Consider the following 115,343-nt stretch of genomic DNA (forward strand, 5'->3'; position numbering starts at 1 on the left):
GAACGGCGCAGGGCATGGAATTCCTCGGCACTGAAGTCGGTATTTTCCTGCCCCGCAGACCCGGAGCTCTCGCCAGCCTGTTCGACGTAGTGGGCATTCCACAGCGTCCAGCCCTGTTCGTGACGCTCCATGCCGCTGAAGAACACCTGGCCCAGTGTCTTGATCTCATCTGCGGAAAAGCCCGCCTCCTCCAGGACCTCGGGTTTGTGCACGGCGAAGCCCGAGGCGTGGCTGGCATTGCGGTAAGGCAGCAACCACTGGAAGCGCCGCCCACGGTCGGAGGCGAAGCGCACATCGGCGATCAGGCAATCGGTCTTGCCCGTGGGCAGGGTCACCATGCCGTCGCGGATGAACACCGCGCCCAGGGTGTCGCCGTCCAGTTCGCTGATACGGGCCTCGCCGGCCTGCATGGCTTCTGCCGAACTGCCCATGGCCAGGCGCACCATCCGCGAGCTCTGGTCCACCCCGAGGTAACCGACGATGGGAATGAGCATCTCCCCGTCCGAAACGCTCTGCACTGCATGACCGGCGAAGAATCCAGCCATCTCCATCACTTTTCTTGCGTGTTCCATCCGTTGGCGTCCTTGTTCGAGTCGGCGGCCCCGTGGCCACCTGAGGGGGTCATTGCAGAGGAAAGACACAGAGGCCCAGGGCCTCGGGCAGGATGTCCCGCACATCCTGCAGCACCTTGTCGTCCAGTGCGTGAAGCAATAGCGAGGTGCCAGCATCAATCTGCAGTACCAGCGCCCGCTTTGTGAAGAGCAGGAAAAGGCTTTCGTGATCCATGTCGATAATCGAGGACGCCAGGCGCTCCTCGTCCGTCAGCGGCGGATTGATGTAGCCCATGCCCAGGCTGGTGTAGGTCCCCACCAGGTTGTTCCAGACCAGCTTGGCCAGCGCCGGGTGGCCGGCCAGGCCGAAGTACTCGGTGCCCTCGAAGGTCGGGTTGGCAAGGACGACTTCGCCACCATCGGCCAGTGCGGCGATCAGTTCCAGATCCTGGGTCGCCCGCTCCTCGATCATTCGCACGATGGGCGTGCCCTGGTAACTGGCAGCCTCCGCAGCGGTGGGACTGCTGAGGTAGGCCCGTTGGTAGAAGTCCACCAGCATCGACACCTGGGCGTCATCGGCACGAGCCAGGCGGCAGGAACTGAGTGTGGCATCCCGTCCCTTGCAGGCCAGGCCGGCAAAATCCACACCACACCAGGATCGGAGCGAATGGGGCAGGTCCCTGGACTCCAGGCCGACCAGTTCGGCTTCGTGCAGGCGGCGGGCCGGCATGCGGTCCGAGTCGTAGTCGAAGTCAGCGTTGACGATAACCAGCAGTTGGCGGATCAGTTCGTTGCGCAGGCTCATGGAGGCTCCCGTTTCCCTGGATTGATGGAAAGACGGACCCAGTATTCCGCGCCAAGCGGAGCGAGGCAGTCCCGGAGTTGTCAGGCCCGCATGGCGCCGGTTGACACGCCGTCAAGCGGCACCCTGCAGGCCGCCGCATCCGTGAACCGCGTCATTTTCCGTACACGGCGTCAGGCGTATCCTTCGCGCCACGCCGGACCATCAGGGACAGTCGGCGCAGCCACAGGGACGTCGACGGGCACCACGCCCGTTCGCCACCCGGCCGCCCCCCGAGGGTCGCCACCCCATCGCATGCTCCACAGGAGATCGTCATGAAAGCCCTCGCCGGTGGCCTTGCCGCCCTGTTCCTCTGTGCCTGCACCCAGGCCGCCGATTGTGGTTTCGCACCGCTCCCCCTCAGTGCCAGCGCCGCAGCGCCGAACGTCTTCGTCGGCAAGGGCCAGCACCTGGAGGTCAGCTTCACCAACGAGAACCCCGAGATCAAAGAGCCGGATGCCTTCCCCGAGCCCCCCGTGGTGCTGCGCGACACCGCCAGCGGCAAGGGCTGCAACATCGAGGACGGTGGCATCTGGGCCCGTGAACCCCTGTACCTGAGCCGTGACGAGAAGCGCCTGGTGACTTTCGAGTACAGCGGCTCCAACAGCGAACTGGTGGCCTACGACACCGCCACCTGCAAGGCCATCCACCGCCTGGACGTCTCCGGCAAGCGCGCCGCCGTGGTGGGCGAGCAGCTGGTGCTGGGCAGCCAGTGCGACGGCGACTCGCTCGGCAGCTGCAAGAAACAGGCGCGCCAACCCGTCCAACCGTTCTGCAAACCCTGATAGGGAACGTCAATGAGCCTCGATACCTGCATCGTCAACGCCTGCACGGCCGCCTGGGATGAAAGCTTCATCGCCGGCACCAAGAACAAGAACAACTGCTCCGGCTTCCTCCAATCGGTTGCCGCCGCCCTCAACGTGCCGATCCCCGCCGGCAATGCCGACGCCATCATGTCCGGCCTGCCCCAGGCCGGCGGCTGGAAGGAACTGAAGAGCGGCGCGGAAGCGGCGCAGAAGGCCTCCCAGGGCTGGTTCGTGATCGCCGGCCTGAAAGGCAGCGACCACAACCCCGCGCGCAACAACGGCCACGTCGCCGTGGTCATCGGCGGCACCCTGTACCGCGGCACCTACCCGCGCTGCTGGTGCGGCAGCATCGCCGGCCCGGTGGGCCAGAGCCAGGGCGTGCGTTCGGTCGGCGAGGTGTGGAACCGAACCGACCGCGACCTGGTGAAGTACTTCGTGTACGAAACCGTCAGCTGCGCCAAGTAAGCCCGCCACGCCGTGGATGATCCCCCCTCATCCACGGCGCCTGCCTTCCGGGCCGTTTCCGGCCGTCCCCCGCTGAATCCCGCGCGCCCGGCCTACCAGAGGCCTACACCCCACCGCCAACATGAACCACATTCATGTTCCAGGCAGCGCAGGCCGTAAACCCCTCATCTTTGCTATGATCGGCGCCCTTTTTCCGCCCAGCCAGACAGGTCCCTCATGTCCAGCACGCTCACCGATCGTGGCGCACGCCTCAACGCCCTCCAGCAAGCCCTCAAGGAACGCATCCTGATCCTCGATGGCGGCATGGGCACCATGATCCAGAGCTACAAGCTGCAGGAGGAGGACTACCGCGGCGCGCGCTTCGCCGACTGGCCCAGCGACGTGAAGGGCAACAACGACCTGCTGCTGCTGAGCCAGCCGCAGGTGATCGCCGAGATCGAGCGCGCCTACCTGGATGCCGGCGCCGACATCCTCGAGACCAACACCTTCAACGCCACCCGCGTGTCCCAGGCCGACTACGGCATGGAAGCGCTGGTGTACGAACTGAACGTCGCCGGCGCCCGCGTGGCCCGCCAGGTGGCCGATGCCAAGACCCTGGAAACCCCGGACCGCCCGCGCTTCGTCGCCGGCGTCCTCGGCCCCACCAGCCGCACCTGCTCCATCTCCCCGGACGTGAACAACCCCGGCTACCGCAACGTCACCTTCGACGAACTGGTGGAGAACTACACCGAGGCGACCCGTGGCCTGATCGAAGGCGGCGCCGACCTGATCCTGATCGAGACCATCTTCGACACCCTCAACGCCAAGGCGGCGATCTTCGCCGTGCAGCAGGTGTTCGAGGAAGACGGCGTCGAACTGCCGATCATGATCTCCGGCACCATCACCGACGCCTCCGGCCGCACCCTCTCCGGGCAGACCACCGAAGCGTTCTGGAACTCGGTGCGCCACGCCAGGCCGATCTCCGTGGGCCTGAACTGCGCCCTCGGCGCCAAGGAGCTGCGCCCCTACCTGGCGGAGCTGGCGGCCAAGGCCGAGACCCACGTCTCCGCCCACCCCAACGCCGGCCTGCCCAACGCCTTCGGCGAATACGACGAGACCCCGGCGGAAATGGCCGCCGTGGTGGAAGAGTTCGCCGCCAGTGGCCTGCTGAACATCGTCGGCGGCTGCTGCGGCACCACCCCGCCGCACATCCAGGCCATCGCCGAGGCCGTGGCCAAGCACAAGCCCCGCGCCCTGCCGGACATTACCAAGGCCTGCCGCCTGTCGGGCCTGGAGCCCTTCACCATCGATCGCAACTCGCTGTTCGTGAACGTCGGCGAGCGCACCAACATCACTGGCAGCGCCAAGTTCGCCCGCCTGATCCGCGAGGAGAACTACACCGAAGCCCTCGAAGTCGCCCTGCAGCAGGTGGAAGCCGGCGCCCAGGTGATCGACATCAACATGGACGAGGGCATGCTCGACTCGAAGGCGGCCATGGTCACCTTCCTCAACCTGATCGCCGGCGAACCCGACATCTCCCGCGTGCCGATCATGATCGACTCCTCCAAGTGGGAGGTGATCGAAGCCGGCCTCAAGTGCATCCAGGGCAAGGGCATCGTCAACTCCATCTCCATGAAGGAAGGCGTCGAGCAGTTCAAGCACCACGCCCGCCTGTGCAAGCGCTACGGTGCCGCCGTGGTGGTGATGGCCTTCGACGAGGTCGGCCAGGCCGACACCGCCGCGCGCAAGAAGGAAATCTGCAAGCGCAGCTACGACATCCTGGTCAATGAGGTGGGCTTCCCGCCGGAAGACATCATCTTCGACCCGAACATCTTCGCCGTCGCCACCGGCATCGAAGAGCACAACAACTACGCCGTCGACTTCATCGAGGCCTGCGCCTACATCCGCGACGAGCTGCCCCATGCGCTCTCCTCCGGCGGCGTCTCCAACGTCTCGTTCTCGTTCCGCGGCAACAACCCGGTGCGCGAGGCAATCCACTCGGTCTTCCTCTACCACGCCATCCGCAACGGCCTGACCATGGGCATCGTCAACGCCGGCCAGCTGGAGATCTACGACGAGATCCCCGCCGAGCTGCGCGAGAAGGTCGAGGACGTGGTGCTCAACCGCCACGAAGGCAGCACCGAGGCGCTGCTGGCCATCGCCGAAAACTACCGGGGCGGCGGCGCCGTCAAGGAAGCTGAAGATGAGGAATGGCGCAGCTACCCGGTGACCAAGCGCCTGGAGCACGCCCTGGTCAAGGGCATCACCGCCTTCATCGTCGAAGACACCGAGGAGTGCCGCCAGCAGTGCGCGCGCCCCATCGAAGTCATCGAAGGCCCGCTGATGGCCGGCATGAACGTGGTCGGCGACCTGTTCGGCGCCGGCAAGATGTTCCTGCCCCAGGTGGTCAAGTCCGCCCGCGTGATGAAGCAGGCCGTGGCCCACCTGATCCCCTTCATCGAAGAAGAGAAGGGCGACAAGCCCGAGGCCAAGGGCAAGATCCTCATGGCCACGGTCAAGGGCGACGTCCACGACATCGGCAAGAACATCGTCGGCGTGGTGCTTGGCTGCAACGGCTACGACATCGTCGACCTCGGCGTGATGGTGCCGGCGGAGAAGATCCTCCAGGTCGCCCGCGAGGAGAAGTGCGACATCATCGGCCTCTCCGGGCTGATCACCCCCTCCCTGGACGAGATGGTCCACGTCGCCCGCGAGATGCAGCGCCAGGGCTTCCAGCTGCCGCTGATGATCGGCGGCGCCACCACCTCCAAGGCCCACACGGCGGTGAAGATCGAGCCGCAGTACAGCAACGACGCCGTGGTCTACGTCACCGACGCCTCCCGCGCCGTGGGCGTGGCCACCAGCCTGCTGTCCAAGGAGCTCAAGCCCGAGTTCGTCGAGAAGACCCGCGTCGACTACGCCGAAGTCCGCGAACGCACCGCCAACCGCGCCGCCCGCACCGAGCGCCTGGCCTATGCCGACGCCATCGCCAACAAACCGGCCTTCGACTGGACCGGCTACCGCGCGCCCAAGCCCAGCTTCACCGGCGTGCGCGTGCTGGAAGACATCGACCTGGCGGTGCTCGCCGAGTACATCGACTGGACGCCCTTCTTCATCTCCTGGGACCTGGCCGGCAAGTACCCGCGCATCCTCACCGACGAAGTGGTGGGCGAAGCCGCGACCGCACTGTTCGCCGACGCCCAGGCCATGCTGAAGTCGCTCATCGAGCAGAAACTGATCAAGGCCCGCGCGGTGTTCGGCTTCTGGCCCGCCAGCCAGGTCAACCACGACGACATCGAAGTGCGCGACGAGCAGGGCAAACCGCTGGCCGTCCTGCACCACCTGCGCCAGCAGACCATCAAGCCCGATGGCAAGCCGAACCTCAGCCTGGCCGACTTCGTCGCACCGAAGGAAAGCGGCGTCACCGACTACGTCGGCGGCTTCATCACCACCGCCGGCATCGGCGCCGAGGAGCTGGCCAAGCAGTACGAAGCCAAGGGCGACGACTACAGCGCCATCATGGTCAAGGCCCTGGCCGACCGCCTGGCCGAAGCCTGCGCCGAATGGCTGCACGAGCGCGTGCGCAAGGAGTACTGGGGCTACGCAGCCGATGAGCAGCTGGACAACGAAGCCCTGATCAAGGAGCAGTACAAGGGTATCCGCCCCGCCCCCGGCTACCCGGCCTGCCCGGATCACACCGAGAAAGCCACCCTGTTCCGCCTGCTGGACCCGACCGCCGACTTCGGCAAGCCCGGCCAGAGCGGCGTGTTCCTCACCGAGCACTTCGCCATGTTCCCGGCTGCCGCCGTGTCCGGCTGGTACTTCGCCCACCCCGAGGCGCAGTACTTCGCCGTTGGCAAGGTCGAGCGCGACCAGATCGAGCAATACAGCAAGCGCAAGGGCCAGGAGCAGACGGTCAGCGAGCGCTGGCTGGCGCCCAACCTGGGCTACGACAACTGAGCCATCGACAGGGCGCCCATGGGCGCCCTGTCTTCATTCCCCCTCCTCTCTCCTTCCCTCCTGCCTCGCCCCCTCGCGACCGTCCGTCCCTTCGGGCTGGAGCAGTTTCCGAAAACGCCGATAGCCAAAACAGGCGGGCCCGCTGGCCAGGCATTGCGCTTGCATGCTGATCTGTGCGGCCCGGGAGCCCCATGGCTCCCCTTCGAGACCGGGAAACGAGGAGTACCTGCATGTCGCTGCTGCCTGATCGTATTTCCACCCGCCTGACCCTGGGCGCCATCCTCCTGCTGCTGCTGACCGCCCTCGCGGTATTCGCCGTGATGGTGTTGCGTGGCCAGCCCCGCGTCGTCGCCGAGAGCAACGCCCTGATCGAACAGACCGGGAGCGCCATCGTGCGCCAGCTCGGCCTGCAGCTCACCGGCATCCAGGGGCTGGCGGTGAGCATGGCCCACCTGGCCCAGACCCTGCCCCATGACGAGGCGCTCTACCGCACCACCTACCCACCGCTGATCGACAACAGCGGCGACGCCGCCATCGCCGGCGGCGGCATCTGGCCGGAACCCAATGCCTTCACCAGCGGCACCGAGCGCCGCAGCTTCTTCTGGGCGCGCAACGCCAGCGGCGCCCTGGATTACTCCGACGACTACAACAAGCCCGACGGCCCCGGCTACCACAACGACGCCTGGTACACCGGCGCCCGCAGCGCCGCCGGCAATGCCTGCGTCTGGTCAGAGGCCTACCAGGACCCGGTCAGCAAGGTGCCCATGGTCACCTGCAGCGTGCCCTACCAATTGCAGGGCCGCTTCGCCGGCGTCAGCACCATCGACCTGCGCCTGGACGACCTGGCCCGTTTCCTCAAGGAACAGGGCACGGTTACCGGCGGCTACGCCTTCGCCCTGGACCAGGCCGGCAACGTCCTGTTCTTCCCCCTCGGCCAGGACGTGACCATGCAGAAGTTCGACGACCTGGCCAGCCGCGAGGCCTGGCTCGCGCCCTTGCAGGAGGCCCGCCGCAAGGCCGCCACCGACGGCCACTCCAGCGTGCAGCTGGACGCCGACGCCGTACTCGACACCCCCGTCCAGGCCAACCTGTTCCGCATGCCGCAAACCGGCTGGGTGGTCGGGCTGGTCACCCCCCAGGCCCGCGTCACAGGCCTGGCCCGCGCACTGACCTATGAGCTGCTGGCCTTCCTGCTGCCGGTGCTGGGCCTGCTGCTGCTGTTCGTCTGGCTGGCCGGGCGCAAGCTGCTGGAGCAGATCGGCGAGACCACCGCGCAGATCCAAGCCCTCGGCAATGGCCAGTCCGGCCAGGGCGGCGCCCTCAGCGTGCTGCGCGACGACGAGATCGGCCAGCTGCGCCAGGCGGTCAACCAGTACGCCGGGCGCCTGCAGGGCATGCTGCAGAGCATCGCCAGCGAGTCCCAGCGCCTGCGTGACGAAGCCGGCAGCCTCGGCCGCCTGAGCAGCGCCCTGCTGCAACGGGCCGAGCAGCAGCGCCAGGAGAACACCCAACTGGCCACCGCCATCACCCAGATGTCCTCCAGCGCCCAGGAAGTGGCACAGAACACCAACGACTGCGCCGACACCGCCCAGCGCTCCCAGAGCGTGGTGCGCCAGGGCCAGGACAAGGTGGCCGCCAACAGCCGCGCTATCCAGGCCCTGGCCGGCGAGATGGCCAGCGCCGCCGCCGTGATCACCCAGCTGGAGCAGGACAGCCAGCAGGTCGGCGCCGTGCTGGATGTGATCAAGGCCATCTCCGAGCAGACCAACCTGCTGGCCCTCAACGCCGCCATCGAGGCAGCCCGGGCCGGCGAACAGGGCCGGGGCTTCGCCGTGGTGGCCGACGAGGTGCGCTCCCTGGCCGGCAAGACCCAGAGCTCGGCCAACGAGATCAGCGGCATGATCGCCAACCTCCAGCAGGCCTCGCGCCAGGCGGTGCAGGCCATGCAGGCCGGCGAGGCGCGCACCCGCCACGCCGTGGAGGAAGCCGAAGGCGCCGCCAGCAGCCTGTCGGCCACGGTGCAGAGCTTCGACGACATCTCCCAGCGCGCCCAGCAGATCGCCGTCGCCGCCCAGCAGCAGAGCCACGTCACCCAGGAGATCAACGAACTGGCCGTGCGCATCCACTCCGCCAGCGAAGAGAACGCCCGCGACGCCGTGGACCTCGACGCCCTCGGCCACTCCGTGCAGGACGCCGCCAGCCGCCTGGCCGAGCTGAGCCGCGGTCGCTGAGACTGCGAACGGTGCCCACCGAAGCGAAGCGGGAGCTGCTAGGCTCCCGCTTTCTTCGCAGCCGAGACCCAACCATGCCCTTCCCCACAGGCCGCCTTGCAGGCCTCGCCCTGATCGCCGCCCTGCTCGGCGGATGTGGCTCCATCCTCGCCCGCAGCCAGGACGTCCACCTGGTGGATGCCGACTACTTCCGCAGCACCCAGGGCGACGTGCAGTTGCTCACCGGCAACCTGGACGAAGGCTCCTTCCCCATGAGCACCGTCTGCTGGATGTCGCTGATCTGCCCGGTCGCCACCGTGGTCTCGGTGCCGGTGGACCTGGTGGTGGATGTCGCCCTGCTGCCCCACGACATCGCCGCCGAGCGCTGAAGCCCCCGGCGCCCCTACTTAAGCGCCCAAGCCGGTGGTAGGATGCGCGCCCCATGCGTATCCACGACCTCGACCAACAGCTCGCCGCCCTTGGCGCCAAGCCCATCCACCGGGATCGGATGCTGCGTGCCTGGCTGCAGGGCAAACCCCTGGACAGCGGCCGCCCACGCCAGCAGGCCGACGACTTCCTGCCGCTGCGGGTGCGCGAAGCCCTGCCTGCCCTCACCGAAACCCTCGACGGCCTGGTGCGCCTGCGCTCCGAACACCCCGGTGGCGACGGCTCGGCCCGCCTGCTGGTAGGCCTGGGCGACGGGCAGATGGTGGAAAGCGTGCTGCTCCCGCGCGACGGCCTGTGCGTCTCCAGCCAGGTGGGGTGCGCTGTCGGCTGCGTGTTCTGCATGACCGGCAAGAGCGGCTTGCTGCGCCAGGTCTCCAGCCTGGAGATCGTCGCCCAGGTGGTGCTCGCGCGGCGCTACCGCAAGGTCAGGAAGGTGGTGTTCATGGGCATGGGCGAGCCCGCCCACAACCTGGACAACGTACTGGAAGCCATCGACCTGCTCGGCACCCTCGGCGACATCGGCCACAAGAACCTGGTGTTCTCCACCGTCGGTGATCCCCGCGTGTTCGAGCGCCTGCCGCACCTCCGGGTCAAGCCTGCCCTCGCCTTGTCACTGCACAGCAGCAAGGCCGAGGTCCGCGAGCAACTGCTGCCGAAGGCCCCGCGCATCACCCCGGACGAGCTGGTGGAACTGGGTGAGACCTACGCCCGCCAGGTCGGCTACCCCATCCAGTACCAGTGGACCCTGCTCCAAGGCATCAACGACAGCCTCGAAGAGGCCGAAGGCATCCTGCGCCTGCTCAAGGGCAAGTACGCGGTGATGAACCTGATCCCCTACAACAGCCTGGAAGTCGACGACTACAGCCGCCCCAGCGGCGAGCGCATCGTCGAGCTGGTGCACTACCTGCACCGCAACGGCGTGCTGACCAAGGTGCGCAACTCCGCCGGCCAGGACGTGGAAGGTGGCTGCGGCCAACTGCGCGCCCGCGCCGTAGAGCGGGTCAACACCCGCCGGCTGCATTCCCCCGCCTCCTGACCCGGCAATTCCATGGAAAGCACCTACGCTTGCAGCAGGAGGTGCCCCATGGACGACCCACAGCAAGACCGCCCACTGACCTTTCGCGAAATGCTCCACAGCGTCGCCGCTGCGGCGTTCGGGGTGCAGAGCGGCAAGAACCGCGCCCGTGATTTCAGCCGGGGCAAGCCCAGCCACTTCATCCTGCTGGGCGTGCTGTTCACCCTGGTGTTCGCGCTGATGCTGTTCGGCGTGGTGAAGCTGGTGCTGCACCTGGCCGGCCTGTAGCCGCCTCAGTCCAGCAGCGGTGCCAGGGAGAAGCGGTAGCCGGAGAACCCGGAATTGCCCCGAGCGCCGAAATCGCGGAAGCGAACCCCGTAGCCCGGCTGGCGGATGTGCGCCAGCAGCCGGCGCGCCTGCTGCACATCCAGCCGGGTGAACAGCCGGGCATGCTGGTCGAGGCCACCGTAGCGGGCGAAATCCAGCCCGGCGTCGTAATCCGCCAGCATCACCAGCGCCCAGCCCCCCAGGGTGAAGTGCCCACCCACCAGCACGTCCACGCGCCCGTCGATGCGCGCCTGCAGCACCTCCGGCGAATTGTTCAACGCGGAAACATGCAGGCGCCCACGCACCAGCGGGCCCAGCGCATCGGCGGCACGCATGGCGCCAAAGGCCATCTCATCGTTGGCGGCCCAGATCAGGCTGACCCGCGGATAACGCGGCAGCAGCTGGCTGGCCTGCTCGAAGGCGCGGCCCCGGTCCCACTCCGCGTACACCAGCTGGCGCAGTCGCACATCCGGGTTGGCGGCCAGTACCCGGCGCAGCCCGGCCTCGCGAAAGCGCGCAGCAGGCGTCTGCTTCACCCCGGAGAACGCCAGCATCTCGATGGTTCCCTGGGGCTGCAGGCGGCGCTGCTGGCGGATCAGCTCCTCGGCCATCAGCGCGCCAGCCTCCTCGTCATTGGGCACCAGGCTGCCGATCCAGTTGCTGTAGCGCTCGCGCGGGCCACCGGTCAGCTCACGCTGCTCATCGGTGAGGGTGCTGTTGACGGTGAACAGGCGAACGCCGCTGCCCTGCCCCAGGCGGAGGATCTCCGGCGCGGCGTATTGCTCGTTGACGAACACCAGGTAGTCGGGGCGCTGGGCTTCCGGCCCCTGCAGGATCGCCCGGGCCTGGCGCAGCATGCGTGCGTTGTCGCGCTCGGCGAACTCGATGCGCAGGTCCATCCCCAGGTCATCGGCGGCGGCCTGCATGAAATCGGCGTAGCTTCGCCAGAACGGCTCGTCGCTACGACCGGGGTTGAGGAACACGACGGAGGCGGCCTGCGCCAGGCCACAACAGAGCAGGCCCACGCACAGGACCAGGGAACGCAGGAAGGGCATCAAGGAGAACCTGTTCGTCGAATGCGCCGCAGTATACCCGCGCCACGTCTGCCCTGCCCCGCCGCCTCGCTGGGCCCGTCTACTGGTGGCTCACCCAGAACACCGCCGTGGAGACGACGATCAGGATCAGGCAGAAGATGGCGATGGCGTCCGCGCGGCTGTCCCCGCCCGGGTGCTGGATAGGCTCGTTCATGGCAACCCCTTCTTGTGGTTATGGATGGGCACGCTCCAGCAGTTAAGACCAGCCCCGACAGGCCCTCAAGGCAGGCCGTCGGGAGGAAAACTTGCGCCAGCCAGCAAACCCTGCGCGCGAGCAGGCGAGCGACCGGCCCGATGTTTTAACATCGGCGCCTCGCATTCCAAGGACAGGCCCTCCCCATGCTGCAGACACTGCTGGAAAAGCTCGGCATCACCGCCCCCACCACCCCCTTCGCCAAGCACGTCGCCGAAAGCCTCGAGGTGCTGGACATCCTGGCGCCGGGCCTAGCCGCCCGTGCCGCCGCCTTCGTCCTCAGCGGGCGGGAGGAACAGGTCCTCGCCGAGCTGTCCCGGCTCAATGGCGAAGAAGCCGCCGTGCTCCTCGACCAGCCCGCCACCCTCGGCTGGTGGTACCCCTCGGGCAACCTGCGCAACGACGCCCAGAAGCACAAGAAGCGCATCAACGCCGCGACCAATGCACGCACCCGCCTCTACGTGATCGGCGCCGAACCCGATGTCGTCGCCCTGGCCCGTTTCGGCAAGGTGCTGGCCGCCGCCTGCCAGGGCGTCAACCTCACCCGTATCGCCCAGGTGCCCGACTGGTTCATCTACCTGGTGGTCGACGCCCTGCACACCACCCGCAAGGACTTCGGCAGCAAGATCAGCAGCGACCTGCGCCAGCACTGGACCCTCGACCTGCTCACGCGCCTGCTGGCAGTGGACGACCTGCCCGGCGACGACGCCCTCCTGCTGGTGCTGGACCGCCGCGACCTCGGCGACTACCACTGGCGCGACCTCAACGCCCTGCTGCGCCTGCCCGACCTGGCCGACCACCTGCTGCAGCACCCCGAGGCCACCCGCGCCCTGCCGGCCCGCCTCTCGGCCAGCGGCAACCTGTCCCTGGTGGGCCTGATCGGCCCCCACCCACGCCTGGCCGCGGCCTACGCCGACATCCTCGTGCGCCTCGCGGTGAACAGCGCCAAGACCGTGCGCGCCGCCGCCGGCCCGCACGTGGAGACCCTGCCTCAGGACGTCAAGCTGGAACAGCTCGGCCTCCTGCTGGCGACCGGCAGCAGCAGCGAGCGCACCCTGGCCGCCGACCTCCTCGCCCGCAGCGGCGAGGGCGCGCGGGCGATTCTCCAGGCGCGCCTGGCCGAGGAAACCTCCAAGCCCGTGCAGCAGGCCCTGGCCAGCGCCATGGCCCGCCTGGACAGCCAGTCCAGCGCCGAGGAACAGGTGCTGCCGGAGGCCGGCGACTACGAGCGCTGCCCCGACGTGGAACTGGGGGCCACCACCCTCGACCTGTTGCGCCGCAACCTCACCGAACTGCTGGAGGAGAGCCGCCTCTCCGCCGAGGAAGAGATCCGCAGCAACCTGGAACACAAGCGCAAGTGGGACTGGCAGCAGAAGGCCTACAAGAAGCTCAAGGCCCTGACCGACAAGGACCTGCAGGCCGCCCTCGACTTCCTCAACGGCAAGAGCCGCAAGCTCTCCGACGGCCTCGACGACGTGCTCGCCTACCGTGGCCGCCTGGCCGCCAGCGCCGACGTCAACCTGCTGCACGCCCTGCGGGTGACCCGCCGCCGCTACTTCAACGCCTACCAGCTCATGCAGTGGCTCAAGGGCGACGCCCTGCGCCGTCTCGACCTGCGCACCCTGGCCGACGCCCTGCGCCGCTGCGGCAGCGAAGAGCCGGAGCGCGAGACCGCCGGCCTGTGCTTCGGCTGGAATTCGCCGCTGGCCCAGCTCGACCCCGACCGCGTCTGGCCGTTCTTCGCCGAGCACCCGCAGTTCCTCGAAGAGGCCTTCGGCCTGCGCCCCAACCATGGCCGCACCGAGTTCGACGTGCCCACCGCCCTCAGCCTGCTGGAGCGCTTCCCGGTGCTGCCGAAACGGCTGATCCCGGTGCTGCTGGAACTGGCCCTGGGCGCCAGCAAGACCAACCGCAGCGAAGCCCAGCGCCTGCTGGAAACCCTGCCCGACATCGCCGAGCGCGCCATCGAGGCCCTGGGCTCCAGCAAGCAGGAGATCCGCACCCTCGCCGCCGAATGGCTGCAACGCCTGGGCCGCCCCGAAGCCGTCCCCGCGCTCAAGGCCGCCCTGGCCAAGGAGAAGCGCGAGACCGTGCGCGCCGCCCTGCTCACCGCCCTGGAAGCCCTGGGCGACGACATCAGCGGCCACCTCGCCCCCGCCGTACTGCTCGCCGAAGCGCGCAAGGGCCTGCAGGGCAAGGCCCCGGCCAGCCTGGCCTGGCTCGACCTGGACCGGCTGCCCGCCTGCCAGTGGCTGGACGGCAGCGCAGTGGAGCCGGAGATCGTGCGCTGGTGGGTGGTGCTCGCCTGCAAGCTCAAGGAGCCGGCCGGCAACGCCCTGCTCAACCGCTACCTGGAACTGCTGGCCCCGGCCAGCCGTGCAGCGTTGGGCAAGGCCCTGCTGCTGGGCTTCATCGCCCAGGACACCCGCCACCCGAGCCAGGAGGAGGCCATCGCCCACGCCCAGGCCAACCTCGCCCAGCGCATGCAGAGCTACCAGGCCTGGGCCAAGTGGTCCCCCGAGTACGCCGACATCACCCAGGAGCAGGCCTTCGAGATCCTCAAGCGCGAGCACCTGTCCATCTACCTGGGCAGCGCCATCGCCGACAAGGGCATCCTCGCCCTTACCTGGGCCATGGCCGGCCACGAGCTGGTCAGCCTGCTGCAGGCCTACATGCGCGACCACTACCAGCGCCGCGCCCAGGTCGAGGCCCTGCTCAGCGCCGCCGCCAACAGCAACGACCCGCTGGTGATCCAGCTGCTGCTGGCCGTCGCCCGCCGCCACCGCACCGCTTCGGTCCAGGCCCTGGCCCGCGTGCTGGTGGAGCAGATCGCCCAGCGCAACGGCTGGAGCGCCGACGAACTGGCCGACCGCACCATCCCCAGCGCCGGCTTCGACGAACAGGGCGTGCTCAACCTGCAATATGGCGAGCGGCTGTTCACCGCGCGCCTGGACGGTGCCCTCAAGCTGGAACTGCGCAACCCCGACGACAAGGTGGTCAAGGCCCTGCCCGAGCCACGCAAGAGCGACGACCCGGCGCTGATCAAGGAAGCCAAGACCCAGCTCTCCACCAGCAAGAAGGAGCTCAAGCAGGTCATCGAACTGCAGACCCAGCGCCTCTACGAAGCCATGTGCGCCGAGCGCCTGTGGCCTGCCGGCGAGTGGCGCGAGTACCTGCAGCGCCACCCGGTGGTCACCCACCTGGTGCAGCGCCTGGTCTGGGCCGAAGTGGCCGAGGACGGCGCCCTGCGCCTGTTCCGCCCCACCGAGGACGGCAGCCTGATCGACCTCGACGACGACGAGGTCGAGCTGGACGAAACCCGCCGCGTGCGCCTGGCCCACGCCGCCCTGGTGGATGCCGACACCGCCAAGGCCTGGACCGCCCACTTCAAGGACTACAAGGTCAAGCCGCTGTTCGCCCAGATGAGCCGCATGCTGCCCGAGCCCACCGCCAGCGAAGCGTCGGAGCAGGACGAAGGCAGCGGCGAACGCATCGCCGACCGCCTCGGCTGGCTCAGCGACACCTTCACCCTGCGCGGCACCCTCACCAAGCTCGGCTACCAGCGCGCCGCCGCCGAGGACGGGGGCTTCTTCGACCACTACTTCAAGGAGTTCTCCAGCCTGGGCCTGCGGGTGTGCATCGGCTTCACCGGTAACTGCCTGCCCGAAGAGAACGTCCCCGCCGCGCTCACCCACCTCAGCTACGAACGCATGGCCCAGCGCTGGTCCACCGGCGAGAGCCTGCCCCTGGCGGAGATCCCGCCCGTGCTGCTGGCCGAGACCTACGCCGACTACCGCGCCGCCGCCGACGCCTGCGTCGGCTTCGATCCCCAGTGGAAGAAGAAGACACCATGGTAAGCACCGCCCTGCGCCACAGCGCCGAACACCTGCATGCCGACGAACTGGCGCGCCTGAGCGAAGCCGACCAGCAGGCCGGCGCCGACCTGCCCCCGGGCTGGCTGCGCTCGCCGCGTTCGGTGCGCCGCTTCATCCTCGGTGACGACGCCCTGGGCATCAGCCGCAAGTTCTACGGCGACGACGCCCTGGTGGACCGCGCCATCGTCACCCTGCTCGGCCGCCAGGGGCTGATGCTGGTGGGCGAGCCGGGCACCGCCAAGTCGATGCTCTCCGAGTTGCTGGCCGCCGCCATCAGCGGTGACTCCACCCTCACCATCCAGGGCACCGCCGGCACCACCGAGGACCACATCAAGTACTCCTGGAACTACGCCCTGCTGCTGGCCGAGGGACCGACCCCGCGCGCCCTGGTGCCCTCCCCGCTGCACCAGGGCATGCAGGCCGGCAAGCTGGTGCGCTTCGAGGAGATCACCCGTTGCCCGCCGGAGATCCAGGACGTGCTCGTCTCCCTGCTCTCCGAGAAGCAGATGATGATCCCCGAGCTGGGCGAAGGCGGCCGCCTGCTGGCCCGCCCCGGCTTCAACCTGATCGCCACCGCCAACCTGCGCGACCGCGGCGTGCACGAGATGTCCGCCGCCCTCAAGCGCCGCTTCAACTTCGAGACGGTGCGCCCCATCGCCGACAGCGAATTCGAAGTGGAGCTGGTGATGCGCCAGCTGCAGCGCGAACTGGGCGAGCAGGCCGGCAAGGTCGCCGTCGAGCGGGACGTCATCACCCTGCTGGTCACCGTGTTCCAGGAGCTGCGCCAGGGCAGCACCCGCGAAGGCACGGCGATCAAGGCCCCTGAAGCGGTGATGTCCACCGCCGAAGCGGTCAGCGTCGCCTACGCCGCCGCCCTGGAGGCCCGCTACCTGGGCGACGGCCGCCTGACCGCCGCCGAGCTGGCGCGCCAGCTGCTCGGCGTGGTGTTCAAGGACAGCCAGGACGACGCCCGCCGCCTGCGCCACTACCTGGACAGCGTGGTGCGCGAGCGCGCCCGCCGCGACGACCACTGGAAGCGCTTCTTCGACGCCAGCAAGGGCCTCTGGGACTGAGCCATGGCAGAGGCCTTCGCCAGCGACCCGCGCCTGCCCGAACGGCTGCAGGCCGCCGCCCGTGAGCGCGCGGCCCTGGCCCGGGCGGGCATTCACCTGGTGCCGGTGCGCCACCACAGCCCGGCCTGCGCCTTCGCCCTGCGCCAGCAACTCCAAGCCCTGCAGCCGGCGGCCATCCTGATCGAGGGGCCGGCGGACTTCGACCGGCTCATCACCGACCTGCTGGACTCCCGCAGCCGGCCGCCCCTGGCGATCCTCTCCCAGCACCGCCGGCCCGATGCCGAGGGCGAGCCGGCGCTGCGCTCGGCCTTCTTCCCCTTCTGCGACTACTCGCCGGAATGGCAGGCCCTGCAGGACGGCCAGCGCCTGGGGGCGCAGCTGGCCTTCATCGACCTGCCCTGGGCCCGCCAGCACGACGAGGAGCAGGCCGCCGACCAGCAGCGCAGCCTCATGGCCGAGCGCTACCTGGCCCACAGCCGCTACCTCGCCGCCCTGGCCCGTGAGGCCCACTGCCGGGACCACGACGAACTCTGGGAGCACCTGTTCGAACTGCGCCCCCGCGCGGCGCTGGCCGACTGGCAGCGGCTGTTCGACGACGCCTTCGCCTGGTGCGCCATGGCCCGCCTGGACTACGAGAACGACGTGCTCGCCGCCGAGGGTTCCCTGGCCCGCGAAGCCCACATGCTCGGCTGCATCCGCGACTGGCGTGGCCGGGTGGACGGGCCACTGGTAGTGGTCACCGGCGGCTTCCACACCCTGGCGCTGGTGGAGGCCCTGGCCGCCGGCACCCCGGTACCGGCCAGACCCGCCGCCCCGGAGGACAGCCAGGCCTGGCTGATCCGCTACAGCTTCGACCGCCTCGACGCCCTCAACGGCTATGCCTCCGGCATGCCCTCGCCGGCCTATTACCAGCAGGTCTGGGACGCGCTGCTGGGCGAGGAGGACGACACCCTCGCCCGCCAGCGCATCGCCACCCGCCTGCTCAGCGGCATCGCCGCCGAAACCCGCGAGCAGCGCCTGGCCGATGCCCTGACCTTCGCCAGCGTGAGCAACGCCGCCGAACAGGCCGCCGGCCTCGCCCGGCTGCGCCAGCACCCCGGCCCGGGGCGCTACGACCTGCTCGACGCGGTGCACGCCTGCTTCGTCAAGGGCAGCCTGGACGAAGGCCAGGACGGCCTGCTGCGGGCCGTGCAGCGCCACCTGGGCGGCAACCGCCTGGGCGACGTGCCGCCCTCGACCCAGGCCCCGCCCCTGGTGGAAGAAGCCCGGCGGCTGGCCCTCGCCCACCGCCTGGACCTCAGCGACAGCCTGGCCCGGCGTACCCGCCTGGACCTCTACCGCAAGCCCCGCCACCGCGCCCGCAGCCGCTTCCTGCACCTCATGGCCTACCTGGACAGCGGCCTGGCCCGGCACCAGGGCGGGCCGGACTTCGTCAACGGCAGCGGGCTCGACCTGCTCTTCGAGGAGTGGGAATACGCCTGGTCGCCGTTGGTGGAAGCCAACCTCATCGAACGGGCCGAACAAGGCAGCAACCTGCGCGACATCGCCCTGCGCCGCCTGCTGGACGAGGAGCGTGCGCTGCTCGGCCAGGGCCAGGGCCGCAGCGCCGGCCGCGTGGCGCAGCTGGTGGCCCGCGCCGGGCTGATCGGCTTGGGCGAGCATTTGCCGAGGCTGTTCCAGCGCCTGGCCGAGCACCTGGACGAAGACCCCGAACTGGCCTCGGTGGTCGCCTGCGGCCAGCGCCTGCTGCACCTCTGGCGCGGCCGCGAACTGCTCGGGCTGGAGGAGCAACCGCAACTGCCGGCGCTGCTGCAGCGCATCGTGCCGGCGGCGCTGTTCCTGGTGCCGGGCCTGGCCCTCTGCGCCCCCGAGCAGGAAGGCGTCGCCGTGGATGCCCTGCTGGCCCTGCGTGAGTTCATCCGCCTGGGCAGCGGCCTGGTGGGCCTGGATGGCCAGGACGAAGCCCTGCAGGGCGCCCTGGCCCGTCTCCGCGACGAGGCGCCGCCCACCCTGGCCGGCGCCCTGGACGCACTGCGCTACCTGGACGATCTCGATGACGAGGCCCGCCTGGCCGAAGCCCTGGGCCGCCGCTTCGGCCCGGGCGCCGACAGCGAGGACGCCGTGCGCTACCTTGGCGGGCTGCTGCAGGCCGCACCGGAGCTGATCCTGCGGGTCGAACACCTGGGCCAGGCACTCAACGCCCTGGTGGCCGGCTGGGACGAGGCCACCTTCGTCCGCCACCTGCCCGATCTGCGCCTGACCTTCACTCGCCTCAAGCCCCAGGAGACCGGGCGCCTGGCCAGCCAATTGGCCGCGCTGAACGGCCTGGGCGACAGCGCCCTGGACAGCGCCCACCACGAACTGGACAGCCACGATCTGCTCGCCGGCGCCGCCCTGCACCTGGCGCTAGGGCGCTCGCTGGCGCGCGACGGCCTGCTCGACTGGGCCACGGAAGCCGACCATGACTGACCTGGAAACCGCCCGCCGCTGGCGCCTGATCCTCGGCCGCTACGCCGACCGCGCCCTCGACCAGGCCGCCCTGAACCCCACCGACGCGCGGCTGGAGAAGACCCTCGACTACCTCTACAACCGCGAGTACCAGCGCCGTGGCCATGTCCAGGGCGGGCGCGGCGGCTCCCTCGACGACAGCCAGCTGACCGCCCTCAACTGGCTGGAGCAGGCCCGCAACCTGTTCCCCCGCTCCACCTTCGAGCGCCTGCAGACCCAGGCCATTGAGCGCTACGCCATCAGCGCACTGCTCACCGACCCGGCCAGCCTCGCCAGCCTGGAACCCAGCCCGGCCCTGGCCAAGGCGCTGCTCAGCGTGCGCGGTCGCCTCAGTGCCGACACCCGCGACGCGGTGCGCCAGCTGATCGCCAAAGTGGTGGAAGAAATCCTCCAGCGCCTGCGCAGCCGCTTCACCAACGCCCTCAACGGCCGGCGCAACCGCTTCCGCCGCTCGCCGATCCGCCACGCGCAGAACTTCGACTGGCGCGCCACCATCGCCGCCAACCTCAAGCACTACGACCCGGAGCGCAAACAGCTGCTGATCGAATCGCCGCGCTTCAACGCCCGGGTCCGCCGGCAGCTGCCCTGGGACGTGATCCTCTGCGTCGACCAGAGCGGCTCGATGCTCGACTCGGTGATGTACAGCGCCATCTGCGCCAGCATCCTCGCCACCCTGCCCAGCGTGCGCGTGCGCCTGGTGCTGTTCGACACCCAGGTGGTGGACCTCAGCCACCTCGCCCACGACCCGGTGGAGGTGCTGCTGACCGTGCAGCTGGGCGGCGGCACCGACATCGGCAAGGCCCTGCGCTACTGCGAGCAACTGGTGGACACGCCCCAGCGCACCGTGCTGGCGCTGATCAGCGACTTCGAGGAAGGCGCCGCCATCGGTCCGCTGCTGGCCTGCGTCTCGCGGCTGAACGAGGCCCGCGTGCGCCTGCTCGGCCTGGCGGCCCTGGATGATGCCGCCCGGCCGGTCTACGACCCGTCCATGGGCCAGCGCCTGGCGGATCGGGGCATGCGGATCGCCGCGCTGACCCCGGAGCACTTCGCCGAATGGCTGGCGGAGGTGATGCAATGAGCGCCTGGCTGGCCCGCTACCGGGCCTACGACGACGCGGCCCTGGAAACCCTGGCCAACGCCGGCCTGCTGCGCCGCGCCGGCAAGGACGTGGAGGCCGGCAAGTTGGCCTGGGGCGAGCGCACCGACGCACACGGGCTGATCAAGACCGACGGCCAGACCGTGCGCCTGGACGCCGGCGGCGTGGAGGCGGCGCGCTGCACCTGCCCGGCCAGCGGCTGCTGCAAGCACATCCTCGCCGCCGTGCTGTGGCTGCGCAGCGAAGCGCCCGACGCGGCCACTGGCACGGAACAGCCCGATCCCGATGCCGCCCAGGTGGAAGCCCTGGCGCTGGACCCGGCGCAGTTGCAGAAGCTCGCCGGCAAGGTGGCCACCCGCCGCGCCCGGCAATGGATCGAGGCCCTCGGCACACCCCGGGTGAGCAACCACGGCCTGCGCCTGGCCATTGCCTTCGACGGCCTGGAGGGCGAAGTCAGCTACCTGGCGGGGGCGGGCTTCGACGGGATGCTCTCCGAAGCGCGGGACAGCGAACGCAAGGCCCTGCACCTGGCGGCCCTCGCCGGGCTCTTCCAGGCCCACGGCCACCCCTGGGCCTGGACCGCCGAAAGCGCCCCTGCCGACACCACGCGGGACGGCCTGGGCGAGGCCGAGCGCGAACTGCTGGCCTCGGTGCAGCAGCTGCTGCACGAGCTGCTGGGCCAGGGGCTGTCCCACGTCAGCCGGGCCAGCGCCCTGCAGCTGCGCCTGCTCAACCTCGGCGCCCGCACCGAAGGCCTGCCGCGCCTGGCCGGCCACCTGCGCACCCTGGGCGGGCAGATCACCCGCCTGGCCGAGCGCGACGACCACAGCAGCGAGCGGGAGGCACTGGTGCAGATGGCCCGCGTCCACGCCCTCTGCCAGGCGCTTCTGCGCGCCGACAGCGAGCGCCTGCCCCCGCTGCGCGGCCGCCTGCGGCGCGACTACCAGGCCAGTGAAACCCTCGACCTGCTGCCCTTGGGCGGCTACTGGTGGACCAGTGCCGGCGGCGCCCGCGGCCTGAGCCTGGCGTTCTGGGACCTCAACGACGGCCAGGTGCTGGAAACCACCCTGGCCCGCCCCGACGGCAGCGACCCCGGCTTCCGCCGCGACGCGGTCTGGGCCCAGCAGGCGCTGTGGCGCAGCACGCCCGAGCTGCTGTGCCGCGCGCCCTTGCAGCTGGAAGGGCCGCGCCTGGCCGAGGATGGCCGGCTGGCCCCCGGCGGCGGCATTGCGCGCCCCCAGGACGACTGGCCAGCGGATGACCCGCGCCTGCTCGACCTCGGCCTGGCGGACTGGGAACAGCTGGGCCTGGCCCTGGAAGACAGCGCCGCCCTCGCCAGCGAGCCGCCGACCCGGCTGCTGCTGCGCCCCGCCCGCTGCCACGAAGCGAGCCTGGACGAAGCCCGGCAGGTGCTGACCTGGCCGCTGGAGGACAGCAACGGCCGCACCCTGCTGCTGGAGCTGCCCTGCACCGCCGAGCGCCGCGAACGCCTGGACAACCTGGAGCGGGCGCAGAAGGCCCTGGACGACATCCGTGCCGTGCTGGTGCGGCCCTGGCTGGACGGTCGCCGCCGTTGCCTGGAGCCCCTCGCGCTGCTGGTGGCCGATCACGGCCGGCTGCGCTGCCTGTCGCTGGACTTCGAATCCCTGGTGCGTGGCGGGTTGAGCCGCAACCGCCGGCTGTTCGACCGCATCCAGCGCCTGCTCAGCCGCACCGACCGCCCCGTGCCGGCGGTGGAGCCGCCGAGCCTCGCCGGACGGCTGGTGGAGCCGGCCCTGGACGTGCTGGAAAGCCTGGCCAGCAGCGGCCGCCAGCAGCCCTCTGCCCATCACCGGGAAGTGCTGCGGGCCCAGCAGGCGCTGGCCGACGCAGCGGGGGTGGCGGTGCTGGCGCAAGCGCTGGGGCAATTGGCGGAGTCGCCCAGGGTCTCCTCCGGGACACTGCTGCGGGGGACGCACCTGATGAGCCGCCTGCTGGCCCTGGGCTGACGCCGGGCCAGTCGAGAAGCATTCTCGACGCCCGCCGGCCGGGCCCTCCAGCCCCGCGGGGAAGGTTATGCTCGCACCCCTGCTTATGCGATCAGGTTCTTTACATATACTCAAACATCACTTTTGCGCATAAACCTGAGCTGGTATCTTCCACCGGCTCCGCAGGGGGTGCGCGGCCGTGCGCGCAGAAAAGCTGTAAGCAGCCTGACAACAGGACCATTCATGTACGTATACGACGAGTACGATCAACGCATCGTAGAGGACCGCGTCAAGCAGTTCCGCGATCAGACCCGCCGCTACCTGGCCGGGGAACTCTCGGGCGAGGAATTCCGTCCCCTGCGTCTGCAGAACGGCCTCTATATCCAGCGCTACGCCCCCATGCTGCGGGTCGCCGTGCCCTATGGCCTGCTGTCGTCCGCCCAGGTGCGCAAGCTGGCGCAGATCGCTCGCGACTACGACAAGGGCTACGCCCACATCAGCACCCGCCAGAACGTCCAGTTCAACTGGCCGGAGCTGGAGGACGTGCCGGAGATCCTCGCCGAGCTGGCCACCGTGCAGATGCACGCGATCCAGACCAGCGGCAACTGCATCCGCAACACCACCACCGACCAGTTCGCCGGCGTCGCCCGTGACGAGCTGGTGGACCCGCGCCCCTGGTGCGAGATCATCCGCCAGTGGTCCACCTTCCACCCCGAGTTCTCGCACCTGCCGCGCAAGTTCAAGATCGCCGTGAACGGCGCCGTGGGCGACCGCGCCGCCATCGAGGTGCACGACATCGGCCTGGAAGCGGTGAAGAACGAAGCCGGTGAACTGGGCTTCCGCGTCTCCGTCGGCGGCGGCCTGGGCCGTACCCCGATCGTCGGCAGCTTCATCAACGAATTCCTGCCCTGGCAGCACCTGCTGAGCTACCTGGACGCCATCCTGCGCGTCTACAACCGCTACGGCCGCCGGGACAACAAGTACAAGGCGCGCATCAAGATCCTGGTCAAGGCACTGACCCCCGAGGTGTTCGCCGAGCGCGTCAACGCCGAATGGGTCCACCTGAAGGATGGCCCCACCACCCTGACCCAGGCGGAAGTCGATCGCGTCGCCAGGCATTTCGTCGACCCGGCCTACAAGGCCCTGGAGGACCAGGACGCCGCCCTCGCCGCCTTGGACGCCGAGCACCCGGGCTTCGCTCGCTGGCGCCAGCGCAACACCTTCGCCCACAAGAAGCCGGGCTACGTGGCCGTGACCCTGTCGCTGAAGCCCACCGGGGTGGCCCCGGGCGACGTGACCGACAAGCAGCTGGACGCCATCGCCGACCTGGCCGACCGCTACGCCTTCGGTGAAGTGCGCAACAGCCACAACCAGAACGTGATCCTGGCGGACGTGGAGCAGGCGCAGCTGTTCACCCTGTGGAACGAACTGCGCGAGCAGGGCTTCGCCACGCCGAACGTGGGCCTGCTCACCGACATCATCTGCTGCCCGGGCGGTGACTACTGCTCCCTGGCCAACGCCAAGTCGATCCCGGTGGCCGAAGCCATCCAGCGCCGCTTCGATGACTTGGACTACCTGTTCGACATCGGCAACCTGGACCTGAACATCTCCGGCTGCATGAACGCCTGCGGCCACCACCACGTCGGCCACATCGGCATCCTCGGCGTGGACAAGAAGGGCCAGGAGTTCTACCAGGTGTCCCTGGGTGGCAGCGCCGGCCGCGACGCCAGCCTGGCGCAGATCCTCGGCCCGTCCTTCGCCCAGGAGGAAATGGCCGACGTGATCGAGAAGATCATCAAGGTCTACGTCGAGCGCCGCACCGACGAGGAGCCTTTCCTCGACACCTTCCGCCGCATCGGCATCGACCCGTTCAAGGAGCGCGTATATGCAGCGAATCATTAAGAACGGCCAGGTCATCGACGAGACCTGGCACCTGCTGCCGAAGGACGCGACCCTCGATGGCCTGTCCAACTGCGACGACCTGATCGTGCCCCTGGCCCTCTGGGTCGAGCACAGCCACGCCCTCAAGGCCCGCGATGGCGGCCTGGGCGTGTGGCTGGACGCCGGCGAGGAGATCGAGGAGATCGCCGACGACCTCTCGCACTTCCAGGTCATTGCGCTGAACTTCCCGGCCTTCACCGATGGCCGCCACTCCTCCACCGCCTACCTGCTGCGCCAGCGCTACGGCTACCAGGGTGAGGTCCGCGCCATCGGCGACGTGCTGCGCGACCAGCTGTTCGCCCTCAAGCGCTGCGGTTTCGATGCCTTCGCCCTGCGCGAGGACAAGGACCCGTACGACGCGCTGAAGGCCTTCGAGGACTTCAGCGAGGTCTACCAGGCCTCCGCCGACCAGCCGCTGCCGCTGTTCCGCCGCCGCGCCTGATTCCCCAGGCAACGGGCAAAAGAAAACCGGGACCTTCGCAGGTCCCGGTTTTTTTATGGCGCTTGGATGGGGCGTTATCCGCAACGCCCCATCGGTCAGCTGTTATTCAGCCAGGCGCCAGGTGGTGCCACCCTTGCCATCCTCCAGCACCACGCCCATGGCGGTGAGCTGGTCGCGGATGCGGTCGGACTCGGCCCAGTTCTTCTCCGCACGCGCGGTGAGGCGCGCCTGGATCAGCCCTTCGACCTCGGCGGCGTCCACCTTGCCGGTGGCACCGGCCTGGAGGAATGCATCCGGCTCCAGCTGCAGCAGGCCGAGCAGGCCACCCAGGGCCTTCATGCGTGCCGCCAGGGCGGCTGCGGTGCTCGGGTCGCTGTCACGCAGGCGGTTCACCTCGCGGGCCATCTCGAACAGGGTGGCGACGGCTTCGGGGCTGTTGAAGTCATCGTCCATGGCTGCGCCGAAGCGCTCGACGAAGGCTTCGCCACCTGCCGCCTCGACGACCGGCAGGCCGCGCAGGGCGGTGTAGAAGCGTTCCAGGGCGCCCTTGGCTTCCTTGAGGTTGTCCTCGGAGTAGTTGATCGGGCTGCGGTAGTGGCTGGACACCAGCAGGTAGCGCACCACCTCGGGGTGGTACTTCTCCAGCACCTCGCGAATGGTGAAGAAGTTGCCCAGGGACTTGGACATCTTCTCGCCATCCACACGGACCGCGCCGGCGTGCATCCAGGCCTTGGCGTAGAGCTTGCCGGTGGCGGCCTCGCTCTGGGCGATCTCGTTCTCGTGGTGAGGGAACACCAGGTCCGGGCCGCCGCCGTGGATGTCGAAGGTCTCGCCCAGGCAGCAGGTGGACATGACCGAGCACTCGATGTGCCAGCCGGGACGGCCAGGGCCCCAGGGGGATTCCCAGCTCGGCTCGCCGGGCTTGGCGCCCTTCCAGAGGACGAAGTCCAGCGGGTCTTCCTTGGATTCGTCGACCTCGATGCGCGCGCCGATCTTCAGCTCGTCGATGCGGCGGCGGGAGAGCTTGCCGTAGCCCTCGAACTTGCCGACGCGGTAGTAGACGTCGCCATTGCCGGGGGCGTAGGCGAAGCCCTTGTCGATGAGGGTCTGGATCATCTGGTGCATGCCGGCGATGTGGCCGGTGGCACGGGGCTCGATGTCCGGGCGCAGCACGGAGAGGCGCGCCTCGTCCTCGTGCATGGCGGCGATCATGCGGTCCACCAGTGCTTCGAACGGCTCGCCGTTCTCCTGGGCGCGCTTGATGATCTTGTCGTCGATGTCGGTGATGTTGCGCACGTAGGTCACGTCATAGCCGCGCTCGCGCAGCCAGCGGGTGACCACGTCGAAGGCGACCATCACCCGGGCATGGCCGATGTGGCAGTAGTCGTACACGGTCATGCCGCACACGTACATGCGCACGCTGTTGCCTTCCAGGGGCTGGAAGGCTTCCTTGGCCTTGGTGAGGGTGTTGTAGATCGTCAGCGCCATCACTGCCCCCAGGAGTCACGCAGGGTGACGGTGCGGTTGAACACCGGCTGGCCGGGCCTGGAGTCCTTGAGGTCGGCAACGAAGTAGCCTTCGCGCTCGAACTGGAAGCGCTCCTCGGGCTGGGCCTGGGCCAGGGACGGCTCGGCACGGCAACCGGTGAGCACCACCAGCGAGCCGGGGTTGATGTTGTCGAGGAAGCTGCCGCCCTCTTCCGACTTCTCGGGGTTGGCCGAGCGGAACAGGCGGTCGTACAGGCGCACTTCGCACTCCAGGCTGCCTTCCACCGGCACCCAGTGGATCACGCCCTTGACCTTGCGCCCTTCGGGGTTCTTGCCGAGGGTGTTCTCGTCGTAGGAGCAGCGCAGCTCGACGATCTTGCCGTCGGCGTCCTTGATGGCTTCGTCGGCACGGATCACGTAGCTGCCGCGCAGGCGCACTTCGCCACCGGGCACCAGGCGCTTGAAGCCCGCAGGCGGGACTTCCTCGAAGTCGCTGGCGTCGATGTAGATCTCGCGGGCGAAGGGCAGCGTGCGCACGCCCATGTCTTCCTTCGGGTGGCGCGGCAGTTCGAGCTGCTCGACCTGGCCTTCCGGGTAGTTGGTGATGACCACCTTGAGCGGCTTGAGCACGCACATGGCGCGGGCGGCGGTGGCGTCCAGGTGGTCACGGATGCTGAATTCCAGCATGCCGATGTCCACTACGCCGCTGGCACGGTTGACGCCGATCATCTCGCAGAAATTGCGCAGCGATTCGGGGGTGTAGCCCCGGCGGCGGTAGCCGGACAGCGTGGACATGCGCGGGTCGTCCCAGCCGCTGACATGCCCTTCGTCCACCAGTTGCTTGAGCTTGCGCTTGCTGGTGATGGTGTAGTTCAGGTTCAGGCGCGAGAACTCGTACTGGCGCGGCTGCGCCGGTACCGGCAGGTTGGCCAGGAACCATTCGTAGAGCGGGCGATGGTCCTCGAACTCCAGGGTGCAGATGGAGTGGGTGATGCCCTCGATGGCGTCCGACTGGCCGTGGGTGAAATCGTAGCTGGGGTAGATGCACCACTTGTCGCCGGTCTGGTGGTGATGGGCGTGGCGGATGCGGTAGAGGATCGGGTCGCGCAGGTTGATGTTCGGCGAGGCCATGTCGATCTTGGCGCGCAGGGAACGGGCGCCGTCCGGGAACTCGCCGGCCTTCATGCGGGCGAACAGGTCCAGGTTCTCCTCGACGGAGCGGTCGCGGAACGGGCTGTTCTTGCCCGGCTCATGCAGGCTGCCACGGTACTCGCGCATCTCCTCGGGGGTGAGGTCGCAGACGAAGGCCTTGCCGGCCTTGATCAGCTCGACGGCCCAGGCGTGCAGCTGGTCGAAGTAGTCCGAGGCGTAGCGAACCTTGCCCGCCCACTGGAAGCCCAGCCACTTCACATCGCGCTCGATGGCGTCGATGTATTCCTGGTCTTCCTTGGCCGGGTTGGTGTCGTCGAAGCGCAGATGACAGTCGCCGCCGAATTCCTGGGCCAGGCCGAAGTTCAGGCAGATCGACTTGGCATGGCCGATGTGCAGGTAGCCGTTGGGTTCCGGGGGGAAGCGGGTGACGATCTTCGCGTGCTTGCCGGCGTCCAGGTCGGCCTGGACGATGGGGCGAAGGAAGTTCGTGGCGACGACGGGGGTCTCTGGCTTGCTCATGGTGTCCTTAAGATCATGCTTTGCGGCTCAGGGTAGGCCGGCCAAATCAAAGCGCTTATCATACCGAAGCTGTCAACCCCCTGACAGGCCTTCGGATTTCACGTTCAGAGCGAATTGCCCATGATCAAGCTGCACACCAACCACGGCGTCATCACCCTGGAACTCTTCGAGGACAAAGCGCCTGAAACCACCGCCAACTTCAAGGAATACGTAAAGGCCGGCCACTACGACGGCACCGTGTTCCACCGCGTCATCTCCAACTTCATGATCCAGGGCGGCGGCTTCGAGCCCGGCATGAAGCAGAAATCCACCCGCGCACCGATCAAGAACGAGGCCAACAACGGCCTGTCGAACAAGGTCGGCACCATCGCCATGGCCCGCACCATGGACCCGCACTCCGCCTCCGCGCAGTTCTTCATCAACGTTTCCGACAACGACTTCCTCGACCACAGCGCCCCCACCACCCAAGGCTGGGGCTACGCGGTGTTCGGCCAGGTGACCGAAGGCATGGACGTGGTCAACGCGATCAAGGGCGTGGCCACCACCATGAAGGCCGGCCACCAGGACGTCCCGGTCGAAGACGTGATCATCGAGAAGGCCGAGATCGTCGAGTGATCCTGCTGATCTCCGACCTGCATCTCGAAGAGGAACGCCCGGACATCACCCGGGCGTTTCTTCGTTTCCTCGACACCCGCGCCCGCCAGGCCGAAGCGCTGTACATCCTCGGCGACTTCTTCGAAGCCTGGATCGGCGACGACGCCATGACTCCCTACCAGCACGCCATCGCCCGTGCCCTGCGGCAGGTGGCTGACGGCGGTACGCGGCTGTTCCTGATGCACGGCAACCGCGACTTCCTCGTCGGCGAGCGGTTCTGCCGCGAGGCCGGCTGCACCCTGCTGGACGACCCGGCCCGGGCCGAACTGGCCGGCCACCCGGTGCTGCTGATGCACGGCGACAGCCTGTGCACCCGCGACGAGGCGTACATGCGCCTGCGCCGCATCCTGCGCCACCCGCTGACCCTCTTCATCCTGCGCCACCTGCCCCTGCGCGTGCGTCACCGCCTGGCCCGCAAGCTGCGCAGCGAGAGCCGCGCTCAGACCCGGCAGAAGGCCTATGACATCGTCGATGTCACCCCCGAGGAAGTCACCCGGGTGATGATCGACGCCAAGGTGCCCACGCTCATCCACGGCCACACCCATCGACCGGCGGTGCACACCCTGGAAATCGGCGGGCAGCCGGCACAGCGCATCGTGCTGGGTGACTGGGACCGCCAGGGCTGGGCGCTGGAAGTGGACGCCGACGGCTTCCGCCAGACGCCATTCGTCCTCGACTGACCGCCGCAGCGAGAACCTGCCCGCAGCCCGAGTGAGTGCTGCTTGACGAGGCGGCATGCGGCCTCCAGCATGCCGCACCCCCACACCGTCAAGGAGCGACCATGCAGTTTGCGAACGCCCCCTACATCAAGTACCTGGTCGGCGGCGCTGCCGCTGCCGGCCTCGGTTTCGCCCTGTTCAACGGCGTCTTCTTCTATAACGAAGCCGGCTTCGCCACCCACGTGCGAACCATCTTCGGCGAGGAGAAGGTGGTGGACGACGTCGGCTACGCCACCAAGTGGTTCGGCCGCGCCACCCCCTGGAAGAAGGCCCTGAGCGTGCAGTCGGTGCTCACCGAAGCGCTCAACCAGATCGACGAGAACAGCGACAACGACTCCCTCGGTGCCACCATCGAAGCCTTCCCCATCGTGTTCCTCGGCAACGTCGACGCCAAGGTGGAGTCCTCCGCGCGCTTCCGCCTGCCGGGCGGTGACCAGTTCCTGAAGATCGCCCAGGAATACCGCAACCCCGAGAACTTCATCCGCACTGCCCTGGTTCCGGCCATCAAGGAAACCCTGCAGGCCACTGCCTCCCTGATGACCGCCGACGACTTCTATGCCGGCGCCCGCAGCGAGTTCGCCGCCGAGTTCGAAAACCAGCTCAACGACGGCCTCTACCTGATCAAGCGCAAGGAAGTGCGCGGCCCGCGCGGCGCCATGCCCCACCAGACCGCCATCCTCCAGGCCGGCACCGAGCAGGGCACCTTCGGCGACAACAATGCCAGCCAGTTCGTCACCGAGAAGGTGATCGACTCCAAGGGCATTCCGGTGCGCAAGCAGCAGCAGTTCCGCAAGTACGGCGTGGAAGTGGTGGAGGCGCGCATCACCAACGTCGACCCCAACCCGCAGTACAAGCAGCGCATGGTCAAGGTCCAGCAGGCCCTGGCCGAACTGGCCGTGGCGCGGCAGAACCGCCTGAAGGAAGAGGAAGAGAAGCTGCTGGTCACCGCCCGCGGTGAAAAGGAAGTGGAGGCCCGCCGCCAGGAGACCCTGCGCGACCAGATCGAGCGCACCACCCAGGCCGAGACCGAGAAGCAGCTCGCGCGCATCAACGCCGAGCGCGAGAAAGGCCGCGCCGAGATCGAGAAGCAGACCGCCGAACTGCTGCGTGACAAGGCCAGCATCACCGCCCAGGCCACCAAGATCACCGCCGACGCCGAGGCCTATGCCCGCGAAGCGGTGATCAAGGCGGACGGCGCATTGCAGCCCAAGCTCGACGCACTGATCGCCATCAACAAGGTGTGGGCCGAGGCCGCGGCCCAGGCACCGGTGCCCAGCGTGATGATGGGCGCCGGCCAGAACGGCGCCACCAGCCGCCAGGACGAGATCGGCCAGTTGATGGGGGTGCTCGCCACCAAGGCCGCCCGCGACCTGGCCCTGGACCTGAAAGTGAAGGACTGACCAGGCACCGCCCACAAAAAAAGCGCCCCTCGGGGCGCTTTTTCATTCCGGGCCGGATTCAGGCCGGAACGCCGCTGTGGAAGCGGAACTCCTCGTCAGGGCTCTCGATCAGTTCCCGCTCCACGCCACGCACCCGCTCGATCGTCGCATCCACGTCCGCCGCCTCACCGTACTGGTAGGCCAGCTTCAGGTAGCCCTGGTAATGCCGCGACTCGCTCTTCAGCAGGCCGAAATAGAACGCGCCCAGGTCCTCGTCCAGATGAGGCACCAGTGACTCGAAGCGCTCGCACGAACGGGCCTCGATGAAGGCGCCCACCACCAGCGTGTCCACCAGCTTGGCCGGCTCGTGGTTGCGCACCGCCTTGCGCAGGCCCGAGGCGTAGCGCGCTGCCGATACCGGTCGCAGGGGAATGTGGCGCTTCTTCATGATCCGCAGCACCTGCTCGTGGTGGACCAGTTCCTCCCGGGCCAGGCGCGACATGAAATTGATCAGGTCGAGGTGCGTGTTGTACTTGGCGATCAGTGCCATGGCGGTGGACGCCGCCTTGAACTCATTGTTCTTGTGGTCGATCAGCAGGGTTTCCTGATCGGCCAGCGCCGCCTCCACCCAGGCCTGCGGGGTGCGGCAGGGGAGGAAATCGTGGATCTCCGGCAGGTTCATCGGGCGGGTACTCCAGTTCGGGCAGCAGACAGCCAGGGCGCTCACGGCGAGACCTCGGCAAAAAGGTGCGCATTATACGAATGGACCGGTCGCCGGCCAGCCATCCGCGATTGATATGCATCAAGCACGTTCGTGCAATCGCCGCTAGAGTGACTCCCAGCCATCTGTCTCACAGGGAGAGCATGACCATGCAAGCCATTCGCAGCATTCTGGTGGTAGTCGATCCGAGCCACCCCGAGAGCCTGGCGCTCAAGCGCGCCACGCTGATCGCCGGCGTGACCCAATCCCACCTGCACCTGCTGGTCTGCGATCGCAAGCAGGACCACAGCGCCTGGCTCGCCGACCTGGCCGGCACCCTGACCGGCGACGGCTACAGCGTCAGCACCCAGCAGGCCTGGCACGAGAACCTGCACCAGACGGTGATCACCGTGCAACAGGCCGAGGGCTGTGGCCTGGTGATCAAGCAGCACGTGCCGGAGAACCCGCTCAAGCGCGCCCTGCTCACGCCGGACGACTGGAAACTCCTGCGCTACTGCCCCGGTCCGGTGCTGATGGTGAAGACCGATACGCCCTGGACCGGTGGCGTGATCCTCGCGGCCGTGGACGTGGGCAACAACGACGGCCCGCACCGCACCCTGCATGCCAGCATCATCAGCCACGGCTACGACATCGCCGGCCTGGCGCGGGGCAGCTTGCACGTGGTCAGCGCCCACCCCTCCCCCATGCTCTCGGCAGCGGACCCGACCTTCCAGCTCAAGGAGAGCATCGAGGCGCGCTACCGCAATGCCTGCAAGGAATTCCAGGAGGAGTTCGACGTCAGTGACGACAACCTGCACATCGCCGAAGGCCCGGCGGACGTGATCATCCCCTACGCGGCGAAGACCCTGAAGGCAGCCGTCACCGTAATCGGCACCGTCGCCCGTACCGGCCTCTCCGGCGCGCTGATCGGCAACACCGCCGAGGTAGTCCTGGACGCGCTGGAAAGCGACGTGCTGGTGCTGAAGCCGGACGAGATCATCGCCCACCTGGAGGAGCTGGTAGCCCAGCACTGAATCGAGCGATGAACGGAAAGCCGCCCGACGGGCGGCTTTCTCATGGGCGGGTCAAACGCGGAGTTCCATCCCCTCGCGCAGGAAGCGCGGGGCGATGTAGCGCTCGTAGTGCGCCTCGGAGAGCAGGAAGAACTCGCGGTCGATGGCCTCGCGCAGGTCCGGCAGCGGCCAGTCGCGGAACTCCGGCATCAACACCAACCCATAGGCCTCCAGGCGGTTGATCACCCGCGAGCCCCGCGCGATCAGCTGGTACGCCCAGCAATACACCGACTGCTCCGGTACGAAGCGGATCTGCCGCTGCTCCAACTGGCCCCGCAGCAGCGCCGGATCGAAGACCTCCAGCTTGGCCTCCACCACCTGCACCAGCAATTGCTCCAGGCGGCGCCAGACCGCGCGCTTCTCCTCGTCGCTATAGAGATTCCAGTTGATGATCTCGTGGTGGAAACGCTTGCAACCCCGGCACACGGTATCGCCGTAGACGGTGGAGCAGAGGCCGACGCAAGGCGTCTTGATGCGCTGGTTGGGCATGGCGGGGGCATTGGGTAACGCAGGTACGGACGCGGCATCTTAGCCCTTTGTCTAAGCAGGGTCACCCCAAGATAGGCGGGGCTTTTGTCTTAACTTCGGTTCCGCTTTCCTTTAGAATCGTTCCGCCGTTTTAGGCGCCAAATCCGTTGGAAGCTGTTTTCAAAGCGTCACGAGCACAGTCGATCCGGCAGGAAATCTTGGCGCTGGGTTCTCCTCTCCCGATGAGACCCAACGCCAGCCCTCATCAGGCTCTTCCTTCCGGCGTAAAACTTTGAAAGCAGCTTCTGGATGGAACCATCGAAACACTGGCCAGGCGGCCCAAAAAGCCGCGCGGCGCATGTGTTCGGTGGAATCCTGGATGAGCGTCCCGAACCAAGACTAGGGACCACTGATGAGGGTAAAACTGTGCTTGAAGCCTATCGCAAACACGTAGAAGAGCGTGCCGCCCAGGGGGTCGTACCCCAGCCGCTGAACGCCGAACAGACCGCAGGCCTGGTCGAGCTGCTGAAGAACCCGCCCGCTGGCGAAGAAGAATTCCTCGTCGACCTGATCACCAACCGCGTTCCCCCGGGCGTTGACGAAGCCGCCTACGTCAAGGCCGGCTTCCTGTCCGCCGTCGCCAAGGGCGAAGCCACCTCCCCGCTGATCTCCAAGGCTCGCGCCGTCGAGCTGCTGGGCACCATGCAGGGCGGCTACAACATCGCCACCCTGGTGGAGCTGCTGGACAGCGCCGAGCTGGCCGAAGTCGCCGCCGCACAGCTGAAGCACACCCTGCTGATGTTCGACGCCTTCCACGACGTCGCCGAACGCGCCAAGAAAGGCAACGCCGCCGCCAAGGCCGTGCTGCAGTCCTGGGCCGATGGCGAGTGGTTCAAGGCCCGCCCGGCCGTTGCCGAGAAGCTGACCCTGACCGTGTTCAAGGTCCCCGGCGAAACCAACACCGACGACCTGTCCCCCGCTCCGGACGCCTGGTCGCGCCCCGACATCCCGCTGCACGCCCTGGCCATGCTGAAAATGGCCCGCGACGGCATCGAGCCGGTACAACCCGGTTCCGTCGGCCCGCTGAAGCAGATCGAAGCCGTCAAGGCCAAGGGCTTCCCGGTTGCCTACGTCGGTGACGTGGTCGGTACCGGTTCCTCCCGCAAGTCCGCCACCAACTCGGTGCTGTGGTTCTTCGGCGACGACATCCCCTACGTACCGAACAAGCGCGCAGGCGGCTTCTGCTTCGGCACCAAGATCGCCCCGATCTTCTACAACACCATGGAAGACGCCGGCGCCCTGCCGATCGAATTCGACTGCACCAACCTGGCCATGGGCGACGTCATCGACGTGTACCCGTACGAAGGCAAGGTCGTGCGTCATGACAGCGGCGAAGTGGTCACCACCTTCGAACTGAAGACCCCGGTCCTGCTGGACGAAGTCCGCGCCGGCGGCCGCATCCCGCTGATCGTGGGCCGTGGCCTCACCGAGAAGGCACGCGCCGAACTGGGCCTGCCCGCGTCCGACCTGTTCAAGAAGCCGGAAGCCCCCGCCGACAGCGGCAAGGGCTTCACCCTGGCGCAGAAGATGGTCGGCCGCGCCTGTGGCCTGCCGGAAGGCAAGGGCGTCCGTCCGGGCACCTACTGCGAACCGAAGATGACCACCGTCGGCTCCCAGGACACCACTGGCCCGATGACCCGCGACGAGCTGAAGGACCTGGCCTGCCTGGGCTTCTCCGCTGACCTGGTGATGCAGTCCTTCTGCCACACCGCGGCCTATCCGAAGCCCATCGACGTCAAGACCCACCACACCCTGCCGGACTTCATCATGACCCGCGGCGGTGTTTCCCTGCGTCCGGGCGACGGCATCATCCACAGCTGGCTGAACCGCATGCTGCTGCCTGACACCGTCGGCACCGGTGGCGACTCCCACACCCGCTTCCCGATCGGCATCTCCTTCCCGGCCGGTTCCGGCCTAGTGGCCTTCGCCGCCGCCACCGGCGTCATGCCGCTGGACATGCCCGAATCCGTGCTGGTGCGCTTCAAGGGCAAGATGCAGCCCGGTATCACCCTGCGTGACCTGGTGCATGCCATCCCCTACTACGCCATCCAGGCTGGCCTGCTGACCGTCGAGAAGAAAGGCAAGAAGAACATCTTCTCCGGCCGCATCCTCGAGATCGAAGGCCTGAACGACCTGACCGTCGAGCAAGCCTTCGAGCTGTCCGACGCCTCCGCCGAGCGTTCCGCTGCGGGCTGCACCATCAAGCTGCCGGAGAAGGCCATCGCCGAATACCTGCAGTCCAACATCACCCTGCTGCGCTGGATGATCGGCGAAGGCTACGGCGATGCCCGCACCCTGGAGCGTCGCGCCCAGGCGATGGAAGCCTGGCTGGCCAAGCCGGAGCTGCTGGAAGCCGACAAGGATGCCGAGTACGCCGCCGTCATCGAGATCGACCTGGCCGACGTCAAGGAGCCCGTGCTCTGCGCCCCGAACGACCCGGACGACGCTCGCCTGCTGTCCAGCGTCCAGGGCCGCAAGATCGATGAAGTGTTCATCGGTTCCTGCATGACCAACATCGGTCACTTCCGCGCTGCCGGCAAACTGCTGGACAAGGTCAAGGGTGGCATTCCGACCCGTCTGTGGCTGGCCCCGCCGACCAAGATGGACGCCCACCAGCTGACCGAAGAAGGCTACTACGGCATCTACGGCAAGGCTGGCGCGCGCATGGAAATGCCGGGCTGCTCGCTGTGCATGGGTAACCAGGCTCGCGTCCAGACCGGTTCGACCGTGGTCTCCACCTCGACCCGTAACTTCCCGAACCGTCTGGGCGATGCCACCGACGTGTTCCTGGCATCTGCCGAGCTGGCCGCTGTCGCTTCGATCATCGGCAAGCTGCCGACCGTCGAGGAGTACATGGCCTATGCGAAGGACATCGACAGCATGTCTGCCGATATCTACCGCTACCTGAGCTTCGACCAGATCGCCGAGTTCCGCGAAGCTGCAGCCAACGCCAAGATCCCGGTCATCCAGGCCTGATCCACGCGTTGTTGAAAGAGCCCCGCCCCGTGTGGGGCTTTTTCTTGGGCGCAGATTTTTCCTGAACTCCCCGGCGCAGGCGACGGCCCAAATGCCTGAACGCCCGCACTGGCCACCGGCCATGGCGAAGCGACAACCACCGGAACAGGAGAATCCCCATGAAACGCTGGCCCCTCATCCTCGTCTGCCTGCTGGGCCTGGCAGGCTGCTCCAGCGAGTACCTCGTCCAGACCACCGACGGGCAGATGCTCACCAGTGACGGCAAACCCGAGCTGGACGCCGATACCGGCATGCTCGAATTCGAAGACAGCGAAGGCCGTGAGCAGCGCATTCCCGAAAGCCAGGTGAAGCAGGTGATGCCCCGCTGATCAGGACGGCGAGGCAACTGTACGGGTCAGAACCCCCGCTGTTGCAGCGGCCTCGCCCTCCCCGCCCCCAGCTGTACAGCCATCTCGGGCTCGAGCTGTACCTGCTGCGAACCCGCACCTCGCGTTAAGGTGGCCCTCTTCACACGCCGAGGCCGCCATGGACACCGAACGCCAACTCCTCGAAGACGCCGACCGCCGCGCCCTCGCCTACCTCGACGGCATCCCCGGGCGGCGCGTCTTCCCCACGCCCGACGCCATCGCCGCACTGGCCGGCTTCGAAGGCCCACTGCCGCAGCAGGGGCGTTCACCCGAAGGGGTGCTACGGCAGCTGGACGAGCTGGGCTCCTCCGCTACCACGGCCTCCAATGGTGGTCGCTACTTCGGCTTCGTCATCGGCGCCACCCTGCCGGCCGCCGCCGCTGCCGAGCGCCTGGTGCTGGCCTGGGACCAGTGCGCATCCTCCTTCGACAACTCCCCCGCCGCCGACCGCATCGAGAAGGCCGCCGCGCGCTGGGTGCTGGAGAGCCTCGGTCTGCCGACCGAGAGCGCCGTGGGCTTCGGCACCAGCGCCACCGCCTGCACCCTCGCCTGCCTCAGTGCCGCCCGCCGCACCCTGCTCGCACGCAAGGGCTGGGACTTCGACGGCGACGGCCTGATGGGCGCGCCCGAGGTGCGCGTGGTGGTCTCCGCCAGCGTGCACATCACCGTTAAGAAAGCCCTGCGCATCCTCGGCTTCGGCATCAACCGCCTGCTAGTGGCGCCCGTCGACGAGCTGGGCCGGATCGACCCGGCGCAACTGCCGCCGCTGGACGACATGACCGTCCTCTGCCTGCAGGCCGGCGAAGTCAACACCGGCGAATTCGACCCCTTCGCCGCGCTCATCCCCCGCGCCCGCGCCGCCGGCGCCTGGGTGCATGTCGATGGTGCCTTCGGCCTCTGGGCCCAGGCCAGCTCCGCCGCCGCGCTGGCCGAAGGCGTCGAGCAGGCCGACAGCTGGACCACCGACGGCCACAAGTGGCTGAACACCCCCTACGACGGCGCCATGGCCATCTGCCGGGATGCCGAGGCCCTGGCCACGGCGATGAACAGCGACGCCGCCTACGCCAGCGCCTCCCGCGATGCGCAGAAGAACCTCAACCTGGAATTCTCCCGCCGCGCCCGTGGCGTGCCCATCTGGGCAGCCCTGGCCAGCCTCGGCCGCGACGGCCTGCGCGCGTTGATCGACCGCCACCTGCGCCAGGCCACACACCTCGCCGAACGCCTGCGCGAAGCCGGCTACCAGGTACTCAACCGCGTGGTGCTGAACCAGGTGCTGGTGCGCGCCGGCAGCGACGAGCAGACCCTGGCCATCCGCCTCGCCGCCCAGGCTACGGGCGAGGCGTGGTTCGGCCCCACGCTGTGGCAGGGGCGCCCGGCGTTCCGCCTCAGCGTCTCGTCCTGGCGCACCACAGACGCCGACATCGAACGGCTCGCCGACCTGCTGATCACCCTCAAGGCCCAGCACCCGGGTTGAGCGCGGCGTCACAGCCTGGGGCAGCGGCATCGCGCTGCAAACGAACCTTCTCCGCCCTCGCCGGGTCTGTGAAAGGCCTGCCCATCGGCAGGCCCACGAAGCCCAGGGAAGGCACGCGCGTCGAAGCAGGCGGTCTCGAGCGGTGTGCAGCCCAACGACGAGGATGCAAGGCATGCCCAGGTTCCAACCGCCCCACACCCATCTCCTGCACAACCACCCTGCCCGCTGGCTCGGCCTGCTCGGCTGCCTGCTGCTCGGCGACGCCCAGGCCGAGCTCTACAAGGGCGTCGCCCCGGGCGGCAACTTCGCCCTGGAGAACTGGAACATCACCGTGCCCCAGGACGCCGACGGCAACACCACCGGCAAAGCGATCACCATACGCCCGGATCAGTTGTCCGGCCCCTATGGCTACCAGTCCCGCTGGTTCCGCACCGACCCGCAGGACGGCTCGATGACCTTCTGGACACCCATCAACGGCGCTACGGCCGGCGGCTCCAGCAGCCCACGCGCCGAACTGCGCGAAATGCTCGACCCGACCAACTTGGGCGTGACCTGGAGCGGGGCTGGCGAATCGGTGCAGGACGCCCTGCTCAAGGTCATGCAGGTGCCCCGCGATGGTATCGTCATCGTCGGCCAGGTGCACGGCTACGGCAGCGCGCCGCTGATTCTCCTCTACTACCGCTATGACTTCGCCAAGCAGACCGGCCGCGTCATCGCCAAGCTGCAGGGCCTGCCGGAACAGGGCCTGCCCTATACCAACCACGTGCTGGCCACGGACATCGCCCTGGGCGAGACCTTCAGCTACCAGATGAAGGTCAGCCACAACGTCGCCATGGCCTCGGCCAACGGCGGCCCGGTGGCGACCATGGCGATGGACCCGGCCTGGAACAGCGAGACCTTCTACTTCAAGGCCGGCGCCTACCTGCACATGCACGGCGACAGCGCCACCGAAGGCGCGCGGGTGAAGTTCTACCGCCTGGCCGCCAGCCACCCCAACGACGGTCTCCTGATCAACAGCCCCGCCGCCCTGCCCGAGGCCCGCGTCGACCAGCCCTACCAGGCCCAGCTGTCCGCCACCGGCGGTCTCGGTGGCGCCACCTGGAAGCTGGTCAGCGGCCATCCGCCGGCCGGCCTGACGCTGGCAGCCGACGGCCTGGTCAGCGGCACCCCGGAAGCCGGGACCGCTTCTGCTACCGCACACTGGTTCGTGACCCAGGCGCGTGACGCCAACGGCAGCACCCACCACAAGAAGTTCTCCATCCTCATCCCGCAGTAACCCTGCACGCCAGGCCCTCGTGGGGTGGACCGCGCTTCACCGGTCCACCCCACCGGCACGCTGGCCGGCACCTGACGCCCTGTGGGAGCGGATTCATCCGCGATGCGCAACACCCTGTGGTACATGCATTCGCCCCCGAAGGACAGCGCCCCGCAGCGCCTCGGATTTTTCTCGACAACGCCCCTCCGCTGCGCTTATCTTCGCCGCCAGGCCACCCATGTGGCCGACGTCGCTCGGACGGTTCCGGGCGCTTACGTATCCGAGGAAAGCATGGCTGACTCCCGTTCTCCGCGCCGTTTCGCGCGTATCGATCGTCTCCCCCCCTACGTCTTCAACATCACCGCCGAACTCAAGATGGCCGCGCGCCGTCGTGGCGAGGACATCATCGACCTGTCCATGGGCAACCCCGATGGGGCCACCCCGCCGCACATCGTCGAGAAGCTGGTGCAGGTCGCCCAGCGCGAAGACACCCACGGATACTCCACCTCCCGCGGTATTCCCCGCCTGCGCCGCGCCATCTCGCGCTGGTACAAGGACCGCTACGACGTGGAGATCGACCCCGAAAGCGAAGCCATCGTCACCATCGGCTCCAAGGAAGGCCTCGCGCACCTGATGCTGGCCACCCTGGACCACGGCGACACGGTGCTGGTGCCAAACCCCAGCTACCCGATCCACATCTACGGCGCGGTGATCGCCGGCGCCCAGGTGCGCTCGGTGCCGCTGGTGCCCGGCGTGGACTTCTTCGCCGAGATGGAGCGCGCCATCCGCGAATCCATCCCCAAGCCGAAGATGATGATCATCGGCTTCCCCTCCAACCCCACTGCGCAGTGCGTGGAGCTGGACTTCTTCGAACGCGTGGTGGCCCTGGCCAAGCAGTACGACGTGCTGGTGATCCACGACCTGGCCTACGCCGACATCGTCTACGACGGCTGGAAGGCCCCCTCGATCATGCAGGTGCACGGCGCCAAGGACATCGCGGTGGAGTTCTTCACCCTGTCCAAGAGCTACAACATGGCCGGCTGGCGCATCGGCTTCATGGTCGGCAACCCGGAGCTGGTCAGCGCCCTGGCGCGGATCAAGAGCTACCACGACTACGGCACCTTCACCCCGCTGCAGGTGGCTGCCATTGCCGCGCTGGAAGGCGACCAGCAGTGCGTGCGCGACATCGCCGAGCAGTACCGCCAGCGCCGCAACATGCTGGTCAAGGGCCTGCACGAGGCCGGCTGGATGGTCGAGAACCCCAAGGCCTCGATGTACATCTGGGCGAAGATCCCCGAGCCCTACGCCCACCTCGGCTCCCTGGAATTCGCCAAGAAGCTGCTGGCCGAGGCCAAGGTGTGCGTCTCCCCCGGCATCGGCTTCGGCGAATACGGTGACGACCACGTACGCTTCGCCCTGATCGAGAACCAGGACCGCATCCGCCAGGCCATCCGTGGCATCAAGGCGATGTTCAGGGCCGATGGGGTGATCGAGGCGAAGCCTCGCAAAGCCTCCTCCTGATCACCACACAGCGCCCCTTCGGGGCGCTGTTTCGTTGGGGCGCGGAAAAACGCAGGGATGTTCGGCGAACGGCGTATCAGGTGCACGACACTCCACTTCGGAAGCCCACCATGTCCATGACCCGCTTGCTTTGCTGCCTTGCCCTGCTGCTCGCCCTCCCCCTGCAACCCGCCTGTGCCGGCCTGCTGCAGGACCGCCGGGAAGCCCGCCAGCTGGAGCAGGCGGGAATCCGCGTCCTGCGGGATATCGCCTACGGCAACGATGAGCGGCAGCGCCTCGATGTCTACCTGCCCGCCAATCCGGGACGCGGGCCGGCGCCGGTGATCTTCATGGTCCACGGCGGAGCATGGGTCACCGGCGACAAGGACAACGGCAGCGTCGCCCTGAACAAGGCACTGCGCTGGGTGCCCCAGGGTGTGGTGCTGGTCTCGGCCAACTACCGCATGCTGCCCGACACTCCGCCCCTGGCCCAGGCCGACGACGTGGCTCGCGCCCTGGCGCATGCCCAGCAACTGGCGAGCGGATGGCAGGCAGACCCGGCGCGCTTCGTCCTGATGGGGCATTCGGCAGGGGCGCATCTGGTCGCCCTGCTGGATGCCGCGCCGGAAATCGCCGCCCAGCAAGGTGCGCGTCCCTGGATCGGGACCGTTGCCCTGGACAGCGCGGCCTTCGATGTCGAAAGCATCATGCAGGCGCCCCACATGAAGCTGTACGACAAGGCGTTCGGGACCGATCCCACCACCTGGCAGGCGGCCTCCCCGACCTTGCGACTGGAGCAACCTGGCACGCCGCTGCTGGCGGTCTGCTCCACCCGTCGCGACGATGCCTGCCCGCAAGCACGCGGTTTCGCCAGCAAGGGCCGCAGCCTGGGCAAGCGTGTCGAGGTGATGGGGGTAGACATGTCGCACCGGCAGATCAACCACAAGCTCGGCCAGGACAACGGCTACACCCGGGATGTCGAGCGCTTCCTGAGCAGTCTCGGCGTGCTGCGCCTCTGAGCAGCCGCAGTTCGTCGCAAAACCTGAACCTTGCTGAACTTCAGGCGTCACGCCGGTCCGATCTGGGGTTCCCATCCCGCATTAAGGACCGCGCGTGATCGATCTCAGCACCTGGCAACTGGACATTCCCACCCACACCTCCGCCACCGAAATCAGCACACAGCGCCTGAACAACGGCTATGAGAGCCAGTACTTCCGACGCAACAGGGACGGCAGCGTCACCTTCTGGGTGCCCGTGACCGGGAGCCGTAGCGAAGACGCCCGGTATCCGCGCAGCGAACTGAGGGAAACCCAGGCAGATGGCACGCTGAGCTACTGGTATTACGCAAGCGCGGACAACTACCTCAGCGCCGTCCTGACCGTGCAACAGGTCCCCAGCCGCAACAAGGTGATCATCGGGCAGATCCACAGCAAGGACGAAGCCGGCAGCGAGAACGATCCGCTGCTGAAGCTGCAGTACCACTTCAAGGACGGGAATGGCCGTATCGAGGCCCTGCTGCGCAAGCGACCCGGTGATGCGGAGGTGGAGAACATCGTCCTGGCCGAGCATGTCGATCTGGGCGAGCGCTTCGGCTACGACCTGCGGCTGACACCGACGGGCCGCCTGGGCATCACGGTCAGCAGCAAGGGCGATGACGGCGGGCTGTACCGACAACTGAGCGGCTACTGGAGCAAGCAACAGCTGTACTTCAAGGCCGGTGCCTACATCCAGGACAACTACGGCCCGAACAACGAAGGCGGCCGGGTCACGTTCCACTGGCTGAACAGCCTGCATCGCTGAGTCATTCACCTGGCGAATGACCAGGCGGGCCCAAGCCAGGGGCAGGTAGAATCCGCGCCTGCCCTATCCCTGAGATTTCAACGATGGCCCGCCTGACGCTGAGCTTTCCAGACGACCAGTTCTGCTACTCCACCCACCTCACCGTACGCGTCACCGACATCAACGGCGCGAACCACCTGGGCAACGACTCGATGATCTCGATGATTTCCGAGGCCCGCGCCCGCTTCCTGTACGACTACGGGATCACCGAGACGGGCGCCGACCGCGTCGGCATCATCGTCACCGACCTCGCCACCACCTACCGAGCCGAAGCCCACGCGCGGGACCAGCTGTGCTTCGAGGTGGGGGTGATGGACTTCAACCGCTACGGCGGCGACATCATCTTCCGTATCACCCGCCCCGCCGATGGAAAGCTGGTGGCCATGGCCAAGTCCGGCTTCGTCTTCTTCGACTACGCGCACTCACGGGTGGTGGAAATGCCGGAGTCCTTCCGCGCGACCTTTCCGCAGGCCAACTGGCTGGACTGACGGCGCACCCTTTCGGATCACTGCGCACCTTTCAAGTGCAACAACATGCCCGCCTGGGAAGCACCGGCCTCTCAAAAGCCCGCAGGGCGTGCTGATAAGCGAGCTGGCACGGAGCGTGCTTAAAGCTCCATACAATCTACAAGAAGCGCCCATCCTCCGAGGTGGCACTTGCCTCAAGAGGGGCAGCTTGCGTGAAGGCGTTCCGCCCAGGCGGAACGCCTTTTTTATTTGGCGCAGTTTTCCCCAGGCAAAGAAAAACCCGGCCTAGGCCGGGTTTTCCTGAAGCTCAGACCAAATTACTTGGCTTGGGCTTCTACTTCAGCTTCTACGCGACGGTTAACAGCGCGGCCAGCTTCGGTGGCGTTGTCGGCAACCGGGCGGGACTCACCGTAACCAACGGCGTTGACGCGGTCAGCACCTACACCGTATTGGTTGACCAGCACTTCACGAACGGCGTTGGCACGGCGCTCGGACAGCTTCTGGTTGTAGGCGTCGGTACCAACGGAGTCGGTGTGGCCTTCAACGGTGGTGGTGGTGGCCGGGTACTGCTTCATGAAGTCAGCCAGGTTCTTGATGTCGCCGTAGCTTTCTTCCTTGACCTTGGACTTGTCGAAGTCGAACTTCACGTCCAGCTCAACACGGACCACTTCGGCAACGGCCGGGCAGCCATCGGCGTCAACGGTGACGTTGGCCGGGGTGTTCGGGCACTTGTCGACGTTGTCGCAGACGCCATCGTTGTCGCTGTCGGAGCAGACTTCGGCAACCGGAGCCGGAGCCGGCTGTGCAGCAGGCTTGGAGCCACCACCGAAGTTCACGCCAACACCTACGCCGGCAGCCCATTCGGCTTCGTTGGCGTCGATGTTGTACATGCCGTCCAGACCAGCCTTGGCGTAGAAGTTCTCGGTGAAGTAGTACTTCACGCCGGTGCCGATGTTGGCGAAGGTGCTGTGGTCACGACCGGTACGAGCCGGAACGTTGCTGATGTTCTGGTGGGCGAGACCAGCGGACACGTACGGGCGCAGACCTACACCGGGGGTACCGAAGTGGTAGATCGCATCCAGGCCAGCCTGGTTGCCTTTGATGTTCTTGTTACCAGTGTCGTTTTCCGAACGAATGTCGTGAAACTCGCCGTAGGACAGAGCCAGTTCGACGTCGTCGGTCAGGTAGTAACCAACCGAGCCGCCCAGCAGGTTGCCGTTGGACAGATCACGCGAGCTATCGGTGAAGTAGCGCTTGCCGAAAGCCTCCACCTCGACAGCGCCTTGGCCTTGCGCCAGCGCGTTCAGAGAAAATGCGGCAACGAGAGAGCCAACGGCTACGCCTAAGGTGTTTTTCAGTTTCATCCGTAAATCCCCATCTTGGTTGTCAGTAAGTTGTCGAACAATCTCAATGGACAACTTGGTCCGCAAGTTTACCAGAACTCGCTGCTCTTAGAGATTGATTTTGCCCAACTAAGTTTCGGCCGATCCTGAAAATTTTTCGCGCAAGCGATCCAGAGCGCGCTTGTACCTCATCTTGGTCGCGCTCAGGCCCATATGCATGATGTCGGCGATTTCCTGGAACTCCAGTTCCGCAACAAAACGCAATACGAGGATTTCACGATCGATCGGGTTCACATGCACCAGCCAGCGCTCGAGCCCGCCACGCTCCTCGATCTTCGGAGCCTTCTCATCGGAAGCCTCCTCGAGCGGATCGAGACTCAAGGCATCGAGCAAGCGACGCTTGCGTCGCTCTTTGCGGTACTGGGTAATGCATTCGTTGTACGTGATGCTGTAGAGCCAGGTCTTGAACTTGGATTTACCCTCGAAGTTCTTGAGGCCATATAGCACTTTGAGCATCACCTCCTGACAGACATCGTCAGCGTCTCGTTCGTTCCCCAAATATCTCGCGCACACATTGAAGAGGGTCCGCTGGTAGCGGCGCATCAGCTCCTCGTAGGCGCGAGTGACATGGAACAGCTCGACATGCGCACGCTCCACCAGCTCTTCGTCGGAGAGTTCGTGAGGGTCATAGCGCAGGGACAGCGATTGGGGTTTGTTCAAAACAGGTCGGGCCGGCAATGATCGGGAGCCGCCGGAGTGCGTGGGCGCTGATCCGGCGGCCAATATTAGCAGGGATGGCGCTTCGTGTTAGCGGCTCGTTACCCGCTGGTCGAGAAGCGTCCGGTTGGCCACCGATACCAGATCCCCCTCATCGGTGAGCAGGATGGTCTTCACGGTGCCGATCTCCTCGATCTGCCCTTCGATGTCCCCGACCTTGACCTCCTGGCCGACCTGGTAAAGCTCGCGCACATAGATCCCGGCGATGATCTGCGCGGCGATGTCACGGCTGCCAAGGCCCAGGGCCAGAGCGGCCGCCAGGCCAATGGAGATCAGCGCAATGGCGATGACGTTGTTCAGCAGGTCGGTCTTGACCTCCAACTGGCCGATGGCCACGGAGATGCTGATGAGGATGACCAAGCCCTGGGCGATGCGCCCCAGGCCATGGGCGTAGTCCAGGCCCACACCCTCCGCCGCGCCACGGACGATACCGCTGAGCAGTTGTGCCAGCAGCACGCCGGCCAGCAGCACCAGGGCGGCGCCCAGCACCTTGGGCAGGTAGAGCGCGAGCATGTCTAGGGTCGCCGAGACGCGATCAAGGCCCAAGGACTCGGCAGCGGACACCAGGAAGATGAGCAGGACGAACCAGTAGACGATCTTGCCGATCAGCGACGAAACCGGCACCTGAATGCCGACGCGGCCGAGCATCTTGGTCAGGCCGGTGCCGGCCATCAGGCGATCCAATCCCAGCTTGGCCAGCAGCTTGGAGAGCAGGGTATCCAGCAGCTTGGCGACGACGAAGCCAACCAGAACCACCACCAGCGCGCCGAAGAAGCGCGGAATGAAGCCGGCGACCGGTGTCCACACCGTGGTCATGGCGTTAACGATACCTTGGGTCCAGGGGTCGAATTCCATCTTCATTCAGCCTTGTCAGCAGAGCGTTTCGAGGAGGGGCGGCGAGATACGGGCGCCACATGCGCCGAGCCGTTGTTCAGGGCGATCATCAGGGCTTCGGCCCAGTGGCCGAGCAGGCAGAAGAGGTCGCCCACGCCAACTTGCCGGTTCGCGGTCTTGAGGACGCGACCGAGCGCCGCGCTGTCGTCATGGTCGGACGGCGCGTTGCGGAGCATGTCCCGCAGGGATTCTTCGAAGGGATCGTGCATTCGCACCTCTCGTGGGTATGTCGGCTAGACGCGGCAGGCTGGGGATGGGTCACATTCAAAGCCAGCGCAGCCGACGGAAGAGCCACCACTGGAAGGCGGCCACCCCGAGGAGGAGCAGGCACACGATGGGGAAGCCGTAGGACGCGTCGGCGCCCGGCAGCCCACCCACGTTGATGCCCAGGAGCCCGGTGATGAAGCTCATGGGAAGGAAGAAGCCGGTGATGATGCCCAGCAGGTACATGGTGCGCGTCATCCGCTCGCTCATCCGGCGGTTCTCGGACTCCAGCACCAGGGCGACCCGTTCGCGGATCATCTCCAGCTCTTCGAGGTAGCGGGTCAGGCGGTTGTTCAGCTCGTTCCAGTAGTCCGCATCGTCGGACGCGAACCAGCCGAGGCGATTGCGCACCAGCTGGCCATAGATGTCCCGCTGCGGGGAGAGGAAGCGGCGCAAGGCCGCCGCCCGCCGGCGAATCTGCAGCATCAGGTCATGATCGGGGTTGTAGCGCTCGTTGGCGTCGAGCTGCTCCTCCTGCTCATCGACCGCATCCCCCAGGTGGGCGATCAGCGCATCCACCTTGCTGGTCAGGTGCTCGGCAAGGTAGAGCAACACCTCGGATGCACTGCGCGGCCCGGTCCCGGCGCGCCACTGCTGGATCAGCTCATCGGTGGCGTGGAGGGGACGCAAGCGCAGGGAAATCACGCGACGCGCATCGGCAAAGATGCGCACCGCCACCATGTCTTCCGGCTGGGCTCCAGGATTGAGGTTGACTCCGCGAAGGAACAGCAGCAATTGCTCATCCGGCAGGGTTACCAGGCGCGGACGGGTGCTCTCTTCCAGCAGCAGGTCACAGGCGAACTCCCCCAGCCCACTGCGCTCGCGCAGCCACAGGCGCGCCAGGGGATGTCCCCGGTCCCAGTGCAGCCAGAGGCTTTCATGCGCGCCGAGCTGGAGCCCATCCAGCTCGGCGCGACTGATGGCGCGTGCACCACCCTGCCCGTCGAGCACGAATGCATGGACCAGGCCCGCGCCGGGGTTCTGCTCACCTGTCATCCTCGTGCCACCTGCCCGGTTACTCGGGCATCTTCAGCGGTTCGGGGGACACGATGATGCCGTTGTTGTCGGCATACAGGTACTGCCCCGGGCGGAAGGTCACGCCACCAAAGGTGACCGCCACATTCAGGTCGCCGATGCCGCGCTTGTCGGTCTTCATCGGGTGACTGGCCAGCGCCTGGACACCCAGGTCGGTCTGGGCGATCACGTCCACATCACGGATGCAGCCATACACCACGATGCCTTCCCAGCCATTCTTCGCGGCCTTCTCGGCGAGCATGTCGCCCAGCAGCGCGCGGCGCAGTGAGCCACCGCCGTCCACCACCAGGACCTTGCCCTGGCCGGGCTGGTCGACCTGCTCCTTGACCACCGAGTTGTCCTCGAAGCACTTGATGGTGACGATTTCGCCGCCGAAGGAATCGCGACCGCCGAAGTTGCTGAACATCGGCTCGACGACCTGTACCAGGTCAGGGTAGGCATCGCACAGATCAGGGGTGACGTATTGCATGGCGTGGCTCCTTGCGGGTCTAGAGATCGGGGCCGTCACGTTCACCGTCCTGGCAGCGGAAAGCGGTGCACAGCGCATGCACCAGCGCATTCCAGGTCGAAGGCGATCCCGTGGCGGGAACAGCGCAGCACCCTACCGACGAGGCGAGCGCCGCGCAAGGGCGCAGCACCGCCGTTACGGCGTCTTTCCGGGGCGTTGGCCAGCGGTTCAGCGACAATCAATTGCAATCGGTTTCATATAACCGAAGAAACTCCACGCTCAGGCGGGCACAGCCTGATCTGGCAGCGCCGGTAGGCTGCGATGCAAGAGCCAGTGCTCGACGAGCGGCCAGACCTCCTGCTGCGCCGACTTGCTCACCAGCATCTCCACATGACCGTAGTCCTCGGCGAAGCCGCCCTCGCGGGACAGGCAAAGGAACTCACGGACCTCGCTGCCGAACTGGTCGAGCAGCTTCCGGCAGGCCCACGCCGGGTCCTGGTGGTCCCCGGCCGAGCCCACGGCCAGCACCGGGATGCGGACATCCGCCAGCCCCTTCCACCAATCCCGCTCGGCATCACCGAAACGCCCGAACAGGCCGTGCCAGCGGAGATTCTCCAGCCCGACGCCGATGGGCTCATCCTCGGGCCCGCGCTTGAGACCGGAACCGGAGAGCACCTCGAAGCGCTTGAGCAGGAAACGCCCCAGCCACTCCACCGGCGGAACCTTGAGGGGCCAATAGACCCGGCTGATCTGGCTGCCGAACAGGGCAGCGGACGCCGCAGTCTCCTCGTCGAGGTAGCCACCTCCCAGCGCAGCAGCCAGGGTCACTCCGCCCAGGGAATGCCCCACCCAATGGGCGGGCGATCCGGACTGCTCGCGCACGAAGGCGCCAATGGCCGGCAAGTCGTAGCGGGCGTAATCAGCCACCCGGTTGTGTCGGTAGGCCTGGTTGCGAGGGGAAAGACCATGGCCGCGCATCTCGACGATCCACACATCGAAACCCGCCCTGGCCAGGAAAGGCCCCAGGCCCAGGCCACGCGGCGAGTACCAGAAGCGGCGATTGGAGAAGCTGCCGTGTACCAGTACCACGGGGATACCGCGCTGCCCTTCACGCCCGTACAGGCCCAGGCGCGTAACCACCAGCTCGACGCTGGGATCAGGGCTGTTGCCGGGCTTGAGGCGATAGAGGTCTTCCGTGAGGTCCCCACGGAGTTCGGCGCCAACCAGGGCCACCGGGAAAAGAAGACTGCTGCTTTGCATGAAAACTACTTGCACGAAAAAGGGCGGGTGATGACCCGCCCTTTTTCCGGTTGCCGTTCGGGATCAGGCTTGGCCTTCGGCCAGGAAGAACCAGGTGTCGAGCACGGAGTCGGGGTTGAGGGAGACGCTCTCGATGCCCTGCTCCATCAGCCACTTGGCCAGATCCGGGTGGTCCGACGGGCCCTGGCCACAGATGCCGATGTACTTGCCCGCCTTGTTGCACGCGGCGATGGCGTTGGACAAGAGCTTCTTCACCGCCGGATTACGCTCGTCGAACAGGTGGGCAATGATGCCGGAGTCGCGGTCCAGGCCCAGGGTCAGCTGGGTCATGTCGTTGGAGCCGATGGAGAAGCCATCGAAGAACTCCAGGAACTCCTCGGCCAGCAGGGCATTGGACGGCAGCTCGCACATCATGATGATGCGCAGGCCGTTCTCACCGCGCTTGAGGCCATAGTGGGCCAGCAGATCGATCACCTGGCTCGCCTCGCCCAGGGTACGGACGAAGGGCACCATGATCTCGACGTTGGTCAGGCCCATCTCGTTGCGCACCTTCTTCAGCGCGCGGCATTCCAGCTCGAAGCAATCGCGGAACGACTCGCTGATGTAACGGGAGGCGCCACGGAAGCCCAGCATGGGGTTCTCTTCCTCGGGCTCGTACAGCTTGCCGCCGATCAGGTTGGCGTATTCGTTGGACTTGAAGTCCGACAGGCGGACGATGACCTTCTTCGGCCAGAAGGCCGCAGCCAGGGTACTGATGCCTTCGACCAGCTTCTCGACGTAAAAGCCGACCGGATCGTCGTAGCCGGCGATGCGCTTCTCGACGCTTTCCTTGATCTCCGGCGGCAGGCCGGCGAAGTTCAACAGCGCCTTGGGGTGCACGCCGATCATGCGGTTGATGATGAACTCCAGGCGGGCCAGGCCCACGCCCTCGTTCGGCAGCTGCGCGAAGTCGAAGGCACGGTCGGGGTTGCCGACGTTCATCATGATCTTGAACGGCAGCTCCGGCATGGCGTCGACGGAGTTCTTGCGCACGTCGAAGCCCAGCTGGCCTTCGAAGATGAAGCCGGTGTCGCCCTCGGCACAGGAAACGGTCACGCCCTGGCCGTCCTTCAGCACCTGGGTGGCGTTGCCGCAGCCCACGACAGCCGGGATGCCCAGCTCACGGGCGATAATCGCAGCATGGCAGGTACGGCCGCCACGGTTGGTGACGATGGCGCTGGCGCGCTTCATCACCGGCTCCCAGTCCGGGTCGGTCATGTCGGAGACCAGCACGTCGCCCGGCTGGACCTTGTCCATCTCGGAAACGTCGTGGATCACCTTCACCGGGCCGGCGCCGATGCGCTGGCCGATGGCGCGGCCTTCCACCAGGACGGTGCCCTTTTCCTTCAGCAGGTAGCGTTCCATCACGGTGGCGCTGGCGCGGCTCTTAACGGTCTCGGGGCGGGCCTGCACGATGTACAGCTTGCCGTCGTCACCGTCCTTGGCCCATTCGATGTCCATCGGACGGCCGTAGTGCTTCTCGATGATCATGGCCTGCTTGGCCAGCTCAGTGACTTCGGCATCGGTGATGCAGAAGCGGGCGCGGTCGGCACGGTCGACATCGACGGTCTTCACCGACTTGCCGGCCTTGGCTTCGTCGCCATAGACCATCTTGATCGCCTTGCTGCCCAGGTTGCGACGCAGGATCGCGGGGCGGCCGGCTTCCAGGGTGTGCTTGTGCACGTAGAACTCGTCCGGGTTCACCGCGCCCTGCACCACGGTCTCGCCGAGGCCGTAGGCGCCGGTGATGAACACCACGTCACGGAAGCCGGACTCGGTGTCCAGGGTGAACATCACGCCGGCCGTGCCGGTTTCCGAACGCACCATGCGCTGCACACCGGCGGACAGGGCGACCAGCTTGTGGTCGAAGCCCTGGTGCACGCGGTAGGCGATGGCACGGTCATTGAAGAGGGAGGCGAAAACTTCCTTGGCGGCACGGATCACGTTGTCCACGCCACGGATGTTGAGGAAGGTCTCCTGCTGGCCGGCGAAGGAGGCATCCGGCAGGTCTTCGGCGGTGGCGGAGGAGCGCACGGCCACGGCCATGTTCTCGTTGCCAGCGGCCATTTCAGCGAACGCCGCACGGATTTCAGCGTCCAGGCGCGCCGGGAACTCGGCATCCATGACCCACTGGCGGATCTCGGCACCGGTCTTGGCCAGCGCGTTGACGTCATCCACGTCGAGCTTGTCCAGCGCATCGTGGATGCGATCGTTCAGGCCGCTCTGCTCGAGGAAGTCACGGTAGGCCTGGGCAGTCGTGGCGAAACCACCGGGAACGGAAACCCCAGCACCCGCCAGATTGCTGATCATCTCGCCCAGGGATGCGTTCTTGCCCCCCACATGCTCAACATCGTGGACGCCGAGCTTATCGAGGGAAACTACGTACTCTACCAAGGTGATCTCTCCACTATCTGTTGGAATAGCTGGGCGGAGCGGTTCCGCCGCGTTCTGGCATGGTGCCGGAAAAATGAGTCACAATGCAGGCCGGCTTCAGGCCAGCAAAACGGACCTATGATAGCCAAGAATCGTTCCCGACTTAAGGCCTTTGGCGCATGAAACGAACCGCTTTTTTCATCTCCGACGGTACCGGCATTACCGCTGAAACCCTCGGACAGAGCCTGCTGGCGCAGTTCGAAACCATCACGTTCGCAAAGCTCACGCGGCCCTACATCGACAGCGTGGAAAAAGCGCGCGCCATGGTACAGCAAATCAATAAGGCTGCCGAGGCAGACGGGGCGCGACCGATTATCTTCGACACCATCGTGAACAAGGAGATCCGGGAAATTCTCGCGACCTCCAACGGCTTCATGATCGACATCTTCTCGACCTTCCTCGCGCCGCTGGAACAGGAGCTCACCTCCCATTCCTCGTACTCCGTGGGCAAGTCCCACTCCATCGCCCACAACTCCAACTACATGGAGCGCATCGAGGCGGTGAACTTCGCGCTGGACAACGACGACGGTGCCCGCACCCACTACTACGACAAGGCCGACCTGATTCTGGTCGGCGTGTCGCGCTGCGGCAAAACGCCCACCTGCCTGTACATGGCGATGCAGTACGGCATCCGCGCGGCCAACTACCCGCTGACCGAAGAGGACATGGAGCGCCTGCAGCTTCCCAATGCCCTGCGCCCCTACAAGCACAAGCTGTTCGGCCTGACCATCGACCCCGACCGCCTCACCGCCATCCGCAACGAACGCAAGCCCAACAGCCGCTACGCGAGCTTCGCCCAGTGCGAATTCGAGGTGCGCGAGGTGGAAAACCTGTTCCGCCGGGAAAACATCGCCTACATCAACTCCACCCATTTCTCGGTGGAGGAGATTTCCGCGAAGATCCTCGTCGAAAAAGGCGTTGAGCGCCGCCTCAAGTAATCTGTCACGAGCCCGTCATGACCCTCAACGATGCCCTGCTGTTCGCCCCGATCGCGCTGCTGATCGCGATCACGCCGGGCCCCAACAACTTCTGCGCGATGAACAACGGCATCCGCCACGGCATGGCGACCGCCGTACTGGCCACCACAGGGCGAGTGATTGCGTTCGCCTTCTTCCTGCTCATTTCGGCGGTCGGCCTCGGCGCCATGCTGATGGCCTCCGAACAGCTGTTCAGCGCGGTCAAGTGGGTCGGCGCTGCCTACCTGCTCTACCTGGGCGTCAGCGCCTGGCGTAGCCGCGCCTTCGCCCTGGACGAACAGCAAAGCCCGACGCAATCAAGACGCACCTTGTGGCTGGCGATGCGCCAGGAGTTTCTCATCGGCATCAGCAATCCCAAGGCCATCCTGCTGTTCGCGGCGATCTTCCCGCAGTTCATCCGCCCCGATCAGCCGGCCGCCGAACAGTTTCTCTACCTGGGCACGACCTATCTGCTGGCCGAATATGCGGCTTCGTTGCTCTATGCACTGTTCGGCCTGCAGATTCGCCGCCTGATTCGTAGCGCCCGCGGCGTGCGCAACCTCAACCGCACCACCGGCGCCTTCTTTGTCGGCGCCGGCGGCCTGTTGCTGGGTACCAGCCAGCACTGAGCGACTCAGAAACTGTCGCCCGGCACCCGCACCCAGCCTTCCATCAATATCCGCGCGCTGCGGCTCATGATTGCCTTGGTCACCTGCCACTGGCCGTCCACCTGCCGGGCTTCGGCGCCCACGCGCAGGGTGCCTGAAGGGTGTCCGAAACGTACCGCCGTGCGCTCGCCACCGCCGGCGGCCAGGTTCACCAGGGTCCCGGGGATGGCCGCCGCGGTGCCGATGGCCACCGCCGCCGTGCCCATCATCGCGTGGTGCAGCTTGCCCATGGACAGCGCCCGCACCAGCAGGTCGATCTCGTCGGCCTTCACCGTCTTGCCGCTGGAGGCCTGATAGTCCCTGGGCGGCGCGACGAACGCGACCTTCGGCGTGTGCTGGCGGGTCAGCGCCTCTTCGGGGGACTTGATCAGCCCCATGCGCAGCGCGCCGGCGACGCGGATCTTCTCGAAGCGCGCCAGCGCCTCGGGGTCGCCATTGATGGCCTCGCGCAGCTCGGTGCCGGTGTAGCCGATGTCCTCGGCGTTGACGAACACCGTGGGAATGCCGGCGGTGATCAGGGTCGCCTTGAAGGTGCCGACGCCCGGCACGTCCAGCTCATCCACCAGGTTGCCGGTGGGGAACATCGAGCCGCCCTCCTCGCCGTCATCCGACGGGTCGAGGAACTCCAGCACGATCTCCGCCGCCGGGAAGGTCACCCCATCCAGCTCGAAGTCGCCGGTTTCCTGCACCTGGCCGTTGGTGACCGGTACGTGGGCGATGATGGTTTTCTGGATATTGGCCTGCCAGATACGCACCACGCAGGTGCCGTTGGCCGGAATACGTGACGGGTCCACCAGCCCGGCATGAATGGCGAAGGCGCCCGCCGCGGTGGACAAATTGCCGCAGTTGCCGCTCCAGTCGACGAAGGCCTTGTCGATGGAGACCTGCCCGTAGAGGTAGTCGACATCGTGCCCTGGCTGGCTGCTCTTCGACAGGATCACGCACTTGCTGGTGCTGGAGGTCGCCCCGCCCATGCCGTCGATGTGCGCGGCGTAGGGATCGGGGCTGCCGATCACCCGCATGAACAGCCGGTCACGGGCCTCGCCCGGCACCTGGCAGGCCTCGGGCAGGTCCTGCAGGCGGAAGAACACGCCCTTGCTGGTGCCGCCACGGATGTAGGTGGCGGGGATTTTCACTTGCGGCAGATGAGCCATGAGTGCAGTCCTGAGAAATGGCCCGTATGTCATCCGGGCTAAGCCTTCAATCAATGAGCCGTAGGGTGGATGGCGCTTTTTCCATCCACCATTGGCAAGTACCACGGTGGATGGATGAGGCGCCCTCCACCCTGCGCAGTCAGGCGACCTCGCCCTTGAGGAAGTCCCTGGCAAAGCGCTGCAGCACGCCACCGGCCTTGTACACGCTGACGTCGGCGGCGGTGTCCAGGCGGCAGGTCACCGGCACCCGCACCACCTCGCCGTTGCGGCGATTGACCACCAGGGTCAGGTCGCAGCGCGGCGAAATGTCGCCTTCGACGTCGTAGGTCTCGGTGCCGTCCAGGCCCAGGGTCAGGCGCGTGGTGCCCGGCTTGAACTCCACCGGCAGCACGCCCATGCCCACCAGGTTGGTCCGGTGGATGCGCTCGAAGCCCTCGGCCACGATCACTTCCACACCCGCCAGGCGCACGCCCTTGGCCGCCCAGTCGCGGGACGAGCCCTGTCCGTAGTCGGCACCAGCGACGATGATCAGGTTCTGCTTGCGGTTCATGTAGGTCTCGATGGCTTCCCACATGCGCATCACCTGGCCTTCCGGCTCCACGCGGGCCAGCGAGCCCTTCTTCACCTGCCCGTCGACCACGGCCATCTCGTTGACCAGCTGCGGGTTGGCGAAGGTGGCGCGCTGGGCCGTCAGGTGGTCGCCACGGTGGGTGGCGTAGGAGTTGAAGTCCTCCTCCGGTAGGCCCATTTTCGCCAGGTACTCGCCGGCGGCCGAGTCCGCCAGGATGGCGTTGGACGGCGACAGGTGGTCGGTGGTGATGTTGTCCGGCAGGATCGCCAACGGCCGCATGCCCTTGAGCGTGCGCTCGCCGGCCAGCGCGCCTTCCCAGTACGGGGGACGGCGGATGTAGGTGGACATCGGACGCCAGTCGTACAGCGGGCTTTCCGCCTCCTGCACGCTGCCCAGGTCGAACATCGGGATGTAGATCTGCTTGAACTGCTCGGGCTTCACCGAGGCGGCGACGATGGCGTCGATCTCCTCGTCGCTCGGCCACAGGTCCTTCAGCGTGACGGGGTTGCCCTGGGTATCGGTGCCCAGCGGGTCCTGCTCGATGTCGAAGCGCACGGTGCCGGCGATGGCATAGGCCACCACCAGCGGTGGCGAGGCGAGGAAGGCCTGCTTGGCGTAGGGGTGGATGCGCCCGTCGAAGTTGCGGTTGCCCGAAAGCACGGCGGTGGCGTACAGGTCACGGTCGATGATCTCCTTCTGGATCACCGGGTCCAGCGCGCCGGACATGCCGTTACAGGTGGTGCAGGCGTAGGCGACGATGCCAAAGCCGAGCTTCTCCAGCTCCGGTAGCAGGCCGGCTTCCTCCAGGTACAGCTTGGCGACCTTGGAGCCCGGCGCGAAGGAGGTCTTCACCCAGGGCTTGCGCACCAGGCCGAGGGCATTGGCCTTCTTCGCCACCAGACCGGCGGCGATCACGTTGCGCGGGTTGGAGGTGTTGGTGCAGCTGGTGATGGCAGCGATGATCACCGCGCCATCGGGCATCAGGCCCTTCGCCTCTTCGTCACGACCGGCCTGCAGCTTGGCCTCGTCGGCGATGCCGCGCTCGGCCAGCGCCGAGGTCGGCAGGCGGCGGTGCGGGTTGGACGGGCCGGCCATGTTGCGCACCACGCTGCCCAGGTCGAAGCTCAGCACGCGCTCGTACTCGGCGGTCTTCAGCGCGCTGCTCCACAGCCCCAAGGTCTTGGCGTAGTTCTCCACCAGCGCCACCTGCTCGGGCTCGCGGCCGGTGAGCTTGAGGTAGTCGATGGTCTGCTCGTCGATGTAGAACATCGAGGCGGTGGCGCCGTATTCCGGGCACATGTTGGAGATGGTCGCGCGGTCGCCGATGGATAGGCTGTCCGCCCCCTCGCCGAAGAACTCGACGTAGGCGCCCACCACGCGCTCCTTGCGCAGGAACTCGGTGATCGCCAGGACGATGTCGGTGGCGGTGATTCCGGGCTGACGCTTGCCGGTCAGTTCGACACCGACGATGTCGGGCAGGCGCATCATCGACGGGTGGCCGAGCATCACGGTTTCGGCTTCCAGGCCGCCGACGCCGATGGCGATCACGCCCAGGGCGTCCACGTGCGGCGTGTGCGAGTCGGTGCCGACGCAGGTGTCGGGGAAGGCGATGCCGCCCCGCGCCTGGATCACCGGGCTCATCTTCTCCAGGTTGATCTGGTGCATGATCCCGTTCCCGGCAGGGATCACGTCGACGTTCTTGAACGCGGTTTTCGTCCAGTCGATGAAGTGGAAGCGGTCCTCGTTGCGGCGGTCCTCGATGGCGCGGTTCTTCTCGAAGGCGTCCGGGTCGAAGCCCGGGGCCTCGACGGCCAGGGAGTGGTCGACGATCAACTGGGTCGGCACCACCGGGTTGACCTTGGACGGGTCCCCGCCCTGCTCGGCGATGGCATCACGCAGGCCGGCCAGGTCCACCAGCGCGGTCTGCCCGAGGATGTCGTGGCAGACCACGCGCGCCGGGTACCAGGGGAAATCCAGGTCGCGCTTACGATAAACCAGCTGCTCCAGCGATGCGGTCAGGTCGGCGGGCTCGCAACGGCGCACCAGCTGCTCGGCCAGCACGCGGGAGGTGTAGGGGAGCTTGTCCCAGGCGCCGGCCTGGATCGCCTCGACCGCCTCGCGGGCGTCGAAGTAATCCAGCGCGGTGCCGGGCAAGCGCTTGCGGTAGTGGCTGTTCACGGTCGTGGTCATTGTTATTTACGGTCCTTGAGCGGCACGAACTTCAGGTCTTCGGGGCCTGTGTAGTTGGCGCTCGGGCGGATGATCTTGCCGTCGATGCGCTGTTCGATGACGTGGCTGGACCAGCCCGAGGTGCGGGCGATCACGAACAGCGGGGTGAACATGGCGGTGGGCACGCCCATCATGTGGTAGCTGACGGCGCTGAACCAATCGAGGTTGGGGAACATCTTCTTGATTTCCCACATGGTGCTTTCCAGGCGCTCGGCGATGTCGAACATCTTGGTGTTGCCCTGCTCCACGGAGAGCTCGCGGGCCACTTCCTTGATCACCTTGTTGCGCGGGTCGGAGACGGTGTAGACCGGGTGGCCGAAGCCGATGATCACTTCCTTCTTCTCGACACGGGCGCGGATGTCGGCCTCGGCCTCATCCGGGCTGTCATAGCGCTTCTGCACTTCGAAGGCCACCTCGTTGGCGCCGCCATGCTTGGGCCCGCGCAGGGCGCCGATGGCGCCGGCGATGCAGGAGTACATGTCCGAGCCGGTGCCGGCGATCACCCGCGAGGTGAAGGTAGAGGCGTTGAACTCGTGCTCGGCGTACAGGTTCAGCGAGGTGTGCATGGCGCGCACCCAGGATTCGCGGGGCTTCTCGCCATGCAGCAGGTGCAGGAAGTGGCCGCCGATGGAGTCGTCGTCGGTCTCCACCTCGATGCGCTTGCCGTTGTGGCTGTAGTGGTACCAGTACAGCAGCGCGGAACCCAGGGAGGCCATCAGCTTGTCGGCGATGTCGCGGGCGCCGGGGTGGTTGTGGTCGTCCTTCTCCGGCGACAGGCAGCCCAGCACGGAGACGGCGGTGCGCATCACGTCCATCGGGTGGGCGGAAGGCGGCAACTGCTCAAGCGCGGCCTTGACGCCAGCGGGCAGGCCGCGCAGGGCCTTCAGCTTGGCCTTGTAGCCGGCCAGTTCGGCGACGTTGGGCAGCTTGCCGTGGACCAGCAGGTGGGCGATCTCTTCGAATTCGCAGCGGTTGGCGAAATCCAGCACGTCGTAGCCCCGGTAGTGCAGGTCGTTGCCGGTACGGCCAACGGTGCACAGGGCGGTGTTGCCGGCGGCGGTGCCGGAAAGGGCCACGGATTTCTTCGGCTTGAAGCCCGGAGTGGTGGTTTCGGTGGTGCTCATCGGTATCTCCTCGAGTCTTTTTGTTCTGTTGCGCACTGAGCAGGGTGGGCCGGGCGGCGATCGGCTTCAGCCCACCAACAGCGCTGACACGGTGGGCTGAAGCCCACCCTACGACCTTGCTGGTTCTACTTCTTGCCGGCGGCGAACAGCGCGTCGAGCTTCTGCTCGAAGGCGTGGTAGCCGATGCGGTCATACAGCTCCGCGCGGGTCTGCATCAGCTCGATCACGTCCTTCTGGTGGCCGCTCTGGCGAATGGCGGTGTACACGGTTTCCGCCGCCTTGTTCGCCGCGCGGAAGGCCGACAGCGGGTAGAGCTGGATGGCCACGCCAACCGAGGCCAGCTCGTCACGGGTGAACAGCGGGGTGGCGCCGAACTCGGTGATGTTGGCCAGCACCGGCACGTTCAGTTCCTTGACGAAACGCGCGTAGGTGGGCAGGTCGTAGGCGGCCTCGGCGAAGATGCCGTCGGCGCCGGCCTCCACATAGCGCTGGCAGCGCTCGATGGCGGCGTCCACGCCCTCGGCCTGGATGGCATCGGTGCGGGCGATGAGGAAGAAGTCCGGATCAGTCCGGGCGTCAGCGGCGGCGCGCACGCGGTCGACCATCTCCTCGCAGGAGACGATTTCCTTGCCCGGGCGGTGGCCGCAGCGCTTGGCGCCCACCTGGTCCTCGATGTGCGCCGCGGCGGCACCGGCCTTGATCAGGCTCTTCACCGTGCGCTCGATGTTGAAGGCGCTCGGGCCGAAGCCGGTGTCGATGTCCACCAGCAGCGGCAGGTCGCAGACATCGGTGATGCGGCGCACGTCGGTGAGCACGTCGTCCAGGGTGTTGATGCCCAGGTCCGGCAGGCCCAGGGAGCCGGCCGCCACGCCACCACCGGAGAGGTAGATGGCACGGAAACCGGCACGCTTGGCCAGCAGCGCATGGTTGGCGTTGATCGCACCGATCACCTGCAGCGGGCTTTCTTCGGCAAGGGCCTGGCGGAAACGCTGGCCGGCGGAGAGCTGGGTCATGAATCACCTCGGGTGTGGGAGGGGTTGGCGAGCGCGTCCTGCCCGTTCTGGGAGCCGTAGTGGCGCTCGATGTTTCGCTTGGAGGCGCCGATGTGACGGCGCATCAGCAACTCGGCCAGCTCGCCGTCTCGGTCGGCGATGGCGTCGAGAATGCGGTGGTGTTCGGCAAAGGCCTGGCGCGGGCGGTTCGGCGTGGCGGAGAACTGGATGCGGTACATGCGCACCAGTTGGTACAGCTCGCCGCAGAGCATGCGGGTCAGGGTCTGGTTGCCGCTGCCCTGGATGATCCGGTAGTGGAAGTCGAAGTCGCCTTCCTGCTGGTAGTAGCCACGCCCGGCCTGGAAGGCCTCATCGCGCTCATGGGTATCCAGCACCCGGCGCAGTTCGTCGATCTCCGCCTGGGTCATGCGCTCGGCAGCCAGGCGGCAGGCCATGCCTTCGAGGGACTCGCGGATCTCGTACAGCTCGATCAGCTCGGTGGGGCTCAGCGACACCACCCGCGCGCCGACATGGGGCACGCGCACCAGCAGCTTCTGCCCTTCCAGACGATGGATGGCCTCGCGCAGCGGGCCGCGGCTGATGCCGTAGGTGCGCGCCAGCTCCGGCTCGGAGATCTTGCTGCCCGGCGCAATCTCGCCCCGGATGATGGCGGCCTGGATACGACGGAAGACGTGCTCGGAGAGGGTTTCCGAGTCTTCGGTCACAGCCAGGGGAGTTTCCAGGGTGGCAGCCATGATTGTCGACACATTCAATTTCAGACGCACCGAAAAGTACGCCCAAGGCCATTTACTGTCAAACCAAAGACCCACATTGTCGACAATGGTCGAGTGTCGCGAAAAATTCATATAAAGGCGCCACCGCCTTCACAAAGCGCGCGGGCCGTCTGTCGCCGCAGAAAACCCACATGCTAGAATGCGCGCCTCATGCGCCTGGCGAGGCGCCACCGTTTTGCTTGCTAGACTCTTTCGCCAGACGCCGGGGCCATGGTCCTTGCGCCGGGCATCAGGATCCCGAACCGCATCCAAGGACCCATGACTTACAAGCCACTAGCCCTGCTCCTGTGCCTGGCGAGCCTGCCAGGCCTCAGCCTCGCCAACGGCAAGACCGTCTACGGTCTGAACGAATACGCCCGCCTTTCCGACCTTGACCTGGTGATCGCCGCCAAGCTGGACACCGGGGCCAAGACCGCCTCCCTCAGCGCCCGCGACATCAAGCGTTTCAAGAAGAACGGAGAGTCGTGGGTACGCTTCTACCTGGCCATCGACGACGCCCACGCCCACCCGATCGAGCGCCCCCTGGCGCGCATCAGCAAGATCAAGCGGCGTGCCGGCGACTACGACCCCGAGGAAGACGACAACCGTTACACCGCACGCCCGGTCATCGAGCTGGACGTGTGCATGGGCGGCGCCCTGCGGCGGATCGAAGTGAACCTCACCGACCGAAGCGCTTTCCAATACCCGCTCCTGATCGGTTCCGAGGCACTCAAGCGCTTCGATGCACTGGTCGACCCGAGCCTTAAATACGCTGCCGGCCAACCCGGCTGTGCCACTGACGCAAACGCTGCCGAGTAACTCACATGCGCTCTCTTACCCTGCATCTGAAAGTCCTCATCACCCTGCTGGTGACCCTGGGCGTTCTGATAACGGCCTACCAGATCTTCATTCAGGGCATCCCGATCACCGAGGATGAGACCGACGACCTCTGGAACATCGACGCCAAGGTCGAATTCCAGGCCAGCCCGCGCGACCCGATCAAGGTGCAGATGTTCGTGCCGCCGCTGAACCGGGACTACGTCAGCCTCAACGAGAGCTTCATCTCCAACAACTACGGCGTGAGCATCAACCGCGTGGACGGCAACCGCAAGGTGACCTGGTCCGCCCGCCGTGCCAGTGGCAACCAGACCCTCTACTACCGTCTGGTGCTGACCAAGCGCTACAGCGGCGAGAAGCCCAAGGACAAGGGGCCGATCTTCCGCGACAGCATCCCGGTGGAAGGCGCCGAGAAGATCGCCGCCGAAGCCCTGCTGGCCCCCATCCGCCAGCACTCGGCGGACGTCGAGACCTTCATCAGCGAGACCATCAAGCGCGTCAACAACGTCAACGATGACAACGTCAAGCTGCTGCTCGGCGGCGACGCCGGCACGCCGAACAAGGCCAAGGTCATCGAACTGCTGCTGTCCATCGCCCACGTCCCGATGGAGCGCGTGCACACCATCCGCCTGGCCGCCGACCAGCCGCAGAGCCCCGAGCTCTGGCTGCGCAGCTTCAACGGCGAGAGCTGGCTCTACTTCAACCCCGAGACCGGCCAGCAGGGCCTGCCGGGTGACCGTCTGGTGTGGTGGACCGGCGACGAGCCGCTGATCACCGTCGACGGCGGCAAGAAGGCCCAGGTGACCTTCAGCCTGAACAACAGCGAGATGAACGCCATCCGCCTGGCCAAGCTGACTGACGAGAACACCGACGCCGACTTCCTCGAATACTCCCTGTACGGCCTGCCGCTGCAGACCCAGCAGACCTACCAGATCATGATCATGATCCCGATCGGCGTGCTGGTGATCCTCATCCTGCGCAACCTAGGTGGCCTACAGACCCTCGGCACCTTCACCCCGGTGCTGATCGCCCTGGCCTTCCGCGAGACCCAGTTGGGCTTCGGCATCGCCCTGTTCACCATCATCACGGCGCTGGGCCTGTCGCTGCGCTCCTACCTGGAGCACCTCAAGCTGCAGATGCTGCCGCGCCTGTCGGTGGTACTGACGTTCGTGGTGATCCTCATCGCGGTGATCAGCCTGCTCAGCCACAAGCTCGGCCTGGAGCGCGGCCTGTCCGTCGCCCTGTTCCCGATGGTGATCCTGACCATGACCATCGAGCGCCTGTCCATCACCTGGGAAGAGCGCGGCGGTGGCCATGCCTTCAAGGTCGCCATCGGTACGCTGTTCGCCGCCACCCTGGCGCACCTGCTGATGACCGTGCCGGAGCTGACCTACTTCATCTTCACCTTCCCGGCGGTGCTGCTGATCCTGGTGGGCTTCATGCTGGCGATGGGTCGCTACCGCGGCTACCGCCTGACCGAACTGTTCCGCTTCAAAGCCTTCGTGAAGGACTGAGCCCATGTTCGGCCTGATCAAGACGTGGAAAGCCCTTGAAGCCAAAGGGATCATGGGCATCAACCGACGCAACGCGGACTACGTGCTGAAGTACAACAAACGGCACCTGTACCCGATCGTCGACGACAAGATCATCACCAAGCAGCGCGCCATCGAGGCGGGGATCCACGTACCCGAGATGTACGGGATCATTTCCACCGAGAAGGAGATCGACAAGCTCGACGAGATCATCGGCGAGCGCAACGACTTCGTGATCAAGCCGGCGCAGGGCGCCGGTGGCGACGGCATCCTGGTGATCGCCGACCGCTTCGAAGGCCGCTACAAGACCGTCTCCGGCAAGATCATCAGCCACGAGGAGATCGAGCATCAGATCTCCTCGATCCTCACCGGCCTCTACTCCCTCGGCGGGCACCGCGACCGCGCGCTGATCGAGTACCGCGTGACCCCGGACCCGATCTTCAAGAGCATCAGCTACGAAGGCGTGCCGGACATCCGCATCATCGTGCTGATGGGCTACCCGGTGATGGCGATGCTGCGCCTGCCCACCCGCCAGTCCAGCGGCAAGGCCAACCTGCACCAGGGCGCCATCGGCGTGGGCGTCGACCTCGCCACCGGCATCACCCTGCGCGGCACCTGGCTGAACAACAAGATCGCCAAGCACCCGGACACCACCAACGCGGTGGACGGCGTGCAGCTGCCCAACTGGGACGGCTTCATGAAGCTGGCGGCCGGTTGCTACGAGCTGTGCGGCCTGGGCTACATCGGCGTGGACATGGTGCTGGACGTGGACAAGGGCCCGCTGATCCTGGAACTCAACGCCCGTCCGGGCCTGAACATCCAGATCGCCAACGACTGCGGCCTGACCCACCGCGCCCATGCCGTCGAGGCCCGCCTCGAAGAGCTGAAGGCCAAGGGCATCCAGGAGTCCCCGGAAGAGCGCGTGCGCTTTTCCCAGGCGCTGTTCGGCAACGTACGGCCGACGGAAATCTGACCCGCCCCGCCCCCATGAAAAAGCCCGGCTCGATACCGGGCTTTTTCATGGGGGCCGCACTCGGCCACCGAGCGGCAAGCACTACCGCACGATGGCCAGCTCGAACGCCCCCTCATCCGAGTGCTCATGCACCTGCATCCCGGTCTCGTTCAGGGAGAGGTCCTGCAGTGGGCGCTTGTAGGGCTTGTTGTCCAGGGTCTTCACCGCGCGGTCTTCGTCGGTGGTGAGCAACAGGGCATAGCGCTCGCCCTGGTTGGCGCGGACCTGCACGGTGCCTTCGATGTAGGCGTAGCGGTACCAGGTCTCGCCGTGGAGCTGGTACACCGCGTCGCTCACCAATCGGGTCGGCCGCTTGGCCTCGTCGAGGAAGAGGATCGACGGGTAGACCACCTGGCGATTGGCGAAGCTGCGGATGCGCAAGCCGTACTCCCGCCCCGAGCGCGGCAGGCGCACGGCGGCGTAGTAGCTGCGCCCCATGGGGAAGGTGAAGCTCGGCGAGAAGCGGTTCAGCTCCTCGTAGCGCGGTTCCTCGGTGGACAGCTCGGTGAAGGCCGAATCGGACAACTGGCCGCAGCACTGGTCCACCAGCTCCTGGTAGAGCACGCGGCTGCGCTCCTCGCTGCCTTCCAGCAGGGCCTTCATGGCTTCGTTGGGTTGCCCGTCCAGGGCCGGAAGGATCGGCGCCTTGCGCTCGAACACCACCTCGCGGCTTTCGGTGTAGGCCACTGGCTGGCCGACGCTGGCCACCGCCCTGGTGCCGTCCTTCGGCGGCACCGGCGAGTTGTGGGTGCGCCCCTGGTCGTCCACCCAGGTGTAGTAACCGGTGCCGTTCTCCGGGCGGGAGTAGCCGCGCCCTTCCAGCACATCGGCATCGATGTACTCGCCCGCGCGGTGCCCGCTGGGCAGCAGGTAGTCACGCTGGCCCGCCGGCACCTGGCCGGCGGCGTAGAAGCTGTTCTGCAGGTTGCCGCTGGCATCCACCCAGGTGAAGTAGCGACGCTTCTGCTCGCCACCCGCCGCGCCCCAGCCGGCCGCGCCCTGCTCCTTCAGCCGCTCCAGGTCGCTGCGGCTGACGCGCCGGGCCGCCTCCTGCTGCTGCTGGCTGTAGCGGTCGTCGACGAAGCTGTTGTGCACGCGGCCGCTGTCGTCGATCCAGGTCAGGTAGCGCCCGCCGCTGGCCTGGGCCGTCGGCAGGATGGAGAAGGCGAGCAGGACGGGGATGAGCGTCTTCATCAGAAGGTCGTCGTGTAGGTGAATGCCATGATCAGCGCCTTGACCGAGGTCTCCACGTTCATCCCGGCGTAGGGGTTGTAGACCATCTTGTCCAGGCCAACGCAGTTCATGTTGCAGCTCTCGCCAGCGGGGGTCCGCTGGGTGGTGACGAAGTAGTTCATCCCCAGGTCGATGGTGGTGTCCTTGTCCCAGCGGTAGCCCAGGCCGAGCCCGTAGAGATGGGCATCGCCGATGGGTGCCAGCACGTCGGCCTTGTCGTCCGGAATGGCCGAGGGGCGGAACTCGTAGCCGGCGCGCAGGGCCAGGCGGTCGGTCACGTCGTACTGCGCCCCCACTGCCCAGCTCCAGGTGTCGCGGTAGCCGCGGTCCAGGGTGATGCTGGTGGCCGTGGCCTTGCCGCCCCCAAAGGTCTTGGCGATGCGCAGCATGTCCAGTTCGCGGTCGAACTCGATCTCGAAGTCGTTCCAGTCGCTGTAGCCGGACCACTTCAGGTCGAAGTTGAACTGCCAGCGCTCGAACGGCTTGATCTTGATCCCGGTGGAGAAATTGTCCGGGTAGGTCATGGTCAGCGTCGCGTTGCCGGTCTCCTCGTCGGTACGCCCATACGGGAACAGCGGGCTGAGGATCTGGCCGAACACCGCCGACTGGAAGCCGCTCCAGAACCCTTGCCATTCCTTGGAGTAGTCCACCCGGTACTTGCCCTGCAGGTGCATGCGGGCCTCGCTCTGGTAGGTGGCGCCCCAAGCGAACCAGTCGGTGGGCTCCCAGAGCACGCCGATGTTCCAGGTGGGCGACAGCGACTCCTGCATGTCCAGGTCCAGGTTGGCGAGCGAGTCGAAGGGGCCGATGCGCCCGCCGCAGACGTTGAAGATGGGGCCGATCATGTCACCCAGACCCGGTTTGCACAGCACGTCGTGGGCCATGGCCGCGAGACCGGTAAGCATCCCCGGTGCACGGAAATCCTCGTTGAGCGCCATGGCCTGGTGGGAGAAACCCACCGACAGCCCCAGGGCCAGCTCGTCGTTCACCTGGTAGCCCACCGAGGGCGAGAAGTAGGTGATGCGCTGGATCGCCACCTGGCGCCCCTGGAAGCGCGCCGGGTCGCTGTCCGAGTCCCGTGAGTAGCCCAGCGCCATGGGCGCGTAGACGTTGGTGGCGAAGGTGAACTTGGAGCCCGGCGGGTTGATCGACAGCCCCGCCAGCGGGGCTGCCAGCAGCGGCATGTCGGTCATGCCGCCCATGCCGGGCAGGTACATGGCCGGGGTCAGGGTGCGGCTGCTGGCGCCGGCCACGCTGTCGTTCTTGTAGCCGAAGAAGCCGTAGTCGGCGGGCGCATCGAACTTGGCGCGGATGTCCATCACCCCGGCGATCACCTTCACCGTGGTCTGCCGGCCCTTGAGCTTGACCAGGGCCGCCGGGTTGTAGTGCACCGCATCGATCCCGGTGGAGTCGGCCGTCACGGCATTGGCCATGGCCATGGCCTTGGGGTTGCCGATGGTCAGGTCGTTGGCCAACTGCGCCTGTACGCCACTCGCCCAACCGAGCCCTACCCCCGCCAGCGCCAAGGCCAGCGGCGAAATACGCATCGTCATGTCGTCGCCTCGCCGGTTACTGGGCCTTCAGGCCTTTGATGTCCAGGGGAACGGAGAACCCGAGCATCACGTCCGGGGAGTCCTCGGTCATGCCGAAGCCGGCGTTGATGTTGACGATGTAGTCCGGCGAGGTCCGCAGGCCGAGCGAGAAGTTCATGACCGCGCTGGTCTGCTCGCTGCCTTCGGCCTTGTTGCCGTCGGAGAAGGTGTAGGTAGGGCTCGTGTTGTAGGCCATCTGGTAGGAGGTGGCCAGGGAGACGTCATAGGACAGCGCGTAGGCGAACCCCATGCTCATGGACAGGGTGCCGCCCGGATCCACGTCCACCAGTTCTCGTCCGCCGACGTTCTGGTGGATGTTGTGCACCGGCATGTTGTAGGTGTAGCCGACCGAGCCGAACAGCACGACCGGGTCGATCACATAGGAGGTGTTGGCCCCCACGCCCAGGCTGTAGTAGCCGTTGCCGGTGGAGAGGTCCGACTCGCGGTTGATGTCGTAGGGGCTCTCGCCGGTGGGCAGGCCGAGGGTGGCGAACAGCGTGGTGACCGGCTTGCCACGGGTGGCCGACCAGGGCTGCCAGCGCAGGCTGGCGGACACATCGCCCAGGCTGTAGACGTTCACGTCACGCTCGGTGTCGTACTTGGCGATGAAAGGCAACCGCACGCTGAAGGTGAGGTTGTCCCAGACGCCGTAGTCGAAGGTGAAGGAGTTGGTGAAGGTGTGCTGGGCCTCGCTGCGCGGGATCACGCTGTACACGTTGTTCCCGGTGCGCACCTGCTCGATCTGCACATCCCGGGTCAGCGAGTAGTCGAAGCCGTAGGTGAGCGTGCGCTCGCCCTTCTTCAGCAGCGTGTAGCTCTTCTCCGATGCCTGGAACACCTGCTCCAGCGCCTTGGCGCTGTCGGCGTCACCGTCCTTCTTGCTCAGCGCCTCACGCGCGTCGTCCACCGAGCTCTCCTCGGCCCACAGCGGCCCGCAGGCGCCCAGCGCCAGCATGGCCAGCCATGCATAACCCCTCACTCCCATGGCACGGTCCCCTGGTTATTTTTCTAACTTATGCGGGTTCTTCTTTTTACTGGCCGGGACGGCCTGCCGACGGCACGCTCACTTGCGTCGGTAGTAACGGATATCGCCTCCCGAGCCCAACTCGTCCAACTGGTTTTCGGTGAACTTGGTGATCTGCGGAAACTGCTGGAACGCCAGGAGGCTGATGGTCCTGTCATCCACCAGGCGCAGGTCGCGCTCGGTCAGGGCCATCGCGTTACGCGGTTCCGCACCGGTCGGGTAGATCACGAACAGCACGTTCTGGTCCCACACTTCTTCGAATCGGGTGCGGGTGAAGCTGATGTTCCCCAGGGCAGGGTCAGCGATGAACACGTGATCGTTGTAGACGTCGCGCACCACCACGAAATGCTTGAAACCGCCGTAGTGGATCGGGACCAGCGCCGGGTGCTCCAGCTTGTCGAGGTCCTCGAATTCGGCGCGGAAACCGCCGCTCTTGTAGCCCAGGGCGGTGACGAAGCGCTTCATGTCCAGCAGGGAGAACCCCCTCCGCTCGACGATCTTGTCCGCCTCGCCATAGCGCAGCAGCCCCTCCATCACCTGGCGCTCCTGCAGGTTACGCCCCAGGTAGTAGTCCAGCAGGCTGGTCAATGCGGCCGAGCCACAGCTGTAGTCGTACGCCTGGCGGATCACATTGCGGAACTGCAACTGACTCATCGGCTCGATGTTCACGGTCTCCCGGTAAGGACCGTTGGGCGCGAGCGACTGCGTCAGGTTCACGGAACCCTGGGGCTGCGGCTTGGTGTCCACGGCCTGGGTGAAGCCGAACAGGCCCAGCAGGCTGCCAACCAGTATCTCGATCATTGCCGTTCCGAATCAGGACTTGCGACAAGGAAGGCCCCGCCGACGGGGCTCGACGGGACCTTCCGGACTACAGGTCGAGCGCGCGGATCAGTGACCCCAGACCTTGATGGTGGTGCCGGCCAGGTTCATGTCGTTGACGGCCAGGGAGCCGATGCTGGCAGCAGTGGCATCACCCATGCGGATGGCGCCGACGCTGAGCTGACCGGTGATGGTCGGCAGGGTGATCTGCAGCTTGTCGTTGCCGCCGGCACCGCCGTCGATCACGTCGACCAGGATCGGGGCGCTGTCGGAGATGTTGAAGCCGGTGAAGGCGATGGTATCCAGGCGCAGGCTGCCGGAAGCGGAGCCTTCCTTGTCGGTGTAGACGACGCTGCCGATGGTGCCGTTGAAGTTACCGGAGATGCTGATGCCATCCTGACCGGTGACGCCCGAGAGGGCGGAGTCATCCATGGCTTTCAAATCAGCCTGGGCCATGAACGGAGCAGCGAGCACAGCAGCGGCGAGAGCCAGTTGTTTGAAGCTTTTCATTGTTTTTATCTCCAAGATTCTCACAGGTGGGTTGCCCCGGGGGCCTGCCGCCTACCTCCTCATCGGCGACAGTTGGATCGGCCTGGCCGATCTCCGTAGCAGGCGCTGCTTCCCTATGCGCTCCCGCTTTGGACTCGGAGCACAAAGGGTGCCCCGACCTGATTCCACGTTACCGAGCGCCTGCCCGGCTGCCAGCCCATCCAAGGGATGGAGGATGGCGAGTCGCTACCGCATTGATCTCATCAGGCCTCGCTGAGCAGGCCCAGGCTCTTGCCCTTGAGTACCGCCTGGGTGCGGCTGCGCACGCCCAACTTGGCGAACAGGTTGTGCAAATGCCACTTGATGGTGGCTTCGGAGAGGTGAACCGCCTGGGCGATGTCACGGTTCGACAAGCCGGCCGCCACGAAACGGAGGATCTCCCGCTCCCGGTGGCTGATGTCCTGGTTGTCGTCGAAGGTCTCCGGATCGACGTTGAGGCGGCGGCACTGCTCGCGCAGGTTGTCGGCCAACCCCTGCCAGACCCCGGCCCGCTTGGGCTCGGCAGCACGCCAGGCCTCCCACAACGGCAGCAACCAGAGCGCGTCGTCCTGGAACAGGCGCCGGTAGCCCCGGTTCCAGGCCTCTTCCAGCACGGGCTGGAACAGGGCGAATGCCTTGTCGCTGTTACCCTTGCGCCAGTACGCCACGGAAAGTAACAGCGACAGGCGCAGGCGGCGGTCACGCTGGTGTTCCGCGCCCTGCCGCGCCAGGCAGGCCTCCAGCACGGACTGGGCCTTCTCCGGCCGGCGCTCACTGAGGGCGAGCCGTGCCTGGGAGAGCGCCAACACCGTATGGGCGTCGGCATAACGGGCCTGGGACAACGGCGCCAGGTGGCGTTCCAGCTGCAGGCAGACCCGCTCGGCCTCGTTGGGCCGGCGCAACCAGAGCAGGAACTGCACCTTGCAGCTCATGCCGTGGGCAAAGACCCGCTCGTAGCCAGGGCCCTGAAGCCCAGCGAGCCAGTCGTCCAGTTGATTGAGAGCCAGCTCCGACTCACCGGCGAAGAACCGCGCCCGCGCCATCACCAACTGACCACGGCTGATCAGCTCCACCGGCGTAGCCACGTCGCGCCAGGTGGTGGCCAGGGGCAGTTCGGCCAGCACGGCGGCGTGGCGGTCCTGTTCGTAGAGCAGGTCGGCGTAGGCCAGCACCAGTGGCCCGCCGACCCGGCTGCGGCGGCCGAACACGCGCTCGACACGACCCCGGGCGACTTCGGCGATGGAGCGCCCACGCTCCAGTTCGCCACTCTCCTTGCAGATCAGCGACTCGATCAGGCTGGTCATGACGTGCAGGTATTCGCTGTCCACCAGGCGCAGGCACTCCCGCGCTGCGGCAATGGAGCCGGCGGCATCACCGAACTCCCCCAGCAACGCATAGGCCGCCGCCTGTACGCAGGCGAGGCTGGCGCGGAACACCGGCTGGTTGTCCGGCACCATGGCCAGCCACTGGCGGGCCACCTTGAGGCAGGCTTCCAGCTTGTCCTGGTAGAGCAGCACCAGGGCCTTGAGCACCTGGGACGCGGCCAGCAGCTCGCCGAGCCCGAAGTGGATGACCTTGCCGCGCCCTTGCAGCAGGCGCGTGCTGACTTCCTCGATCAGCGCCTCGGACTCGGCGAACTTCTGCTCGAAGGCCAGTTGCCAGGCGTAGAAGATCTGGAATACCGGGTGCTCGCGGATCACCTCCGCCGGCACGTCCTTGAGCATGGAGAGGATGCCGTAGACCCGGTTGCCGGCGATGAGCCGTGCGCCCTGGCGCTCCAGCAACTCGGCAGCGAAACCGAAGTCACGCCCGCGCAAGGCGTACTTGATGGCGCGGTCAGGCAGGTCGTGCCCCTCGCACCAGCGGGCGGCGGCATGCAGCAGGGTCGCGCTGTCGCCGTGTCGCGCCAGGCGCCCCTGGAGGAACTCGGCGAACAGGTGGTGGTAGCGGAACCACTCGCCCTGCTCGTCCAGGGCGATGACGAAGAGCTGCTCGCGCTGCAGGCGCATCAGCATGTCCAGGCCGTCACGCCGGCCGGTCAGGGCGTTGCACAGGTCGGCACAGAATTCGTCCAGCACCGAGGTCTGGTCAAGGAACTGCTGCAAGGTCACCGGCAGGCTGTTGACCACGTCCTCAGCCAGGTAGTCGGCGATGTTGCGCTCGGTGCCGCTGAGGCTGGCGAGGAAGGCCGCGCGATCGGGATGCCGCGCCAGCGCCAGGCTGGCCAGGTGCAGGGCGGTGATCCAGCCCTCGGTGCGTGCGTGCAGCTGCTTGAGCTCGCTGCGGCTGAGTTCCAGCGGGCGCACGTCACGGAAGTAGGCTTCGGTCTCCTCCAGGGACAGGCGCAGGTCCTCGGCCTGGAGCATGAAGGCTTCGTTCTCGACGAACAGGCTGCGCGGGGTGAAGCGGGTGCTGCTGATCAGGTGCACGTTGCGGGGCAGGCGCTCCACCAGGTGGCGGGCGCCCTGCTCCAGGCTGGCGTGGCGGATGCGGTGGAAGTCGTCGAGCATCAGGTACAGCTCGCCCTCCAGGCGCTGCAGGTCGCTGACGAAGGCGTCGATGATGGCCTCCACCGGCCAGTTCACCTCACCACAGAGCAGGCCGGCGGTGTTGGCGCCGAAACCGGGGGTCACCGCCTCGACGGCAGCCACCAGGTACTGCAGCAGGCGCTGCGGCTCGCTGTCCGACTCGTCGCAGGAGAGCCAGGCGACCCGCGCGCCCTCGCGCTGCAGGGCCTCGCGGAACAGGCTGAGCACGGTGCTCTTGCCGAAGCCGGCCGGCGCGCTGAGCACCAGCACGCGGCGCTCGCGCGCCTCCCACAGGCGGTCGATCAACGCCTGGCGCGGCAGGCGCGGCTGCCCGCCGACTTCCGGCGGGTAGAGCTTGGTGCGCAGCAGGTGGAACGGCTGGCTGACGCTGCTCACTGCAGCAGCCCCAGTTCCCGGGCCCGACGGATGGCCTGGGTGCGATTGCGCACCTTGAGCTTCTCGTAGATGTTGTGCAGGTGCCATTTGACGGTCCCCAGGGCCAGCGAGAGCTGCTGGCCGATCTCCTCGTTGGAAAGCCCTTCGGCGGCCAGCAGCACGACCTCGCGCTCACGCTCGGTCAGCCCCTCCTCCAGCACGTCCTGGGCCTTGCGTACGTCCTGCCCCGGCCAGATGGCCAGCAATTCGCGGATGAAGCCCTGCAGGGAGGGCTGGCGCTCGGCTGCCTCCAGCTGTTGCAGCAGCAAGCGGATGGCGTCGCCCTCTTCGACGAACAGGCTGCGGATGCCTTCGCGCTCGGCACTCAGCAGGCATTGCACCAGCAGGCTGTGGGCGCGCTCCTGGTAGCCGAGGCGCTGGTAGCTCAGCGCTGCCAGCAGGTCGAGCCGCAAGCGCTGCAGGCCGTGCCAGCCGGGCAGCAGCTGGGCGCGCAGCTGGTTGATTTCGTGCAGTGCCTCGCTGTAGTGCCCCCGCGCCTGCTGCAGGCGTACCCGCAGCAGGCCCTGGGTCCAGAGCACCGGGTTGAAGCCACGGCGGACGTAGTCGGCGGCGAGCTTGTCCCAGTCCACGGTCTTGAGGCGCTGCTCGGCGCGCTTGATGCGGTCGGTGGCCGGCTCCTGGAGGATCAGCGTCACCTCGTCGGCCACCGCCTGGGCATAGAAGCGCCAGGACTGGTTGCGGGCGGCGAGGTTCTGCATCAGCACCAGGGTGGCCTGGGCCTCCTTGGAGCGGTCCTGCATGCGCTGGACACGGGCGAGGAACAGCATGCCCTGGGCGTAGATGTCGATCGGCTTGATCACGTCGACATGCCCGAGGGCCCAGCGCAGGCGCTCCTCCAGGCCGTCCAGGCGGCCCTGGTGGTAGGCGATCAGCGCTTCGATGATGGCGGGCAGGGCCAGGGCACGGGAGCGCTCGTCGAACAGCGGCACCAGGCGCGCGCGCATCTGCTCGTGGAGCAGCTGTGCCTGCTTGACCTGGCCCTGCTCCAGGGCAAGCAGCACCTCGACGTTGCCCAGTTGCATGTCGAGGTAGCGCCCTTCGAGGAAGTGATTGCGTTGCTGCGCCAAGGCCAGCAAGCGGCGGGCCTGGTCGGGCTGGGCGAGGATCGACAGCGCCAGGGCGCCGATGACCAGCATGGCCACTTCGAGGAAGGCCTCGTTCTGGCCCAGGTGGCCTTCGACCTTGCGCGCCAGGGTCACGCACAGGTCGAGGTCGTCCTTCTGCAAGGCGATGGCCGCCTTGACCGCCAGGGCTGCCAGGTATTTGTCGCTGAGGGGAGCCTGGCCGCCCTCCCCGCCCCAGCGGGCGAGCAGGTCATCGAGCATCTGGTTGGCTTCGGGCAGCGCCAGTTCGGTGGCGCGGTTCCACACGTCGGCCAGCACCAGGGTAGGGTAGCGCGCGGCGATGTCGTCCGGCACCTGCTGGCGCCAGCGGTAGATCTGGTTGAGCTGGCCGCGGTTGATCAGCTCCAGGCCGCAGCCATCCACCAGGGCCGCGAGCATCTCGGGGTCCTCGGCCAGGCAGGCGTGCTCGATGGCGAGGTTCTGCATGTGGTGGTTGGTGAACCACAGGCTGGCGTTGAAGTGCAGCTGCTGGAAGCGGTCCGGGTCGCGGGCGCGCAGCCGGCCCCGGAGGAAGTCGGCGAACAGGTGGTGGAAGCGGTACCACTGGCGCTCGCGGTCCAGGGGCAGGAGGAACAGCTGCATGGTCTCCAGCCGCTCCAGCAGGGCCTGGCCATCGCTGCGCCCGGTGAGGGTATTGGCCAGGTCGCCACTGAGCTGGCTGGCGATACCCAGGGCCAGCAGGGCTTCCTGCAGGTCGGCAGGCAGCTGCTCGAACACGGAGGTGAGCAGGTAGTCACCCACGGCGGCCTGGTCGGCACCCAGGGTCTGCACCTGCTCGGCGGCCTGAGGCTGGTGGCGCAGCCAGAGGCTGGCCAGGTGCACGCCGATCATCCAGCCCTCGGTGCGCTGGTGCAGTGCGGACAGGGTGGCGTCGTCCAACACGACGCCACTGCGCTCCAGGTAGGCGCGGGTCTCGTCCTCGGTCAGGCGCAATTCGTCCAGCCCCACCTCCAGCAACCAGCCCTTGGCCCGCAGGGTGGCCAGGTTCATCGGCGGCAGGGAGCGGCTGCCAATGGCCAGGCTGAAACCCGGTGGCGCCAGCTTCACCAATCGACTCAGGGCATTGAAAATTTCGGCATCGGTGACCAGGTGCAGGTCGTCCAGCACCAGCAGCAGCGGCTGGTCGAGGGCGGAAAGCCCCACCAGCAGGCTCTCCAGCACCGCTGCGACGGGCACTTGCATGGTGTTCTGCAGGAAGGCGCGGGCAGGATCGGCCAGGCCGGGCACCGCCTCGTCCAGCGCATGGCTGAGCTTCAGGAAGAAACGCGCGGGATCGTCGTCCTCGCTGCCCAGCGAGAGCCAGGCCACAAGGCTGCCGGCCTGCCGACGTTGTTCGGCAAGCGAAGCCAGGGCGGTGCTCTTGCCGAAACCGGCCGGAGCCGAGAACAGCAGCAGTCGAGCTTGAGGGTATGCCGCCATGGCCGCCTGGATCTGCGGTCGTGGCAAATGGCCGGCAGACGCCTGGGGCGTCATCGTTTGCGAGCGCAAGAAACTGCCGGCTGCGGGGTCGAGAACTGCATCCACGGCCTGTATCCCTGTGTCTTTATCATTGTGGGACGGGGGGTACCCCCCGCGGGACCTGTCCATAATTATCAGAATGCATTTCCTGCGTAAACTTGGGAAATCGCTCTAGCATCGACTCTACAGCCGTACCTGAGGCGGTCTTGAAAATGTCCGTTTCACCCTGGCAAGCATGCCGTGTCCGGGACGGCTACAAGGCAAAATTGGAACTTTTTCAGAGTTTCCCTAGAATCCGCTGTCGCCCTGCTTGCCTTGTCCTATGCCCAACTGTCTCGTACACCCCCTGCCCTATCACGAAGACCCGGGAATGCGCTTCTCACGCATCCGCCATGCACCCGGGGCGGTGCTGCTGGACGCGGGGCGACCCGGCGCCAGCCGTGGACGCTATGACCTATTCAGCGCCTGGCCATTGGCAGAACTTGCGCCGGGCGACGACGAATCGGCCAACGACTTCGCTGATCGCCTCCGCACGGCGCTACGCCAGTTGGGGCGCTGCGAAGCGCCGGACGGCGTGGAGCTGCCATTCACGGGCGGATTGATCGGCTATTTCGCCTATGACTTCGGCCGCCGCCTGGAGTGCCTGCCTGCACAGGCCCAGGACGACCTGGCGCTGCCCGACGCCCGACTGGGCCTGTATGCCTGGGCACTGGTGAGCGACCATGAGCGGCGCACCAGCCAACTGGTCTTCCACCCTGCACTCGCCGATGACGAACGCACTCTGCTGATCCAATTGCTGAGCGAGCCGACAGCGCAGCCAGCAGGCGCCTTCCGCCTCAAGGCACCCTTCGCGGGCAGCATCAGCGAGGCGGATTACCGTCGGGGCATCGAACGCATCCTGGCCTACATCCGCGCCGGGGACTGCTACCAGGTGAACTTCACCCAACGCTTCCAGGCCCCCTGTGACGGCGACCCTTGGGGCGCCTACCTGGCGCTGCGCGGCGCCTGTCCGACGCCCTTCTCGGGCTACCTGGCGCTGGAAGCCGGTGCGATCGTCAGCCTGTCCCCCGAACGCTTCATCCGCTTGAGCCAGGGCCAGGTGGAGACCCGCCCGATCAAGGGCACACGCCCGCGCGGCCTGACCCCGGACGAGGACATGGCACAGGCCGACGACCTGCTTGGCAGCCCGAAGGACCGCGCGGAGAACCTGATGATCGTCGACCTCCTGCGCAACGACCTCGGGCGCAGCTGCCGCATCGGCAGCGTGAGGGTGCCGGAGCTGTTCGCGCTGGAGAGCTACCCCAACGTCCATCACCTGGTCAGCGCCGTTCGCGGCGAGCTGGCCGAAGGCAAGGACGCGCTGGACCTGCTGGCGGGCAGCTTCCCCGGCGGCTCCATCACCGGGGCGCCGAAGATCCGCGCGATGGAGATCATCGATGAGCTGGAGCCGACGCGCCGCTCGATCTACTGCGGCTCGCTGCTGTACCTGGACGTGCGGGGGGAGATGGACAGCTCCATCGCCATCCGCACCCTGCTGGTGAAGGACGGCCAGGTGAGCTGCTGGGGCGGCGGCGGCATCGTGGCCGACTCGGACTGGCAGGCGGAATACCGCGAGTCGATCACCAAGGTCCAGGTCCTGCTGCGTACCCTGGAAGCGCTGTAGGCCAGGGGCCAGAGACAGAAAAGCCCGCTTTCGCGGGCTTTTTCATGGCTGGGCTCAGAGGCTCAGCGGGCGGTTGGACGCCTTGAGGAACTCGCGCTTGAGGTCCTCGTAGGTGTGCACCGCCGGGAACTGCGGGAACTCGCGGATGACGTTCTCCGGGGCATGGAAGAGGATGCCGGCATGGGCCTCGGAGAGCATGGTGGTGTCGTTGTACGAGTCGCCGGCGGCGATCACGCGGTAGTAGAGGCTCTTGAAGGCGATCACGGACTGACGCTTCGGGTCCTTCTGGCGCAGCTGGTAGCCGACGACGCGGTCGGTCTCGTCGGTGATCAGGCGGTGGCACAGCAGGGTCGGGAAGCCCAGCTGACGCATCAGCGGCTGGGAGAACTCGTAGAAGGTGTCGGAAAGGATGACCACCTGGAAGCGCTCGCGCAGCCAGTCGACGAACTCCACCGCGCCGTCCAGCGGCTTGAGGGTGGCGATCACTTCCTGGATGTCGGACAGCTTCAGGCCGTGCTCGTCGAGGATGCGCAGGCGCTGCTTCATCAACACGTCGTAGTCGGGGATGTCGCGGGTGGTGGCCTTGAGCGCTTCGATTCCGGTTTTTTCGGCGAAGGCGATCCAGATTTCAGGAACCAGCACACCTTCAAGGTCGAGACAGGCGATTTCCACGAGCATTTCCCCGTTATTGGCTTGTAAAGGAGGCGGCACTCTAGCCTTTCCCTCGTCAGGCACGCAACGCGGGCCTTATACCCGAAACAGGCAGTCCACCTTTCGTATGGTTATTTAGGCGCATAAATGGCTTTTGCTACCATCCGCCGCCACAGAGCGCGTAGCGCCGTAGCCAGTAGGAAGTCCGCCTGATGAGCCATCCCTTCGACGTCACCGATATTGCTGCGTCCTACGCCAGCAAATCCCCCCAGGAAATCCTCAAGTTCGCCTTCGAGCAGTTCGGCGACGACCTGTGGATCTCGTTCAGCGGCGCCGAGGACGTGGTCCTGGTGGACATGGCCTGGAAGCTGAACAAGAACGTGAAGGTGTTCAGCCTGGATACCGGCCGCCTGCACCCGGAGACCTACCGCTTCATCGACAAGGTCCGCGAACACTACGGCATCGCCATCGAGGTGCTCTCCCCCGACGCCGCCAAGCTGGAGCCCTTCGTCCGTGAGAAGGGTCTGTTCAGCTTCTACAAGGACGGCCACGAGGAATGCTGCGGCATCCGCAAGATCGCGCCGCTGCGACGCAAGCTCTCGGGCGTCAGCGCCTGGGCCACCGGCCAGCGCCGCGACCAGAGCCCCGGCACCCGCAGCAAGGTGGCTGCCGTGGAAGTGGACGGTGCCTTCTCCACGCCGGAGAAGCCTCTCTACAAGTTCAACCCCCTGGCACAGATGAGCAGCGAAGAGGTCTGGGCCTACATCCGCATGCTGGAGATCCCCTACAACCCGCTGCACGAGCGCGGCTTCATCAGCATCGGCTGCGAGCCCTGCACCCGCCCGGTGCTGCCCAACCAGCATGAGCGCGAAGGCCGCTGGTGGTGGGAGGAAGCCACCCAGAAGGAATGCGGGCTGCACGCCGGCAACCTGATCGCCAGGGAGTGACAGGATGCGCATCACCCTGGTGACCAAGGTCCTGGCCGATGGAGCGGCCTGTGCCAAGTGCAAGGATGTGATGCGGTTGCTGGAACGGGGCAACCACCTGTCGCGCATCGACCGCACCCTGGTGGCGGACGAGCGCGACCCTGCCGGCCCGGGCTGGATCGCGGCGCAGCTCTACGGCGTGGACAGCGCCCCCTTCTTCGTGGTGCGAACGGACGACGGCCAAGAGCGTGTCTACACCGTCTTCCACGAATTTCTCCATGAGGTCCTGGAGGCAGGCTGAAACGAACAAGCCCGGCGATTGCCGGGCTTGTTCGTTGATGGGGGCGAATCAGTAGGTGGGCAGCTCGACGTCCTGGAACAGTTCGTCCAGCTCCACCTTGTTGTGGCACTGCACGGCCTTGGCGAGCATCTCGCGGGTCAGGTGGGGAGCGAACTTCTCGATGAAGTCGCACATGAAGCCGCGCAGGAAGGTGCCACGGCGGAAACCGATCTTGGTCACGCTGGACTCGAACAGTTCGCTGGCGTCCAGCACCACCAGGTCGCTGTCCAGTTTCGCATCGACCGCCATCTTCGCCACGATGCCGACGCCCAGGCCCAGGCGCACGTAGGTCTTGATCACGTCCGCGTCAGCCGCGGTGAACACCACCTTGGGCGTGAGGCCGCGGTGGCTGAAGGCTTCGTCCAGCTTGGAGCGCCCGGTGAACCCGAATACGTAGGTGACGATGGGATGCTCCGCCAGGGCTTCCAGGGTCAGCTTCGGCAGCTTGGCCAGGGGGTGGCCCTGGGGCACGATCACGCAGCGGTTCCAGCGGTAGCAGGGCATCATCACCAGGTCGCCGAACAGCTCCAGGGCTTCGGTGGCAATGGCGAAATCGACAGTACCATCGGCGGCCATCTCGGCGATCTGCATCGGGGTGCCCTGGTGCATGTGCAGAGACACATCGGGGTACTGGCGGATGAAGCTGCTGATCACCGGCGGCAGCGCATAGCGCGCCTGGGTGTGGGTGGTGGCGATGGAGAGGGTGCCCTTCTTCTCGTTGGAGAACTCCTGGGCGATCTGCTTGATGCTTTCGACCTTGCGGAGGATCTCGCCGGCCGTGTTGATGATCCGCTCCCCGGCGGGTGTCACGCGGGTCAGGTGCTTGCCGCTGCGGGCGAAGACCTCGACACCCAGCTCGTCTTCGAGCAGGCGGATCTGCTTGCTGATACCCGGCTGCGAGGTATAGAGGCTCTGCGCGGTGGCTGAGACGTTCAGGTCGTGGTGCGCCACCTCCCAGATGTAGCGCAGTTGCTGAAGCTTCATAGATGTCCCTCAGAGCAGATGGCGACGCGTAGGTGGTCGGTGACCTTTTATAACCATATTAATGGTTTGAGGGTTAAAACTAGACGTTTTTTTATTTCCTGCACGCTCTTTCGTCGGCGTCTCAGAACTCGCCCCGCCCGCGGTGCTGAAGCATCGGAACCAGGTAGACCGGCACCTCGGAGAGCTGCACCAGACGGGAGGCGGTACGACCGAGGGGCGTCTCGAGCGCAGCGCCGTGACTGTGACTGCCTACGACCAGCAGATCGACGCCAAGTTTCTGGGCCTCCTCGAGAATCATCTGCGGCGGGTCCCCCTGCACCACCCGGACGGCCTTGATCAGGCTCAGCTCATTCTCCGCATCGCCGATCTCGTCACGAAAACCCTCGAGAACCCGCTGTTCGATGCTGGCCATCACCGTGCCCAGGCCCTGGGCACGCAACTCCTTTAGCAAGGTCTCGTCCAGGTATGTCTGCAGGACGGATTCGGCGAACAGCCCGAGGGGCTCCACCGCGTGCACCACGTAGAGTTCGGCCCTGTGGGCCTTGGCGAGGGAAAGGGCATGTTGAAGGACATAGGGCGAGTACAACCCGAGGTCGGTCGCATAGAGGATCGAGCGAATCATGAGGCCTCCTACTGCCTGCTTGGCGGGCCTCGCATCAGCTTAGTCAGATCTTCGGCTCGTTGCTCACGCCATGCGGTACATGCCCGGTGGCGACCACTTCGCGGGCTTTCTCGCAATGGCCGGCCTGGTCGTCGAAGAATACATCGGCGCCAAAGGCGTCGAGAATAGCGGACTTCTCGAGCCCGCCCAGGAAGAACGACTCGTCCAGGCGGATGTCCCAGTCGCGCAGGGTACGGATCACCCGCTCATGGGCCGGAGCGGAGCGCGCGGTGACCAGCGCGGTACGAATCGGGCAGCCATCCACGGGCAATTCGCGCTGCAACTGGTTGAGCGCCGAGAGGAAGGGTTTGAACGGCCCACCGTCCAGCGGCCTCAACGCTGCCTCACGCTCGTGGGCCTGGAATGCAGCTAGCCCGCCGGACTGGTAGACGCGCTCAGCGTCATCGGCGAACAGCACGGCGTCGCCATCGAAGGCAATGCGCAACTCGCTGCTGGACGCCCTGCGTGGCGCGCCGGGGAGAATGGTCGCCGCGGCAAAACCTGCCTGCAACGCCACCCGGACGTCCTCCACGTGGGTGGAGAGGAACAGGTGGCAGCCAAAGGCCTTCAGGTAAGGCCCGGGGCTGCGACCACCGGAGAACGCCGCTCGGGAAATCGCCAGGCCGTGCTTCTGGATCGAGTTGAACGCCCGCAGGCCGGTGTCGGCGCTGTTGCGCGAGACCAGGATCACCTCTACCCGCGCCTGGCCGAGCTGCTCATTGAGGGCCAGCAGCTTGTGCACCAGGGGAAAGGCATCACCCGGCTCCAGCAGTTCGTCCTCATGTTCGATCTGGTACTGGCGATAGGCTTCGATTCCTTCCGACTCGTAGACGCGATGGCTCTCATCGAGGTCGAACAGTGCCCGGGAGGAAATCGCCAGCACCAGCTTGTCGTTCAGCGCGCTCATCCTGGCGGCTCACTCGGTGCGATTGCGGGCATCGATGAAACGCAGCGCCTGGTAAAGCGCCCGGATTCGCGGGAGGTCACACCCCGCTGCTTCCGCAGCAGCCAGGGGGGCCGCATAGATGGCCTCGAGTTCAAGAGGTCGCCGCTGCACATGGTCGTGGTACATGCTGGGCAGGTAGTCGGGCATGCGGTCCGTCGAGGCCAGCAACTTGCCGGCAAAGCCCTCCGGCAGGGTGTGCCCGCAGGCCACGGCGCCCTCCACCACTTCCTGCATCAACGCCTGGATCAGCGCGCGGCTGTCCGGGTTGCCCATCAACGCGGTAGTGCCCGCATTGAGCACAACGGAAAGGCCATTGTAGGGAACGTTCCACACCAACTTCTGCCAGCGCGCCTGTTCAAGGCTGGGCATGGCGGTGGAGTCCAGCCCGGCAGCCCTGAAGAAGGCCACCCCCTCCTCGAGAAGGGCCATGCGCTCGGCGGCATCGGTCGCGGGCCCGCTGTGGTAGCCGAGGTTCACGGCCCCCAGGGACTGGTGCACCACGTGCCCCGGGGCCTCGCGGTGGACGCAGATGTAACAGAGCCCGCCCAGCAGGTTGAGGTGCGCGGGCAGCAGGGGGCGCAATGCCTCCTCCACCCCAAGGCCGTTCTGCAACAGCACCACCCGGGCGCCCGGCGCAGCGATCTGGCTGATCAACGGTGCCAGCTCGGCATTGCTGGTGGTCTTCGCCCCCACCAGCAGCCAGTCGCACGGGGGCATCGCCGCCGCATCCCGGTAGGCATTCACCGGGTGCAGCGCCAGTTCGCCATGAACGGCACTGGACAGGCGCAGCCCCTGGCGGCTCACGGTCTCGTATTCACTGCGAAGGAGGAAATGCACATCGAATCCGGCGCGGGCAAGCAGTAGCCCGTAGAAACCACCAATGGCGCCGGTGCCGATGATGCCGATGCGGGGGGATGGGGTCGAACTCATCAGGGCAGCTCCTCAGCCTGGCGCTGGTGGGCAGCCGCCAGGTTCTCGTTCAGGTCAGCGTCCCGCAACGTACTGTGCAGGGCGCCAAGAAATTGGCCATCCCGCACCAGGAACAGGGCGGGAAGGTGGAATACCTCGTAGCGCTGGACCAGGCCACCATTATCGGCAGCGTCTATCCAGCACAATCGGTCGACGGCCAGGTCGAGGCTGGGCAGATGACGGCGCGCCCACCGGCAACTGGCACAGCCTATGCTGGTGAATATCAGCAGGGAGGTTCCGGGCAGACTGAGCAGACGCTGATCAGCGTCGAAGTCGCTCAACTCGATTTCATGCAAGCCGCATCCTCCAACCGGGCCAGACCACTGGCACAAGGGAGTACTCATATGCGCCGATTCCTGCGTCACCCCAGCGACCTGCCGGTCGAACTGGTTCTGCGCAAGCACAACTTCCTGCCGCGACAGCGGCTGCACAATATCAGCCTCGGCGGGGTGGCGTGCAACTCCACGAAGGGCTTCCGCAAAGGCACGGCAATCGAGCTGCGAATCCCCCTGCTGGGTGAGCAAGCCAGCTGCCCAGGGGTCGTGGCCTGGTGCCGCAAGCAGCCGGACGACTACCTCGTCGGCATCTGCTTCACCGACGAGGAGTCCTTGTTTCGCGCGCGCATGGTGGAGCAGGTCTGCCAGATCGAGGCCTACCGCAAGCAGCGCGAGGCGGAGTCGGGCGAAACGCAGCCCATCGAGCAGATCGCCGAGGAGTGGATTGCCCAGCATGCCACCGAGTTCTCGGCCGCCAGCCTGAACTGACCGCTTCCGTCCAATTGCGACCTTGGCGCCATTGTCTAGCCACTGCCTAAAGCGTTAAGGTTCCGCGTCCCTGCCACGCCTTCAATGCCGTGCTCCGCCGCTCGGGGGATGGTGGCGGTCAAGCACCCGTGACCCGACGACTGAATTCCAATGACTAGCACCATGGCTGATTTACCGCTCGACGACCTGAACGTTGCCTCCAACGAGACCCTGATCACCCCGGCGCAGCTGAAACGCGAAATCCCCCTGACGGACGCCGCCCTGCAAACCGTCGCCCATGGCCGCCAGGTGGTCCGTGACATCCTCGACGGCAAGGACCACCGCCTGTTCGTGGTCGTGGGGCCCTGCTCCATCCACGACATCAAGGCCGCTCACGAATACGCCGACCGCCTCAAGGGCCTGGCTGCCGAGGTCTCCGACACGCTGTTCCTGGTCATGCGCGTGTACTTCGAGAAGCCCCGCACCACCGTCGGCTGGAAAGGCCTGATCAACGACCCCTACCTGGATGACTCCTTCAAGATCCAGGACGGCCTGCACATCGGTCGTCAGCTCCTGCGTGACCTGGCCGAGAAAGGCCTACCGACTGCCACCGAAGCCCTGGACCCGATCTCCCCGCAGTACCTGCAGGACCTGATCAGCTGGTCGGCCATCGGCGCTCGCACCACCGAATCCCAGACCCACCGCGAGATGGCTTCCGGGCTGTCTTCGGCCGTGGGCTTCAAGAACGGCACCGACGGCAGCCTGACCGTGGCCATCAACGCCCTGCAGTCGGTGTCGAGCCCGCATCGTTTCCTCGGCATCAACCAGGAAGGCGGCGTCTCCATCGTCACCACCAAAGGCAACGCCTATGGCCACGTGGTATTGCGTGGAGGCAACGGCAAGCCGAACTATGACTCGGTCAGCGTCGCCGTCTGCGAGCAAGCCCTGACCAAGGCCAGCATCAAGCCGAACATCATGGTCGACTGCAGCCATGCCAACTCCAACAAGGACCCATCGCTGCAACCGCTGGTGATGGACAACGTCGCCAACCAGATCCTCGAGGGCAACAACTCCATCGTCGGCCTGATGGTGGAAAGCCACCTGGGCTGGGGTGCCCAATCCATTCCCAAGGACCTCAACCAGCTGCAGTACGGCGTCTCCATCACCGATGCCTGCATCGACTGGGACACCACCGAGAAGACCCTGCGCTCCATGCATGCCAAGCTCAAGGACGTGCTGCCCAAGCGCAAGCGCAGCTGAAAGGGCTGCTGCTGAAACGAAAACGCCGGGCATTGCCCGGCGTTTTCGTTTCAGCGTCTTCACTCCTTCGGAGCGTGGCGCTGGCGGCGTTCGATATAGCGCTCCACATAGGAGCATGAGGGAATCACGGTGTAACCCTGGTCTTCGGCAAAGCTCAGCGCCTTCTCGGTCAGCGCCGCAGCAATGCCACGTCCGCGCAGCGCGTTCGGCACGAAGGTCCTGTAGATATCCAGGGTCTGCTTGCCGAGATCCATATAGGCCAGGTAAGCACGGTGACCATCCACGGTGGTCTCGAACTGATGACCTGCCTGGTCATGATGGATGGACAACGCCTCGCTCATCGCAACTCCTCTGCGGGTTTAGAACATCACCCGTACCTTATCTATCTTTTCGAGCCGAAGGAACATTTCAGCCGAGCCGGACCCAAATTGGACACTGAGAAACGCCTTACCGTTCTCCACCTTGTGTAATACACCTTGGTAATAGGCGCCATCGTAGGTGATGAATTGCAGGCGTTTACCCTTGTATCCCGCCAGATCGGAGACTTGGACGAACTCGTAGCGCGGCGAGGCACCAGCGTTTTCATCTTTTTCGACCTCGGCGGACACCCGCTCGTTGCCCTTCATCTCCGGTCGCTTGGTGGTATCGACCCAGGAGAAGGCGATCGGCTGGACAGCCTGCTGGTTGACCAGCACCACCGGGCGCAGCATGCCGATCACATCCTTCGGCTCGAAGAACTCCAGGCCTTCCCAGGCCATGCCCTCGCTCGGGCTCAGCTCCAGGCGCAGTGCCTGGGGATCGTTCAGGTAACGGCCGTAGGCCTCCAGCACGGCAGGCTCGAGCGCGACACGCTGGGCCCGCAGGTTGCGGTCGAACTGCTCCACCGCCGTCTTGAGGTAGGCCTCGCGTGACTGGCCCAGCTTGCCGGCACAGAAGTCCTGCACCTTGCGCTGGTACTGGTTGTCGTTCAGCTCGAACACCACGCTGGAGACGCGCGGCGGGTTTACCCGCAGGTCACCCGGGTTGTCCGGCATGTTGATCAGGGACAGGCTGAGACGGGTATCCCCCATGTCGCGGGTATCGGCCTTGAGGTTGAAGGTCAGGCGCTTGGCACCCTCCTCCAGCTGGTACGAGAACTGGGCATCGGTCTCGAACGTCCGGTAACCCATGTCCAGCAACTCGTTGGTGCCGATGTGACTCACCTTGCCGCATGCAACCTCACTCATTGCAGTGAAGATGCTGCGCTCGGCCGGCGCGTCATAGAGCTGCTGCATGAACGGGCCATGGACTGCCAGTTGCAGCCCCTTGAGCTCGACGGACATCTGCTTGGGCAGCTTGCCCTCCTCCAGACGCTCCTTGAAGCTCAGCAGCTCACGGAGCCCGTTGAAGCGCAGCTGCGCGTGTTGCACCTGCAGGCTGTCCCCCAGGGCAGGAACGCGGATCGTGACGTTCTCCAGCCCGACACGGCCGTCGAACGACGACGTGATGCCGCCGTAGCTGATGTCCATGACCGGCGAGAGCTTGGTGACCGCCTCGTTCATGATGGAACGCACGGAGAGCCACAAAGAACCCTTGATCAGCACGGCCAGCGCAAGAACGCCCAGCACCGCCCACTTGAGAAGTTTTGCCATGACGCCATCCTTGAGGCGGTAAAAATGCGACGAGCTTATCAGTGCGCCCAAGGTGCCACCATCCGCCCCACGATGGCGGTACAAACACTTTTCCATTACGTGAAGAAGTTCACTGAAGAGTACGGGTGACGGCAACTTGCTGTCCGGCGCTGACAGGTCAATTCAACTTATCGATAACCCATTGCAGCCCGCTCAACAGCTCAATGCCGCATACAGCAGCTAGAATTTGAACTTCGCTTGTGGTGAACAGCGGCTTTCTGGTCGTTTTTTGCTCAAGCGCCCGTGGCCAGTGGGGTAAAAAGGCAGCCAAGGTGAAAAAAAAGTGTCCGCCTTGCGCCCCGTCAGTTTACTTACTACAAGTTATGGGTAGTATGTACGCCGGCTAATTTCCCACGCTCGGGGAATTGCTTTTAATGGAAATGTCCACCTTAAAGGGGAACACGATGAACAACGTTCTGAAATTCTCTGCTCTGGCTCTGGCTGCTGTTCTGGCCACCGGTTGCAGCAGCGCCTCCAAAGAAACCGAAGCTCGTCTGACCGCTACCGAAGACGCAGCTGCTCGTGCTCAAGCCCGTGCTGACGAAGCCTACCGCAAGGCTGACGAAGCTCTGGCCGCCGCTCAGAAAGCCCAGCAGACCGCTGACGAGGCTAACGAGCGCGCTCTGCGCATGCTGGAAAAAGCCAGCCGCAAGTAATAGCCCACAAGGCTTTTACCTGAAACCGACCCAGGCAACTGGGTCGGTTTTTTATTGCCTGCACAAAGTCGCGGGCAATAAAAAACCCGCCACCCGAATGGGAGGCGGGTCTTCTGGATGCGATCAGAGTGCGGGCGTAGCGCTGGCAGCAACCGACGTCGAAGGCTCGGCGATCTCCACCGGCAGGCCGTCTTCGGCCGCCACCACCTCACGCACCACATCCCAGTCCAGGCGGATGGTGTTGACCAGGTCCTCGCGCTTGAGCAGCGCATTGATCACCGCAGTGTGCTTGTCGACCACGGACGGATCGCCATGGTCGTCCAGCGGTGCGTGGGCCTCCAGGTAGATCTTCCCGCCGCTGACACCGAACTTGTACGGCTCGTTGATCACCCGCACCGGCGTGCCCACCGGCGCCATCTTGGCCAGTTCCAGCACGTTGTTGTTGAGCATGCGGAAGCAGCCGTGGCTGACGCGCATCCCGATGCCGAACTTCTTGTTGGAGCCGTGGATCAGGTAACCCGGCAGGCCCAGGGTGAACTTGAACGGACCGAGGGGGTTGTTCGGGCCCGCAGGCACCACGGTCGGAAGCGGGTCGCCATCGGCAGCGTGCTCTTCACGGATCGACTTGGGCGGGTACCAGGCCGGATTCGGCGTCTTGGCCGTGATCTTGGTGGTGCTGATAGGCGAACCCCAGCCTTCCCGGCCAATGCCCAGCGGATAGGTGTGCACCACGTTCTGCCCTTTCGGGAAGTAGTACATCCGGTACTCGGCGAGGTTGATCACGATCCCCTCGCGCGGCCCCGGCGGCAGGATGAAGCGGGTCGGCAGGATGATCTCGGCGCCTTCGCCCGGCAGCCAGGGATCAACGCCGGGGTTGGCCGCGACCATCTCCAGGTAGCCCAGGTCATTGGCCACGCCGATGTCGGCGAAGGTGTCCTCGTACTTGGCCTTGATCACCTGGACCTGGCCAACGATATCCTCCCCGGGGGGCGGCAGGGGCAGCTCCAGTGCTGCGGCGTTACCGGCCAGCACAGCGGCGGCCAGAGACAGGGTACGGGCGACGGCGGGAACGCGCGACAACATCCGGGAATCCTTGGCTGAGGGTTGAAAAATGAGTGGCGGATTGTACACCGGCCCGCCAGCAGCCGGGAGGCTAGCTGTCAGGCCACTCCGGCCGCTTGCCATCGCGCTGCGCCTCGAGTTCCTGCTTGCAGAACGGGCACAACCGGCGGTCCTGCAGAAGGCTGCGGCCCACCTCGCACCAACGGGGCATGGCCGGCAGCAGCCCGCCGCACAACGTACGGTCGGCGTAGCCCCCCAACTCGAGCTGGCGCGCCACCAGATGCAGGCGGACCTCACGGCAGGCGAACAGGTCGAGCTGCTCGTCTGGCTCGATCAGCTTATAGGCGTGCAGGGACCAGGCGGGGCGAGGCATGGGGGACTCCGGAGCGGGTGCGCAACATTAGCCGAAAGCCCCGTCTCGGAAAAGCCTCAAAGCAGCGGCTGGAGCGACGGCCAGACGTTTTCCAGCAGCTTTGGCTGGGCACCGGCAGCCGGATGGATACCGTCGGCCTGCATCATGCCCTCCACGCCTCCGACGCCCTCGAGAAAGAACGGCACCAGCGGCACCTGCTGTTCCTTGGCCACGTCACTGAACACACGAGCGAACGCGTCGGTGTAGCGCTTGCCATAGTTGGGCGGCAGGCGCATCCCCAGCACCAGCACCTTGGCGCCCACCTGCCGGGACTGCTCAACCATCGAGGCAAGATTCTGTTGCAATTGCGCAGGGGGTTGGCCACGCAAGCCATCGTTGCCACCCAGCTCGATGATCACCACTTCCGGCTTGTGCTCGCCCAGCAGCGCAGGCAGCCGCGCAGCCCCGCCAGCACTGGTGTCGCCGCTGATGGACGCGTTCACCACACGGTGATCGATACGCTCGGAATCGAGCTTTTTCTGCAGCAGGGAGACCCAGCCCTGGCTGGTTTCCAGCCCCAAAGCGGCGCTGATACTATCCCCGACGACCAGCACGGTCCCCGCCGCAGCCTCCTGCGCCAGCAGCAACAGCCCCAGGCAGCAGCCCATCCACCCAGCACGCATCGGATTCTCCATGAGCCCAAGCATTCTCAATGCGCGGCACCTTAGCAAAGTGGTCCCCAGCGCGGAAGGTGAACTGACCATCCTCCAGGGGCTCAACCTGGACCTCGCGCAAGGCGACAGCCTGGCCATCGTCGGCAGCTCCGGCTCGGGCAAATCCACCCTCCTCGGCCTGCTGGCCGGGCTCGACCTGCCCAGCGCCGGAGAAGTCACCCTGGCCGGTCACCACCTCTCGCGGCTGGACGAAGACGAGCGCGCCCGCGTGCGGGCCGAGCATGTCGGCTTCGTGTTCCAGTCCTTCCAGTTGCTGGACAGCCTCAACGCCCTCGAGAACGTCATGCTGCCCCTCGAACTGGAAGGCCACCGTGATGCCCGCCAGCGCGCCCGCAGCCTGCTCGAACGGGTCGGCCTCGGCCAGCGGCTGACCCACTACCCCCGCCAACTGTCCGGCGGTGAGCAGCAGCGCGTTGCCCTGGCCCGCGCCTTCGCCGCCGAGCCGGACGTGCTCTTCGCCGACGAGCCCACCGGCAACCTCGACAGCCACACCGGCGAGCGCATCACCGACCTGCTCTTCGAAATGAACCAGGAGCGCGGCACCACCCTGGTGCTGGTCACCCACGACGAACGCCTGGCCCATCGCTGCCAGCGCCTGATCCGCCTGGAAGCAGGCCACCTGATCGACCGGGTGGAACCCTGATGGCGATGAAGGGAGGCCTGCCACTCTCGCGCCTGTTCGCACTGGCCCTGCGCCAACTGCTGCGGGACGCCCGCGCCGGCGAACTGCGCGTGCTGTTCTTCGCCCTGCTGGTCGCCGTGGCCGCCAGCAGTGCCATCGGCTACTTCGGCGCCCGCCTCAACGGCGCAATGTTGCTGCGCGCCACCGAATTCCTCGGTGCCGACCTGCTGCTCAGCGGCTCCTCCCCCGCCAGCGCCGAACAGGTGGAGGTCGGCACCCGCTTCGGCCTGCGCCATGCAAGCGCCGTCGAATTTTCCAGCGTGATCGCCGGCGACAACGGCATCCAGCTCGCCAGCGTCAAGGCCGTGAACGGCAGCTACCCCCTGCGCGGCGAACTGCGCAGCGCCGCCCAACCCTACGGTGAAGAGCAGGCTGGTGCCGGCCCCGCGCCGGGTGAAGCCTGGGCCGAATCACGCCTGTTCACCGCCCTCGACATCAAGCCTGGCGACAGCGTCGACGTCGGCCAGAAGACCCTGCGCCTGACCCGCGTACTCACCTACGAACCCGACCGCGCCGGCGACTTCTACAGCCTCACCCCGCGCCTGATGATGAACCTGGCCGACCTTGATGCCACCGGCGTGGTACAGCCCGGCAGCCGCGTCCGCTACCGGGAACTGTGGAGCGGCCCGGCCGAAGCCCTGGCACGCTACCGTGCCGCCCTGGAGCCCACCCTCGCCGCCAACCAGCGCATCGAAGATGCACGCGACGGCAACCGCCAGGTCGGCGGCGCCCTCTCCCGCGCCGAGCGCTACCTCAACCTCGCCAGCCTCGCCGCCGTGCTGCTCGCGGGTGTAGCGGTCGCCCTCTCCGCCGCCCGTTTCGCCGCCCGGCGCTTCGACGCCAGCGCCTTGCTGCGCTGCCTCGGCCTGTCCCGCCGCGAAGCACTCACCCTGTATGCCCTGCAGCTGGCCATCCTGGGCCTGGCCGCCAGCCTCGTGGGCGCCCTGCTCGGCTGGCTTGCTCAACTGGGCCTGTTCCACCTGCTGCGGGAACTGCTGCCCGCGGAAGTCCCATCCGGCGGTTTCATTCCAGCCCTGGCGGGGATCGCCACCGGCCTGGTGGCCCTCGCCGGCTTCGCCCTGCCGCCCCTGGCCGCACTCGGCCGCGTACCACCGCTGCGAGTGCTGCGCCGGGACCTGCTCCCCGTACCGCCCAGCGCCTGGCTGGTCTACGGCGCAGCCATCCTCGCCCTCGGGCTGATCATGTGGCGCCTGAGCCTGGACCTGAAACTGACCCTCGCCCTGCTCGGCGGCGGGCTGCTCGCCACCCTGCTGCTGGGTGGCCTCATGCTGCTGGGGCTCAATGCCCTGCGCCGAGCCCTCGCCCGCGCCGCCCTGCCCTGGCGCCTCGGGCTGGGCCAGCTGCTGCGCCACCCGCTGGCCGCCGCCGGCCAGTCGCTCGCCTTCGGCCTGATCCTGCTGGCCATGGCCCTGGTCGCCCTGCTGCGTGGCGAACTGCTGGACACCTGGCAGGACCAGCTGCCGGAAAACGCCCCGAACTACTTCGTCCTCAACGTCCTGCCCGCCGACAAGGACGCCTTCGACCAGCGCATCCAGGCCCTCTCCCCCCATGCCGCGCCGCTCTACCCGGTGATCCCGGGGCGCCTCACCCGCATCAACGGCCAGCCCGCCAGCGAGCACGCCACCGAGGACTCCCAGGGCGAGCGCGCCCTTCAGCGCGACCTCAGCCTCACCTGGTCCGCCGAGCTGCCGCCGGGCAACAGCCTCAGCGCCGGCCAGTGGTGGGACGAGGCAGCGCCCGGCGAGCTGCCCGGTGTCTCGGTGGAGGCCAAGCTCGCCACCAATCTCGGCCTCAAGCTGGGCGATCGGCTCGGCTTCGTGGTCGGCGGCATGGAACGGGAAGTACGCATCACCAGCCTGCGCACCGTCGACTGGGACAACTTCCAGCCCAACTTCTTCATGATCTTCGCCCCCGGCTCCCTGGCCGACCTGCCCACCACCTACCTCACCAGCTTCTACCTGCCGCCGGGTCACGACCGCGAACTGGTGCAGCTGGCGCGGGACTTCCCGGCCGTCACCCTGCTGGAGGTGGAAGCCATCCTCAAGCAGCTGCGCAGCATCCTCGCCCAGGTGACGGTGGCGGTGGAGTTCGTCCTGCTGTTCGTGCTCGCCGCAGGCCTGGCAGTGCTCTTCGCCGGCCTGCAGTCCACCCTCGACGAGCGCCTGCGCCAGGGCGCGCTGCTGCGGGCCCTGGGGGCCGAGCGGCGCCTGCTGCAACAGGCCCGGCGCCGCGAGTTCGCCCTGCTCGGCGCCTGCAGCGGCCTGCTGGCGGCACTGGGTTGCGAACTGGTCAGCGCCCTCCTTTATACCTACGCCTTCAACCTGGACTGGAAGCCACACCCCTGGCTGCTGCTCCTACCGGTCATCGGCGCCCTGCTGGTCGGCAGCGCAGGCCTGCTGGGCACGCGCCGCGCCCTGACGGCCAGCCCGCTCCAGGTACTGCGCGAAGGCTGACCCTGCCGTGGCCGCCGAGCCCTTGCTAGACTCGGCGGCCCGTTCCCGGAGACACCCCTGCCCCATGAGCCGCTACCGCCCCCCTCGTACCGCCGGCACCCCGCTGATCACCCCGGAAGGCGAAGCCCGCCTGCGCGCCGAACTGCATGAGCTCTGGCACGTGCGCCGGCCCAAGGTGACCCAGGCCGTCAGCGAGGCCGCCGCCCAGGGCGACCGCTCCGAGAACGCCGAATACACCTACGGCAAGAAGATGCTGCGGGAGATCGACAGCCGCGTGCGCTTCCTCACCAAGCGCCTGGAAAACCTCAAGGTGGTACGCGAGCGCCCGGCGGACCCGGGCAAGGTGTACTTCGGTGCCTGGGTCACCCTGGAAGACGAGGACGGCGAACAGGCCCGCTACCGCATCGTCGGGCCGGACGAGCTGGACCTGAAGCAGAACCTCATCAGCATCGATTCGCCGCTGGCCCGCGCCCTGGTGGGCAAGCCGCTGGACGCCGAGGTCCGGGTCAACACGCCCACCGGCGAGAAGACCTGGTACCTGGTGGAGATCGAGTACCCCTGAATCAGCGGCGGGTGATCAGTCCCTGGCGGGCGACCCGGACCAGCTCGTGAACCAGTTCCTCGAGGTCTTCCGCGCAAGGCGCCTGGACCACCGCCATGTCGAAACTGTCCCGGGCGTAGCGCTGCATGGCCTGGGCGTCGAGGGCGAACTGGATGAGCAGGTTGCGTGACCCGTTCCAGCGCTTCGGCCAGCCGTCGAGGTAACGCAGCAACTTGGGTTGGTTGGCACCGCTGAGCAGGATGCGCGGATTGCGCGGCGCGGGGCCGGTGGTGATGGGAGTCAGGCGGATCTGGGGTTGCGGACAGGTCATGTTGTCGTGTCTCTGCCTCGTTGTTGCCGCTGGGCAGCGGTGGAGGCGACACCGAACCAGCGCTTTAGCAGTATTTTTCGAGGGGAATCCCCTGCCGCGCCCTGCAAGTAGCTGTCTTAAATCGGCGCATGGGGCGAAATCCTAGAGAAGGCGCCTCAGCACTGTCAAGACAACTCTCGTCACCCTTTGGGAAGATTCCGAACGCCACCCTCCCCCCTTCAATTCCACCCAGGATCGCCATGCCAACACCGCCCCTGCGTCTGTTCTTCGCCCTGCCGCTACCCGACCCCATCGCCTCGTCCGTGGCCAGCTGGCGCGACACCCTCGATTGCGGCGGCCAGCCGGTGGCGGTCGCCAACCTGCACCTCACCCTCGCCTTCCTGGGCAGCCAACCCAGCGAACGCCTCGATGAGCTCCTCGCGCTGGCGGACGGCATCCAGGCCGATGCCTTCCCCCTCCACCTGGACCGGCTGGACCTCTGGCAGCAGGGGCTGCTGCACCTGGCGCCCAGCCAGCCGCCCGCCGCCCTGCTGAACCTGGCCTCAACCCTCGCCGAGCGCCTCAACGCCGCCGGCTTCCACCAGGAGCGCCGCGCCTACCGCCCCCACGTCACCCTGGCCCGGCGGGCTCGCCAGCGCCCCGAGGGCGCACCCCAAACCTTCGATTGGGTCGCCGACCGCTTCACCCTGTTTTCTTCGGAAAACCACGAAGACCGCCTCCATTACCGCGCCGTGCACAGTTGGCCGTTACGGGCAGACGACTCAAACGCGCGTTTCACTCAGTAACAGGGAAACGGCCCGCATCGTTGGGTGAACGGCTGTAAACAACGGCGAAACGCCCGCCCCAGAAGGCACGGGCACCTGCGGCCCGCACTGGCATGGAATCTGCCACGGGCTCCACGCCGATGTGCGCCCCCGGGACGGGGCGCGAAGTAGCAGGGACGCACTCCACACTGCCTGTTCCACCACCCACGAGAGCACCCGATGAACAACAACAAGATCCTGCTCGCGCTCGCCCTGGGAGTCGGCCTGGCCGCCTCCGGAGAATCACTGGCCGCCACCGGCTACACCCAGACCCGTTATCCCATCGTGCTGGCCCACGGCATGCTGGGCTTCGACAGCATCCTCGGCGTCGACTACTGGTACGGCATCCCCTCCGCCCTGCGACGTGACGGCGCCAGCGTTTACGTCACCGAGGTGAGCCAGCTGAACACCTCCGAGGCACGCGGCGAAGAGCTGCTGGAACAGGTGGAAGAGATCGTCGCCATCAGCGGCAAGCCCAAGGTCAACCTCATCGGCCACAGCCACGGCGGCCCGACCATCCGCTACGTCGCCGGCGTACGCCCCGACCTGATCGCCTCCGCCACCAGCGTCGGCGGCCCGCACAAGGGCTCCGCCACCGCCGACTTCCTGCGCCAGATCCCCCCGGGCTCTGCCGGTGAAGCCGTCCTGGCCGGCATCGTCAACGGCCTCGGCAGCCTCATCAACTTCCTCTCCGGCAGCCGCAGCACCCAGCCGCAGAACGCACTCGGCTCCCTGGAGTCGCTCAACAGCCAGGGCGCGGCCCGCTTCAACGCCAAGTTCCCCCAGGGCATCCCCACCACCGCCTGCGGCGAAGGCGCCTACCAGGTCAATGGCGTGCGCTACTACTCCTGGAGCGGCACCAGCCCGATGACCAACCTGCTGGACATCAGCGACGGCCTGCTGGCCGCCACCGCCCTGACCTTCAAGGGCGAAGCCACCGACGGCCTCGTCGGCCGCTGCAGCTCCCACCTGGGCAGGGTGGTGCGTGACAACTACCGCATGAATCACCTGGACGAGGTCAACCAGACCTTCGGCCTCGTCAGCCTGTTCGAGACCGACCCCGTCACCGTCTACCGGCAACATGCCAACCGCCTGAAGAACGACGGACTGTGACCCAACGGGCGGGTCCTTCGGGCCCCGCCCCCTGTTCGAGGTGCCCGTGAAGAAACTCCTGCTGTCCCTGCCCCTGCTGTTCGCCGGCTGCCTCGCCGCCCTGCTCTACATCGACACCGGCCAGGCCCGCCGTGCCGCGCCTGTCGTCACCGCACCGGCCCCGCAGGCCAGCGACCCGGCCCTCTCCCCCGAACCGACCGCCAGCGACGCCGCCCCCTCCCTGCCCCCGAAGGTTGCTGCCCTGCCACCCTCCTTCGCCGGTACCACGGTGGATGGCCGCCTGCAGGTGGACGCCGCCGGCAACCTGGTGATCGAAGAAGGCGTGCGCCGGCTCTTCGACTACTTCCTCGCCGCCATGGGCGAGGAGCCCCTGCCCACCACCGTGCAGCGCCTGCGCGACTACATCGGCAGCCAGCTGCGGGAACCCGCCCGCCAGCAGGCCCTCGCCCTGCTGGACCAATACCTGGACTACAAGCGCCAGCTGGCCGAACTGGAGCGCGACCTGCCCCGCCAGGCCGACCTCGCCGCCCTGCGCCAGCGGGAAGATGCCGTCGCCGCCCTGCGCGCGCGCCTTTTCAGCCAGGAGGCCCACCGCGCGTTCTTCGCCCAGGAAGAGGCGTACAACCGCTTCACCCTCGATCGCCTCGCCATCCGGCATGACCCCAGCCTCGACGACGACGCCAAGGCCCAGGCCGTGGACCGCCTGCGGCAGTCCCTGCCCGAGGAGTTGCAGGATGCCGTCCTGCCCCAGCTCCAGGCCGAACTGCGGGTGGAAACCAGTCGCCTGCAGGCCGAAGGCGCCACCCCAGCGGACATCCGCCGCATGCGCCAGCAATTGGTAGGCGCCGAAGCCACCCAGCGCCTGGAGGAACTGGACGGCCGTCGGCAAGGCTGGAACCGCCGCATCGCCGCCTTCCAGGAAGAGAAAACCCGCATCGAAGCCAATGCCGGGCTCAGCGAGGCCGATAAGCACCAGGCCATCCAGCGCCTGGCCGAAGAGCGCTTCGACGAACGCGAGCGCCTGCGCCTGAACGCCGCCATGGAACTGGCCAGCCGGAAAGACGACAAGTCCGTCCAGTAGCGCCCTCGAAACAGGCACCCGTCCGCGCGGCACACCGGGCTTCGCGCCGCAGCGCCGCGACCGACACGTCCAGGGGCCGGGGATCAATCGATGCCCAGGCCTACCTGAACGGCAACCCAAGCGAAGCCGCCGATTCCTCAGCAACGTCCTACAGGATTTAACTGGCGAGTCGCTCAAGCCGCCCATGTAACGGCGCGCATACTCCCCCCGCTTCGGGCCACGGGGGCCGGCCAGGCCCCCGACTAGACGCCCAGTTCCATTTCAAGAAGAGCCCCAACTGACTGCCCTGAGCGTTCCACGGACGAGACGCCACCTTGCGGGAAGCGCCGCGTCCCCATCCATCAACCGCAAGAGCAAGCACTTCATGACGAAACGCAAACTTTTCCTGACCCTCGCCCTCGGCGCCGGCCTGCTCGCCTCCGCCCAGTCCTTCGCCGCCACCGGCTACACCCAGACCCGGTACCCCATCGTCCTGGCCCACGGCATGTTCGGCTTCGACAGCATCCTCGGAGTGGACTACTGGTACGGCATCCCCTACGGACTGAGCCGCCACGGCGCCTCCGTGTATGTCGCCGAGGTCAGCCAGCTGAACTCCACCGAGGCCCGCGGCGAGGAATTGCTGGAGCAGGTGGAAGACATCGTCGCCATCAGCGGCAAGCCCAAGGTCAACCTCATCGGCCACAGCCACGGCGGCCCGACCGCGCGCTACGTCGCCGGCATCCGTCCCAACCTGGTGGCCTCGGTGACCTCCGTCGGCAGCCCCCACAAAGGCTCCGCCACCGCCGACTTCCTGCGCAAGATCCCGCGGGACTCCGCCGGCGAAGCCTTCCTCGCCAACATCGCCAACGCCATCGGCAAGGTGATCCACATCATGTCCGGCAGCTCCAGCAACCTGCCCCAGGATGTCCTGGCCGGACTGGAATCCCTCACGCCCGTCGGCTCGGCCCAGTTCAACGCCCGCTTCCCCGAGGGCGTCCCCACCACCGTCTGCGGCGAAGGCGCCTACGCGGCCCGGGGCGTGCGCTACTACTCCTGGAGCGGTGTCCGTACCCTCACCAACCCCTTCGATATCAGCGATCCCCTGCTGCTCATCACCTCGCTGCCGTTCAAGGGCCAGGAGAACGACGGGCTGGTCGGCCGCTGCAGCTCCCACCTGGGCAGGGTCGTGCGTGACGACTACCGCATGAACCACCTGGACGAGGTCAACCACCTGTTCGGCCTGGTCAGCCTGTTCGAGACGCCGCCTGTGAGCGTCTACCGCCAGCACGCCAACCGCCTGAAGAACGAAGGGCTGTAACCCCATGGGCGGAGCCTCCGGGCTCCGTCCCTCATCCGAGGTCACCGTGAAAAAGCGCCTTCTCTCCATCCCGCTGCTGTTCGCCGGCGGCCTTGCCGTGTTCCTTCACCAGGGCGCCGAGCAGGCCGAACCGGGCACCGGCAGCCCACTCCCGACCATCACCCCGCAAGCGGCCGAACCCATCGAATCTCCCGAACCTGCGCTCACCGGCCCACCGCCGCTGCCGACAGCCATCGCCCCCCTCCCGCCCTCCTTCGCCGGGACGGAAGTCGATGGCCGTCTGCGAGTGGATGCGGCCGGCAACCTGGTGATCGAGGAGGACATACGCCTGCTGTTCGACTACTTCCTCGCCGCCATGGGTGAAGAGCCCCTGGCCACCACCGTGCAACGCCTGCGCGACTACGTCGCCAGCCAGTTGCAGGAGCCCGCCCGGCAGCAGGCCCTGGCACTGCTGGAGCAGTACCTGGACTACAAGCGGCAACTGATCGAACTGGAACGCGACCTGCCCCAGCAGACCGACCTCGCGGCCCTGCGCCAGCGGGAGGACGCCGTGGCCGCCCTGCGCGCACGGATCTTCAGCCCGGAAGCGCACCAGGCGTTCTTCGCCCGCGAAGAGGCGTACAACCGCTTCACCCTCGAGCGCCTGGCCATCCGCCACGACGCCAGCCTCGACGACGACGCCAAGGCGGCCGCCGTGGACCGGCTGCGCCAGGCATTGCCTGAGGAGCTGCACGATGCGCTCCTGCCGCAACTGCAAGTGGAACTGCGTACCGCCACCAGCCGCCTGCAGGCCGAAGGGGCCAGCCCCGCGGAGATCCGCCGCCTGCGCCAGCAACTGGTGGGCGCCGAGGCCACCCAGCGCCTGGAGGAACTGGACAGCCGCCGGCAGGGCTGGAATCGCCGTATCGCCGCCTTCCAGGAGGAGAAACTGCGCATCGAAGCCAACGCAGGCCTGAGCGAGGCAGACCGGCGTCAGGCCATCCAGCGCCTGGCGGAGGAGCGTTTCGACGAACGCGAGCGCCTGCGCCTGAATGCCGCCCTGGAGCTGGCCAGCCGTCGCGCCGAGCAGGCCGCCCCATAAGCCGCCCATGAAAAAACCCGAGGCAGTGACTGCCTCGGGTTTTGTGTGTAGGGCTTGCTGCGAACGCCGGGTTATTGCGCCAGCTTGCGATCCAGGGAGTAGCGCCCGGCCCCTTCGACCAGCAGGGTCGCGGCGATCAGGCCAAGGATCATCGCGTACTCGAAGCCACCGTCGGTGATGAAGAAGCCGCTGGCCCAGTGCACGCTGAAGGTCGCCACCACCATCGCCACGATCAGCGACAGCGCCGCCGGACGCACCAGCAGGCCGATCACCAGGGCCAGGCCGCCGAAGAACTCGGCGCTGCCCGCCATCAGGGCCATCAGGTAGCCCGGGGTCAGGCCGATGCTCTCCATCCACTGGCCGGTGCCGGCCAGGCCGTAGCCGCCGAACAGGCCGAAGAGCTTCTGCGAGCCGTGGGCCATGAAGGTCAGGCCGGTGACGACGCGAAGCAGGGTGATGCCGATGCCGGCGTTGGTGGAGAAGAGGCGCTTGAGGGTGTTCGACATGGTGGCTGTTCCTTTCGTTGTGAAGCGTTGTGGGTTCAGGTGGACGCCATCCTATCCAAATTTATCGATATTAAAATCGCAAAAAACCCGTAATCGCTATCGATAAAATCGATTATTTACGCCCTCGACTGGCCACGCGGACTTGCCCCTCCAGGTCGTCCCGCTCCCGGGCGTAAGCCAGGTAGTACTTGTTGACCGCGCTGACATAACTCACCACGCCCATGCCCAGTTGCTCGGCGGCGACGCGCTCGACCTGGAAGAACCACTGGTTGGGATTGAGCCCCCGCCGACGAGCCTCGGCGCGCAGGCTCTGGACCCGCTGCGGGCCCACGTTGTAGGCCGCCAGTACGAAGGCCATGCGCTCACGCTCGTTGAGCTGGGCGCTGTTGAAGAAGCCCTTGCGCAGCTTCGCCATGTAGCGGGCCGAGGCCTGCACATTCTTGTCCAGCGCATGGATGTCACCCACCCCCACCGAACGTGCCGCAGCCGGGGTGATCTGCATCAGCCCGGTCGCCCCGCTGGCGCCCCGCGCACCGGGGTTGAGGCTGGACTCCTTGAAGGCCACCGCCGCCAGGTTCAACCAGTCCAGTGCATGCTCGTCGGCGAAGCGCTGCAGCACCGGGCGGACCTTCTCCAAGCGCTGGCGATCGGCCCGGGCCAGCGGGTAGCGCACCTTGTAGAGGCGCCGGTAGACGCGCTGGAAGGTGGCGTCCTGGTCCGCCGGCGTCTTGTAGGTCGCCAGGAAGCGGTCGATGCTGGCCCGCAGCATCGGCGCATCGCGGCGCACGTACCAGGTCATGTCGCGCTGGTTGTCCAGCACCAGGTGGCGGTCGATGCGCAGCTTGGGCAGCACCTTGGCCCAACGCTCGGCAATGGGCTGCTCCACCACCGTCATCGAATAGATGCCGGCCTGCACCATCTCCAGCACGTCTTCCACCGCCAGGCTCGGGTCCACCCACTCGATGGCGATGGGCGCCAGGTGGCGCTGGGCGAGCTGCCGGTTCACCTTGCGCACCGCCTCCGCCGCGCCGCTGCCGGCAGGCAGGGTCACCACCCGCCCGGCCAGTTGCTCCAGGCGCTGGAAACGCCGGTCACCGGTGCGCGCCACCAGCACCAGCGGCACGTGCTCACGCACCGGCGCACTGGCGCTGACGTCCGAAGTGGCACGGGGATCGAGGAGTTCACCGGGCGCGACCAGATCGCCCTCACCGCGCAGCAATGCGGCGGCGAGCTGGTCCTTGGGGCGGGGAATGATGCGCACTTCGAGCGGGCGCCCATCACGGTTGAGAAACTGTTCGAAGGCACGGATGCGGTGGTACTCGACGCCGATGGCCTGGCCCTTCACCTCGCCAGAGCTGTTGCGGCTCTGGTTGACCAGCACCTTGAGCACACCGGTCCGGCGGATCTGCGCCAGGTCGCGGGCCTCGCTCGGCTGCTGCCAGTTCTCCGGCGGGCCGGCCAGGCGCGCCGCCGCCGGGAACGGCAGCAGGGCCAGCAGGCACACGAGCAGCGGCAGGATTCGCGTCATCTGATCTCCGGACCCGTACGGCCCGCACCATGCGAACCCGAGCGACTGAGAACGCCATGCCACAGGGGAGTTCCCTGGGCGCCAGCGGGGGGGGCGCGGAGAGTGTCACAGCCCGCAGTGCATTGCCAGCCACCGGCGGTCGCCCTGCCGACGAACCCGCATAACCCCACGTAAATATTGGCTTTTTCGACTGATCGGGCGCTTGCTATCCTGCCCCGCTCGCATCAGAGAGGTAGGAAAGATGCAACTCATCGACATCGGCGTCAATCTGACCCACCCGAGCTTCGCCCCCGAGTGCGAAGCCCTTCTGGAGCGCGCCATCGCTGCCGGCGTGGTGCAGATGGTGCTCACCGGCACCAGCGAGAAGGAAAGCGAAGCCGCTCTGGCACTGGCCCGCCGGCTCGACCCCGAGCGGCAACGGCTGTTCAGCACCGCCGGGGTCCACCCCCACGATGCCAGCCACTGGAACGCCGATACCGCTCGTCGCCTGAAGGCCTTGCTGAGCGAGCCGGACGTGCGCGCCGTGGGCGAATGCGGCCTGGACTTCAACCGCGACTTCTCCCCCCGCCCGCTGCAGGAGAAGGCCCTCGAAGAACAGCTGGCGCTGGCCGTGGAGCTGGGCAAGCCGGTGTTCCTCCACGAGCGTGAGGCGAGCGAGCGCCTGCTGGCGATCCTCCGCCCCTTCCGCGACCAGTTGCCCGCCGCCGTGGTGCACTGCTTCACCGGCGAGCAGCGCACGCTGTACGCCTACCTGGACCTCGACCTGCACATCGGCATCACCGGCTGGATCTGCGATGAGCGCCGCGGCACCCACCTGCACCCCCTGGTGCGGGACATTCCCGCCGGTCGGTTGATGCTGGAAAGTGATGCGCCCTACCTAATGCCTCGCAGTTTGCGGCCGAAACCCAAGCATGGGCGCAATGAGCCGGCCTTCCTCACGGAAGTCCTGCGGGAGGTCGCGCTGCACCGGGGCGAGTCCCAGGAACAGCTCGCCTCACACAGCACGGCATGCGCTCGTCAGTTCTTTGGGCTGCCAGATATCGCCTAACCTCTTCGTGCGAAAGTGCGAATTGATAAGGATCAAGTTTCGCGTCAGAGTGCTGCGAAACAATGCTGGCACCTTGCCAACAGCCATACCGAGAAGAAGAACGATCCCATGGGCAAATGGATTCGCGACCTGTCACTGAAGTACAAGTTCTGGGCCGTCAACGCGGTGGCATTCGCCACCACCCTGCTCCTGGTGCTGCATGCAATTTCCCTGGAGCAGGATGCCCGCCAGCAGGCTGCCCGCGAGGCGGCGCAATCCAGGGCGCAGCTGCTCAAGGCCTGGCCGAGCGGCCAGGCCCTGCCCGGCGGTGGGGACATGGTGGTCTTCGCCAGCGGCAGCAGCCCGGATGTGCGCGGTGTCGATGGCTCGGCGCTGGCCCGTGCCAGTGGCTGGGTCGACCTCCCCCATGACAACCTCTTCGGCAGCGACCCGGTCATCGGCGCCCAGGTGCAGGACGCCGGCCAGGGCCAGCGCGTGGCCGTGCTGGCCCGAGGGCCGAGCTTCATCGAGGTGTTCGCTGATCGCACCCTCAACTACGCCGTCACCGTGTTCCTGCTGATGATCGTGCTGCTGGCGTCCTCGCAGCTGCTGATCCGCTTCCTGCTCAGCCACCTCAACACCCTCAAGGACGTGATGCTCCACGTGGAGAAGAGCGGCGACCTCTCCGCCCGCGTCCCGCTGGACAGCCGCGACGAAGTGGGCCAGATGGCCAGCGCCTTCAACGCCATGCAGTCGGGCTTCCAGCGCGTGGTGGGCACCGTCGCCCAGGTCACCGCCCGCCTCGACGAAGGTGCCGCCCGCCTCGCCGGCAGCATGGGCGAGGTCCGCCAGGGCATGCTCGGCCAGCAGAGCGAGACCGACCAGGCCGCCACCGCCATCAACGAGATGTCCGCCACCGTCCACCACATCGCCCAGCACGCCGCCGACACTCGCGACCAGTCGCGCACCGCCGACCAGTTGGCCGGCAATGGCCAGCAGGTGGTCAGCCGCGTGGGTGAGTCCATCGCCGGGCTGTCCAGCGGCGTGCAGCAGACCGCCGAGATGATCGGCCGCCTCGCCGAGGACAGCCAGAAGATCAGCAGCGTGGTCAGCGTCATCCACGGCATCGCCGAGCAGACCAACCTGCTGGCGCTCAACGCCGCCATCGAAGCCGCCCGCGCCGGGGAAATGGGCCGTGGCTTCGCCGTGGTGGCCGACGAGGTGCGCAACCTCGCCCGCCGCGTGCAGGACTCCACCGACGAGATCACCTCCATGATCAACGCCCTGCAGTCCGGCACCCGGGACGCCGTGGAGTTCATGCAGGAGAGCTCCTACAAGGCCGACAGCTGCGTGCAGCAGGCCCACGAAGCCGGCGAAGCCCTGGCCGCCATCGCCGGAGCCGTGGCGCAGATGCGTGAGAGCAACACCCAGATCGCCGTCGCCGCCGAGCAGCAGAGCCAGGTTGCCGAGGAAATGACCCGCGCCGTGGTGCGCATCCGCGACGTCACCGAACTCACCGTCGGCCAGACCGTAGGCTCCGCCGCCACCAGCAACGAGCTGGCCGAACTGGCCAGCGAACTGTCCCGCGCCATCCGCCAGCTCAAGCTGTAGCCGCTTCTATCCCACCCATAGAGAAGACCCATTCGCCGGCCCCCTCGGGGCCGGCCTAGACTGCCCGCCAATCCCGGAGGATTCGCACATGGGCAAACGTCATCCCGATCTTCACCGCTGGCAGTGGCGCACCTACGCCAGGAACCACCGCAACCCCACCAACCTCGTGCTGCACCTGATCGCCGTGCCGCTGTTCGTCGTCTCGGTGCTGGTGATCCTCACCGGCCTGTTCGACCTGGCCTGGCTGCCCCTGGCGCTGGGGGTCATCGGCGTGCTGGCCTCGCTCGCCCTGCAAGGCCACGGCCACCGCCTGGAGCACGAAGCGCCGGAGCCCTTCGAGGGCCGCCGCGATGCGGTGGGACGCATCCTGATGGAGCAGTTCGTGACCTTCCCGCGCTTCCTCTTCAGCGGCGGCTGGTGGCGCAACTGGCGGAACCGCTCCTGAACGGACATCAAAGCGCCATCACGTTTCGTCGGATTCCCTCAAGCCTGCCGGCATGCTGACGATATGCTGGCACCACGAGGCCCGAGGACAGTCGCATGCCGTTAAAGCGACGTTTTTTTGTCACCATTTTCCTGACGCTACTGGCCTGTTCCTGGGTCCGGGCAGATGAGGCCGCCTACCCGCTGGACCTGCCCGCCCTGAGGGTGCACAGCCCTGGGCAACCCGTCCGCACCTTCACCCTGCGCACCTTGCAGAGCATGCCCGCCACCACCGTCACGGCCCGTGGCCCGGCAGATGATCGCGTCTCCGAGTGGCGCGGCGTGCCCCTGGCCTACCTGCTGCGCCAGCTGCACGTGAGCCCACCGGCCGATGCCCAGCTGCGCATGCGCGCATTGAACGACTACTCGGTGATCATCCCGGCCAGCGACATCAGCCGCTATTCCCCGGTCATCGCCTACCAGCGCGACGGCCAGCCGATGCCGGTGGAATCCCTCGGGCCGCTGTTCCTCATGTACCCGTTCGACCAGCACCACGAACTGCGGACCCAGAAGTACTACAACCGCGCCATCTGGCAACTCAGCGAGATCTTCATCGAGTAAGCCATGCCCGAGCGCCTGCCCGACAACGCCGCCTACATCGCCCGCCAGCGGATGGTCATGTTCGTCCTGCTGGCGCTGCTGGCCGGCATGGCCGTGGTGGTGGCCGGCTGCCTGTGGATGGTGATCCGCGAGGCCCGGCAACTGGGCCACCCGACCTCCCATGGCGAGCTGTGGCAGGCCTACCAGATCCGCAACGCCATGGGCCGCCTCGTCGAGGAGGCCCGCAGCCTGGAAAGCGGGGGCAGCAGCCCCTCGGCCTTCACCGTGCGCCTGGGCGTGCTGCGCAGCCTGACCCGCGACCTCTCCGACCACCCGATGTTCGCCCACCTGCCCCGCCCCCGACCGGACGTGAACGGCACCCTGCGCCAGGTGGAGCAGCTCAGCCTCCACTGGCAGCAGCGCGCCAGCTGGGAGGACCGCGACACGGCCAGGCAGCTTGCCGGCGAGGTGATCCATGAACTGCCACCCCTGCAGCTCGCCATGCACGAAGTGATGGTGGCCGCCAACATCTCCCTGGCCAACGAGCTGGACGGCGAGCGCCAGCACCTCTACCGCTACTTCCACAACCTGGCCTGGGCCCTCTGCGGCCTGCTCGGTGGCGGCTCGCTGCTGATGCTGCAACTGGTGCGCAACTACCGGCGCGAACGACGCCTGGCCGAGCGCCTGGGCGAGTTGAACCAGAGCCTGGAGGCGCGGGTGGACGCCCGCACCCGCGAGCTGCGCCAGGGCCGCGAGCTGCTGCGGGACATCCTCGAAGCCAGCCCCAGCGACGTGGCCCTCATCGGCACCCTTTCCGGCAAGGTCCACTTCGTCACCCAGCGCCTGCTGAGGCGCCACGCCTGGGCGCGGGCGCGCCGGGTCGCCCTCGAGCAGCTGTTCACCGACCCCGAGGAAGCCCAGCGGTTTCGCGCCACACTGGAATCCCGTGGCGAGCTGGATGACTGGGAAGCCCGGCTGGGCCGCCAGCAACCTTACTGGGGCGTCATCTCAGGGCGCCTGGTGGAGGTGGACGGCGAGCCGGCCTACCTGGTCTGGAGCTACGACATCACCCCGCGCAAGCGGCTCGAACAGGAGTTGCTGACCCTGGCCACCACCGACGCCCTCACCGGCCTGGGCAATCGCCGCGCCTTCATGCAGCGCGCCGGTGACCTGCTGCGCCAGCAAGACCGCTTCGGCCACCCCTGCTGCCTGCTGATGATGGACCTGGACCACTTCAAGGCCGTCAACGACCAGCACGGCCACAGCGCCGGTGACGAAGCCCTGCAGGCGGCGGCACGGGCGATGACCGCCACCCTGCGGGAAGTGGATGTGCTGGGTCGGCTGGGCGGCGAGGAGTTCGCCGCGCTGTTGCCGGAGGCCACCCTGGACGCGGCCCGGCAGGTGGCCGAGCGCCTGCGTGGCGAGATCGAGGGCCAGTGCATGGAACTGCCCGACGGCCAGGCGCTGCACCTGACCGTCAGCCTGGGCCTGGCCCAACTGCACCCCGGCGAAAGCCTTGAAAGCCTGCTGGGGCGTGCCGACAAGGCCCTCTACGCCGCCAAGCTCGCCGGTCGCAACCGCGTCGAGCTGGCGGTCTGACTCAGCCGAATACCGCCACCGTCTGCCGGCTCAGCGCCACCAGCTCGCCCGCCGGGGTCCAGAGCCGCGCGGAGATGTGGCCGTAGCCATCCCGGGCGTGGTCGATCTCGGCGCGGTACAGGCACCAGTCCAGGGTGCTCAGGGCCGGCGCCGGCTGCACGAACTCGATGGTCCAGGTCAGCGAACTGCCCGGCACCGGCGAGCGCAGGTGCGGCAGCACCGCCGGCGGCCAGGCGTCCACCAGGGCCAGCAGCAGCGCCTCGTCCACCGGGGCTTCCTCCACCTCCCCACGCAGCCTCACCCAGCCGCCCATCTCACGGCTGGGGTTGTTGGTGAACGGCATGCCACCGATGCCCCAGCGCATCGCCAGGTAACGGGTGAACTCGGGGGTCACGCCGCGCAGGTAGGGCAGCTCCTGGCAGGCATCGGGGGCCTTGATCACGGGGGCCGGTTCGCCCTCCACGGCAATTGCCGAATCCCGCGCGGCGCCGAAGCTGCCCTGCACCACCGCCACGGTCTGCTCGCCCTGGCGCACCCGGCAGAACATCTGGCTCACCGCCTTGCCCTCGCGCAGCACCTCGGCCTCGAAGCGGGCCGGCACCTCGGCCTCCATCGGGCCGACGAAAGTGATCGCCAGGGAACGCACCGGCCGGCCCGGTTGGGCCTTATCACGCATGGCGCCATAGGCCAGCGCCGCCACCAGGCCGCCGAAGCTCGCACGGCCCTGGGCCCAGCGAGCGGGCACAGTCACGTCCAGCGGGTCCTTCCGGACCGCCTGCATCAATTCGAAGAAGGTCATCGGGATCTCATCCACGGCTCTAGGATGGGGCGATGGTAGGGGAAGCCCCCGCCCCCCGGAAGCCGAACTTCAAGCGAGTCCCGACAACCCGGAGGGGATAAACGCCAGCGGCGGCACCTCAGCCCAGGCGTGCCTGCAACTTCTCCAGCACGCGGTCGGCCCGCAGCTCGGCGGCATGCAGGGCGGTGCTCCAGGCACGGGTGCGCGGGGCCAGGTCCGGCTCACGCTCGGCGGTGGCCAGCCACTGCAGGCGGTCGTGCCATTTGCCCAGGGCATCCTGGGCGCCCTTGAGCAGGCGCCGGGTACGCTCCGGCACCTCCACCACCCCGGGGTAGGCATCGGCGCCATAGCGCGCGCGCTTGATGAGCAGGCGCAGGGCGTGGCGGTCATGGGCCGGATCGGCCAGGGCCTGCTCCAGGCGGGCCCAGTCCTTCAGCAGGCGCTTGCGGATGCGCTTGCGCGGCTGCTCCAGCAAGCCTTCCCGAGCCGACAGGCGCAGCAGCTGCGGCCAGGCGTCGAGCACCTGGAACAGCCGCTCCAGCGCCGGGGCCTGGAGCACCTCGCGGCAGCCTTGGCGCAGGCGCAGGCGGCGGGGCTCGGCCAGGCGCTCGTGGTGGTGGCGGGCCAGCTCGGCGATCAGCACCTCCAGGTCGCGCAACGGCGTGGTGATCCGCCCCAGTTCCCGAGCTGCCTCGATCAGCACATCGGCCACCGGCAGCCCACGCAACGGCCGCAGCAGGCTGCGCAGGCGCCGCAGGTTGATGCGCAGGTCGTGCAGGGCCTCGTCGTCGGTGCTGGCCTCCAGGCGGGCACGGGCGGAGATGAGCTGGATTTCGAGTTTCAGGACCTGGGCGATCAGGTCGTCGAGCATGGCGGACATGGCAGGTGTTCCTTCGGCGGAGCGCCCCGGCGAGACCCGGGTCAGCGCTCCTGTCGAGTCAGGCGCCAGGGCAGAGCCCGGCGCAGGTTGTTCAGCGTGCGCCGCAGGTCGGCCGGCGCTTCAGGGGCGCCAGCATAGCGCAGCGCCTCATAGCGGCGGGCGAATTCCTCGATCAGCCGCGCCTGCTGCGGCAGGGCCTGGGCGGCACGGGCGGCGAAATCACGCGGGCCCTCGGCGGCACCGCGCACCAGCCCGTGGCGGGCCAGCACACGCTCGAAGGCCTGGTGCAGGCGCACCTGCGGGTCCCGCTCGCGGCGCCAGGGCTTGAACATCCACAGCGCCACCAGGGCCACCAGGAATGCCGCCGTGCCCACCAGCAGGAGGGCGAAGGTGCGCGCGTCCAGCTGGCCGAACCAGCGTTGCAGCACCTGGGCCTGGGTCTCGCCCTGGTAGCCCAGCACCCAGCGCTGCCAACCGTAGTTCACCCGGTCCCAGGCCAGGCGCAGCTGGTTGATCCAGCCGATGTCGCGGTAACGCAGGGGGGAGAAGGGCGAGTCCTGCAGGAAACTCTGCTCCTGGGCCACGGCCTGCTCCAGGCCGTTCTCGATGCGCTCCGGCGCCACCTGGAAGGTGGGATCGACACGGGTCCAGCCGGCGGCGGCCGTCCAGTATTCGACCCAGGCATGGGCGTCGAACTGGTGCACCAGCACGTAGTTCCCGGCGGGGTTGATCTCGCCCCCCTGGTAGCCGGCCACCACCCGCGCGGGAATGCCGGCGGCACGCAGGACGAAGGTCATGGCGCCGGCGTAGTGGGCGCAGAAGCCCCGTCGGCTGTCGAACAGGAAGGCATCCACCGTGTCCCGCTCGGCCAGCGGCGGGCGCAGGGTGTAGACGAACGGTTCCTGGTTGAAATGCCGCAGCAGCGCCTGCACCAGGGCATCAGGCTCGGTGTAGCGGGCGCTCAACTGCTCGGCCCAGGCCCGCGCGCGCGGGTCGCCTGCGCGGGGCAGTTGCAGGTTGCGCCGGCGCACCGCGTCCGCCAGCTGCGGGTCGCGCACCGCCTGGGGCCAGGAGGTGACGCTGTAGAGCAGCGAGCGCTCCACCGGCAGGCGCCGCTGGAGGTGGAAGTCGACCATCTGGCGGGTGTCTTCGACGCGGGTCTCGGCCACGTCCAGACCGAACAGCCAGGGCTTTCCGCTGGGCTCCATCACCACGCTGTAGTCGAGTGCGGGGCCCTGCTTCGCCCATTGCGCCGGTGCCTGCACCTGGCTCGCCGGGGACTGGGACCAGCGCCGACCGTCGAAGCGCTCCAGGGTGAGTGCCCGCCAGTAGAGCTCACGCCGGGGTGGCGGGTCGCCCTCGAAGCTGGCGCGGAAGGCCAGCGCGCCGGACTGGCTCAGCTCGGCGATGTCGCCGGGCGCCATGTCATCGGAAAGCCCGGTCACGCCCTTGTCGCTGGGCAACGGCAAGGACCACAGCGGCCCCATGCGCGGGAAGAACAGGAACAGCACCAGCATCAGCGGCAGCGCCTGCAGCAACAGGGTGCCGGCCAGCTTCAGGGTGGCGGTCGGGCGCTGGGCGAAACCGCTCTGCTGCAGGCCGATCAGCGCCGCCAGCAAGGCCGTCACCGGCAGCAGGCTGTAGAGCCCGGCGAGCATGCCGTCGTCGAACAGGTACGCCACTACCACGGTGAAGAAGCCGAGGAAGATCAGCACCAGCGCATCACGCCGGGTGCGCATCTCCACCAGCTTGAGGATGAAGGCCGCCACCAGCAGCACCGCACCGGCATCCAGGCCGATCAGGCTGCCCCGGGACAGCACCACCCCGGCAGCCGCCACCAGCATCATCAGGATCTTCGCCAGGCCATTGGGGTAGCGCGCGCGCATGCGGAAGATCTGCACCCGCCAGGCCGCGCAGACCACCCAGAGGCCGATGATCCACACCGGCAGGTGCACCAGGTGCGGGACGATCACCAGCACCTGGGCCACCAGCAGCCAGGTCAGGGCGATGCGCGGGATCGGCTGTTCCACGCTCATGGCGCCACCCCGTAGAGCGCCAGGGCCCGCAGGCAGGCGTCGCGGTGAGGCTCGCCGACATCGGCCGGCAGCTCCAGGCCACCCAGGCGCAGGCCGAAGGGCTGGCCGCGCTCGGTGAAGGTCAGCACCCAGTGGCAGAGCAGCGAAAGGCGGCTCTCCAGGTCGCCGTCCAGCCCGGCAAGGTCGAGCCACAGGTCCGCTCCGGAGAGGGCGGCGAAGTCCTTGATGAACAACCCCTGCCCCCGGGAATAAGCCTTCCAGTGCAGGCGCCGGCGGGAGTCCCCCGGCTGGTAGGGCCGCAGGCCCTGGAAATCGTCGGCACCGCGCCCGTCCACGCGCACGCCCTCCTCCTCCGCATCGGCGCGCCCGCCGGCGGCCAGGGGCAGGTCACCGGGCAAGGGGCGCGGGTACACCAGCGCGGCCTGGTCGAGGTCGACCCAGCTCCAGGCCACCAGCAGGCCGAGGGGAAAGCGGCTCTCCACCCGCAGGCGACCGGGCCGCAGCCAGCCACGCTGGAGCGCCGGCCGGTTCAGCTCGCAGTCGGTGGCCCCGCTGGCCGGCACGTCCTGCAGTTGCAGCGGCTCGGGCGGCCAGCCCAGGGCGATGGCCTCGTGGGCATGGCGGCGGCTCTCCAGGCGCACCTTGAAGCGCGCCTGCTCGCCGGCGAACACCGGCGGTGCACCGGCCGCCCGCAGCACCAGCCCGGAGAGGTTCCGGTAGGTGTGGAGGATGGCGAGGATGAACACCGAGGCCAGCAGAAAGGTCAGCCCGTACGCCAGGCTGTTCTGGTAGTTGATGGCCGCCAGCAGCATCAGCACCAGGGCACCGCCGAAGGCCGCGCCGGTGCGGGTGGGGATGATGAAGATGCGCTTCTGGTCCAGGCGCAGTTCGTGGGCCGGAGGAATGCGCCGGGCCAGCCAGCGGTCCCAGCGCGGCCGCAGGATGCCGCCGGCCATCAGAGCGCCGGGACTTCGCGCAGCAGCCACTGCACCAGCGTGCCGCCGCCGTGGCCGGTGGGGTCGGCGCGCTCGCGCAGGCGGTGGCCGGCCACCGAGGGCAGCACGGCCTGCACGTCCTCGGGGATCACGTAGTCACGCCCCGCCAGCAGCGCCCAGGCCCGCGCCGCGCCCAGCAGCGCCAGGCTGCCCCGTGGCGAAAGGCCGAGGGCGAACTGCGGGTGGGTGCGGGTGGCCTCCACCAGGCGCAGCACGTAGTCCACCAGGGCATCGCTGGCGCGCACCCGGGGCACCTCGTCCTGCAGCGCGGCCAGGGCCGCGTGGTCCAGCACTGCCTCCAGCCGTGGCAGCAGGTCGCGCCGGGCCTCGCCCAGCAGCAGCGCCTTCTCCGCCGCGCGGGCCGGGTAGCCGAGGGACAGCCGCATGAGGAAGCGGTCCAGCTGGGATTCCGGCAGGGCGAAGGTGCCGCCCTGGCTCACCGGGTTCTGGGTGGCAATGACGAAGAAGGGATCGGGCAACGGCCGGGTGGCGCCCTCGATGGTCACCTGCCCCTCCTCCATGGCCTCCAGCAGGGCGCTCTGGCTCTTGGGGGTGGCGCGGTTGATCTCGTCGGCCAGCACCAGCTCGGCGAACACCGGCCCGGGGTGGAAGACGAACTGGCCGGTGTCCTTGTCGAACACCGAGGTGCCGAGGATGTCGCCGGGCAGCAGGTCGGACGTGAACTGGATGCGCTGGAAGCTGAGCCCCAGCACCTTGGCCAGGGTGTGGCTGAGGGTGGTCTTGCCCATGCCGGGCAGGTCTTCGATCAGCAGGTGCCCCCGCGCCAGCAGGCAGGTGAGGGCCAGGCGGACCTGCACCTCCTTGCCCAGCAGGACCTGGTTGATGGCGTCGAGGCAGGCATCCAGTCGGGTTCGCATATCAGGCTCCATGAACGATCGGCCGATGCTAGCCGCGCCCGGCGCGCTGGCAAAGCGACTTGCAAGATTTGCTCATGAAAGCCCGGGCCGACAGGCCGCGCGATCACGGAAACGTCGGCCCGGTCACAACCTGAAGTGCGCAGCCATCGCCTGCAGGTCCCGCCCCAGGGCGGCCAGGCGGGTGCTGGAGGTGGCGGTTTCCTCCATCGCCTCGGCGGACTGGTCGGCGATGTCGCGGATGCTGGTGACGCTGCGGTTGATCTCTTCGGCCACCGCCGTCTGCTGCTCGGCGGCGGCGGCGATCTGCTGGTTCATCTGGTGCAGGGTGGACACGGCCTCGGCGATGCCGTTGAGCGCCGCCTCGGTCTGGCCGGCGTCCTCCACGGTCTTCTGCACCAGGCTCTCGCTCTGGTGCATGGTCTCCACCGAGCGGCGCACGCCTTCGCGCAGGGTGCCGATCAGCCGCTCGATCTCGGCTGTGGACTGCTGGGTACGCCGCGCCAGGGCCCGCACCTCATCGGCCACCACGGCGAAGCCGCGGCCCTGCTCACCGGCCCGCGCCGCCTCGATGGCAGCGTTGAGCGCCAGCAGGTTGGTCTGCTCGGCCACGCTCTTGATCACGTCCAGCACTGCGCCAATGCTCTGCGCCTCCTGGCTGAGCTGCTCGATGCTCTGGGTGGTGGCCTCCATCGCCTGGGCCAACTGGTCGATGCGCCCCCGGCTCTGGCGCACCACCTCGTTGCCGCTGGCCACGCGGGTGTCGGCGCTGTGGGTGGAGGCCGCAGCGGCCTCGGCGTTGCGTGCCACCTCGTGCACGGTGGCGGTCATCTGGCTCATGGCGGTGGCGACCTGGTCGGTCTCCTGCTTCTGCCCGTTGACCCCGACGCGGGTCTGCTCGGTGACGGCGGACAGCGCCTGGGCCGAGTTGGAAATCTGCTGCACCCCGCCCTGCAGCTGGCCGACCATGTTCCGCAGGTTGGCCGACATGGCGCGCATGGCCTCCAGCAGCTGGCCCACCTCGTCGCTGCGGCCCACCTCGATGTCGCCGCTGAGGTCACCGGCGGAGATCTGCTGCGCCACCTCGATCACCCGCTTGAGCGGCCGCACGATGAGCAGCGCGATGAGCATCGCCGCCGCCAGGCCGATCAGCAGCGCCAGCGCGCTGCCACCGATGATCAGCAGCGAGCTGCCACGCTGCTGGTCCTGCATGGCCTGCTCCTGGTGGTCACGTGCCTTGTCCACGGCCGCGACCATGGCCTCGGCCCCGGCGGTCAGGCCCTGGAACTCGCGCTTCTGCTGCTGCAGGTTCTCGGTGTACTCGCGCAGGCGTTCGTTGAAGGAGTCGATGTTGCCGATCACCTCGGTGAGGACGGCGGCGTAGCCCGGGTCCTGCATGCGGTCGCGCAGCTCACCGGCGAGCTTCTGGGCGTCCAGAGCTTCCTGGATCTGGGTATCGGCGGCTTCCCCGGTGCTGCGGCTCTGCTCCAGGCGCGTACGGGCCTGGTTCAGCGCCAACAGCAGGGACTGGTAGATGCGGCTGATCTCGCCGCCCTGCGCCACCATGTCCGCGCCCTCTGCCCCCTGGGAGCTTTTCAGCAGGTCGATGCCGTCCTCGTTGAGGCCCGACTGCAGCACATCGAGGCTGTTGGAGGCGCTGACCACCAGCCAGTTGGCCGCCTCCAGCGCCAGGCGCATGTTGTCGGAAAGCTCCACATAGCGGTCGAAGGCCGCGCGGTAGCCGCCCACTGCCCCGGCCACTTCGTCCAGGGCCTGGCGGCTGGCGGCATCCACCTCGCCCTTCAGGGCCTCGTTGTGTTCGAGCAGGGTCTGGGTCGCCTGGCGCAGGGCCTCGGCACGCTTGGCATCGCCGGTCAGGGCGTAGTCCTTCTCCACCAGGCGCATGCGTTGCACCTCGCCGCCCAGGGCGTCCATGCGCTCCAGCAGCGCCGCCCCGGCCGCCACGTTGCGCAGCGCCAGGTAGCCGGTGGCCGCCACCACTGCCGTGAGCGCCAGCACCACGCCGAAGCCGAGTGCCAGCTTGGCCGCCGTGCCCAGGCTGGCGATACCCCGTTGGACAACCGATGCCATGCTGCTTCCCTCCATGCCGGTAACCGGGTCGACGCGCTCGCCACCCCGGACAACAGCGCGAACTTAGGAGCGCGCCCCTGCTGGCGACAAGCCATGACCGCGCCAATCCCACGCTAGCTGGTTTTTTTGGATATGCAGAGGTCGCTTTCAGACCATTCGGCGGCAGGTCGTCAAAGTCGCGGCGTCAGAAGCCGGTCGAGATCGCACAGGCGTGTGCGAAAGGCCCCGCAATGGTGCGGGGCCGGGCGGGTCAGGTGGGGCGCACCATGTTGAAGATGTCGCGGGTGCGCACATAGGCGCTGCCGCCCAGGCGGCCTACCAGGTCCAGCGCCTGGGTATCGACGCGCCCCTGCTCGGTGAGCACCCCGTCATCGATATGGGCCAGCAGCACCTCGGCGAAGATCAGGTGGCAGTTGGGGTTGTCGCGGGGGAACGGCTGCGCCTCCAGCAGGCGGCACTCGAAGGCGACCGGCGCGCCCTTGACCCGGGGCGGCGCCACCCGCAGCGACGGCTCGTGCTCGATGCCGCAGCTCTCGAACTCGCTCACCGTGTACGCCAGCGGTGCAGCGGTGGCGTTCATCGCCTCGGCGAAGGCGAACGGCACCAGGTGGATCACCAGCTCGCCGGTTTCCTGCACGTTGCGCAGGGTGTCCTTGAGGCTGCCGTCATCGCGGCTGCCGACGTTGACCATCAGGGTCGGCGGGTCGTCGCTGATCACCTGGAAGAAGCTGAACGGCGCCAGGTTGGCGACACCACTGGCCGACAGGCTGGAGACCCAGGCGATGGGGCGCGGGGTCACGGTGGAGGCCAGCCAGCGGTAGGCCTCCAGAGGCGTGAGGGTGGAGAAGTCGAGTTGCATCAGGTGCTCCGGCAACGGCAAAGGCGAGGCCGGATTATGCCCCGCCCTCGCCTGCCCGACGCAACCGCCTCAGCGCTCTGCCACGCGCCTTACCAGCCAGGCGGCCAGAGCCGGCGCAAGGATGAAGCCGCTGAACAGCCAGATCGCCGCCGACCGCGCACCGGCCTCGCCGCCGGGTTCGATCAGGCCGGCCGCGTTGGCCACCAGCCCCGCCACCGCCGCGCCGATGGCCATGCCGTAGAGCTGCACGGTGGTGATGGCGGTGGACGCAGCGTCTTCCTCACCCTTGGGGGCCAGGGCCATCACCCGGGTGAGCAGGTGCGGCCAGCCCATGCCGACCCCCGCCCCGACCGCCGCCAGCGCCAACGCAGCCAGCAGCGTCCGCAACATGGCGTTCCAGTCACTGCCCAGGGGCAGCACCACCGCCAACGCCGCCAGGCCCGCCACGCAGAACAGCGGCCCCGTGCGCAGCAGGCCATTGGCCTGGCGCCCCTCGCGCCCCGAGGAGGTCAGCGAGCCGATGCTCCAGCCGGCTGCCATCGCCGCCGTCAGGTAGCCCGCCAGCAGCGGCGTCTGGCCGTGCAGCACCTGCAGGAAGTACGGCACGAAGATCTCGGTGGTGGTGCCCACCAGCAACAGCGCAACGCAGGCGTAGGCCGCCCCCAGGGGCGCGCCCAGGGATGCGCTGCCGCTGGGCAGCAGACGCACCCGCGCCTGGCGATCCACCCGCAGGGCCAGGGCCCCCAGCGCCAACCCCAGGACCACTCCGCCCCCCTGCCAGGCCAGGTGCCCGGCGCGACTGGCCGTGGCCACCGCCAGCACCGAGGCGGCAAGCAGGACGATCTGCAGCACCGGCACCCGGGGCGGTGCCCCAGTCCCACGCTCACGCGGGCCGAGCTGCAGCGTCACCAGCACAGCCTGGGCCGCCGCCACCGGCAGCAGTGACCAGAACGCCCAGCGCCAGTGCCCGGCCTCGGCGAACAGCCCGCCCACCGCCGGCCCGCACAGCGTCGCCACGCCCCACATGCCTGATACCAGCGCCACCGCGCGGGGCCACAACGGCGGTTCGAACACCACGCGGATCAGCGCATAACTCAGGGCCGCCAACAGCCCCCCGCCCAACCCCTGGACCGCACGGGCCGCCAGCATCCACGGCATCGACAGTGCCGTGGCGCAACCCATGGTGCCCAGGCTGAACAAGGCCAGCGCCGCCAGGCAGGCGCCTCGCGGCCCGCTGCCCGCCAGCACCCGCACCGACAGTGCCGCACCGATGATGGACGCCACCACGAACAGGGTCGTGTTCCAGGCGTACCAGTCCAGCCCGCCGATCTCACGCACCACCGACGGCAGCACGGTGGTGACGATATGAACGTTGATCGCGTGCAGCGCCACGCTGCCGGTCAGTGCAACGGCCAGCAGGCCGTTGCGCCCGCTGAAAAGATCGCCCCAGGAAGCGGTGGAAGGGGTTTCCGGGGAAGAAGTGGCAGTCGTCATCAGGCGTCTCTCCATGGCCTTTATCCAAGCAACGGCTTGGATATTAGAAATCGCCCGACAAATTAAACAAGAAATTTCTTTGATAAAGCCGATAGGCGCTGCCTATGGCCTTCTTGCGGCCACAAAAAAGCCGGGGCAAGCCCCGGCTCGTTCACCCAAGGGTTTCAGCGGCCCGCGCGGGACTCGCGGATGTAGAAGCGCGCCTTCTCGGCCTTCGCCGTGCAGCCCTGGAACCCCTCGAACTGCTGCTGGGTCTTGGCCGCCGTCAGCAGGCTCAGGGCCTTGGAATAACTCACGGTGCCGGCGAAGCCCTCGGCCTTGGCCAGGTCGAGCTCACGCCAGGCGGCATCCAGTTGGCTGCCGCAGCTCTCGCGGTACGCCGTCTTGCCAGCGCACCCCACGAGGGCAAGGGCAACGAGGGACAGGCTGATCAAGGCTTTCATGGTTTTCCTCCTCGGCTGCATGGGAAATGGCCATCAGTCTACTCAGACTGGCCGCTCCGCCAAAAGATTCCACGGGGTCACGCAATGCTCGGTCGCCGCTTGGCTGCCCTAGGACTCGACAGGTATTGTCTGGCGCATTCTGAAAGAAACGGATGACAGCAGCATGAGCAAACGCGTCGCACTGGTGCTCGGATCGGGCGGTGCCCGGGGCTATGCCCACATCGGGGTGATCCAGGAACTGGAGGCGCGGGGCTACGAGATCGCCTGCGTCGCCGGCTGCTCCATGGGCGCCGTGGTGGGCGGCATCTACGCCGCCGGCAAGCTCGACGAATACCGCGAGTGGACCGAGAGCCTCGACTACCTCGACGTGCTGCGCCTGCTGGATGTCAGCTTCCGCCTGGGGGCCATCCGCGGGGAAAAGGTGTTCGGTCGCATCCGCGAGATCGTCGGCGAGATCGACATCGAGCAGTTGCCTATCCCCTTCACCGCCGTCGCCACCGACCTCACCAACCAGCAGGAAATCTGGTTCCAGGAA

At 67.1% G+C, this 115,343-nt stretch carries 101 protein-coding genes and 2 pseudogenes (2 of these 103 running past the window's edge); 52 read left to right on the forward strand and 51 right to left on the reverse strand.

What is annotated here, in order from left to right:
* Positions 1-572, reverse strand: partial view of a hypothetical protein gene (locus FBY21_RS10505; protein WP_142010875.1) — the 5' portion only. Its footprint begins 397 nt before the window's first position; the window shows 572 of its 969 coding nt (coding positions 1-572); its start codon is at positions 570-572; its stop codon lies beyond the left edge, outside the window.
* A 49-nt stretch (positions 573-621) separates the two neighbouring features.
* Positions 622-1,356, reverse strand: a complete 735-nt coding sequence (locus tag FBY21_RS10510) for a hypothetical protein (RefSeq protein WP_142010879.1) — start codon at positions 1,354-1,356, stop codon at positions 622-624.
* A gap of 311 nt (positions 1,357-1,667) precedes the next feature.
* Here FBY21_RS10510 and FBY21_RS10515 point away from each other — a divergent pair, with 311 nt between their 5' ends.
* The 8 genes and pseudogenes from FBY21_RS10515 (at position 1,668) to FBY21_RS10545 (ending at position 10,562) form a co-directional block, all read left to right on the forward strand.
* Complete coding sequence (locus FBY21_RS10515) at positions 1,668-2,177, forward strand: hypothetical protein (protein WP_074968836.1); 510 nt, start codon at positions 1,668-1,670, stop codon at positions 2,175-2,177.
* Positions 2,178-2,189: 12 nt separating this feature from the next.
* Positions 2,190-2,663 (forward strand): hypothetical protein, encoded by a 474-nt coding sequence (locus FBY21_RS10520; RefSeq protein WP_142010881.1) that lies wholly within the window; start codon positions 2,190-2,192, stop codon positions 2,661-2,663.
* Positions 2,664-2,879: 216 nt separating this feature from the next.
* The gene (gene metH / locus FBY21_RS10525) at positions 2,880-6,602 is read left to right on the forward strand and encodes a methionine synthase (protein WP_142010883.1); all 3,723 of its coding nucleotides are present in this window, start codon (positions 2,880-2,882) and stop codon (positions 6,600-6,602) included.
* A gap of 443 nt (positions 6,603-7,045) precedes the next feature.
* Positions 7,046-7,606: pseudogene (locus tag FBY21_RS30260) on the forward strand (cache domain-containing protein); the annotation flags it as partial.
* Positions 7,607-7,642: 36 nt separating this feature from the next.
* Positions 7,643-8,833, forward strand: coding sequence for a methyl-accepting chemotaxis protein (locus FBY21_RS30265; RefSeq protein ID WP_409563812.1), 1,191 nt, complete (start codon positions 7,643-7,645; stop codon positions 8,831-8,833).
* A gap of 74 nt (positions 8,834-8,907) precedes the next feature.
* Entirely contained in the window at positions 8,908-9,201 is a 294-nt protein-coding gene (locus FBY21_RS10535; RefSeq protein ID WP_107328948.1) for a YceK/YidQ family lipoprotein, read from the forward strand.
* Between the two features lie 53 nt (positions 9,202-9,254).
* On the forward strand, positions 9,255-10,295 hold the full coding sequence (locus FBY21_RS10540; RefSeq protein ID WP_142010887.1) for an RNA methyltransferase: 1,041 nt from the start codon (positions 9,255-9,257) through the stop codon (positions 10,293-10,295).
* A gap of 48 nt (positions 10,296-10,343) precedes the next feature.
* Complete coding sequence (locus FBY21_RS10545) at positions 10,344-10,562, forward strand: DUF2970 domain-containing protein (RefSeq protein ID WP_044401713.1); 219 nt, start codon at positions 10,344-10,346, stop codon at positions 10,560-10,562.
* Between the two features lie 5 nt (positions 10,563-10,567).
* On the opposite strand, the gene FBY21_RS10550 is transcribed toward FBY21_RS10545, so the two are convergent.
* Entirely contained in the window at positions 10,568-11,659 is a 1,092-nt protein-coding gene (locus FBY21_RS10550) for an ABC transporter substrate-binding protein (RefSeq protein WP_409563792.1), read from the reverse strand.
* A 375-nt stretch (positions 11,660-12,034) separates the two neighbouring features.
* Here FBY21_RS10550 and FBY21_RS10555 point away from each other — a divergent pair, with 375 nt between their 5' ends.
* From FBY21_RS10555 to FBY21_RS10585, 7 genes are all read left to right on the forward strand, one after another.
* Positions 12,035-15,745 carry a DUF4132 domain-containing protein gene (locus FBY21_RS10555; protein WP_142010892.1) on the forward strand — a complete coding sequence of 1,237 codons (3,711 nt, stop codon included), beginning with the start codon at positions 12,035-12,037 and terminating at the stop codon, positions 15,743-15,745.
* Complete coding sequence (locus FBY21_RS10560) at positions 15,739-16,836, forward strand: ATP-binding protein (protein WP_069562356.1); 1,098 nt, start codon at positions 15,739-15,741, stop codon at positions 16,834-16,836. The genes FBY21_RS10555 and FBY21_RS10560 overlap by 7 nt, the downstream gene beginning before the upstream one ends.
* A 3-nt stretch (positions 16,837-16,839) precedes the next feature.
* Positions 16,840-19,305 (forward strand): DUF5682 family protein, encoded by a 2,466-nt coding sequence (locus tag FBY21_RS10565; RefSeq protein WP_222119522.1) that lies wholly within the window; start codon positions 16,840-16,842, stop codon positions 19,303-19,305.
* Positions 19,298-20,422: a VWA domain-containing protein gene (locus FBY21_RS10570; RefSeq protein ID WP_069562357.1), complete on the forward strand. Its 1,125-nt coding sequence runs from the start codon at positions 19,298-19,300 to the stop codon at positions 20,420-20,422. The genes FBY21_RS10565 and FBY21_RS10570 overlap by 8 nt, the downstream gene beginning before the upstream one ends.
* Entirely contained in the window at positions 20,419-22,428 is a 2,010-nt protein-coding gene (locus FBY21_RS30075; RefSeq protein ID WP_160158595.1) for an SWIM zinc finger domain-containing protein, read from the forward strand. Before FBY21_RS10570 ends, FBY21_RS30075 begins: the two co-directional genes overlap by 4 nt.
* Before the next feature lie 222 nt (positions 22,429-22,650).
* Entirely contained in the window at positions 22,651-24,309 is a 1,659-nt protein-coding gene (locus FBY21_RS10580) for a nitrite/sulfite reductase (RefSeq protein ID WP_142010896.1), read from the forward strand.
* A complete protein-coding gene (locus tag FBY21_RS10585; protein WP_074968815.1) occupies positions 24,293-24,790 on the forward strand; it encodes a DUF934 domain-containing protein in 498 nt (165 codons plus the stop codon). The genes FBY21_RS10580 and FBY21_RS10585 overlap by 17 nt, the downstream gene beginning before the upstream one ends.
* Before the next feature lie 102 nt (positions 24,791-24,892).
* Here FBY21_RS10585 and cysS read toward each other — a convergent pair whose 3' ends face one another.
* Entirely contained in the window at positions 24,893-26,278 is a 1,386-nt protein-coding gene (cysS, locus tag FBY21_RS10590) for a cysteine--tRNA ligase (protein ID WP_107329659.1), read from the reverse strand.
* Positions 26,278-27,948, reverse strand: a complete 1,671-nt coding sequence (locus FBY21_RS10595) for a glutamine--tRNA ligase/YqeY domain fusion protein (RefSeq protein WP_044401689.1) — start codon at positions 27,946-27,948, stop codon at positions 26,278-26,280. Before FBY21_RS10595 ends, cysS begins: the two co-directional genes overlap by 1 nt.
* 120 nt (positions 27,949-28,068) lie before the next feature.
* On the opposite strand from FBY21_RS10595, the gene FBY21_RS10600 reads away from it, so the two are divergent.
* The 3 genes from FBY21_RS10600 (at position 28,069) to FBY21_RS10610 (ending at position 30,721) form a co-directional block, all read left to right on the forward strand.
* On the forward strand, positions 28,069-28,563 hold the full coding sequence (locus FBY21_RS10600; protein WP_044401686.1) for a peptidylprolyl isomerase: 495 nt from the start codon (positions 28,069-28,071) through the stop codon (positions 28,561-28,563).
* A complete protein-coding gene (gene lpxH / locus FBY21_RS10605; protein ID WP_142010898.1) occupies positions 28,560-29,282 on the forward strand; it encodes a UDP-2,3-diacylglucosamine diphosphatase in 723 nt (240 codons plus the stop codon). The genes FBY21_RS10600 and lpxH overlap by 4 nt, the downstream gene beginning before the upstream one ends.
* Positions 29,283-29,383: 101 nt before the next feature.
* Entirely contained in the window at positions 29,384-30,721 is a 1,338-nt protein-coding gene (locus FBY21_RS10610; protein ID WP_044401680.1) for an SPFH domain-containing protein, read from the forward strand.
* A 58-nt stretch (positions 30,722-30,779) separates the two neighbouring features.
* Here FBY21_RS10610 and FBY21_RS10615 read toward each other — a convergent pair whose 3' ends face one another.
* Positions 30,780-31,382, reverse strand: coding sequence for a tRNA-(ms[2]io[6]A)-hydroxylase (locus tag FBY21_RS10615; RefSeq protein WP_142016394.1), 603 nt, complete (start codon positions 31,380-31,382; stop codon positions 30,780-30,782).
* A gap of 188 nt (positions 31,383-31,570) precedes the next feature.
* Here FBY21_RS10615 and FBY21_RS10620 point away from each other — a divergent pair, with 188 nt between their 5' ends.
* Positions 31,571-32,434, forward strand: a complete 864-nt coding sequence (locus FBY21_RS10620; RefSeq protein ID WP_074968897.1) for a universal stress protein — start codon at positions 31,571-31,573, stop codon at positions 32,432-32,434.
* Positions 32,435-32,485: 51 nt separating this feature from the next.
* On the opposite strand, the gene FBY21_RS10625 is transcribed toward FBY21_RS10620, so the two are convergent.
* A complete protein-coding gene (locus FBY21_RS10625) occupies positions 32,486-32,962 on the reverse strand; it encodes a DUF1289 domain-containing protein (RefSeq protein WP_044401674.1) in 477 nt (158 codons plus the stop codon).
* A 405-nt stretch (positions 32,963-33,367) separates the two neighbouring features.
* Here FBY21_RS10625 and acnB point away from each other — a divergent pair, with 405 nt between their 5' ends.
* The 8 genes from acnB to FBY21_RS10665 all read left to right on the forward strand — a co-directional run bounded on the left by acnB (position 33,368) and on the right by FBY21_RS10665 (position 42,940).
* Positions 33,368-35,977 (forward strand): bifunctional aconitate hydratase 2/2-methylisocitrate dehydratase, encoded by a 2,610-nt coding sequence (acnB, locus tag FBY21_RS10630; protein ID WP_044401671.1) that lies wholly within the window; start codon positions 33,368-33,370, stop codon positions 35,975-35,977.
* Between the two features lie 158 nt (positions 35,978-36,135).
* On the forward strand, positions 36,136-36,345 hold the full coding sequence (locus FBY21_RS10635; protein WP_044401668.1) for a YgdI/YgdR family lipoprotein: 210 nt from the start codon (positions 36,136-36,138) through the stop codon (positions 36,343-36,345).
* A gap of 157 nt (positions 36,346-36,502) precedes the next feature.
* Positions 36,503-37,858 (forward strand): pyridoxal phosphate-dependent decarboxylase family protein, encoded by a 1,356-nt coding sequence (locus tag FBY21_RS10640; protein WP_142010900.1) that lies wholly within the window; start codon positions 36,503-36,505, stop codon positions 37,856-37,858.
* A 172-nt stretch (positions 37,859-38,030) separates the two neighbouring features.
* Positions 38,031-39,134, forward strand: coding sequence for a polysaccharide lyase family 7 protein (locus tag FBY21_RS10645; protein ID WP_160158596.1), 1,104 nt, complete (start codon positions 38,031-38,033; stop codon positions 39,132-39,134).
* Between the two features lie 270 nt (positions 39,135-39,404).
* Complete coding sequence (alaC, locus tag FBY21_RS10650) at positions 39,405-40,634, forward strand: alanine transaminase (protein ID WP_142010904.1); 1,230 nt, start codon at positions 39,405-39,407, stop codon at positions 40,632-40,634.
* A gap of 110 nt (positions 40,635-40,744) precedes the next feature.
* Positions 40,745-41,632 (forward strand): alpha/beta hydrolase, encoded by an 888-nt coding sequence (locus FBY21_RS10655; protein WP_142010906.1) that lies wholly within the window; start codon positions 40,745-40,747, stop codon positions 41,630-41,632.
* A 94-nt stretch (positions 41,633-41,726) separates the two neighbouring features.
* Positions 41,727-42,413: a polysaccharide lyase family 7 protein gene (locus tag FBY21_RS10660; RefSeq protein ID WP_107328965.1), complete on the forward strand. Its 687-nt coding sequence runs from the start codon at positions 41,727-41,729 to the stop codon at positions 42,411-42,413.
* A gap of 83 nt (positions 42,414-42,496) precedes the next feature.
* Positions 42,497-42,940 (forward strand): thioesterase family protein, encoded by a 444-nt coding sequence (locus FBY21_RS10665; protein WP_044401653.1) that lies wholly within the window; start codon positions 42,497-42,499, stop codon positions 42,938-42,940.
* Between the two features lie 296 nt (positions 42,941-43,236).
* On the opposite strand, the gene FBY21_RS10670 is transcribed toward FBY21_RS10665, so the two are convergent.
* From FBY21_RS10670 to ppsA, 8 genes are all read right to left on the reverse strand, one after another.
* Positions 43,237-44,283: an OmpA family protein gene (locus FBY21_RS10670; protein ID WP_044401650.1), complete on the reverse strand. Its 1,047-nt coding sequence runs from the start codon at positions 44,281-44,283 to the stop codon at positions 43,237-43,239.
* A 108-nt stretch (positions 44,284-44,391) separates the two neighbouring features.
* Complete coding sequence (sigX, locus tag FBY21_RS10675; protein WP_044401647.1) at positions 44,392-44,982, reverse strand: RNA polymerase sigma factor SigX; 591 nt, start codon at positions 44,980-44,982, stop codon at positions 44,392-44,394.
* Between the two features lie 87 nt (positions 44,983-45,069).
* A complete protein-coding gene (locus tag FBY21_RS10680) occupies positions 45,070-45,894 on the reverse strand; it encodes a mechanosensitive ion channel family protein (protein ID WP_044401644.1) in 825 nt (274 codons plus the stop codon).
* 2 nt (positions 45,895-45,896) lie between these two features.
* On the reverse strand, positions 45,897-46,142 hold the full coding sequence (locus tag FBY21_RS10685) for a hypothetical protein (protein ID WP_044401640.1): 246 nt from the start codon (positions 46,140-46,142) through the stop codon (positions 45,897-45,899).
* A gap of 55 nt (positions 46,143-46,197) precedes the next feature.
* A complete protein-coding gene (locus FBY21_RS10690) occupies positions 46,198-47,193 on the reverse strand; it encodes a zinc transporter ZntB (RefSeq protein ID WP_044401637.1) in 996 nt (331 codons plus the stop codon).
* Between the two features lie 19 nt (positions 47,194-47,212).
* Positions 47,213-47,701 (reverse strand): ribonuclease E activity regulator RraA, encoded by a 489-nt coding sequence (rraA, locus tag FBY21_RS10695; protein ID WP_074968794.1) that lies wholly within the window; start codon positions 47,699-47,701, stop codon positions 47,213-47,215.
* A gap of 258 nt (positions 47,702-47,959) precedes the next feature.
* On the reverse strand, positions 47,960-48,940 hold the full coding sequence (locus FBY21_RS10700; protein ID WP_142010909.1) for an alpha/beta fold hydrolase: 981 nt from the start codon (positions 48,938-48,940) through the stop codon (positions 47,960-47,962).
* Positions 48,941-49,003: 63 nt separating this feature from the next.
* Positions 49,004-51,373: a phosphoenolpyruvate synthase gene (ppsA, locus tag FBY21_RS10705; RefSeq protein WP_044401628.1), complete on the reverse strand. Its 2,370-nt coding sequence runs from the start codon at positions 51,371-51,373 to the stop codon at positions 49,004-49,006.
* 158 nt (positions 51,374-51,531) lie between these two features.
* Here ppsA and FBY21_RS10715 point away from each other — a divergent pair, with 158 nt between their 5' ends.
* Both FBY21_RS10715 and FBY21_RS10720 read left to right on the forward strand, forming a co-directional pair.
* Positions 51,532-52,350 (forward strand): pyruvate, water dikinase regulatory protein, encoded by an 819-nt coding sequence (locus tag FBY21_RS10715; protein ID WP_044401624.1) that lies wholly within the window; start codon positions 51,532-51,534, stop codon positions 52,348-52,350.
* Positions 52,351-52,367: 17 nt separating this feature from the next.
* The gene (locus FBY21_RS10720; RefSeq protein WP_044401621.1) at positions 52,368-52,997 is read left to right on the forward strand and encodes a LysE family translocator; all 630 of its coding nucleotides are present in this window, start codon (positions 52,368-52,370) and stop codon (positions 52,995-52,997) included.
* Between the two features lie 5 nt (positions 52,998-53,002).
* Here the strand turns inward: FBY21_RS10720 and prpF are convergent, their stop codons facing one another.
* From prpF to FBY21_RS10745, 5 genes are all read right to left on the reverse strand, one after another.
* Positions 53,003-54,190: a 2-methylaconitate cis-trans isomerase PrpF gene (prpF, locus tag FBY21_RS10725; RefSeq protein ID WP_142010911.1), complete on the reverse strand. Its 1,188-nt coding sequence runs from the start codon at positions 54,188-54,190 to the stop codon at positions 53,003-53,005.
* A gap of 139 nt (positions 54,191-54,329) precedes the next feature.
* Positions 54,330-56,939, reverse strand: coding sequence for a Fe/S-dependent 2-methylisocitrate dehydratase AcnD (gene acnD, locus FBY21_RS10730; RefSeq protein ID WP_174244757.1), 2,610 nt, complete (start codon positions 56,937-56,939; stop codon positions 54,330-54,332).
* A gap of 14 nt (positions 56,940-56,953) precedes the next feature.
* A complete protein-coding gene (prpC, locus tag FBY21_RS10735) occupies positions 56,954-58,114 on the reverse strand; it encodes a 2-methylcitrate synthase (RefSeq protein WP_074968784.1) in 1,161 nt (386 codons plus the stop codon).
* Positions 58,115-58,239: 125 nt separating this feature from the next.
* On the reverse strand, positions 58,240-59,127 hold the full coding sequence (gene prpB / locus FBY21_RS10740) for a methylisocitrate lyase (RefSeq protein WP_142010915.1): 888 nt from the start codon (positions 59,125-59,127) through the stop codon (positions 58,240-58,242).
* Complete coding sequence (locus FBY21_RS10745) at positions 59,124-59,861, reverse strand: GntR family transcriptional regulator (protein WP_044401606.1); 738 nt, start codon at positions 59,859-59,861, stop codon at positions 59,124-59,126. Before FBY21_RS10745 ends, prpB begins: the two co-directional genes overlap by 4 nt.
* Before the next feature lie 297 nt (positions 59,862-60,158).
* On the opposite strand from FBY21_RS10745, the gene FBY21_RS10750 reads away from it, so the two are divergent.
* From FBY21_RS10750 to FBY21_RS10760, 3 genes are read left to right on the forward strand one after another with little or no spacing between them, the layout of a single operon-like run.
* The gene (locus FBY21_RS10750) at positions 60,159-60,698 is read left to right on the forward strand and encodes an ATP-dependent zinc protease (protein WP_044401603.1); all 540 of its coding nucleotides are present in this window, start codon (positions 60,159-60,161) and stop codon (positions 60,696-60,698) included.
* Positions 60,699-60,703: 5 nt separating this feature from the next.
* Positions 60,704-62,230, forward strand: a complete 1,527-nt coding sequence (locus tag FBY21_RS10755; RefSeq protein WP_044401600.1) for an inactive transglutaminase family protein — start codon at positions 60,704-60,706, stop codon at positions 62,228-62,230.
* Between the two features lie 4 nt (positions 62,231-62,234).
* Positions 62,235-63,221 (forward strand): alpha-L-glutamate ligase-like protein, encoded by a 987-nt coding sequence (locus tag FBY21_RS10760; protein ID WP_142010918.1) that lies wholly within the window; start codon positions 62,235-62,237, stop codon positions 63,219-63,221.
* A gap of 81 nt (positions 63,222-63,302) precedes the next feature.
* Here the strand turns inward: FBY21_RS10760 and FBY21_RS10765 are convergent, their stop codons facing one another.
* The 7 genes from FBY21_RS10765 to FBY21_RS10795 form a co-directional block, all read right to left on the reverse strand.
* Positions 63,303-64,454 (reverse strand): MalM family protein, encoded by a 1,152-nt coding sequence (locus FBY21_RS10765; RefSeq protein WP_074968780.1) that lies wholly within the window; start codon positions 64,452-64,454, stop codon positions 63,303-63,305.
* Positions 64,454-66,046: an outer membrane protein transport protein gene (locus FBY21_RS10770; protein WP_174244727.1), complete on the reverse strand. Its 1,593-nt coding sequence runs from the start codon at positions 66,044-66,046 to the stop codon at positions 64,454-64,456. The genes FBY21_RS10765 and FBY21_RS10770 overlap by 1 nt, the downstream gene beginning before the upstream one ends.
* Positions 66,047-66,062: 16 nt before the next feature.
* Complete coding sequence (locus FBY21_RS10775; protein ID WP_044401589.1) at positions 66,063-67,070, reverse strand: flagellar protein FilC; 1,008 nt, start codon at positions 67,068-67,070, stop codon at positions 66,063-66,065.
* A gap of 78 nt (positions 67,071-67,148) precedes the next feature.
* On the reverse strand, positions 67,149-67,910 hold the full coding sequence (locus tag FBY21_RS10780) for a C39 family peptidase (RefSeq protein ID WP_044401586.1): 762 nt from the start codon (positions 67,908-67,910) through the stop codon (positions 67,149-67,151).
* Positions 67,911-67,997: 87 nt separating this feature from the next.
* Positions 67,998-68,438: a DUF6160 family protein gene (locus FBY21_RS10785; RefSeq protein ID WP_044401583.1), complete on the reverse strand. Its 441-nt coding sequence runs from the start codon at positions 68,436-68,438 to the stop codon at positions 67,998-68,000.
* A 242-nt stretch (positions 68,439-68,680) separates the two neighbouring features.
* Positions 68,681-71,380, reverse strand: coding sequence for a helix-turn-helix transcriptional regulator (locus tag FBY21_RS10790; protein WP_377743062.1), 2,700 nt, complete (start codon positions 71,378-71,380; stop codon positions 68,681-68,683).
* A complete protein-coding gene (locus FBY21_RS10795; RefSeq protein WP_253543710.1) occupies positions 71,377-74,088 on the reverse strand; it encodes a LuxR C-terminal-related transcriptional regulator in 2,712 nt (903 codons plus the stop codon). The genes FBY21_RS10790 and FBY21_RS10795 overlap by 4 nt, the downstream gene beginning before the upstream one ends.
* Positions 74,089-74,344: 256 nt before the next feature.
* On the opposite strand from FBY21_RS10795, the gene pabB reads away from it, so the two are divergent.
* Positions 74,345-75,685, forward strand: coding sequence for an aminodeoxychorismate synthase component I (gene pabB, locus FBY21_RS10800; protein WP_142010922.1), 1,341 nt, complete (start codon positions 74,345-74,347; stop codon positions 75,683-75,685).
* Between the two features lie 54 nt (positions 75,686-75,739).
* Here the strand turns inward: pabB and thrH are convergent, their stop codons facing one another.
* Positions 75,740-76,357 carry a bifunctional phosphoserine phosphatase/homoserine phosphotransferase ThrH gene (thrH, locus tag FBY21_RS10805; protein ID WP_044402055.1) on the reverse strand — a complete coding sequence of 206 codons (618 nt, stop codon included), beginning with the start codon at positions 76,355-76,357 and terminating at the stop codon, positions 75,740-75,742.
* 191 nt (positions 76,358-76,548) lie between these two features.
* On the opposite strand from thrH, the gene FBY21_RS10810 reads away from it, so the two are divergent.
* Positions 76,549-77,283 (forward strand): phosphoadenylyl-sulfate reductase, encoded by a 735-nt coding sequence (locus FBY21_RS10810; protein WP_074968774.1) that lies wholly within the window; start codon positions 76,549-76,551, stop codon positions 77,281-77,283.
* A gap of 4 nt (positions 77,284-77,287) precedes the next feature.
* A complete protein-coding gene (locus FBY21_RS10815) occupies positions 77,288-77,563 on the forward strand; it encodes a hypothetical protein (RefSeq protein WP_142010925.1) in 276 nt (91 codons plus the stop codon).
* Positions 77,564-77,611: 48 nt separating this feature from the next.
* Here FBY21_RS10815 and cysB read toward each other — a convergent pair whose 3' ends face one another.
* The 5 genes from cysB to FBY21_RS29940 form a co-directional block, all read right to left on the reverse strand.
* Positions 77,612-78,586, reverse strand: a complete 975-nt coding sequence (gene cysB, locus FBY21_RS10820) for an HTH-type transcriptional regulator CysB (protein WP_044401568.1) — start codon at positions 78,584-78,586, stop codon at positions 77,612-77,614.
* A gap of 121 nt (positions 78,587-78,707) precedes the next feature.
* Positions 78,708-79,208, reverse strand: a complete 501-nt coding sequence (locus tag FBY21_RS10825; RefSeq protein WP_044401565.1) for a universal stress protein — start codon at positions 79,206-79,208, stop codon at positions 78,708-78,710.
* Positions 79,209-79,251: 43 nt separating this feature from the next.
* Entirely contained in the window at positions 79,252-80,154 is a 903-nt protein-coding gene (locus tag FBY21_RS10830) for a 5'-nucleotidase (RefSeq protein WP_044401563.1), read from the reverse strand.
* Positions 80,155-80,163: 9 nt separating this feature from the next.
* A complete protein-coding gene (locus FBY21_RS10835) occupies positions 80,164-81,123 on the reverse strand; it encodes a putative 2-dehydropantoate 2-reductase (RefSeq protein WP_142010927.1) in 960 nt (319 codons plus the stop codon).
* On the reverse strand, positions 81,123-81,506 hold the full coding sequence (locus FBY21_RS29940; protein ID WP_107328953.1) for a thioredoxin: 384 nt from the start codon (positions 81,504-81,506) through the stop codon (positions 81,123-81,125). The genes FBY21_RS10835 and FBY21_RS29940 overlap by 1 nt, the downstream gene beginning before the upstream one ends.
* On the opposite strand from FBY21_RS29940, the gene FBY21_RS10845 reads away from it, so the two are divergent.
* Complete coding sequence (locus FBY21_RS10845; RefSeq protein ID WP_142010930.1) at positions 81,507-81,926, forward strand: PilZ domain-containing protein; 420 nt, start codon at positions 81,507-81,509, stop codon at positions 81,924-81,926.
* A 162-nt stretch (positions 81,927-82,088) separates the two neighbouring features.
* Positions 82,089-83,165: a 3-deoxy-7-phosphoheptulonate synthase gene (locus FBY21_RS10850; RefSeq protein ID WP_044401551.1), complete on the forward strand. Its 1,077-nt coding sequence runs from the start codon at positions 82,089-82,091 to the stop codon at positions 83,163-83,165.
* Positions 83,166-83,224: 59 nt separating this feature from the next.
* Here the strand turns inward: FBY21_RS10850 and FBY21_RS10855 are convergent, their stop codons facing one another.
* Entirely contained in the window at positions 83,225-83,506 is a 282-nt protein-coding gene (locus FBY21_RS10855) for a GNAT family N-acetyltransferase (protein WP_044401548.1), read from the reverse strand.
* Positions 83,507-83,524: 18 nt separating this feature from the next.
* Entirely contained in the window at positions 83,525-84,796 is a 1,272-nt protein-coding gene (locus tag FBY21_RS10860) for a hypothetical protein (protein ID WP_142010932.1), read from the reverse strand.
* Between the two features lie 443 nt (positions 84,797-85,239).
* Between FBY21_RS10860 and oprI the strand changes: the two genes are divergently transcribed.
* Entirely contained in the window at positions 85,240-85,491 is a 252-nt protein-coding gene (oprI, locus tag FBY21_RS10865) for an outer membrane lipoprotei OprI (RefSeq protein ID WP_011335311.1), read from the forward strand.
* Positions 85,492-85,614: 123 nt separating this feature from the next.
* On the opposite strand, the gene FBY21_RS10870 is transcribed toward oprI, so the two are convergent.
* From FBY21_RS10870 to FBY21_RS10880, 3 genes are all read right to left on the reverse strand, one after another.
* Entirely contained in the window at positions 85,615-86,574 is a 960-nt protein-coding gene (locus FBY21_RS10870; protein WP_044401524.1) for a L,D-transpeptidase family protein, read from the reverse strand.
* A gap of 70 nt (positions 86,575-86,644) precedes the next feature.
* On the reverse strand, positions 86,645-86,926 hold the full coding sequence (locus FBY21_RS10875) for a hypothetical protein (RefSeq protein ID WP_044401521.1): 282 nt from the start codon (positions 86,924-86,926) through the stop codon (positions 86,645-86,647).
* Between the two features lie 56 nt (positions 86,927-86,982).
* Complete coding sequence (locus FBY21_RS10880; RefSeq protein WP_107328951.1) at positions 86,983-87,588, reverse strand: arylesterase; 606 nt, start codon at positions 87,586-87,588, stop codon at positions 86,983-86,985.
* A gap of 10 nt (positions 87,589-87,598) precedes the next feature.
* On the opposite strand from FBY21_RS10880, the gene FBY21_RS10885 reads away from it, so the two are divergent.
* From FBY21_RS10885 to greB, 3 genes are all read left to right on the forward strand, one after another.
* On the forward strand, positions 87,599-88,282 hold the full coding sequence (locus FBY21_RS10885) for an ABC transporter ATP-binding protein (RefSeq protein WP_142010935.1): 684 nt from the start codon (positions 87,599-87,601) through the stop codon (positions 88,280-88,282).
* A gap of 5 nt (positions 88,283-88,287) precedes the next feature.
* A complete protein-coding gene (locus FBY21_RS10890) occupies positions 88,288-90,795 on the forward strand; it encodes an ABC transporter permease (RefSeq protein WP_409563813.1) in 2,508 nt (835 codons plus the stop codon).
* Between the two features lie 64 nt (positions 90,796-90,859).
* On the forward strand, positions 90,860-91,357 hold the full coding sequence (gene greB / locus FBY21_RS10895) for a transcription elongation factor GreB (RefSeq protein ID WP_044401512.1): 498 nt from the start codon (positions 90,860-90,862) through the stop codon (positions 91,355-91,357).
* Position 91,358: 1 nt separating this feature from the next.
* Here the strand turns inward: greB and FBY21_RS10900 are convergent, their stop codons facing one another.
* Entirely contained in the window at positions 91,359-91,667 is a 309-nt protein-coding gene (locus tag FBY21_RS10900) for a hypothetical protein (RefSeq protein WP_044401509.1), read from the reverse strand.
* Between the two features lie 239 nt (positions 91,668-91,906).
* Between FBY21_RS10900 and thpR the strand changes: the two genes are divergently transcribed.
* The 5 genes from thpR (at position 91,907) to FBY21_RS10925 (ending at position 97,042) form a co-directional block, all read left to right on the forward strand.
* On the forward strand, positions 91,907-92,452 hold the full coding sequence (gene thpR / locus FBY21_RS10905) for an RNA 2',3'-cyclic phosphodiesterase (protein ID WP_142010939.1): 546 nt from the start codon (positions 91,907-91,909) through the stop codon (positions 92,450-92,452).
* A 198-nt stretch (positions 92,453-92,650) separates the two neighbouring features.
* Positions 92,651-93,583, forward strand: a complete 933-nt coding sequence (locus FBY21_RS10910) for a triacylglycerol lipase (protein ID WP_142010942.1) — start codon at positions 92,651-92,653, stop codon at positions 93,581-93,583.
* Between the two features lie 46 nt (positions 93,584-93,629).
* Positions 93,630-94,664: a lipase secretion chaperone gene (locus FBY21_RS10915; protein ID WP_142010944.1), complete on the forward strand. Its 1,035-nt coding sequence runs from the start codon at positions 93,630-93,632 to the stop codon at positions 94,662-94,664.
* Between the two features lie 364 nt (positions 94,665-95,028).
* Positions 95,029-95,961 (forward strand): lipase family alpha/beta hydrolase, encoded by a 933-nt coding sequence (locus FBY21_RS10920; RefSeq protein WP_142010946.1) that lies wholly within the window; start codon positions 95,029-95,031, stop codon positions 95,959-95,961.
* 46 nt (positions 95,962-96,007) lie between these two features.
* Entirely contained in the window at positions 96,008-97,042 is a 1,035-nt protein-coding gene (locus FBY21_RS10925; RefSeq protein ID WP_142010951.1) for a lipase secretion chaperone, read from the forward strand.
* A gap of 71 nt (positions 97,043-97,113) precedes the next feature.
* On the opposite strand, the gene FBY21_RS10930 is transcribed toward FBY21_RS10925, so the two are convergent.
* Both FBY21_RS10930 and FBY21_RS10935 read right to left on the reverse strand, forming a co-directional pair.
* The gene (locus FBY21_RS10930) at positions 97,114-97,548 is read right to left on the reverse strand and encodes a DoxX family protein (protein ID WP_044413799.1); all 435 of its coding nucleotides are present in this window, start codon (positions 97,546-97,548) and stop codon (positions 97,114-97,116) included.
* 112 nt (positions 97,549-97,660) lie between these two features.
* Positions 97,661-99,076, reverse strand: coding sequence for a transglycosylase SLT domain-containing protein (locus FBY21_RS10935; RefSeq protein WP_044413802.1), 1,416 nt, complete (start codon positions 99,074-99,076; stop codon positions 97,661-97,663).
* Positions 99,077-99,317: 241 nt separating this feature from the next.
* On the opposite strand from FBY21_RS10935, the gene FBY21_RS10940 reads away from it, so the two are divergent.
* From FBY21_RS10940 to FBY21_RS10960, 5 genes are all read left to right on the forward strand, one after another.
* Positions 99,318-100,124: a TatD family hydrolase gene (locus FBY21_RS10940; protein ID WP_044413805.1), complete on the forward strand. Its 807-nt coding sequence runs from the start codon at positions 99,318-99,320 to the stop codon at positions 100,122-100,124.
* Between the two features lie 108 nt (positions 100,125-100,232).
* Positions 100,233-101,714 (forward strand): methyl-accepting chemotaxis protein, encoded by a 1,482-nt coding sequence (locus FBY21_RS10945; protein ID WP_107330620.1) that lies wholly within the window; start codon positions 100,233-100,235, stop codon positions 101,712-101,714.
* Between the two features lie 88 nt (positions 101,715-101,802).
* Complete coding sequence (locus FBY21_RS10950) at positions 101,803-102,159, forward strand: Mpo1-like protein (protein ID WP_142010953.1); 357 nt, start codon at positions 101,803-101,805, stop codon at positions 102,157-102,159.
* A 95-nt stretch (positions 102,160-102,254) separates the two neighbouring features.
* Positions 102,255-102,758 (forward strand): molybdopterin-dependent oxidoreductase, encoded by a 504-nt coding sequence (locus FBY21_RS10955; RefSeq protein ID WP_142010955.1) that lies wholly within the window; start codon positions 102,255-102,257, stop codon positions 102,756-102,758.
* 3 nt (positions 102,759-102,761) lie between these two features.
* Positions 102,762-104,336 (forward strand): GGDEF domain-containing protein, encoded by a 1,575-nt coding sequence (locus FBY21_RS10960; protein WP_142010958.1) that lies wholly within the window; start codon positions 102,762-102,764, stop codon positions 104,334-104,336.
* Position 104,337: 1 nt separating this feature from the next.
* On the opposite strand, the gene FBY21_RS10965 is transcribed toward FBY21_RS10960, so the two are convergent.
* The 10 genes and pseudogenes from FBY21_RS10965 to FBY21_RS11005 all read right to left on the reverse strand — a co-directional run bounded on the left by FBY21_RS10965 (position 104,338) and on the right by FBY21_RS11005 (position 114,808).
* Positions 104,338-105,135, reverse strand: a complete 798-nt coding sequence (locus FBY21_RS10965; RefSeq protein WP_044413817.1) for an acyl-CoA thioesterase — start codon at positions 105,133-105,135, stop codon at positions 104,338-104,340.
* 118 nt (positions 105,136-105,253) lie between these two features.
* Positions 105,254-106,015: a CHAD domain-containing protein gene (locus FBY21_RS10970; RefSeq protein WP_044413820.1), complete on the reverse strand. Its 762-nt coding sequence runs from the start codon at positions 106,013-106,015 to the stop codon at positions 105,254-105,256.
* A 41-nt stretch (positions 106,016-106,056) separates the two neighbouring features.
* Positions 106,057-108,051 carry a DUF3488 and DUF4129 domain-containing transglutaminase family protein gene (locus FBY21_RS10975; RefSeq protein ID WP_142010960.1) on the reverse strand — a complete coding sequence of 665 codons (1,995 nt, stop codon included), beginning with the start codon at positions 108,049-108,051 and terminating at the stop codon, positions 106,057-106,059.
* Positions 108,048-109,007 (reverse strand): DUF58 domain-containing protein, encoded by a 960-nt coding sequence (locus FBY21_RS10980; protein ID WP_142010963.1) that lies wholly within the window; start codon positions 109,005-109,007, stop codon positions 108,048-108,050. Before FBY21_RS10980 ends, FBY21_RS10975 begins: the two co-directional genes overlap by 4 nt.
* A complete protein-coding gene (locus tag FBY21_RS10985; protein WP_044413830.1) occupies positions 109,007-109,924 on the reverse strand; it encodes an AAA family ATPase in 918 nt (305 codons plus the stop codon). The genes FBY21_RS10980 and FBY21_RS10985 overlap by 1 nt, the downstream gene beginning before the upstream one ends.
* Before the next feature lie 123 nt (positions 109,925-110,047).
* A complete protein-coding gene (locus FBY21_RS30270; protein WP_409563814.1) occupies positions 110,048-110,920 on the reverse strand; it encodes a methyl-accepting chemotaxis protein in 873 nt (290 codons plus the stop codon).
* Positions 110,906-112,027: pseudogene (locus tag FBY21_RS30275) on the reverse strand (HAMP domain-containing protein); the annotation flags it as partial. The gene FBY21_RS30270 and the pseudogene FBY21_RS30275, both read right to left, overlap by 15 nt.
* Before the next feature lie 235 nt (positions 112,028-112,262).
* Entirely contained in the window at positions 112,263-112,871 is a 609-nt protein-coding gene (locus tag FBY21_RS10995; protein WP_142010967.1) for a flavin reductase family protein, read from the reverse strand.
* 69 nt (positions 112,872-112,940) lie between these two features.
* Positions 112,941-114,365 (reverse strand): MFS transporter, encoded by a 1,425-nt coding sequence (locus FBY21_RS11000; protein WP_142010970.1) that lies wholly within the window; start codon positions 114,363-114,365, stop codon positions 112,941-112,943.
* Positions 114,366-114,529: 164 nt separating this feature from the next.
* Positions 114,530-114,808 (reverse strand): hypothetical protein, encoded by a 279-nt coding sequence (locus tag FBY21_RS11005; protein WP_142010972.1) that lies wholly within the window; start codon positions 114,806-114,808, stop codon positions 114,530-114,532.
* Between the two features lie 163 nt (positions 114,809-114,971).
* On the opposite strand from FBY21_RS11005, the gene FBY21_RS11010 reads away from it, so the two are divergent.
* Positions 114,972-115,343, forward strand: the beginning of a protein-coding gene (locus tag FBY21_RS11010) for a patatin-like phospholipase family protein (protein WP_074968724.1). Its footprint extends 654 nt past the window's final position; 372 of the gene's 1,026 nt are visible here — the first part of the coding sequence; it begins with the start codon at positions 114,972-114,974; its stop codon lies off the right edge, out of view.

This window comes from Pseudomonas sp. SLBN-26 (assembly GCF_006715895.1).
Taxonomy (GTDB): domain Bacteria; phylum Pseudomonadota; class Gammaproteobacteria; order Pseudomonadales; family Pseudomonadaceae; genus Metapseudomonas; species Metapseudomonas otitidis.

Coding starts and splice junctions, on each gene's coding strand:
- FBY21_RS10510 (WP_142010879.1), bottom strand. CDS start 1,356: ATGAGCCTGCGCAACGAACTGATCCGCCAACTGCTGGTTATCGTCAAC.
- FBY21_RS10515 (WP_074968836.1), top strand. CDS start 1,668: ATGAAAGCCCTCGCCGGTGGCCTTGCCGCCCTGTTCCTCTGTGCCTGC.
- FBY21_RS10520 (WP_142010881.1), top strand. CDS start 2,190: ATGAGCCTCGATACCTGCATCGTCAACGCCTGCACGGCCGCCTGGGAT.
- metH (WP_142010883.1), top strand. CDS start 2,880: ATGTCCAGCACGCTCACCGATCGTGGCGCACGCCTCAACGCCCTCCAG.
- FBY21_RS10535 (WP_107328948.1), top strand. CDS start 8,908: ATGCCCTTCCCCACAGGCCGCCTTGCAGGCCTCGCCCTGATCGCCGCC.
- FBY21_RS10540 (WP_142010887.1), top strand. CDS start 9,255: ATGCGTATCCACGACCTCGACCAACAGCTCGCCGCCCTTGGCGCCAAG.
- FBY21_RS10545 (WP_044401713.1), top strand. CDS start 10,344: ATGGACGACCCACAGCAAGACCGCCCACTGACCTTTCGCGAAATGCTC.
- FBY21_RS10555 (WP_142010892.1), top strand. CDS start 12,035: ATGCTGCAGACACTGCTGGAAAAGCTCGGCATCACCGCCCCCACCACC.
- FBY21_RS10560 (WP_069562356.1), top strand. CDS start 15,739: ATGGTAAGCACCGCCCTGCGCCACAGCGCCGAACACCTGCATGCCGAC.
- FBY21_RS10565 (WP_222119522.1), top strand. CDS start 16,840: ATGGCAGAGGCCTTCGCCAGCGACCCGCGCCTGCCCGAACGGCTGCAG.
- FBY21_RS10570 (WP_069562357.1), top strand. CDS start 19,298: ATGACTGACCTGGAAACCGCCCGCCGCTGGCGCCTGATCCTCGGCCGC.
- FBY21_RS30075 (WP_160158595.1), top strand. CDS start 20,419: ATGAGCGCCTGGCTGGCCCGCTACCGGGCCTACGACGACGCGGCCCTG.
- FBY21_RS10580 (WP_142010896.1), top strand. CDS start 22,651: ATGTACGTATACGACGAGTACGATCAACGCATCGTAGAGGACCGCGTC.
- FBY21_RS10585 (WP_074968815.1), top strand. CDS start 24,293: ATGCAGCGAATCATTAAGAACGGCCAGGTCATCGACGAGACCTGGCAC.
- cysS (WP_107329659.1), bottom strand. CDS start 26,278: ATGGCGCTGACGATCTACAACACCCTCACCAAGGCCAAGGAAGCCTTC.
- FBY21_RS10595 (WP_044401689.1), bottom strand. CDS start 27,948: ATGAGCAAGCCAGAGACCCCCGTCGTCGCCACGAACTTCCTTCGCCCC.
- FBY21_RS10600 (WP_044401686.1), top strand. CDS start 28,069: ATGATCAAGCTGCACACCAACCACGGCGTCATCACCCTGGAACTCTTC.
- FBY21_RS10610 (WP_044401680.1), top strand. CDS start 29,384: ATGCAGTTTGCGAACGCCCCCTACATCAAGTACCTGGTCGGCGGCGCT.
- FBY21_RS10615 (WP_142016394.1), bottom strand. CDS start 31,382: ATGAACCTGCCGGAGATCCACGATTTCCTCCCCTGCCGCACCCCGCAG.
- FBY21_RS10620 (WP_074968897.1), top strand. CDS start 31,571: ATGCAAGCCATTCGCAGCATTCTGGTGGTAGTCGATCCGAGCCACCCC.
- FBY21_RS10625 (WP_044401674.1), bottom strand. CDS start 32,962: ATGCCCAACCAGCGCATCAAGACGCCTTGCGTCGGCCTCTGCTCCACC.
- FBY21_RS10635 (WP_044401668.1), top strand. CDS start 36,136: ATGAAACGCTGGCCCCTCATCCTCGTCTGCCTGCTGGGCCTGGCAGGC.
- FBY21_RS10640 (WP_142010900.1), top strand. CDS start 36,503: ATGGACACCGAACGCCAACTCCTCGAAGACGCCGACCGCCGCGCCCTC.
- FBY21_RS10645 (WP_160158596.1), top strand. CDS start 38,031: ATGCCCAGGTTCCAACCGCCCCACACCCATCTCCTGCACAACCACCCT.
- alaC (WP_142010904.1), top strand. CDS start 39,405: ATGGCTGACTCCCGTTCTCCGCGCCGTTTCGCGCGTATCGATCGTCTC.
- FBY21_RS10655 (WP_142010906.1), top strand. CDS start 40,745: ATGTCCATGACCCGCTTGCTTTGCTGCCTTGCCCTGCTGCTCGCCCTC.
- FBY21_RS10665 (WP_044401653.1), top strand. CDS start 42,497: ATGGCCCGCCTGACGCTGAGCTTTCCAGACGACCAGTTCTGCTACTCC.
- FBY21_RS10670 (WP_044401650.1), bottom strand. CDS start 44,283: ATGAAACTGAAAAACACCTTAGGCGTAGCCGTTGGCTCTCTCGTTGCC.
- FBY21_RS10680 (WP_044401644.1), bottom strand. CDS start 45,894: ATGGAATTCGACCCCTGGACCCAAGGTATCGTTAACGCCATGACCACG.
- FBY21_RS10685 (WP_044401640.1), bottom strand. CDS start 46,142: ATGCACGATCCCTTCGAAGAATCCCTGCGGGACATGCTCCGCAACGCG.
- FBY21_RS10690 (WP_044401637.1), bottom strand. CDS start 47,193: ATGACAGGTGAGCAGAACCCCGGCGCGGGCCTGGTCCATGCATTCGTG.
- rraA (WP_074968794.1), bottom strand. CDS start 47,701: ATGCAATACGTCACCCCTGATCTGTGCGATGCCTACCCTGACCTGGTA.
- FBY21_RS10700 (WP_142010909.1), bottom strand. CDS start 48,940: ATGCAAAGCAGCAGTCTTCTTTTCCCGGTGGCCCTGGTTGGCGCCGAA.
- FBY21_RS10715 (WP_044401624.1), top strand. CDS start 51,532: ATGAAACGAACCGCTTTTTTCATCTCCGACGGTACCGGCATTACCGCT.
- FBY21_RS10720 (WP_044401621.1), top strand. CDS start 52,368: ATGACCCTCAACGATGCCCTGCTGTTCGCCCCGATCGCGCTGCTGATC.
- prpF (WP_142010911.1), bottom strand. CDS start 54,190: ATGGCTCATCTGCCGCAAGTGAAAATCCCCGCCACCTACATCCGTGGC.
- prpC (WP_074968784.1), bottom strand. CDS start 58,114: ATGAGCACCACCGAAACCACCACTCCGGGCTTCAAGCCGAAGAAATCC.
- prpB (WP_142010915.1), bottom strand. CDS start 59,127: ATGACCCAGCTCTCCGCCGGCCAGCGTTTCCGCCAGGCCCTTGCCGAA.
- FBY21_RS10745 (WP_044401606.1), bottom strand. CDS start 59,861: ATGGCTGCCACCCTGGAAACTCCCCTGGCTGTGACCGAAGACTCGGAA.
- FBY21_RS10750 (WP_044401603.1), top strand. CDS start 60,159: ATGACTTACAAGCCACTAGCCCTGCTCCTGTGCCTGGCGAGCCTGCCA.
- FBY21_RS10755 (WP_044401600.1), top strand. CDS start 60,704: ATGCGCTCTCTTACCCTGCATCTGAAAGTCCTCATCACCCTGCTGGTG.
- FBY21_RS10760 (WP_142010918.1), top strand. CDS start 62,235: ATGTTCGGCCTGATCAAGACGTGGAAAGCCCTTGAAGCCAAAGGGATC.
- FBY21_RS10765 (WP_074968780.1), bottom strand. CDS start 64,454: ATGAAGACGCTCATCCCCGTCCTGCTCGCCTTCTCCATCCTGCCGACG.
- FBY21_RS10770 (WP_174244727.1), bottom strand. CDS start 66,046: ATGACGATGCGTATTTCGCCGCTGGCCTTGGCGCTGGCGGGGGTAGGG.
- FBY21_RS10775 (WP_044401589.1), bottom strand. CDS start 67,070: ATGGGAGTGAGGGGTTATGCATGGCTGGCCATGCTGGCGCTGGGCGCC.
- FBY21_RS10780 (WP_044401586.1), bottom strand. CDS start 67,910: ATGATCGAGATACTGGTTGGCAGCCTGCTGGGCCTGTTCGGCTTCACC.
- FBY21_RS10785 (WP_044401583.1), bottom strand. CDS start 68,438: ATGAAAAGCTTCAAACAACTGGCTCTCGCCGCTGCTGTGCTCGCTGCT.
- pabB (WP_142010922.1), top strand. CDS start 74,345: ATGCCCAACTGTCTCGTACACCCCCTGCCCTATCACGAAGACCCGGGA.
- FBY21_RS10810 (WP_074968774.1), top strand. CDS start 76,549: ATGAGCCATCCCTTCGACGTCACCGATATTGCTGCGTCCTACGCCAGC.
- FBY21_RS10815 (WP_142010925.1), top strand. CDS start 77,288: ATGCGCATCACCCTGGTGACCAAGGTCCTGGCCGATGGAGCGGCCTGT.
- cysB (WP_044401568.1), bottom strand. CDS start 78,586: ATGAAGCTTCAGCAACTGCGCTACATCTGGGAGGTGGCGCACCACGAC.
- FBY21_RS10825 (WP_044401565.1), bottom strand. CDS start 79,208: ATGATTCGCTCGATCCTCTATGCGACCGACCTCGGGTTGTACTCGCCC.
- FBY21_RS10830 (WP_044401563.1), bottom strand. CDS start 80,154: ATGAGCGCGCTGAACGACAAGCTGGTGCTGGCGATTTCCTCCCGGGCA.
- FBY21_RS10835 (WP_142010927.1), bottom strand. CDS start 81,123: ATGAGTTCGACCCCATCCCCCCGCATCGGCATCATCGGCACCGGCGCC.
- FBY21_RS29940 (WP_107328953.1), bottom strand. CDS start 81,506: ATGAGTACTCCCTTGTGCCAGTGGTCTGGCCCGGTTGGAGGATGCGGC.
- FBY21_RS10845 (WP_142010930.1), top strand. CDS start 81,507: ATGCGCCGATTCCTGCGTCACCCCAGCGACCTGCCGGTCGAACTGGTT.
- FBY21_RS10850 (WP_044401551.1), top strand. CDS start 82,089: ATGGCTGATTTACCGCTCGACGACCTGAACGTTGCCTCCAACGAGACC.
- FBY21_RS10855 (WP_044401548.1), bottom strand. CDS start 83,506: ATGAGCGAGGCGTTGTCCATCCATCATGACCAGGCAGGTCATCAGTTC.
- FBY21_RS10860 (WP_142010932.1), bottom strand. CDS start 84,796: ATGGCAAAACTTCTCAAGTGGGCGGTGCTGGGCGTTCTTGCGCTGGCC.
- oprI (WP_011335311.1), top strand. CDS start 85,240: ATGAACAACGTTCTGAAATTCTCTGCTCTGGCTCTGGCTGCTGTTCTG.
- FBY21_RS10870 (WP_044401524.1), bottom strand. CDS start 86,574: ATGTTGTCGCGCGTTCCCGCCGTCGCCCGTACCCTGTCTCTGGCCGCC.
- FBY21_RS10875 (WP_044401521.1), bottom strand. CDS start 86,926: ATGCCTCGCCCCGCCTGGTCCCTGCACGCCTATAAGCTGATCGAGCCA.
- FBY21_RS10880 (WP_107328951.1), bottom strand. CDS start 87,588: ATGCGTGCTGGGTGGATGGGCTGCTGCCTGGGGCTGTTGCTGCTGGCG.
- FBY21_RS10885 (WP_142010935.1), top strand. CDS start 87,599: ATGAGCCCAAGCATTCTCAATGCGCGGCACCTTAGCAAAGTGGTCCCC.
- FBY21_RS10890 (WP_409563813.1), top strand. CDS start 88,288: ATGAAGGGAGGCCTGCCACTCTCGCGCCTGTTCGCACTGGCCCTGCGC.
- greB (WP_044401512.1), top strand. CDS start 90,860: ATGAGCCGCTACCGCCCCCCTCGTACCGCCGGCACCCCGCTGATCACC.
- FBY21_RS10900 (WP_044401509.1), bottom strand. CDS start 91,667: ATGACCTGTCCGCAACCCCAGATCCGCCTGACTCCCATCACCACCGGC.
- thpR (WP_142010939.1), top strand. CDS start 91,907: ATGCCAACACCGCCCCTGCGTCTGTTCTTCGCCCTGCCGCTACCCGAC.
- FBY21_RS10910 (WP_142010942.1), top strand. CDS start 92,651: ATGAACAACAACAAGATCCTGCTCGCGCTCGCCCTGGGAGTCGGCCTG.
- FBY21_RS10920 (WP_142010946.1), top strand. CDS start 95,029: ATGACGAAACGCAAACTTTTCCTGACCCTCGCCCTCGGCGCCGGCCTG.
- FBY21_RS10930 (WP_044413799.1), bottom strand. CDS start 97,548: ATGTCGAACACCCTCAAGCGCCTCTTCTCCACCAACGCCGGCATCGGC.
- FBY21_RS10935 (WP_044413802.1), bottom strand. CDS start 99,076: ATGACGCGAATCCTGCCGCTGCTCGTGTGCCTGCTGGCCCTGCTGCCG.
- FBY21_RS10940 (WP_044413805.1), top strand. CDS start 99,318: ATGCAACTCATCGACATCGGCGTCAATCTGACCCACCCGAGCTTCGCC.
- FBY21_RS10945 (WP_107330620.1), top strand. CDS start 100,233: ATGGGCAAATGGATTCGCGACCTGTCACTGAAGTACAAGTTCTGGGCC.
- FBY21_RS10950 (WP_142010953.1), top strand. CDS start 101,803: ATGGGCAAACGTCATCCCGATCTTCACCGCTGGCAGTGGCGCACCTAC.
- FBY21_RS10955 (WP_142010955.1), top strand. CDS start 102,255: ATGCCGTTAAAGCGACGTTTTTTTGTCACCATTTTCCTGACGCTACTG.
- FBY21_RS10960 (WP_142010958.1), top strand. CDS start 102,762: ATGCCCGAGCGCCTGCCCGACAACGCCGCCTACATCGCCCGCCAGCGG.
- FBY21_RS10965 (WP_044413817.1), bottom strand. CDS start 105,135: ATGACCTTCTTCGAATTGATGCAGGCGGTCCGGAAGGACCCGCTGGAC.
- FBY21_RS10970 (WP_044413820.1), bottom strand. CDS start 106,015: ATGTCCGCCATGCTCGACGACCTGATCGCCCAGGTCCTGAAACTCGAA.
- FBY21_RS10975 (WP_142010960.1), bottom strand. CDS start 108,051: ATGAGCGTGGAACAGCCGATCCCGCGCATCGCCCTGACCTGGCTGCTG.
- FBY21_RS10980 (WP_142010963.1), bottom strand. CDS start 109,007: ATGGCCGGCGGCATCCTGCGGCCGCGCTGGGACCGCTGGCTGGCCCGG.
- FBY21_RS10985 (WP_044413830.1), bottom strand. CDS start 109,924: ATGCGAACCCGACTGGATGCCTGCCTCGACGCCATCAACCAGGTCCTG.
- FBY21_RS30270 (WP_409563814.1), bottom strand. CDS start 110,920: ATGCGCGCCATGTCGGCCAACCTGCGGAACATGGTCGGCCAGCTGCAG.
- FBY21_RS10995 (WP_142010967.1), bottom strand. CDS start 112,871: ATGCAACTCGACTTCTCCACCCTCACGCCTCTGGAGGCCTACCGCTGG.
- FBY21_RS11000 (WP_142010970.1), bottom strand. CDS start 114,365: ATGACGACTGCCACTTCTTCCCCGGAAACCCCTTCCACCGCTTCCTGG.
- FBY21_RS11005 (WP_142010972.1), bottom strand. CDS start 114,808: ATGAAAGCCTTGATCAGCCTGTCCCTCGTTGCCCTTGCCCTCGTGGGG.